The following is a 111,779-nucleotide window of genomic DNA, read 5'->3' on the forward strand; positions in this document are numbered from 1 at the left end:
GACGCGGTTGCGTAGCGCCCAGTGGCCGACGTAAACGTCGACCCACGGGTTGTCCAGCGCCTTGCCCAGCGCACGCGCTTCCGGCAGCAGTGCGTCGACGCGGTCGACCTGCAGTTCGCTGACCTCGTCGGCGAGACGGTTCAGCAGGTGCGCGTTCTGCGCCTGGCCGGCCTGGCGCAGGTCACCCTGCAGTTTTTCGACCCAGTTCCAGATGTCCATGGGGTAAATGCTCCTGTCTAGCGAAGGCTGGATGAGAGGGTGTGGTGCTCAGCGCAGCATCTGCTGCAGGGCACCGGCAATATCGGCGAAGGCGCCATTGAGATCCGGGCCTTGCGCGGCGGCCGTGCGGGCCAGCGGACGGCCCTGCGCGGCGACGATGATCTTCAGCGAACGCAACAGGCGTGCAGCGGCTTCGGCCTGCGGATGGCCGTCGCGCTGGGCGCGCAGCAGGGCCTGCACCGCCGGGTTGTCGAGATTGAGGTACAGCCGCGACGGCGCGCGCGACTCGATGCGCGCGGTGAACTGCCGGGCCAGGCGCAGCGCCGCCATCGACACACGCTTGTCGTTCTCGTCGTCTTCCAGCCGCTGCTTCAGTTCGGCTTCGCGGTCAGGCACCACCACCACCGGCAGTGCCTCGGGGCTGAAGCGTGCCGGCAGCAGCAGCTCCCCATCGCCGAGCTGCTCGCGCAGCCATGCCAGCTGCGCCTCATCAAGGCTGTCATCGGTGCGGAACAGCGCGCGGTTGCCCTGCTCGGTGCCGAGTTCGACCAGACGCAACCCCTTGGCCTGGGTCCAGCGCCGCAGGAACGGCACCACCGCATAGCGATGGCCGTGCGCCACCGGTACGCCCATTGCGCGGAACAGCATTTCCTCGAAGCCGCCGCCGTTGTCGAGAATCACGTGCACCGCGCCACGCGCCGGCAACGCGCTGGCCGGCAGGTCGCCCTGCGAGGTCGGCACGCGCACATGCTCCAGCAGCAGTTCGAACAGGCGGTCATCACACAGCGCCGCGCCCAGCAGCGCCTCGTTGTGGCGGCTCAGCACGCGCCGCCAGGCTTCCGGCTGCTGCCGCGCGACATCGGCCAGGCCATCGATCAGCGCTTCCAGCAATGCATGCTGCACGGCGCGGTACTGGTCGTCGCGCTGCAGGTCCTCGCGGCTGGCAGTGGGCGTCAGCCGCGAGGATTCAATCACACCGCCGATGAAGCCGGCCCACGGCGGCAGCAGGTCGCGCGCATCGTCGTCCAGCAGCATCCCGCGCACGAACACCGACAGGTTGCGGTTGTCACTGGTGCCGTACGTAGCGCCGTCCTGTACCCACAACATGCCTGTGGCATCGCTGTTGCCATCGGCACGCAACGGCATGGCCACGATGGGCTCGAAGTCGTGCTCGAAGCGCGCCGCGAACTGCAGCGCCTGGCGCCGCGCCTGCACCGGATGCACGGCGACCTCCCCCTGGCCGCGCCACGGCGGCGGCTCAGGGTTGAGCGCCTCGGCCCCGGCACCGATGAAAATCGGCTCGGACAGCAGCGCGCAGTAGCGGCCCAACACTTCGTGCAGGCGCGCTTCGTTGGCCAGCGGCAGGAAATCCGGATGCAGCTCCAGCTCCACCTCGGTACCGACCGCACGCGCCGGCATTTCGCTGACGGTGTACTGCTCGGCGTTGCTGGACACGTACAGGTGCCCCAGCTCCTGCGTCTGGTACGAGGTGGTGCGCACGCTGACCCTGCGCGCCAGCACGAACGCCGACAGGAAGCCGAGGCCGAACATGCCGATCAGGCCTTCATCGTCCTCGCCGCCCTGGCGCAGGCCACGGGTATAGCCAACGCCGACAGTGGCCAGGTAGTCATGGATCTCCTGACGGGTCAGGCCGGCGCCGGTATCGCTGATGCGCAGCACGCCAGCGGCGGCATCGACCTGCACCGAAATGCGCGAGGGCACCTCGACGCCAGGCTGTTCGATGCGGCGGCGGATGATCGAGTCGTGCGCGTTCTGCACCAACTCACGCAGCGCCACCACCGGGGTGGAATACAGGTGCTTGCCCAGCACCGTCATCAGTCCATTGAGATCGACCCCGGCGCGACGGATTTCGGCGTTGGGGGCGGTGAGCGCGGTGTCCTGCATGTAATCGGTTACTCCTGGGCACGGAAAGACGCCAGAGGGCGCCTTCGTCGAGCGGGAAAAACTAGCACAGGGAGGCTGACCGTTGCCGTGTTTGAGGTCGTATTCCAGATCCGCGCCAGTAGCGCCGGGCCATGCCCGGCAGGATGAACGACAACCGTCGCCGGGCATGGCCCGGCGCTACCGGCGCGGTCACGCCGCGTCGATGGCCTCGGACAGGCGCTCCACTGCGATCACTTCCATGCCCTTCACCGAACCACCCTTGGGCGCATTGGCCTTGGGCACGATGGCGCGCTTGAAACCATGGGTGGCGGCCTCACGCAGGCGGTCTTCGCCATTGGGTACCGGGCGGATTTCACCGGACAGGCCGACTTCGCCAAAGGCAATCGTCTTTTCCGCCAGCGGGCGGTCCTGCAGCGAGGACAGAACCGCCAGCAGCACCGGCAGATCGGCCGCGGTTTCCTGCACGCGGATGCCACCGACGACATTGACGAACACGTCCTGGTCGCCGACCAGCACGCCACCGTGGCGATGCAGTACCGCCAGCAGCATCGCCAGGCGGTTCTGCTCCAGGCCGACCGCGACACGGCGCGGGTTCGACAGCGGCGAGGCATCGACCAGCGCCTGCACCTCCACCAGCAGCGGCCGGGTGCCCTCGCGGGTGACCATCACGCAGCTGCCCGGCTGGTGGGTGCTGCCACCAGACAGGAAGATCGCCGACGGGTTGGAGACCTCCTTCAGGCCCTTGTCGCCCATCGCGAACACGCCCAGCTCGTTGACCGCACCGAAGCGGTTCTTGAAGGCGCGCAGCAGGCGGAAGCGACTGCCGCTCTCACCCTCGAAATACAGCACCGCATCGACCATGTGCTCCAGCACACGCGGGCCGGCGATGCCGCCCTCCTTGGTCACGTGGCCGACCAGGAACACGGCGGTGCCGGTCTCCTTGGCGAAGCGCACCAGACGCGCCGCGCTCTCGCGGACCTGGCTGACCGAACCCGGCGCAGCGGTCAGGCTCTCGGTCCACAGGGTCTGCACGGAGTCGGCCACGATCAGCCGCGGGCCGCCCTTGGACGCGTGCTGCAGGATCGATTCGACCCCGGTTTCGGCCAGCGCGTTGACGCCGTCCAGCGGCAGCTCCAGGCGATGCGCGCGGCCGGCCACCTGGGCCAGCGATTCCTCGCCGGTGACGTACAGCACCGGCAGCACGGCCGCCATCTTCGCCACCGCCTGCAGCAGCAGGGTCGACTTGCCGATGCCCGGGTCGCCACCAACCAGCACCACCGCGCCCTCGACCAGGCCACCGCCCAGCACGCGATCGAACTCGCCGATACCGGTCGAGACCCGGCGGTGCTCGGTCTGCTCCACGTCCTTCAGCGCGGTGATCTTCGGCGGGTCGATCTTGCCGGCCCAGCCGGCCCGGCGCGAGGCCGGTGCCTTGGCCGCCGCCGCGCTTTCCAGCACGATTTCCGACAGCGAGTTCCAGGCATTGCACTCGGTGCACTGGCCCTGCCACTTGCTGAATTCGGCGCCGCATTCATTGCAGACGTAGGCGGTGCGGGCTTTAGCCATCGGATGATTTCCAGCAATGGGAACAGGCGTGGCAGGATAGCCGAGCCGGGTCGCAGCTGCTGCGACCGCTCAAGTCCCGCCCACCTGCGCCGATAGGGGTCGCGGGCGTGCGCCTTGCGGGCGCCCCTCCCTCCCCCACTGGATCCGACATGACTGGCAGTTACAGTCAGAGCCTGGTCACCATCTCCCTGCTGGTGGCCATTCTTGCTTCGTACACGGCGCTGGACATGGCCGGCCGGCTGGCCACGGCCGAAGGTCGTGTGGCGCGCTGGTGGCTGGCCGGTGGCGCGGCGGCGATGGGCCTGGGCATCTGGTCGATGCACTTCATCGGCATGCTCGCCTTCGACCTGCCGATCCCGGTCGGCTACGACCTCGGCATCACCCTGTACTCGCTGGCGGTGTCGATCGGTGCTTCGGCCTACGCCCTATGGCTGGTGTCGCGCCCCAGCCTGCCGTGGCGGCGGCTGCTGGCCGGGGCGGTGCTGATGGGGCTGGGCATCGCCACCATGCACTACCTGGGCATGGCCGCGATGCGCATGCAGCCGGGTATCGACTATCACCCAGGCTGGTTCGCCGCCTCCATTGCGGTGGCCATCGGTGCCGCAGGTGCGGCGCTGTGGATTGCCTTCCGGCTGCGGGCCGAGCAGCGCAACACGCTGCGCCTGCGCGCCCTGGCCTCGCTGGTGATGGGCCTGGCCATCGTCGGCATGCATTACACCGGCATGGCCGCCGCACGTTTCCCTGAAGGCAGCATCTGCGGCGCGGTCGGCAGTGGCGGCATCGACACCCGCTGGCTGGCGGTGCTGGTGATCGTCACCACCGTGGCCACGCTGGGCATTGCTCTGGTCGCCTCACTGTTCGACCGGCAGATGCGCGTGCGCACCGGCCTGCTGGCCGATTCGCTGGCGCACGCCAACGACAAGCTGATCCAGGCCGCCCTGCATGACCCGTTGACCCAGCTGCCGAACCGCATGCTGCTGCAGGACCGCATCGAGCAGGCCATCGAGAAGGCGCGCCGTCGTGGCCGCGCGGTGGCGGTGATGTTCTGCGACCTGGACGGCTTCAAGGCGGTCAACGATGCCTACGGCCACCAATTGGGCGACCGCCTGCTGGTGGCGGTGGCACAGCGCATCGGCGGCCTGCTGCGGCCGCAGGACACATTCGCGCGCCTCGGCGGCGACGAGTTCGTGATCGTGCTGGCCATCGACATCCCGGACGACGCGGTGGTGGTAGCCGAACGCATCATCGCCGCCGCCGGCGAGCCGTTCACACTGGATGCGGCCGAACTGCAGGTCAGCGCCAGCCTCGGCATCGCCCTGTACCCGGATGACGCCAGCAACGAACGCGAACTGATGGCGCACGCCGATGCGGCGATGTACCACACCAAGGAAACCGGCCGGAACGGCTATACCTTCTTCACCCCGTCGATGCAGCTCAGCGCCAACCGCCAGCTGCGCCTGCTGCAGGACCTGCGCAAGGCGATCGCGCGTGACGAGCTGCTGCTGCACTACCAGCCGAAGTTCCCGGCCGCTGGCGCACCGGCTACCGGCGCCGAGGCGCTGCTGCGCTGGCAGCACCCGGAACTGGGCCTGCTGGCGCCGGATGTGTTCATTCCCATCGCCGAGCGCAGCGGCCTGATCCTGCCGATCGGCGACTGGGTACTGGACCGCGCCTGTGCGCAGCTGCGGGCATGGCACGAGGCCGGGCATACGGAATGGTCGATGGCGGTGAACCTGTCGCCGCTGCAGTTCGCCTCACCGGCGCTGCTGGACAGCGTGCGCGAGGTGCTGCAACGGCACCGGATCGAACCGGCGCGACTGACCCTGGAAATCACCGAGACCACGGCGATGAAGGATGTCGACGCCAGCCTGGCGATCCTCAACGACCTGACCGCGATGGGCGTGCATATCGCCATCGACGATTTCGGCACCGGCTACTCCAGCCTGCTGTACCTGAAGCGGATGCCGGCTACCGAACTCAAGATCGACCGCGCATTCGTGCATGACCTGGAACGCAACGACGAAGACGCCGCCATCGTGTCGTCGATCATCGCGCTGGGCCGCACCCTGCAGCTGCAGGTGGTGGCCGAAGGCGTGGAGACGCAGGCACAGCGTGAGTACCTGAGCGAACTGGGCTGTGACCAGTTGCAGGGTTATCACCTTGGCCGGCCTATGGATGCCGAAGAGTTCCTGCGCCGGGTGGCGGGGTAGAGCCGGCCGCTGGCCGGCTTCCCGCGATTGCCGGCCAGCGGCCGGCACTACCCATTCGCAGGCAAACAAAAAGGCCGCCCGAGGGCGGCCTTTCTGCGTGGCAACGTCGCGAAGACGTCAGTGCATCATGTGCACGTTCATGTTGTGCATGACCCACAGGGTACCGACCACGATGATGCCGATCACCACCACGGTGAAGGCCGCAGCGTTGACGTTCCAGCGGCTTTCCGAAGAGCGGTCCAGGTGCAGGAAGAACACCAGGTGGACCAGCATCTGCAGTACCGCGGTGATCGCGATCACCACACCGTTGACGGTGCGCGAGAAGTCGCCCGACATCACCATCCAGAACGGGATGACGGTCAGCACCACCGCCAGCACGAAGCCGATCAGGTACGACTTCACGCTGCCATGGCTTTCACCGCCGGCGGCATGGTCGTGTGCATGGTTGTCATGTGCCATTACAGCGCTCCATTGAGGTAGACGACGGAGAACACGCCGATCCAGATCAGGTCCAGGAAGTGCCAGAACAGGCTCAGGCACGCCATACGGGTCTTGTTGGTCGGGGTCAGGCCGTACTTCTTCAGCTGCACGAACATCACCAGCAGCCACAGCAGGCCGGCGCTGACGTGCAGGCCGTGGGTACCGACCAGGGCGAAGAACGCCGACAGGAAGGCGCTACGGTCCGGACCGTAGCCCTGATGGATCAGGTGCTGGAACTCCCACACTTCCATGCACATGAAGCCGAAGCCCAGCAGCCAGGTGATGCCCAGCCACAGGTACATCTGGCCCATCTGCTTGCGGTGCATGGCAATCATGCCCAGGCCGAAGGTCAGCGAGGAGGTCAGCAGCAGCGCGGTTTCCCATGCCACGAACGGCAGTTCGAACAGGTCCTTCGCGGTGGGGCCACCATCGGTACCGCCGGCCAGCACCACATAGGTGGCGAACAGCGAGGCGAAGATGAGGCAGTCGCTCATCAGGTACACCCAGAAACCGAAGACGGTGTTGCCGCCGGTGTCGTGGTGCTCGTGGTCGTCATGGCCATGGGCCGCCGCTTGCGCGGCGTGCCCGTGGCTCAGGGTCGAGGTATTGGTGCTCATGCCTTCAGCTCCGACTTCACCAGGCCCTGGGATTCCAGGTGCTTGCGGTGTTCGTTCTCGATGCGTTCCACCTCGGCGGCCGGGACCCAGTAGTCCACGTCCTGGTCGAAGGTGCGGTAGATGAACGTGGCGATCATGCCGACGAAGCCGACGATGGCCAGCCACCAGATGTGCCAGATCATCGCGAAGCCGAACACCAGGCTGAAGGCACCGATGACAACGCCCGTGCCGGTGTTGCGCGGCATGTGGATGTCGGTGTACTTGGCCGGCTTCGGCCAGGCTTCACCACGCTGCTTGCGCTCCCAGAAATCGTCCAGCTCGGTGACTTCCGGCAGGCTGCCGAAGTTGTAGAAGGCCGGCGGCGAAGAGGTTTCCCACTCCAGCGTACGGGCATCCCACGGGTCGCCGGTCAGGTCGGCGGTCTTCTTGCGGTCGCGGATCGACACGGCCACCTGGATGATCTGGCACAGGATGCCGGCACCCACGATGAAGGCACCTGCGGCAGCCACCAGCAGCAGCGGCTCGTAGGCCGGGTTGACGGTGCTCTGCAGGCGACGGGTCATGCCCATGAAGCCCAGCACGTACATCGGCATGAAGGTCACGTAGAAGCCGATGAACCAGCACCAGAACGCGCACTTGCCCCAGAACTCATTGAGGCGGAAGCCGAACATCTTCGGCCACCAGTAGGTGATGCCGGCGAACATGCCGAACACCACGCCGCCGATGATGACGTTGTGGAAGTGGGCGATCAGGAACAGGCTGTTGTGCAGCACGAAGTCGATGGCCGGGATCGCCAGCATCACGCCGGTCATGCCGCCGATGGTGAAGGTGACCATGAAGCCGATGGTCCACAGCACGGGCGTGGTGAACTGCACGCGACCGCGGAACATGGTGAACAGCCAGTTGAAGATCTTCACGCCGGTCGGGATCGAGATGATCATCGTCGTGATGCCGAAGAAGGCATTGACGTTGGCACCCGAACCCATGGTGAAGAAGTGGTGCAGCCACACGATGAACGACAGCACGCCGATGCAGGCGGTGGCGTAGACCATGCCCTTGTAGCCGAACAGCGCCTTGCGCGAGAAGGTCGCGATGACTTCGGAGAACACACCGAACGCCGGCAGCACCAGGATATAGACTTCCGGGTGACCCCAGATCCAGATCAGGTTGATGTACAGCATGGCGTTGCCGCCACCGTCATTGGTGAAGAAGTGCGTACCCAGGTAACGGTCCAGGGTCAGCAGCACCAGGGTGATGGTCAGCACCGGGAAGGCCGCGACGATCAGCACGTTGGTCACCAGGGCGGTCCAGGTGAACACCGGCATCTGCATCAGCTTCATGCTGGGGGTACGCATCTTCAAGATGGTGATGAAGAAGTTGATACCGCTCAGCGTGGTACCCAGGCCTGCGACCTGTAGACCCCAGATGTAGTAGTCCATGCCTACGCTTGGACTGTATTCGATGCCCGACAGTGGCGGGAACGCCAGCCATCCGGTGGCAGCGAACTCACCGATCCACAGCGACAGCATGATCAGCACCGCACCGGACACGAACAGCCAGAAGCTGAGCGAGTTGACGAACGGGAACGCGACGTCGCGCGCACCGATCTGCAGCGGCACGGCCAGGTTCATCAGGCCGGTGATCAGCGGCATCGCCACGAAGAAGATCATGATCACGCCGTGGGCGGTGAAGATCTGGTCGTAGTGGTGCGGCGGCAGGTAACCCTCGGACCCGCCGACGGCGAGCGCCTGCTGGGTACGCATCATGATGGCGTCGGAGAAACCGCGTAGCAGCATGACGAAGGCGACGATGAGGTACATCACGCCGATCTTCTTGTGATCCACCGAGGTGAACCACTCCTTCCACAGATAGCCCCACAGCTTGAACTTGGTGATCAGGGCCATCACGCCCAGGCCACCCAGAACTGCGCCGATCAACGTCGTCAGGACGATCGGATCGTGGGGGATCGACTCAATTGAGAGTTTACCCAACATGTTCATTCTCCCGAACCAGCGTGGCCGGCGTGACCGGCGGCGGCGTGTTCGTCAGCAGTGTGTCCGGCGTGTTCGGCCGGAGCGGCAGCGGCGTCGGCGTGGCCTTCGTGGCCCTCGTGACCCGCATGGGCATCGTGGCCTTCAGCAGCAGCACCGTCGGCCGGGGCCTTGTGCTCGTGCTTCATGCCGTAATGCTTGTTGTCGCCCATGTGCTTGGCCAGGACCCAGTCGAACAGGCCTTCTTCGGTCTTGCCGAAGTAGGTGACCGGATACCACTCGGCGTTGCGCGCATCACCCAGGGCCTTGAACGAAGCCTTGTCCAGGGTCTGATCGCCGGCGCGGACCTGGTCCAGCCACTGGCGGTATTCGGCATCGGTGACCGAGTAGGCGGTGAAGTGCATCTTGGCGAAGCCCGCGCCGCTGTAGTGCGAGGACATGCCCGGGAATTCACCGGTCTCGTTGGCGATCAGATGGAGCTTGGTCTCCATCGCAGCCATCGAGTAGATCATGCTGCCCAGGTGCGGGATGAAGAAGGCATTCATCACCGTATCGGACGTGATCTTGAAGTTCAGCGGCGTGTTGACCGGGAACTTGATTTCGTTGACGACCGCCACCTTCTCTTCCGGATAGATGAACAGCCACTTCCAGTCCAGCGAGATCGCCTCGATGGTGACCGGCTTGACGTCCGATTCCAGCGGCTTGTACGGGTCCAGCGCGTGCGACGAACGCCAGGTCAGGACCGCCAGCACCAGCACGATCATGCAGGGAATGGACCACACCACCACCTCGATCGCCGTCGAGTGGGACCACTTCGGCTCGTAACGGGCCTTGGTGTTGGAGGCGCGATACTTCCACGCGAAGGTCAGGGTCATGATGATGACCGGGATGACGACCAGCAGCATGAGCACGGTAGCCGTGATCAGCAGGGTCTTCTCATCCTGGCCGATCTGGCCCTTCGGACTGAGGATGGCCACGGCATCGCAGCCGGTGAGCATCACCAGCAACGACAGCAGCAGGCCCGGGCGCAACCAGCGCCCAAGGGTTTTCAACGGAATCATCGGTCGATCCAATTGCGAGGGAATGCCGTTCCCCGTCCTGCCTGTTCCGGCCAAAGCCGGTCCCACCTGTCCGGAAGACAGGCAGGGAGGTGGGGTCGAGTCAGCCTTTCAATTTTAGGCCGTCACGCACCATTTAAGAAAGGCATTGACAATGATCGAGCGCAGGAAAGGCCTGATTCTGACTGCGACACGTTGTCGCACTGCGCGGCATGGCGGGCAGAACGCCCGAGCGCAGCATGCTGGTATCGGGCGATGGCGGGGGCTCCGACCGGGTTCGGCAAAGTCGACTGAACATGTTCAGGCATCCCTGCGAAGGCAAGGCGTGGGATGCTCGGCACAGGAGGAAGGTGCATGGACAAGATCGACTTCAAGAAACGCGACCGGGCGCTGTACCAGCCGCCGGCAGGCCACTTCGTTCCGGTGCAGGTGCCGCCCCTGCCCTACCTGATGGCCGACGGCCGCGGCGACCCGAACAGCGCGCCAGCCTATCTGGAGGCGGTGCAGTGGCTGTACGCGGTGAGCTATGCACTTAAGTTCGCGTTGAAAGCGGAGGAGCAGGACTACGTGGTGCCGCCCTTGGAAGCGCTGTGGACCGCCGAGGATCCCGCCAGCTTCGTGGCACGCCGCAAGGATGAGTGGGTGTGGACGGTGATGATCCGTACGCCGGGAGGGATCAGTCCAGAGCAGCTGGAAGCGGCCCTCGGCAAGGCGCGGAAGAAGCTGGGTGAGGCGCCGGCCAGCCTTCGCCATGAAACGCTCGAGGAAGGTCTCTGCCTGCAGACCCTGCATGTGGGTGCCTACGATGACGAGGGGCCGATCCTGGCGCATCTTCATGACGAGCTGATGCCTGCACTGGGATATGCCTTTGCCGGCCCCCATCACGAGATCTACCTGAGCGACCCGCGCAGGACCGAAGCTGCTCGGTTGAAGACCGTGCTGCGGCAGCCGGTGCGCTTGCGCTCTGGTAAGGGCTCACGCCCATGACACAAGGAACGCCATGCGCCTGATTGCCAGACTGCTGCACTGGACCACCCTGCCCGCTGGGCGCCGTGTGATGGCTGTGCTCGGTACCGTGCTGGTGATCGTGCTGGCCTGCAATCCGGATCTGCTGCCGTTGTTGCCGGTGGTGGATGCGCTGGGGCTGGATGTGCTGGCGCTGTTGCTGGGTGCACAGGTGATGGCGATGCTGCCGTGGTTGCGGGAGCGGGCCGCACGCGGGACCAGAATGCTTGCACGCCTCCTGATCGGCGCATCGGCGGGAGCAGCGGGTGGTTATCTCCGGCAGCTCGGCTGGTGGCTGGCAAGGGGTGCGGGGATCGTTGGACGTGAATGAAGGTGTGTTTGCATCGGTGACGTTGCCGACCGACCTTTCCCTTCGGGCACAAACAGAAAGCCCCGGCAACGGCCAGGGCTTCCTGTTGATGTAACTGCTCGTCTTGCGTGGAGTGCGTCTAGAACGCGGTCGGACCGATTTGAATCACACCATCATGGGTCAATGCGAGACGGATCCTGGTTCTGCCACCCGCCGTGACCACGTGGGAAATCTCGCGCCTGTGCGCCGATTCATCCCCCCACGAACAGAGCCCTTTACCCGCGAAACTTGCGCTGACAATGCGATTGCCGGCAGGCACAGACAGCGAGACAGACTCTCCCCGCTGCAGATGGGCTGCCAGGGTGCCGTCGATATACAGCGCAAGCGGGCACGCCCCACCAACCGCGCCGACGTCGCGCGTAACGATGACCTGTCCGGAAGCACTGTCCCCCATCCCATTGAAGGCGAAAATCCGCTCGGCAGGCACCGGCTGCGCCTGTTCGGAGCTGATCTGGCGGGTTGCACAGCCGGCAAGAACGACGCACGCAATCAGACTCACCACGATCTTCTTCATGACATCCCCTGTTGATTGAAACTGACTTGCCCAGTCCAGCGCCGCAAGCAATCCACCTCGGCAATGGTAATGACCCCGACCAAGCAGGTACATGCCCGCAGTTCCATCGGACGCTGGCGCTGGCCTTGGGGCCCGCGCCCGTCAGCACAACCCAAACAAAAAGCCCCGACCAAGGCCGGGGCTTTTCATTACAACTGGTGCCGGAAACAGGAGTCGAACCTGCGACCTACGCATTACGAATGCGCCGCTCTACCAACTGAGCTATTCCGGCGGAGCCCGCGATTTTACGGGCTGGGCGCCCCGGCGGTCAATCCACCCGGCTCAGCCCGCCTGTACCCGGTTGGCGCAGGGCCGGCCGGCGGCGAAGTCCTGCAGGTTGCCCAGCGTGATCGCCGAGATCTCCTGCAGCGCCTCCACGGTGAAGAAGCCCTGGTGGCCAGTCACCAGTACGTTGGGGAAGGTCATCAGGCGCTGGAAGGCCTCATCGTCGATGATCTCGCCGGAAAGGTCCTGGAAGAACAACGCGCTCTCCTGCTCGTACACATCGATGGCCAGATGACCCAGCCGGCGCGACTTCAGCGCGCGGATCACCGCATGGGTATCGACCAGTGCGCCACGCGAGGTGTTGACCAGCATCGCGCCCGGCTTCATCCGCGCCAGTGATGCATCATTGATCAGGTGATGGGTCTCAGGCGTCAGCGGGCAATGCAGCGACACGATGTCGGCACGCGCCAGCAGTTCATCCAGCCCGACCATTTCGCCGATACCGCCGAACGCGGGTGACGGATAAGGATCGTGCCCCAGCACGATGCAGCCCATGCCCCTGAAGATGCGCGCGGTGGCCAGCCCGATCTTGCCGGTACCCACAATGCCAACCGTGCGGCCATGCAGGGTGCGTCCGAGCAGGCCATCCAGCATGAAGTTGCCCTCGCGCACACGGTTGTAGGCACGATGGGTCTGCCGGTTGAGGGTCATCACCAGCGCCAACGCATGCTCGGCCACCGCCTCCGGGGAATAGGCCGGTACGCGTGCGACGAACAGATCCAGCGCTTTCGCGGCTGCCAGGTCCACATTGTTGAAGCCGGCGCAGCGCAGCAGTACGGCCCGCACGCCCAACGCATGCAGCGCGCGCAGAACCGGCGCGTCGAGACGGTCATTGACGAACACGCATACGGCTGCGCAATCCTGCGCCAGCGCGGCCGTGTGCACGTCCAGCGCCACATCGAAGTACACGAACGCAAAGCCGTCCCCAGCCGCATCGCGCTGTTTCGCCTCATCAAGGAAACGGCGATCGTAAGGGCGGGCGCTGAAGACGGCGATCTGCATGAAAGAGCCTGGATGGAATGCCACGCCGACCATACCGCAGCAACACGCCCTCTGGGGATGGCACCGGCGATGCAGGCATCGCCGGTGCCGTGTACCGCTTAGAACCTGTAGCCCAGCCCCAGCATTACGCCATTCTGGATCTGCCCGTCGCGGCGCTCGCCCACATAGTCGGCCATGATCGAGAGACGCTCGCTGGCCCGGCTGGTCACACCCAGGTTCCAGGCCAGCACCTGCTCGCCCACGCGCTGGCTGCTGGCGCCGAACACCAGATCCGGTGCCGCGGCGAAGCCGGTGCTGTAGCGGGCCCGCGAATCGCCCAGCTCCTTCTGCCAGACCACCCGGGCGCGCGGCGTGATGCGCTCGCCGTTGTTGCCCTCGAAGGTCTTGAACAGCTGCAGGCCTGCGCCCACGCGGATGCTCTCCAGGCTGCCGCTGCGACCTACCAGCGCACCGGCACCCTGCCCTTCATTGAAACGGGTGGCCGAGGTGCGCGCGTAGTCCACCACCGGCAGCAACGGCTGGATCACCAGCCCCTTGCCGGTGGTGAACGAGAACGCATGTTCAACACGCGCGGAGATCGCATCGTTGCTGTACCTGGCGCGCAGGGGCTGCTGCAGGCCATCGATACCGCCGATGCTGCGACGGGTGTCGTGGCGCAGGTCGGTGTAGCGCACCGCTGCCGACAGGTAGCCACGCGAATAGGTCGCATCCAGGTAGCCGCCCACGTCCAGCGCGCGCACATCGCCGGTGAACCCGGAGCCGTCACTGGCCTTGTTCGACATATCGGCCGCGGCCACGCTGGCGCCCAGGGTGACGCGGTCATCGGCCACGCGGGTGTCGGCACCGATCACGATGCCGCCGATGGTGTGGCTCAGGCCGGCCACGCCACCGTCAGCATCGATGCGGCCATGGCTGGCGAAACCGCGCGCCCAGATGCCATGGCTGCGTCCAGCATCACCGCTGCCCGCAACGCTTCCCGACGCCGGCTCGACCAGGTGCATCGCCAGCTGGTTGAACAGGCTGCCATGACGCATGCCCGGCTGGGAGGAGACCGACTGTGCCACCTGCGAGGCCAGGCCATCGGCATCACCGCCGCTGCGCATGGCCGACTGATGCTGTTGCACGACGTTGCCGATGCTGCCCACCAGCGCAGTGTCGGCCAGGCGCAGGCTGGCGTGCGCATCACCGCGCAGGGCGCCGGCCTGTTGTGCGATCACATCACGGTCGGCGAACTGCAGCGCACCGAGCAGCGACTTCAGGCCGTTGTCCTGGCGATCGGAAGCGGTCGCCAGCGCGCGGCCCAGGCTATCGCCGGAGGTGCCATTGGCGAACAGCCCCACCTGGTCGAAGCCAGGGTTGGCGGTCAGCCACAGGCCATCTGCGGTCTGCTTCACGTTGAAGCTCAACAGCGAGTTGTGGCGCGGGCGGAAGACTTCACCACCAGTGATGCTGGCGCTGTAGCCGGTGTCGCCCAGGCGTACAGCCTCTTCGAAACCGCCCTGGTAGATGGGCCCCTGCACCAGGTCACGACGGAAATCCTGGCCGTAGTAGCCCTGCGCCACGTTCAGTTCAAGGAAGGCGCCCTTGGAAATCACCAGCGCGCCGTCGTTCACCTTGCCACTGGACTGATCAAAGAAGCTGCCCACGCGTATGCGACCACTGCCAGTGCCGCCGTTCTCGGTCACGTCGAACAGCACCTTGCCGCCCGGCATGATGTTGACGTAGCCATGGGTGACCAGATCGCCACCGCGTGGCATCAGTGTCCCGAACACGCGCAGGCGGTTGAAGCCGTCTTCGCGCCAGGACGGACGGGTGCCGCTGATCAGTGCGCTGAACTCCGTCGCGGTACCGGCCACATCACCATGGCCAACCAGCATGCCCGCGCCCAGCACCCGCACTTCCGGTGCTCTCAGGGCGCCCCCCTCCAGCGCGATGGTGCCGTTGTCGACCAGCATGAAGTCGGCGCCGGTGGTCGCGGAAGTTCGCCACGTAGCGCCATTGCTGACGCGGATCACGCCCATGGAATTGTCGAGCGTGGACACGTCCAGATCAGCCAGGCGCAGCCTCGACAGCAGCGCAGACTTGTAGAGCGGATCGTTCTGGTAGCTCTGCACCGATCTCGAGCCGATACCCTGCGGCCCATTGCCAGACGCGTTGTAGATGCCCTGCGCCAGACTGATGTAGGCCGACGATATGTTGGTATTCCACCGCGCGAAATCGTCATCGACGAAGGTCTGCAACTGGCGCCCGGTGCGCAGGTAGCCGGGGTTGATGTCGCCGCTCACATTCGCAGTCACGTTGAGGGTGTCACCCGGATCGCGGTATCCGTTCGCGGTGATGATCCTGTTGCTGTAGATGTCCTGCCCGGGGAACGACTCCTGCTTGGTTCCGCTGCCATCCGGATCGAAGGTGACCGAAGGACCGGTGCCACGGGCCGGATCGCGGAACACCAGCAACCCGTTCGGTTGCACCACTTCATACATGGCCTTGTGCAGCAGCCCGGCATCCATGCCGCCGCCGTAGTTGCCGGTATAGATCTGGGTCATGCGCGGCGACGGTGTGTAGATCACCTTGCCGCCGCTGCTGGCCGCGTGGATCTGCACCGAGTCGATGATCGGCAGGTCGCCGGCCAGATAGCGCTCGACGCCACCGGACTGCATGATCGAGCAGGACGAAATGCAGTGACCGGACACGATGGTGTTCAGGCCGGAGGTGCGGATCACCCCCTGCAGCCACTCGCCGGCGATCAGCGCGCCACCATTGGAGGTGCGCAGCACCACCTCGCGGATCGGCCGGCCCTCGGCCTGCGCCTTGGCCAGCAACGCCGGCAGCGACACCACGTCTGCATAGGTCACGCCGCCGCTCAGGAAGATGCGGTCGCCCTGCACGTGATAACTCATTGCCATGACGTCATCAGCCGCCATGATGGCGCCAATGCCAAGCAGCCCGGCCAGGGCCAGGCTCAACTTCGAATGCTTCATACGTTCTCTCTCCACCCGCAACACGCGGGTAGAGAGTCAAACGTCGGAACGGCCCGATCTCCCCCAGCATGCCAGGCCACTGAAGATGAATGCATTCACAATGAGAGCCCGAGCGACATGCACTCTTCCCCATCAGGTCATCGTCGCGTAAAACTCGATGACGCATTCTCCACAGCCAGCCGAGGCCAGCCCTGTCCGCCCCGTCCCCCCTGATCCATCGCGCATCGGACCTGCCCGTGCCCGCGGACGCCTTCATCGCGTTCGTACGCGAAGAACGCACGCCGCTGTGCGCGTTCCTGCGCACTCGGGGGGTCGGGCCGGAGGATGCGGAGGATATCGCGCAGGACTGCATGGAGCGGTTGATCCGTTATCGCGCGCACGGGCCCGACGAGCTGCGCCTGCTGCTGTATCGTATCGCCCGCAACCGCCTGGCGGATCGCGGCCGCTCGCCGCAATCGCGACCGCACCTGTCATTGGCCGAGCATGATGGCAGCGACGAGCCCACCAGCCAGTCGCCCGATCCATTGCGCCAGGCCGAGTCCGGGCAGATGCTGTCCCTGCTGCGGCAGGCCCTGTTCAAACTGCCCGAGCGCGCGCGCGAGGTGTACCTGCTCAACCGGATCACCGGCATGAGCTATACGCAGATCGCGCGGCACTGTGGAATCACCGCCAAGACCGTGGAAAAACATATTGCCCGTGCCCTTCAGGGCCTGCGTCAGGAGCTGGGACCGGACCCGCTGCATCACGACAGGGACGCCGAATGAGCCGCCTCCGGCACAAGGAAGATGCCTCGCTGTACGAACGTGCCAGCGACTGGGTGGCACGCCTGGAAGCCCCGGATTGCACCGCGGCCGAGCGCGAGTCATTCGAAGACTGGTTGGCTGAAGATCCTGCCCATGTCAAAGCCTGGGTACAGGCCGAGACGCTGTTCCAGCAGGGCGAGACGCTGGGCTCCGACCCGTGGCTGCGCACTGCGGCCGCGCGCGTGGCGCGGCCTGCACGCCGCCGCCTGTTGCCCGGCCTGGCCGCAGCCGCCGGCATCTGTCTGGCGATCGGCATCGGCTGGATGATTGCGCTGGATGGCAATCCGACACCGCAGCTGTATGCCAATGACACCCGTCTGCCGCGCCAGTTGACCCTGGCCGACGGCAGCCTGGCCACCCTCGACGCCGGCACCACGCTGCGCGCGCGCTTCGGCTGGCGTCATCGCGATCTGGAACTGGAACGCGGACGTCTGCAACTGCAGGTCGCGCCGTCGAGCAAGGCGCTGCAGCTGCGTGCCGGCGACAGCACCATCCGCGACATCGGCACCACCTTCCAGGTCGAGCGCCTGCGCGATGGACTGGTTGAAGTGGCATTGCTGGAAGGTGCGGTTGAAGTCAGCAACGGCACGGCCCAGCACATGCTGGCGCCCGGCCAGCAGCTGCAGGTATTGCCCTCCGGCCGCATCCAGCCTGGCCCGGCGTTGTCCTCCACCGTGGCGGCCGAAGGTTGGCTGCGCGGAAAACTGGTGTTCGATGCCACACCGTTGTCGATCGTGGTCGAACGCATGAACCGCTATGGCCGGACGCCACTGGTGATTGTCGACCCGGAGATCACCGATCTGGCGGTAAGTGGAACGTTCCGCGCAGGCGACGCACAGGAGTTGCTGTCCGCGCTGGAACTGGGATGGTCCGTCGCTGGCCAGACGCGCCCGGATGGCGCGCTGGAACTGCGTCGCACCTACTGAGAGGTGCCAGCCATGGCAGCAGGTCCGGGCGCGCGGCAGTGGGGGCTGCTCCGCCCCCTGCTGTACCTGGCGCTGCTGGCCGCCGTGCTGCCGGTGGCCAGCGCCGGTGAAGCGGCAGGCACGCGTGATTACCATATCGGTGCTGGCCCATTGCCGTCGGCGTTGCAGCAGTGGGCACGACAGAGCGGCATCGCCCTGCTGTTCGACGCCCGCGAGCTCAGTGGGCTGCACAGCGATGGGGCCAACGGCCAGGCAGACCCTGCCACGGCCCTGAAACAACTGGTCGCCGGCATGCCGGTGAATGTCCTGCGTACGCCGTCCGGCGGTTTCGTCATCCGACGCATCCGAGTGGCCCCCGCGCCCGCAGCAGCGACATCTCCTGCAACGCCCGTGGCCGGCCCGCGCACGGCACCGGAGCGCCCGCCGCAGGTGGAACTGGCACCAATCCATGTCACTGGCAGCCGCCTGCCACGCACCTCGGTACAGACCACCCTGCCGGTGACAACGATCGATCGCGCCGACATCCTGCGCAGTGGCTACGGCAGCCTGTTCGACCTGCTGCGCCATCTGCCCGGAATGAACGGCCTTCCTGCGATGAGCAGCGCTCGCAGTGGTGATTCGCAGTACCTGCCGGTGGGAGCCGCGGCCACCACCAGCTTCGATGGCATGGGGCCACGTGCAACATTGTTCCTGGTCAACGGCAGGCGACTGCCGCGCTACCCGATGGTGTCGCTGGAACAGGGCGGGCTGACCGACCTGGGCGGCATTCCCCTGAGCTTCGTCGATCGCATCGAACTGGTCCGCGGTGGTGCCTCCGCCATCTACGGTGCCGACGCGATGTCCGGAGTGGTCAACATCATCCTGCGCGACCAGGCCGATGGTCCCGAAGCGATGCTGCAGACCGGGCTGAGCAGCCGTGGCGACGCCGGCCAGTACCGTGTCCAGATGGCCACCGGCGGGCTGCGCGAAGGCGGTGACCGCTGGTTTGCAGGCCTTGACCTGCACCGGGTCGAGCATGTGGCCGGTGATCGCCGCGACTGGCATGCAGAAACCTCGCTGTATCCGATCGGCGCGATCTTCGGCAACTGGTATCTGCCGGCCCGGCGCTGCGAGCCTCCACTGAAGCGGCGCGAGGATGGCTGCTGGTTCGACAGTGCGCGCCCGCGTTCGTTGCAACCCGCCTCGGATACCGCTTCGGCCTACCTGCATTACCGGCATGAACGCGGCGAAGGACGCTATGCCTATGTCGAAGCGCGCGCCAACCACAACCGGCAGCGCTTCGATCTCGGCCCCACCGCCATCGCCGTGGTCTCGCGCGGAATCACCTTCAACAGCGTCTTGCATGAAGCAGGCAATGTGCGCCCCAGCGTTCGCGCCACCGATGCAGATATCACCTTCGGTCTCGGCCGTGACCAGGGCCGACGCAGCTGGGAAGCGGGAATCAGCTCGCAACGCAGTGACGTCACGCTGTCCACGGCAGGCACCGTGCGTGCGACCCGGCTCCTGGAAGCGACGCAGGCCCGCAGATTCACCCCTGGCTTCGACGCACCACCAGCAGCCGAGGTGGAAACGCTGTTCCCGTCCATCCGCAACCGCGGACGTACCGAACAGTGGCAGGGCTGGTGGGGCATGCAGCGCGAACTGATGCCGCTGCCTGGCGGCCCCGCGCAGCTGGCCACCGGCATCGACCTGCGCCATGAACGCTGGACGTCGCGTCCCGATGCGCTGCTCAGCCAGGGTGACCTCGCATTGGGCCTGCCACAGCAGCAACGTCGCCTGTCGCGGCAGAGCAGCGGCGTCTACGCCGAACTCGGCCTGCCGCTTGCGCCCACGCTGCGCGCGGACCTGGCCGCTCGCTGGGATCGTGATGGCGGTTTCATGGCGTTCTCGCCACGGGCCGGCCTGCGCTGGAGCCCGACACCGCAGTGGTCGTTCCTGCTGGCCAGCGGACGCGGCTACCGCGCTCCCAGCCTGTTCGAACAGCGGCGACCGCCCGGCTACTTCGGCTCGATCACGCTGCCCGCCTCCAGCGCGCTGCCGGAATGCGCGATGACCATCAGTGATGGTCGTTGCAGCGTCACCGCCGAGGTGGTGGAGAACGACGCGTTGAAAGCAGAGCGCTCGCGCAGTCATTCGCTGGCCGCCAGCTGGACACCCAACGACACTTTTTCGGTGTCGCTGACCCACAACATCGTCGAGCTGCGCAACGAGATTCTGGCGCTGCAGCCATCCGACGCAGTCTGGAACCGCAGCACCTGGCAGCTGGACGAAGACGGACACCTGAGCAGCCTGCGCCTGTCGTTCGACAACATCGGCCGCACCACGTCCCGCAACTGGGTGCTGCGCAGCGAGTACCGCATCGATGCCGGCAGCAACGGCCAGTGGCTGTTCTCGGTTGATGCGCTGAAGCAGCAGGAACTGCGTCGGCGACGCGATCATGAACCCGCGGTGGACCTGCGCGGCCATGTTACGCCGGAGATCGCCGCCGTGCTGAACGTGCAATGGCAGAACAGCAATTGGGATATCGCGCTGCGTGGCAACCAGACCGGACGCACGCGCGCGTGGCTGCCCGGTGCCGAGTGCCCGCAGGAGCAGATCGAACTGAGCCACTGCATGAACCCTCGGCAGCTGCGCTGGAACCTGCACCTCGCACGCCGGCTGGGGCCTCGCCTTGTCGCCGCGCTGGACGTGCACAACGTGCTCGACACGCAGCCGGTGAACTATCTGGTCGGCAACGGCGGGCAGATGCCGGGGCTGGACGACCCACTCGGCCGCTACTATCTGCTGACCCTGCAATTCCGCTGAAGCGTAGTAACCTACGCGCCCTGTTCCACCGGTCTGCCACCTCCACCCCATGAAGGCCTATCTCTGGTTCTGGGGCGCGTTCCTGCTGTTCTTCGCGTTGCCTTTCCCCTGCATCCTCTATTTCGGCACGTCATGGCCGGTGGCGCTGGCCGATCGCAGCCCGCCGTGGCTGGCCGTGCTGCTGCTGGCGTTGTCACTGGCCTTGTGGCTGGTCCTGCTGCTCGCGTTCCTGCATTACCTGCTGCTGGGCCCGTTGCGCGCCCTGTACCGGGTGCGCTCGATTCTCACTGATGGTGAGCCGCGCACCACACTGATCAAGCAGGCCGAACAGACCGGCGTGCATATGCATGGCTTCGCGCAGTGGAAGCTGCAGCTGGCCTTCCAGAACCTGTCCGGCACGCCGATCAGTGAGCAGATGCTGGTGGTCGACAGCAAACCGCAGCTGCAGCGCTTCGTCGCAGGCAATCACCTCGATGCACGCCTGAGCCGCACGCCAGGCGAATTCCCCAACGTGGTGCTCGACGGCGCCCATCCCGAGCTGGATGTTGCCAGCCTGTGGCGGCGAGGGATCGGCGGTGGCATCGCCATCGTGGTGGTTGCCAGTGCCTATGTGTTCACCTACAGGCTGCAGAGCGAAGGCCTGGGCTGGACCTTCCTGTCGTTCGGCCACCCGTTGCTGATGTGCCCGCTGGTGCTGTGCGGTTACGCACTGGGCCTGCGCCTGCTCGGCCGACTGTTGCACGCCGATGCACGTGGCGACGCGCTGAAGTACCGTGGCATCGGCGTGGAAGCCAGGGTGCTGAAGGTGCGCCAGACCGGCACCTATCTCAACGAACAGCCGCAGGTGGAATTCCAGCTGCAGTACACCGACCGCGAAGGCGCTGTGCAGCAGGCGAGCGTGCGTCGCTTCATCCCGCTGATCGAACTGGCCAACATCCCGCGCGAGCACGTGACGCTGCTGTACGACCCGGATGATCGTGGCAACGTGCGCCTGGAGGGGATATGAAGCAGCCGCCCTCCACCCGGCTGGTGTTCTCGCTGGTGCTGCTGGTGCTGGCGGGCGTGGCCGTTGCTGGCGGCGGATTGCAGACGATCAGCGAAACGCTGGGCCACTCGGTGCAGCGCGACCGGTTGCCCGCGCCGGTCACCATGCAGCCGTCGCGCGAGAATCCTGGATCGCTCGCGCCGGTACCGGATCCGCACCCCATTCCGATTCCCGAACGCAACAACCGTCTGTTCGATGCAGACTACCTGCAGGCCGCGCGCCAGGCACTGGAGCAACTGCCGGCGCTGGCCGGGCAGCGGTTGACGGTCTTCCACAGCATCCACTTCTACGATGATGGTCGCATCAACCTGGATCTGATCGATCCCCAGCAGCCAACCCACGTCGACAGCTACCATTTCGAGCGTGGCCAGTGGCGCAAGGGCAATCCGGTGAATCCGCAGCAGTTCGCGCCGACCATCAGCCTGCAGCGCAGCAGCACATCCCTGGCCAGCATCGATTTCGACGCCGTGCCGCGCGTGGCACAGGCACTGCAGCAACAACGCAATGCCCTGCAGAACCCCGCATCTGAAGTCGGCCACGTCTACGTGATCGTACGCAAGGGCGGCAAGCTGGTGTGGCTGCCGGATGAAGTTGCCGGAGACCGCGAATCGGTGCGCCTGCAGTTCGATGCGCAGGGCACCGTGCTCGGCGTGAGCCGCCGGTAGACCACAAAAAAAAGGGGACGGAGGGGATTAAGTCGCATGTGCCTTGGTGCGGTTTGCGACTTAATCCCCTCCGTCCCCTTTTTGCTACTTCACCGAGCGCGCGATGGCGTACTGCGCGCCGTAGTACGTGGACAGCACCAGCAGGCTGGCCAGCGGCAGGCCACCGGCGAAGCGGTCCCAGGCCAGCAGGGAATCACTGGCCACGAACAGCAATGCACCCGCCGCGGCCCAGCGGGCGCTTCGGGCTTCCACGGCGTCGGGCTGCGGGCTGCCCCACTGCCGTGCCAGGGCCAGCACCGCCATCGACGCCAGCACCACCACGTACGCCAGTACCGGAATACGCATCGGTGCGGGCAGGTGCGGCCACAGGCCCAGCACGTTGAGCACGGCAAATGCACCGAGCAGCACACTGGCGCCGACCAGGCCACGACCGGCACGCAAGCCATCGTGGAATGCGACGATGTAGCAGAGGTGCGCCAACAGGAAGGCGACCAGCCCCGGTACGAACGCATCCACCGGCAGCATCAGCGCAATGTCGCCCACGCACGAAAGCAGCATGCCGGCCAGCACCGCGCGGCGGTAGAACGGTTGCGCCGGATCATGCACGCGCCAGGCGATGGCGGCGATCAACAGCGTGGTGGCCGGCTTGGCCAGCCAATGCAGCCAGCGCCCATCGCCGTGCAGGAACGCGCCGATGATGGCGAGGATCGCCATCAACAGGATCACGCCATCGCGGGCGCGCGGCTTCATCGTGCCTTCCACAGATCCGCCAGGCGGTCAGGCTTGCCGGTGATGCGCTCCAGCACCGGGTACTGCAGGCCACCGTGGTAGGCGATGCTCATCGTTTCGATGCGGTCGAACTGCTTCACCAGCAACACGATCGGTGCCTTGTCCTTTGCTGCTGCCGCCACCGCATCCTTCAGCCGCTGGCTGCTGTACTCGCGCCCGCCAACTGCAATCACCTTCATGCCCGGCGCCAGGCCAGCATTGAACGCCGGGCTGTCCCAGATCACATCACCGACCGTGCCGCTGTCGAGCACGGTCGCGCCCAGCGAATACGCCAGCAGCGCCGCCTTGGCGCGCTTCTCCTGCGCCTTGTAGGCATCGTTCGGGGCATCGCGATAGACCAGCTTCCAGCCCGCCAGTTCCAGGCCGCCGGTCAACGAACCATGACCGTCCAGGCGCCCGCGCAGGAACGTGGCCCAGTCATACGGGGCGATGCCGTTCAAGGTCGCGACCACGTCATCAAAGGTGTACGGGTTGACGTCCCAGTCGCCATTGCCGACGCCGAAGAACGCACGCGCGAAGTCGTCCAGGCTGCGACGGTTGCCACTCAGCTCGCGCAGCTTGCCCTCCACTTCCAGCCACAGCATCTGGCCGCCGGAGTAATAGTCCTCGCTCATCTGGTAATTGCGGTACGGCAGCGTGCGGCGCTGGGCGATGGTCGGGTCGTTGGTGGTGTCCTGCAGCGGGCGCCAGGCCAGTCCCGGGCGGCCACGGTCATAGGTCGCGGCCACGTTGGCCAGCATGTCGCGCGCCTGCGCGGTCGACCACAACCCAGAGCGCGCGGCCAGCACCTGGCCCCAGAACTGGGTCTGGCCTTCGTACACCCACAGCAGGCTGTCGCCCATCGGCACGTTGAAATTGGCGGTGGCCAGATCGGCGCCGCGACGGTACTTGCCATTCCAGGAATGGGTGTACTCGTGCGGTAGCAGATCACGCATCCACGCGTTGCTGTCCCACTCTGTGAAGTACCCCGGGTCGGCACTGTTCTCGCTGGAACGGTGATGCTCCAGGCCGATGCCGCCGAGGCGGTCGGTCAACGCCAGCAGGAACTCATAGTGGTTGTAATGGCGCGCGCCATAGAGCTTGTCGGCCTGCTGCACCAGCGCGCGGTGCATCGTGATCTGCGCGTCACTCGGCTTCAGCGACTTGGCTTCGTCTGCAAACACATTGAGATGCACCGGCACCTTTGCGCCCGGATCGAGATCGATGCGCTGGTAGTGCTCGCCAGCGAACAACGGCGAATCGACCAGATGGTCATAGGAGATCGGCTTGAACACCACGGTGTCACCGTCGCGGCGTGCGGTTTCAAGCGCAGTGGCGAACGACCAGCCCTTGGGCAGGGTCACGCTGGCCTGCGCCTGCAGGTTGCGCGCATCGACTCCGGCCGGGTACAGCGAATTGGCGTTCCACTGCAGGTTGAGCATTTCCGGGGTCATCACCACCCGGCCCTGGCTGCCGCCCTGCGAGGACAGGAAATCGAAGTAGGCGACGATCTCGCTCACGCCCTCGGGCACGTTCACCTTGAACGCATAGACGTTGAACTGGTCGCGCTGCCAGGCCAGCGGCTTGCCGTTGGCAGTCACGCGCAACCCGGCCAGCTTGTCGATCGGGCCGGTCGGCGAATGGTTGCCGGGAATCCACTGCGGGTACAGCAGGGTCATCGGGCCGGGCTTGGCCGGCACCGTGGCAGTCACCTTGAAGATGCGCCGGGCCAGGTCACGCGCGTCCACATCGATGCGCAGCAAGCCGGGGGCCGCTGCGTTCGCCGGGGGCGAGGTCTGCGCCAGCGCAGGCGTGGCAGCCAGCGCGAACAGCACGGACATCACCAGGGCACGGGTCTTCATCGGGCAGGTTCCAGCAGCGGTAGAACCTTTGATGCTAGGCCTGTCGCGTGCGCGGCCCCATGGCCGAAGGTCATGGTGGTGCGACCATCAGTGCGGACCAACGGTCCGCACCCACCAACGCAGTAGATCCACACCATGCGTGGATGACACACACCCGGTAGCGCCGGGCCATGCCCGGCGAACACCTGCCGCGGTCAGTCGACCAGGCGCAGGCGCAGTTCCTTCGGCAGCGCGAACACCATCGATTCCGGCTCGCCGTCCAGCTCGCCCACGCCGTTGGCACCCAGCTCGGCCAGCCGCGCCAGCACGCCATCGACCAGCACCTGCGGCGCCGAGGCACCCGCAGTCACGCCGATGTGCTGCTTGCCCACCACCCACGCCGGGTCGATCTCGTGCGCACCGTCGATCAGGTACGACTCGACGCCTTCGCGGCGGGCCAGCTCGCTCAAGCGGTTGGAGTTGGAACTGTTCGGCGAGCCGACCACCAGCACCAGATCGCAGCGCTTGGCCAGGTCGCGCACGGCATCCTGGCGGTTCTGCGTGGCGTAGCAGATGTCGTCGTTCTTCGGGCCCTGCATCGCCGGGAAGCGCTCGCGCAGCGCATCGATGATGCCGCGCGTGTCATCCACCGACAACGTGGTCTGGGTGGTGTAGGCGAAGTTTTCCGGCTGCTTGATCTGCAGCGTGGCAACCTGCTCCACGTCCTCCACCAGATAGATCTGGCCGGTACCGGCTTCGCGGTTCCACTGACCCATGGTGCCTTCCACTTCCGGGTGACCGGCGTGGCCGATCAGCACCACGTCACGGCCGGCACGGCAGTGGCGGGCCACTTCGAAGTGGACCTTGGTCACCAGCGGGCAGGTGGCGTCGAACACCTTCAGACCACGGCGTTCGGCTTCCTGGCGCACGGCCTGGGACACGCCGTGCGCACTGAAGATGACCGTATTGTTGTCCGGCACTTCATCCAGTTCCTCGACGAAAATCGCGCCGCGCTGCTTCAGGTCATCGACCACGAAGCGGTTGTGCACCACTTCATGGCGGACATAGATGGGCGCGCCCAGCGTTTCGATCGCGCGCTTGACGATCTCGATCGCACGATCGACGCCGGCACAGAATCCACGCGGGTTGGCGAGCAGCACATCCATCAGTTCAGTCTCCCGGCAGCGGCCGGCTTACGGTTTCGGGTTGGCATTATCCGCCTTTTTGGCGGACTTGCCTTCGAACAGGCCGAACAGGGCGATGCCCACGGCACCGACCACGATGGCCGAATCGGCGATGTTGAACGAGGGCCAGGTGTAGCTGCCCACGTACCACTGGATGAAATCGACCACGTGGCCATGCACCTGGCGGTCGATCACGTTGCCGATGGCGCCGCCGATGATCAGCGCATACGGCACCGCCGCCTTCCAGTTGCCACGGGCGGTGCTGCGCAGCCACCAGGCCATCAGGCCACTGATGGCGATCGCCAGCACGGTGAAGAAGTGCTTCTGCCAGCCACCGGCGTCGCTCAGGAAACTGAACGCCGCACCGGTGTTGTAGGTGCGGTACCAGTTCCAGAAGCCGTCGATGACCACCACCGGCTGGAACTCCGGCAGGCTCGACAGAACCCAGGCCTTGGACCACTGGTCCAGGCCGATGATGGCCGCCGACAGCAGCAGCCAGACCAGGGCGTTCGGATGCGGACGGGGCGCGGCCATCAGAACCAGCTCCGCACTTCACCGGCACCGGTGATGTTGCTCACACAGCGGCCGCACAGTTCCGGGTGGTCGGCATTGCTGCCGACGTCGGCGCGGTGGTGCCAGCAGCGCACGCACTTGGCCTTGGTGGTCGGCTGCGCGCTGACGAACACCTCGTCGGTGGTCGCCGGGCGCACCTGCACGTCGCCGCTGATGAACAGGAAACGCAGTTCATCGGCCAGCGGCTGCCAGCGCGCGGCCTGCTCTTCGCTGGCGGCGATGGTGATCTCCGCCTCCAGCGCGGCACCGATCGCGCCGTTGGCGCGCATCGGCTCGAGCACCTTGGCCACCTGCTCGCGCACGGCCAGCAGCTGGTCGAAGTCGGCGGCGTTGAGCTGGGCATCGGCCGGCAGCGGCGCCAGGCCGTCGTACCAGGTGGTGAACAGCACATGCTCGGCGCGTTCGCCCGGCAGGTAGCCCCACAGCTCGTCGGCGGTGAAGGTCAGGATCGGCGCGACCCAGCGGGTGAATGCTTCGGCGATGTGGTACATCGCGCTCTGTGCCGAACGGCGACCGCTGGAATCGGTCGGCATCGTGTACAGGCGGTCCTTGGTCACGTCCAGGTACAGCGAACCGAGGTCCACGCTGCAGAAGTTCAGCAACAGCTGCACGATCTCGGCCATGTTGTAGCCGTCGTAGGCCGCCTTGATCTTCTCCTGCAGTTCCCACGCGCGATGCACGATCCAGCGGTCCAGCGCGACCATCTGGTCCAGCGGCTGCAGGTGCTGGGCCGGATCGAAACCGTCCAGGTTGCCGAGCAGGAAGCGTGCGGTGTTGCGCAGGCGACGGTAGGCGTCGGCATTGCGCTTGAGGATCTCCTGCGACAGCGACATCTCGTTGCTGTAGTCGGCCGAGGCGATCCACAGGCGCAGGATGTCCGCGCCCAGCTTGTTCATGATGTCCTGCGGCTCGATGCCGTTGCCCAGCGACTTGGACATCTTTCGGCCGTGCTCGTCCACGGTGAAGCCGTGGGTCAGGCACTGCTTGTACGGCGCGCGTTTGTCGATCGCCACGCCGGTCAGCAGCGAGGACTGGAACCAGCCACGATGCTGGTCGGAACCTTCCAGGTACAGGTCGGCCGGCTTGCCGAAGCCACGCGCGGCGAGCACACCCTCATGGGTCACGCCCGAGTCGAACCAGACATCGAGGATGTCGGTGACCTTCTCGTAGTCGGCCGCTTCGGCACCCAGCAGTTCGCTGGCGTCCAGCGAGTACCACACGTCGATGCCTTCGGCTTCAACGCGGTCGGCAACCTGCCGCATCAGCTCCACCGAACGCGGGTGGATCTCACCGGTCTGGCGATGGGTGAACAGTGCGATCGGCACACCCCAGGTGCGCTGGCGCGAAATGGTCCAGTCCGGGCGGCCATCGACCATGCTCTGGATGCGCGCCTTGCCCCAGCTCGGGAACCAGCCCACGGTGTCGATGGCGGCCAGCGCATCGTTGCGCAGGTTGGCCTTGTCCATCGAGATGAACCACTGCGGGGTGGCGCGGAACACCACCGGCGTCTTGTGGCGCCAGCAGTGCGGGTAGCTGTGGCGGATCGGGTGGAAGGCAAGCAGCGCACCGTTGTCGCGCAGCACGCCGACGATGGCCTCCTGCGCCTTCCACAGATGCTGGCCGGCCAGCACCACGTCACCCGCCGGCGGCGTCGATTCCAGGTACACGCCACGGCCGTCGATCGGGGTGACCTGGCCAGCGTTGTACTTGTCCAGCAGGCCGTACTTCTGGCTGACCACGTAATCTTCCTGGCCGTGGCCGGGGGCAGTGTGCACCGCACCGGTACCGTCCTCGTCGGACACGTGCTCGCCGTTGAGCACCAGGATCTCGCGCTCCGGATAGAACGGGTGCGCCAGCAGCTGGTTTTCCAGCGCCGAACCGTCCGCCTCACCGTGCAGCACCACCGCTTCCACGCCGTAGCGCTGCAGTGCGCGCTCGGCCAGGGCGGCGGCCAGCACCAGCCAACGGCGCTTGCCGTTGTGCGCCGGGCCTTCGGCCAGCACGTAGTTGATCTCCGCGCCCAGCGACACCGCCAGCGAAGCCGGCAGCGTCCACGGGGTGGTGGTCCAGATCGGCACGGCCACTTCCACATCGGCCGGCACGCTCACGCCGAACGCCTGGCCGATGGCCTGCGCATCGCGCGCGGCGTAGGCCACGTCGATCGCCGGCGATTCCTTTTCGTGGTACTCGATCTCCGCTTCGGCCAGCGCCGAACCGCAGTCGAAGCACCAGTACACCGGCTTGGCGCCGCGCAGCAGGTGACCGTTGGCCACGATCTTGGCCAGCGCACGGATCTCGTTGGCTTCGAAGTCGAAGCTCAGGGTCTTGTACGGGTTGTCCCAGTCACCGGTCACGCCCAGGCGCTTGAAGTCCACGCGCTGGATGTTGATCTGCTCTTCGGCGAACTCGCGGCACTTCTGGCGGAACTCGACGGCGTCGAGCTTGGTGCCGACCTTGCCCCACTTCTTCTCGACCGCAATTTCGATCGGCAGGCCGTGGCAGTCCCAGCCCGGCACGTAGGGCGCATCGAAGCCGGCCAGGTAGCGCGACTTGACGATGATGTCCTTCAGGATCTTGTTGACCGCGTGGCCGAGGTGGATGCGGCCGTTGGCGTACGGCGGGCCGTCATGCAGCACGAACAGCGGGCGGCCGGCGGCGTTGTCGCGCAGCTGCTGGTAGAGCCCCTGCTCTTCCCACCGCGCCAGAATGCCCGGCTCGCGCTTGGGCAGGTCGCCGCGCATCGGGAATTCGGTGGCTGGCAGGTTCAGGGTGGTCTTGTAGTCCTGGCTCACGCAGTGGCTCGCAATCTATGTTCGGAAAGGATGGCGCGCGCCTGTTCGGCGTCACGGTGCATCTGGTCGGTCAGCGCCGCCAGATCATTGAATTTTTCTTCGTCGCGCAGCTTGGCGACGAATTCGACGTCGATGTGGCGCCCGTACAGATCGCCCTGGAAATCGAACAGGTGGGCTTCCAGCAACGGCTCCACGCCCTCCACGGTCGGCCGCGTGCCGAAGCTGGACACCGAAGGCCACGGCTGGTCGAACACGCCGTGCACCCAGGTTGCGTAGATGCCCGACAACGCCGGGGTCTTCGGGAAACGCAGGTTGGCGGTAGGGAAGCCCAGCGTACGGCCAAGCTGGCGCCCACGCACCACCCGGCCGCTGATCGCATACGGGCGGCCGAGCAGGTCGCCGGCACGGGCAAAGTCGCCGTCCTGCAGCAGCTGGCGGATGCGGGTGCTGGAAATGCGCTCGCCATGCAGGTCGACCGCTTCGATCTCGCCAGCGCTGAAACCGAGCTCGGCGCCGAGCTTCTGCAGCAGGGCCAGGTCGCCGCGACGACGGTTGCCGAAACAGAACTCCGGACCGATCCAGACCTCACGCGCACTCAGGCGATTGACCAGCAGCTGGCGTACGAACGTCTCGGCCGGCATCGCCGCCATCGCTGCGTCGAAACGCAGCAGGCCGATCGCATCGACGCCGAGCTCGCGCAGGATCTCGACCTTGCTGCGCGCCAGGGTCAGCCGCGGCGGCGGCGTGCCCTGGGCGAAGAATTCACGCGGCAACGGCTCGAACGCCACGGCAACTGCGGCCACGCCCAAGGCGCGCGCGCGGGCAACCGCGTGGCGGACCAGCGCACGATGGCCCAGATGGAGGCCGTCGAATGCACCGATACAGACCACGCTTCCGTTGGGGAACAGCTCCCCGCCCTCGACGCTTCTGAACAGCCTGCTCATCAACTCTCGTTCCGGCCCAACCGGGGCCGCCGCTTCAATGGTGTAACCCTGAAGTATAGCCGCCACAGGCCGCGATCAATGCCCGCGCAGGTCGCGCGGGCGGAAGCCCATTGCCACCATGGCCACCGCATAGGTCGCGCCACCGCCGCCGACCAGCAGTGCCAGTGCGCCGATCCGCTCCCATGCACCCATCGCCGAGAAGCCCGGCAGCCAGTACAGCAGGGCCAGCAGTACGCCGACCATGGCCGCGCAGGCCAGCAGCAGGCGTACCAGATAGCCGCCCCAACCCGGCCGACGCTGGTAGACATCGGTCTTGCCCAGCCAGTACCAGAGCAGGCCCAGGTTCAGGTAACTGGACAGCGCGCTGGCGATGCCCAACGCCAGGTGCAGGCCCGGCTGCTTGCCGATGGCGGCCATCACGCCCTGCGCCTTCAGTTCGTCCGGCACCATCACCTGGTACAGCACCGCCAGCAGAGCGAAGTTGAACACCATGTTGGCCACCAGTGCGGCCACGCCGGCGCGCACCGGGGTCTTGGTGTCCTGGCGCGCATAGAACGCCGGCAGCACCACCTTCAGCAGGGCGAACGCCGGCAGGCCGAAGCTCAGGCCGTACACCGACAGCGCGGTCATGCGGGTATCGAAGGCACTGAACTGGCCGTGCTGGAAGATGGTCGCGATCAGCGGTTCGGCCAGCAGCAGCAGGCCCAGCATGGCCGGCACCGAGATCAGCAGGGTCATGCGCAGGCCCCAGTCCAGCGAGCGCGAGAAGCCCTCGCGGTCGGTGCTCACATGATGACGGGCCAGCGCCGGCAGGATCACCGTACCCAGCGCCACGCCGAACACGCCCAGCGGCAGCTCCAGGAAGCGGTCTGCCAGCGACAGCCAGGACTGCGAGCCGTCGGTCAGCTTGGCGGCGATGACGGTGTCCAGCAGCAGGTTGATCTGTGCCACCGAGGAACCGAACAGGGTCGGCACCATCAGCGTCATCACCTTGCGCACGCCCGGATGGCTCCAGCCCCAGCGCGGCAGGGTCAGCAGGTTGATGCCCTTCAGCGAAGGCAGCTGGAACAGCAGCTGCAGCAGGCCGGCGGCCAGCACCGCCCAGCCCAGTGCCAGGATCTGCTTCTCCGGGGTGCCGCCCAGCCGCGGCGCCAGCCACAGCGCGCCGGCGATCATGCACAGGTTGAGGATCACCGGGGTCAGCGCCGGCATCGCGAAGCGCTGGAAGCTGTTCAGCGCACCACCGGCCAGCGCGGTCAGCGAGACAAACAACAGGAACGGGAAGGTCAGCCGGAACAGGTCGACCAGCAGGCCCTGCTTCACCGGGTCGGTATCAACACCGCTTGAGAAGACCGAGGCCAGCTGTGGGGCGAAGATCAGCGCCAGCGCGGTGACCAGCATCAGCACCCCACCCAGGGTGCCGGCGGTGCGGGCCATCAGTTCACGCAGTTCGGCGTGGCTGCGGGTCTCCTTCACTTCCGTGAACACCGGCACGAATGCGGTGGCGAAGGAGCCCTCGGCGAACAATCGCCGCAGGAAATTGGGTACCCTGAAGGCAACCCAGAACGCATCGGTAACCGCATTGGTGCCGAACGTGGTGGTGATCACCTGGTCACGGACAAGTCCGAGCACCCGCGAGACCATGGTCATGCTGCTGAACGACAGCAGGCCTCGCAACATCTTCGGTGAACTCACTCAGCGTCCCTCTTGACAATCGACTTGACGTGCATTTCTCGGGCCATCATACTAGCTAGCTTGCTGTTCCCATAACACCGATTTTTTCAGGAAACCACCACCGTGGCCAATATCAAGTCCGCCAAGAAGCGCGCCAAGCAGACCGTCGTGCGCAACGCGCGCAACGTGGCTCAGCGCTCGATGCTGCGCACCGCTGTCAAGAAAGTGATCAAGGCGCTGGACGCCAACGATGCCGCCGGCGCCCAAGCCGCCTTCGCCGTTGCCCAGCCGATCCTGGATCGCTTCAGCGCGCGTGGCCTGATCCACAAGAACAAGGCTGCTCGCCATAAGAGCCGCCTGAACGACCGCATCAAGGCCCTCGCGGCCGCCTGATCCGGCGTTGCCGCCCTGCCCTTCGGGGTTGGGCTGCAGACAAAAGCCCGGCCTCGGCCGGGTTTTTTGTTGCCTGCGATCCAGGCGATCCACGGGGTCCGCGCGATCCGGTAGTGCCGGCCACTGGCCGGCAACCCCAGTGACCGGCCAGCGGCCGGCACTACCACAACAAAAAAAACCCGGCCGAAGCCGGGTTTTTCGCGCGGAACCACAACGGCATTACAGCGCGTTGCGGGCTTCCAGCTCATCTTCCTTCTGGCGATCGAAGAACGCCATGATCCGGCTCATGATCGGGAAGGTGCCTTCGCGGCCCAGCGCCGAAACCAGGAACCACGGCTCCTTCCAGCCCAGCTCGGCGACGATCTGCTCGGCTGCAGCCTTGGCCTCGTCCTCGAACATCAGGTCGGCCTTGTTCAGCACCAGCCAGCGCGGCTTCTGCAGCAGCTCCGGGTCGTGCTTCTCCAGCTCACGCTCGATGGCACGCACCTGCTCGACCGGGGAAATGCCTTCCACGCCGCCTTCCATGGGGGAAATGTCCACCAGGTGCAGCAGCAGGCGGGTGCGCTGCAGATGGCGCAGGAACTGCGCACCCAGGCCGGCACCGTCGGCGGCGCCTTCGATCAGGCCCGGAATGTCGGCAATCACGAAGCTGCGGTAGTTCTCCACCTTCACCACACCCAAGTTCGGGTACAGCGTGGTGAACGGGTAATCGGCCACCTTCGGCGTCGCCGCCGAAACGGCACGGATCAGGGTGCTCTTGCCAGCGTTGGGGAAGCCCAGCAGGCCGACATCGGCCAGCAGCTTCAGCTCCAGCTTCAGCGTGCGCTCTTCGCCCGGCTCGCCCGGCAGCGCCTGGCGCGGCGAGCGGTTGGTCGAGCTCTTGAAGTGCATGTTGCCGAGGCCACCACGGCCGCCCTGCGCCACCAGCAGGCGGTCGCCATGCTGGGTCAGGTCGCCGATGATTTCGTCGGTGGCCACGTTGATGATCACGGTGCCAACCGGCACGGTGATGGTCAGGTCTTCGCCGCCCTTGCCATAGGCCTGGCGGCCCATGCCGTTCTCGCCGCGCTGCGCCTTGAAAATGCGGTCATGGCGGAAGTCGACCAGGGTGTTCAGGTTTTCGTCGGCGCGGATGTACACGCTGCCGCCCGCACCGCCGTCGCCGCCGTCCGGGCCGCCGAGCGGAATGAACTTCTCGCGACGGAAGCCAATGCAGCCGTTGCCGCCGTTGCCGGCGAACACTTCGATTTCTGCTTCGTCTACCAGTTTCATTGTTTCGATGCCTGCGATGGGCGCGGCCTGCGTGCCGCTGCCTTGCTTGAATGTCGTGCCGGATGCGCTCCAGCTGTCGGGGCCGCGCCCCGCGATCGGGCCGTGCCCGTTGTACCACTGATTCCAACGAAAAGCCCCGCCGAAGCGGGGCTCTTCATGCAGCGTGCGATTCGACCAGCGACGCCATGCCGGGGCATGGCAGCTGGCCAAGCCTTATCAGGCTTCGACCGACACGACGCTGACGGTGCGACGCTTCTTGGCGCCCTTGACCGAGAACTCCACCTTGCCGTCCACGAGGGCGAACAGGGTGTGGTCACGGCCCAGGCCAACGCCGGAACCCGGGTGGAACTGGGTGCCGCGCTGACGCACGATGATGTTGCCGGCTTCGATGGCCTGGCCGCCGAAGATCTTGACGCCGAGGTACTTCGGGTTGGAGTCGCGACCGTTGCGCGAAGAGCCTACGCCTTTTTTATGTGCCATGACCTATCTCCTTACTTGCTGCCACCGGCAATGCCGGTGATCTCGATTTCGGTGTAGTACTGACGGTGACCCTGACGCTTCATGTGGTGCTTGCGGCGACGGAACTTGATGATCCGGACCTTGTCAGCACGACCCTGGGACAGGACGGTGGCGGTGACCGCAGCGCCGCTCAGGGCGTCGCCGATCTTGATGCCATCGCTGTCGCCGAGCAGCAGGATGTTGTCGAACTTGATCTCGCTGCCGACTTCGACTTCGAGCTTTTCAATGCGGAGCTTTTCGCCCTGCGCCACGCGGTATTGCTTACCGCCGGTGACCAGTACTGCGTACATGACCAGACTTCCTCTGTAGTTATTGTGGTCTATGGACTGTCGCCATCGAGGGCGGACAGGAGCGGAATTGTACGCAGAGGGGCCAGGGCGGGTCAAGTCAACCCCCTGAATGGCCCCGGGCGGCCCTTCCCCCGCCCCTGTAGGGCCGAGCCATGCTCGGCTGAACGGCACGGGGCCCAGGCAGCCGAGCATGGCTCGGCTCTACACAAAGCTGTCGGGCGGTCTCAGCAGGTGAGACTCCGGGCTGGCATTGTCGCCCATTGCCCCCATCTGGTCACCTCGGTAGGCTGACCGATTGCCGTTCCCTGCTGGCCCGGCATCCAGCCAACGCCCCCACAACCGGATCCCCCATGGCGATGGATTTCATCCGCATCCGCGGCGCGCGGACGCACAACCTGAAGAACCTCGACCTCGACCTGCCCCGCGACAAGCTGATCGTGATCACCGGTCTGTCCGGTTCGGGCAAGTCCTCGCTGGCGTTCGACACCATCTATGCAGAAGGCCAGCGCCGCTACGTCGAGTCGCTGTCGGCCTATGCGCGCCAGTTCCTGAGCGTGATGGAAAAGCCGGACCTGGACCACATCGAGGGTCTGTCCCCGGCGATCTCGATCGAGCAGAAGTCGACCTCGCACAATCCGCGTTCGACGGTCGGCACGATCACCGAGATCTACGATTACCTGCGCCTGCTGTATGCCCGCGTGGGCACTCCGCGCTGCCCAGACCATGGCTACCCGCTGGAAGCGCAGACGGTCAGCCAGATGGTCGACCACGTGCTGACGCTGGATCCGGAGCAGCGCTACATGCTGCTGGCGCCGGTCATCCGCGACCGCAAGGGCGAGCACGCCCAGGTGTTCGACCAGCTGCGCGCGCAGGGCTTCGTGCGCGTGCGCGTGGATGGCGAGCTGTACGAGATCGACGAGGTGCCAGCGCTGGCACTGCGCCAGAAGCACACCATCGAAGCGGTGATCGACCGCTTCCGCCCGCGCGAGGACATCAAGCAGCGCCTGGCCGAGAGCTTCGAGACTGCGCTGAAGCTGGGCGACGGCATGGCCTCGGTGCAGAGCCTGGACACTGCCGACAGCACGCCGACGCTGTTCTCCTCCAAGTATTCCTGCCCGGTCTGCGATTACTCGCTGCCGGAGCTGGAACCGCGCCTGTTCTCGTTCAATGCGCCGATGGGCGCCTGCCCCGGCTGCGATGGCCTGGGCATGGCCGAGTTCTTCGACCCCTCGCGCGTGGTCGTGCACCCGGAGCTGTCGCTGGCCGCCGGTGCCGTGCGCGGCTGGGACCGCCGCAACGCCTATTACTTCCAGCTGATCGCCTCGCTGGCCAAGCACTACAAGTTCGACGTCGACGCGGCGTGGAACTCGCTGCCGGACAGCGTGCAGCAGGCCGTGCTGTATGGCAGCGGCGATGAAGCGATCACCTTCACCTACTTCACCGAAGCCGGTGGCCGCACCCAGCGCAAGCACCGCTTCGAGGGCATCATTCCCAACCTCGAACGGCGCTACAAGGAAACCGAGTCGCCGGCGGTGCGCGAGGAGCTTTCCAAGTACATCAGCGAACGGCCGTGCCCGGAATGCAACGGCGCACGCCTGAACAAGGCCGCGCGCAACGTGTTCGTGGCCGACCGCCCGCTGCCCGAGCTGGTTGTGCTGCCGATCGACGAGGCCCTGAAGTTCTTCAGTGAACTGAGCCTGCCAGGCTGGCGCGGCGAGATCGCATCGAAGATCGTCAAGGAGATTGGCGAACGCCTCGGCTTCCTGGTCGATGTTGGCCTCGATTACCTGACCCTGGAGCGCAAGGCCGACACCCTGTCCGGTGGCGAGGCGCAGCGCATCCGCCTGGCCAGCCAGATCGGCGCCGGCCTGGTCGGCGTGATGTACGTGCTCGACGAGCCGTCGATCGGCCTGCACCAGCGCGACAACGAACGCCTGCTCGGCACCCTCACCCGCCTGCGCGACCTTGGCAACACGGTGATCGTGGTCGAGCATGACGAGGACGCGATCCGCCTGGCCGACTACGTGCTGGACATCGGTCCGGGCGCGGGCGTGCACGGCGGCGAAATCGTCGGCCAGGGCACCCTGCAGGACATCCTGGAGGCACCGCGTTCGCTGACCGGCCAGTACCTGTCGGGCAAGCGTGCGATCGAGATCCCGGCGCGCCGGCACAAGCCGAACCCGAAGATGACGCTGCACCTGCGCGGCGCCAGCGGCAACAACCTGAAGGGCGTGGACCTGGCGATTCCGTCGGGCCTGCTGACCTGCGTGACCGGTGTGTCCGGCTCGGGCAAGTCGACGCTGATCAACGACACCCTGTTCTCGCTGGCCGCCAACGAGATCAACGGTGCCTCGCACCCGATCGCCCCCTACAAGGAGATCGATGGCCTGGACCTGTTCGACAAGGTGGTGGACATCGACCAGTCGCCGATCGGCCGCACCCCGCGCTCGAACCCGGCCACCTATACCGGCCTGTTCACCCCGCTGCGCGAACTGTTCGCGCAGGTGCCCGAAGCGCGTGCACGCGGTTACTCGCCGGGCCGCTTCAGCTTCAACGTGCGCGGTGGCCGCTGCGAGGCCTGCCAGGGCGATGGTCTGATCAAGGTCGAGATGCACTTCCTGCCGGACGTGTATGTGCCCTGCGATGTCTGCCACGGCAAGCGCTACAACCGCGAGACGCTCGAGATCGTCTACAAGGGCTTCAACATCAGCGACGTGCTGGAAATGACCGTCGAGGATGCACTGAAGCTGTTCGAGCCGGTGCCGTCGATCGCGCGCAAGCTGGAAACACTTGTGGACGTGGGCCTGAGCTACATCAAGCTGGGCCAGAGCGCGACCACGCTGTCCGGCGGTGAAGCGCAGCGCGTGAAGCTGTCCAAGGAACTGTCGCGCCGCGATACCGGCCGCACCCTGTACATCCTCGACGAGCCAACCACCGGCCTGCACTTCCACGACATCGAAGCGCTGCTGGGCGTGTTGCACAAGCTGCGCGACGAAGGCAACACGGTGGTGGTGATCGAGCACAACCTGGACGTGATCAAGACCGCCGACTGGATCGTCGATCTCGGCCCGGAAGGCGGTCATCGCGGTGGCACCATCCTGGTCACCGGCACGCCGGAAGACGTGGCGGCCTGCCCGCAGTCGTATACCGGCCAGTTCCTGGCCCGCATGCTGCCGTCCACCAGCGCGCGCCCGGACCAGCCCGCCGCCGTGGCCAACAAGCCCGATGCGCGCCCGCCGCGCAAGGTCAAGCCGGAGAAGCCGACGAAGAAGGCGGCCGCTGCCAAGAGCACCGGCAAGGCCAGCAAGACCGCTTCGCCCCGCAAGAAGAAGGATGCCTGATGAGCAACGAGCACAAGATCCTGGCACGCGTTCCGATCAGCGTGCGCTGGCGTGACATGGACAGCATGGGCCATGTGAACAACGCCAAATACATCTCCTACCTGGAAGAAGCGCGCGTGCGTTGGATGCTGGGTGTGGAAGGCGTGTCGATGACCGACCGCATCGCACCGGTGGTGGCCGCGACCAACGTCAACTACCGGCTGCCGATCGTATGGCCCAACGACATCCTGGTCGAACTGTTCGTCGAGCGCCTCGGCAACAGCAGCGTGACCATCGGTCATCGCATCGTCGACCAGCAGGACGACTCGAAGCTGTATTCCGACGGCAACGTGGTGGTGGTGTGGATGGATACGCAGACCGGCAAGAGCGCACCGCTGCCGGAGGCGATCCGCAACGCGTCGAGCTGACGCGCCCTCGGTAGATGCCGACCTTGGTCGGCATTGGCCCCGCCGGGCATGGCCCGGCGCTAACGTTCCCGTTCAAAGGACTGACATGATCCACCAGACTGAACTACGCGACCTGCTGCCCGGCATGGTCCCCTTCCCCGCCGACGTCTTCACTGCCGACCAATCCTGGCTCGGCCAGCACCTGCTGCCGCTGCTGAAGATCGACCTGGGCGTGCTGCGCCCGGAACTGGCCGGCCAGGTGGCGACGATGCTGTGCCCGATCGAGCCGTATGACGGCTGCATCGGCGAGACCACTGAAGAACACCACAACGCGTTCACCGGCACCAACTGGATCGCCTTCGAGCTGACCGCTGGCAACGAGATGCGTTTCCTCGGCAACGAGGGTTATTTCATCGGCGATGCGGTGCAGGACAAGGATGCGCAGGAGCACATCGTGCAGATGCGCGAGAGCTACGCCAAGGCCCGCGATTACCATGCCACACACGGTCGTCTCGCCTGCTACTCGCGCTACGGCAAGGGTGAGGCCAGCGAGCGCGATTATCTGGATACGCTCGGTGGCCCGATCGGTTTCGGCAACTGGACCGAAACCGCAGAAATTCCCGCGGCCTTCGAACTGGGCTTTACCGAGGCTGCCGATGATCCCAACGCTGCGGACGATGCCGAAACGGTGATCATCACCCGCGATGGCAACAAGTTCTTCGCCGTAGCCGACGTAGCCGGCTACAACTGGTGCGCCACCGGCGCCGACGCGATCGTGATGCTGTACGAGCCGGTGAGCCGCACGGTGCTGTTCTCGTACGACTGGTCGTAAAGCCTCACCGCGCTACGCGCTCGCCGGGCATGGCCCGGCGGAACGGGCAGTGCATCACGGGGCAACCTTGCGCACCGTCAGTGTGGCGCAGGCCTCGCCACCGCCCTCCAGCTGCAGCCGCAGCGGCAGCACCTGGCCTTCCTTCAACGCACCCTTGCCCTGCATCAGCATCAGGTGCAGTCCACCGGGCTTGAGCTCGGCGCGCGCGCCCGGTGCCAGCGGCAGACGCTCGATCGCGCGCATCCGGCTGACCCCATCGACGATCGTGGTTTCGTGCAGCGACACATCGTTGAAGCTGCTGCTGGTCGCGCCGGTGATCGCCACCGCCTTGCTGCAGCCGTTGTGGATCACGCCGTAGCCGGCGGTCATCGGCATCGCCGGGTTCGGCGGCAGCCGCGCCCAGCCCTGCTCCACCGTGACGCAGGCCGGTTCCGCCGCCGAGGCCGATGCTGCGGCCGCACACAGAACCAACAGTACGCCAACGAATGGTTTGGTTATCATCGCCCAGGTTCCTTCTTCGCAACGAGACCGCAGCATGACGACGCTCATCGAGGTGATCAACCATGGCCCCATCCGCGAACTGCGCCTGGCGCGGCCGCCGGTCAACGCGCTGGACACCGAACTGTGCCGGCAGTTGATCCACGCCATTGAACTGGCCATGGCCGAAGACGCGCACGGCATCGTGCTGTCGGGCAGCGAGCGTGTCTTCACCGGCGGCATGGACGTGCCGCATCTGCTCTCGCATGGCGATGACAAGCACAAGTTGTTGGACACCTGGAACGCCTTCTTTGGCGCCGTGCGCACGCTGGCCGAGAGCCGCATTCCGGTGGTCGCGGCGATCACCGGCCACGCCCCGGCCGGTGGCTGCGTGCTGGCCCTGTGCTGCGATTACCGGGTGATGGCGCGCAGCGCCGATCCGTCGCGCCCGTATGCGATCGGCCTGAACGAAGTGCAGGTGGGCCTGATCGCGCCGGAGGGCATCCAGCGCCTGCTGCGTCGCGCAGTCGGCGTGCACCGCGCCGGCGTCCTGCTGACCACCGGTTCGCTGGTGCCGGCCGAACAGGCCGTGCAGATCGGCCTGGTCGATGAACTGGCCGAGGGCGACCTGGTGGTGGCACGTGCGGTGGCCTGGCTGCAGAACCTGCTCAAGCAACCGCGCCAGCCGATGCTGTTGACCCGCGCGATTGCCCGTGCCGACCTGCACGTGGCGCTGCAGCCGGACCTGATCCAGCTCGACCGCTTTGTCGAGGCCTGGTTCGCCCCGGATGCGCAGAACGCCCTGCAGGCACTGGTCGCCCGGCTGGGCAAGTAACCGGTAGTGCCGGCCGCTGGCCGGCAACCGCAGGTGCCCCAGGAGGATCATGAGGTTGCCGGCCAGCGGCCGGCACTACCGATGATGGACTGGCCTGCACCGGTATAATCGGGGCATCTTCATTGCTGTGGCCGCCCCCTTGAACGACACGCCCGAACCCGTCGTCTCCGAGCTGATCGACCTGCTCACGTTGGAGCGGCTGGAGGACAACCTGTTCCGCGGGCAGAGCCGCGACATCGGCACCAAGTACGTGTTCGGCGGCCAGGTGCTGGGCCAGGCGCTGGCTGCGGCGCAGGCCACGGTCGACAACGGCCGCCACGTGCACTCGCTGCACGCCTACTTCCTGCGCGCCGGCAACATCGACCACCCGATCGTCTACGACGTCGACCGCACCCGCGACGGCGGCAGCTTCTCGGTGCGCCGGGTCACTGCGATCCAGCACGGCAAGGTGATCTTCTTCTGCGCGGCCTCGTTCCAGCAGGCCGAAACCGGTGCCGAGCATCAGCACAAGATGCCCGAGGTGCCGCAGCCGGAAGACATCGAGCCGAACCGGCCGCTGCCGGCTGAAGTGCTGGAACGGCTGCCGATCAAGGTGCAGCGCTGGCTGTCACGCGGCGGCCCGTTCGAGTTCCGCCACGTCTACCCGCGTGACGAACTCAACCCGCCCAAGCGCCCGCCCTACCACCAGGTGTGGCTGCGCCTGAGCGAGCCGGTCGGCGATGCCCCGGAGCTGCACCAGGCACTGCTGGCCTATGCCTCCGACTTCCACCTGCTGGGCACCGCCACGTTCCCGCACGGCATCAGCTACTACCACCCGCACGTGCAGATGGCCTCGCTGGACCACGCGATCTGGTTCCACCGCCCGTTCCGCGCCGACGACTGGCTGCTGTACTCGCTGGACAGCCCCAGCGCGCAGGATTCGCGCGGCCTGGCCCGCGGCCAGTTCTTCACCCGTAATGGCGTACTCGTCGCCAGCACCGCGCAGGAAGGCCTGATCCGCGTCGTTCCCGACCAGGCAGCAGCGGCCGCCGTGCCGGCCAAGGATTGATCCGATGCGTCAGATTTTCAGCAGCCAGCGCGTGGAAACCGTCGAAGGCGTCGCCGAGCTCCTGCGCGAGCATGGTATCGAGGTCAAGGTGACCAATGGGCGCTCGTACAAGACCCGTCGCCGTGGCCAGTTCAGCTATACCGAACTGGGCAACGCCAACGCCTACCCGGCGGTGTGGATCGTGCGTGCCGACGATCAGCCGCGGGCGCGCGAGATCCTGCGCGACGCGCGCCTGCTCGACACAACCCGCCGCGATCATCCCACCGCCGAGTTCGCTTTCCGCGATGACGTCGCCGCCCCCAGCGGCGGCCGCGGCTGGGCCTGGCGCATCCGCATCGGCCTGCTGGTGGTGATCGCCGGCGTGGCGCTGGTGATCGGCCTGCGCCATCGTGGCGCCCCCGCGCCGGCTGCCCCGGCCCCTGCCCCGCAGGCCCAGCCGCAGCAGACACAATCGGCTCCGCAGGCCGCACCGGAAGAGGAAGAAATCCGGGTCCGCATCCAGCCCTCGAAATAACGCACGGGTAGTGCCGGCCGCTGGCCGGCAACCGCAAAAGGGGACGGAGGGGATTAAGTCGTTTGAGGCACAAACGACTTAATCCCCTCCGTCCCCTTTTTTGTCATGAGGTTGCCGGCCAGCGGCCGGCACTACCGCGCAGAATGCTGGTCACATTGGGCACGCAGCTCCGTCATGGGACACAATCCCAGCAGGAGAGCCGCCGCCATGACGACCTTCGCCGCATCGATCGACCAGACCCTGGAACGCGAACTGCCTGCGGCCGCTGGCGGCTGCCAGCATGCCTATGGGCGCATCGTTCTGGCCTGCCAGAACACGGTCACCGCCATCGCGCTGGCCATTACCCGCGACCGCCAGGCCAGTGAGGACATCGCCCAGGAAGCGTTCGTGAAGGGCTGGCAGCAGCTGCATCAACTGCGCAGTTCGACCAGCTTCCTGCCGTGGCTGCGGCAGATCACCCGCAACCTGGCCCGCGACTGGCTGCGCGCGCAGCGCGGCCGGCCACTGACCGGCGAGGCGGCCGAAGTGGCACTGGGCATGGCCGCCGACCCGGCCCCGGGCGCGGCCGACCGCCTGCAACGGGTGGAAGAGGAAATCGCCGCCGAGGACATCATTTCCGCGTTGCCGGCCGACAGCCGCGAAGTGCTGTTGCTGTACTACCGCGAAGGGCAGCGCTCGCAGCAGGTGGCCGACCTGCTCGGGCTGAGTGACGCCGCCGTGCGCAAGCGCCTGTCGCGCGCCCGCGCGCTGGTGCGCGATGGCCTGCTGCAGCGCTTCGGTGAATTCGCCCGCAGCAGCGCGCCGAGCGCAGCGTTCGCCACTGCCGTGGTATCGATGGTACTGGTGGCCGCGCCCGGCACGGCCAGCGCCGCGATCCTGCTCGGCACAGGCGTCGGCATCGGCGGCAGCAAACTTGGCCTTGGCGGCGCCAGCGCTGCGGGCGGCACCGCGATGGGCTCGCTGACTGCCACGCTGGGCCAACTGCACGTGCTGCCGGCCGAAAGTTGGGGGGCGGTGATCGGCGGCGTGGTCGGTGGAGCGATCGGCAGCTATCTGGGCGGACGTTTCCTGATGTCGTACACCGAAACGGCGTCCGAGCGCCGCGACGTGCGCCGCTTCCTGTACCTCAACATCATCACCGGCATGTTCTGGTGCCTGGCGATCCTGCTGGCTGTGATGCTGCAGGCGCCGGTCTGGACGCAGCTGACGGTGCTGGCGATAGGCCTGGGCGTGGTCAACTACCAGTGTCTGGTGCCGCTGCAGCGGGTGATGGCACCGATGATCGCGCGCGATTCGGCGCGGCGCGGACGAACCGGCATCAACTGGAAGTTCGAATCGATGTACGGCCGCACCGGCATCATCGCCATGAACCTGATGGTCATCGCGCTGGTGGTGTACTCACTGATGCGCAGCGGCCGCCTGTAACGGACAACGCCGGCAGTGCGCCGGCGTTGTCGTCATTCACTGCGTTGAACCTCAGCGCTGCGGCTTCGGCGCCGCGCCATCGCGCGGACCGCCGTGGCGCGGGCCACCGTGCATCGGCCCCTTGGCCGCGTCGAACTCGGCCTTGCTCAGCTGGCCATCCTTGTTGGTGTCGGCGGCGGCGAACCAGGCATCACGACGCTGCTTCATGCGCAGCTCGCGGTCGGCCTTGTCCAGGTAACCGTCCTTGTTGAGGTCGAGCTGGTCGAAGCGCGCGGCCAGGCGCGGATCGGCCTTGGCTTCCTCGCGGCTGATGCGGCCGTCCTTGTTGACGTCCAGCTTGGCCCAGCGCTCACCGCCGTGACCACCACGGCGACCATGCTGCCAGCGCGGCAGCTCATCGCGCGAGAGCTTGCCGTCCTTGTTCTTGTCCAGCTCGTCGAACTTCGCGGCCAGGCGCGGGTTGGCAGCGGCCTCGCTGCGGTCGATGACGCCGTCGCCGTTGGTGTCCAGCTTGGCCGGGCGCTGCGCCGGCGCGGTCGGGGCATCGGCGGCCAGCGCGATACCGGTAGCGGAAGTGCCGAGCAGCAGGGCCAGCAGCAGGGGGGTACGGATCATGGGGTCACTCCTGGGGATGGGGATTGCGTCGGGGTGATCACTTCACCCTCGGGAGACAACAACGCCCGGGTGCGACATCGGTTGACGCCGCTGCCGGTTCCATTCATCCGGCGGACAGTCGCCGCCAATGCGACAGGCTGGGGCTATGCTGTGCCCATGGCGATTCACGGCGACAGAGACGACGAACTGCGACTTTTCCAGACCGGCGAGCACCCCTGCGGGTACTGGTCGGACCGGGTGGCACGCGACCTGGTGCTGGATCCGCACGACCGTCGTCTCGGCGGCCTGTACCCGCTGGCATTGAGCTGGGGCTTCCGCCGCAGCGGCGACCTGGTCTACCGCCCGCACTGCGCACACTGCCAGGCCTGCGTGGCGGTGCGTATTCCGGTGGCCCGCTTCGCCCCCGACCGCAGCCAGCGCCGCTGTGCCGCCCGCAATGAAGACCTGGAAGTACGCATCACCGCCGCCACCGCCCGCGACGACCTGTTCGCGCTGTATCACCGCTACCTCACCCATCGCCACGCCAATGGCGGCATGGATGACCACGGCCCGCACGAGTTCGAGCAGTTCCTGATCGGCAGCTGGTCACACACCCGCTTCATGGAGATGCGCCTGCCCGGCCACGATGGCCAGCCCAGCCAGCTGCTGGGGGTGGCGGTGACCGATGTCACCGAGCATGGCCTGTCGGCGGTCTACACCTTCTTCGACCCGGACCATGCCGCGCGTGGGCTGGGCACCTTCGCGATCCTGCAGCAGATCGAATGGGCCCGCCGCGAGGGCCTCCCGCACGTATACCTGGGCTACTGGATCCGCGGGCATCAGAAGATGGACTACAAACGGCGCTATCGACCGCTGGAAGCCTACGACGGCCGCCGCTGGCACGATTTCGACGACGAACTGGACGGACGCTGACAAACCACTGACACCGGGCCGGGTGCACAATACGGCGCATGAACCTCCGACCCCAGATCCTCGCCCTGGCCCTGCTCTGCGGCGCCACCGCCCCCGCCTTCGCCACTTCCCCTGCGATGACCGAAAAGCCGTCCGCTGCGCTGCGCCTGGCCACCTACAACACCTCGCTGTACTCCGATGAGACCGGTGGCCTGATCAAGGAACTGGAAGGCGACAGCGAGCACGCGCGCAAGATCGCCGCGGTGCTGCAGCAGGCGCGCCCGGACCTGGTGCTGCTGAACGAATTCGATTTCGACGACGCCCACCGCGCCGCCGACCTGTTCCAGAAACGCTACCTGGAAGTGGCCCAGCCCGGCGGCGGCAAGCCGCTGCACTTCGCCTACCGCTACCTGGCCCCGGTCAACACCGGCGTACCCAGCGGCCTGGACCTGGACAACAACGGCGTGGTCGGTGGCGAAGGCCGCAGCCGCGGCAACGATGCGTGGGGCTACGGCCTGCACCCGGGCCAGTACGGCATGCTGGTGCTGTCGCGCTACCCGATCGATGAAGCCAAGGTGCGCAGCTTCCAGCTGCTGAAGTGGAGCGCGATGCCAGGCGCGATCCGCCCGGTCGATCCGCGCACCGGCAAGAGTTTCTACAACGACCACGTGTGGTCGCAGCTGCGGCTGTCATCGAAGTCGCATTGGGACGTGCCGGTGAAGACCCCGGCCGGCGTAGTGCACGCGCTGGTCTCGCACCCGACGCCGCCAGTGTTCGATGGCCCGGAAAAGCGCAACGCCGCGCGCAACCACGACGAACTGCGCCTGTGGCAGGAATACCTGTCCAAGGGTGACAAGCCGTGGCTGTGCGACGACAAGGGCCAGTGCGGCGGCCTGGCGCAGGATGCGCGCTTCGTGATCCTCGGCGACCTCAACAACGACCCGGTCGACGGCGATGGCCGCCATGAGGCGATCGTCGAACTGATCGAGAACGCCCGCGTGCTGCGCTACCCCACCCCGCGCAGCGTCGGTGCCGAACAGACCAGCCTGGCCTATGCGGCCAAGGGCATCGAGCGCAAGGGCGCACCGTTCCACGCCACCGGCGATTTCGGCCCGAAGTCCGGCACCATGCGCCTGGACTACGTGCTGCCCTCGACCGGTTTCGAGTACGTCGGCAGCGGCGTGTTCTGGCCGGCCAATGAAAGCCCTGAAGCGAAGATCGCCGACGGCAGCGACCACCATCTGGTGTGGGTGGACGTCAAATAACCCGGTAGCGCCGGGCCATGCCCGGCGGTTTTTCAAGCGTGAAGAGAGTACCGACCAACGGTCGGTACCCACCGAAATGCGGTCGCCGGGCATGGCCCGGCGCTACCGGTTTACGGGCGCAGTTCGACGCCGATGGCGTCGGCAGCATCACGCGCGATGGCGCGCGCTTCGTCGATGGTTTCCGCGCGCGCCAGGGTCACGCCCACGCGGCGGTGACCATGCACGCTCGGCTTGCCGAACAGGCGCACGGCGGTATCCGGCACCCGCAGTGCGGCGGCGACGTTGTTGAAGTACGGCACGCCCTCGCCGTGTGCCAGCAGCGCGCACGACGCCGACGGTCCGCTCTGGCGGATCACCGGGATCGGCAGGCCAAGGATGGCGCGCGCGTGCAGCGCGAACTCGCTCAGTTCCTGCGATACCAGCGTCACCAGGCCGGTGTCGTGCGGGCGCGGCGACACTTCGCTGAACCACACCTCGTCGCCCTTCACGAACAGCTCGACACCGAACAGGCCCCAGCCACCGAGGTCGTCGGTGATCGCACGCGAGATCTCCTCGGCACGCGCCAGTGCCGCGCTCGACATCGGCTGCGGCTGCCAGCTTTCGCGGTAATCGCCGTCCTTCTGCAGATGGCCGATCGGCGCGCAGAACGAGGTGCCGCCGGCATGGCGCACGGTCAGCAGGGTGATCTCGTAATCGAAGTCGATGAAGCCTTCGACGATGCAGCGACCGGCACCGGCGCGGCCACCGGTCTGCGCGTACTCCCACGCCGGGGCGATGTCCGCCTCGCTGCGCAGGGTGCTCTGGCCCTTGCCCGAGGACGACATCACCGGCTTGACCACACACGGCAGGCCGATGGCGGCCACGGCGGCGCGGTACTCGGCCTCGGTATCGACGAAGCGGTACGGCGAGGTCGGCAGGCCCAGGGTCTCGGCGGCCAGGCGGCGGATGCCCTCGCGGTCCATGGTCAGGCGGGCGGCGCGCGCGGTCGGGATCACCCGCAGGCCCTGCTCCTGTTCCAGCTGCACCAGGGTCTCGGTGTGGATGGCCTCGATCTCCGGTACCACCAAGTGAGGCTGCTCCTGCGCGATCAGCGCGCGCAGGGCCATCGCATCGAGCATGTCGATCACATGCGAGCGGTGCGCCACCTGCATGGCCGGGGCATCGGCGTAGCGGTCGGCGGCGATCACTTCCACGCCCAGCCGCTGCAGCTCGATGGCCACCTCCTTGCCAAGTTCGCCCGAGCCCAGCAGCAGCACGCGGGTGGCAGAGGGGGACAACGGAGTTCCAAGCTTGGCCATGGCGGTTCCAGCAGCAATGTGAAGGCGGGTGGGCATTCTAGCTGGCCGGGCACCCAGGCCATGGCATCCGACGAACGGTCGTCCGGATGTGATATCACTTTGATATCTTCATTTCGAACCATCAAGGACGTACCGCCATGAAAGAGAAGTCGCTGTCTTCGCTCAACGGCCTCGGCACGCTGGCCGGCGCCCTGCTTGTCGCCCTCGCCGGCGGCGCCCTGTTCGTACTGGGGGTGGCAGCCAAGGCCAGCACCGGCTCCCCGAACCTGCTGCTGATGCTGGCCGGCATCCTGGTAGCGGCGCTGGCGATCTTCGCCCTGGCCGGCCTGTACACGGTCCAGCCCAACCAGGCGGCGGTGCTGAGCCTGTTCGGCAAATACGTGGGCACCGTGAAGGACAACGGCCTGCGCTGGAACAACCCCTTCTACAGCAAGCGCCGGGTCAGCCAGCGCGTGCGCAATTTCGAGAGCGGCAAGCTCAAGGTCAACGAGCTCGATGGCAGCCCGATCGAGATCGCCGCGGTGATCGTGTGGCAGGTGGTCGATGCGTCTGAAGCGGTCTACAACGTGGACGACTACGAGAGCTTCGTGCACATCCAGTCCGAATCGGCGCTGCGTGCGATGGCCACCAGCTACCCCTACGACCAGCACGAAGAAGGCCAGCTCGCGCTGCGCAGCCACGCCAGCGAAATCTCCCAGCACCTGAAGAACGAACTGGCCGAGCGCCTGGCCGATGCCGGCGTGCAGGTGATCGACGCGCGCATCAGCCACCTCGCCTACGCCGCCGAAATCGCCCAGGCGATGCTGCAGCGCCAGCAGGCCAATGCGGTGATCGCCGCACGTACGCGCATCGTTGCCGGTGCGGTCGGCATGGTCGAGATGGCACTGGCCGAACTGCAGAAGAATGGCGTGGTACAGCTGGATGAGGAGCGCAAGGCGCACATGGTCAGCAACCTGTTGACCGTGCTGTGCTCGGACCGCGGCACCCAGCCGATCGTCAACGCCGGCTCGCTGTACTGAGCCACCCTCGCAACGGGGCGCCCCACCGCCCCGCCAGGAGCCCCCATGAGTGAGAAGAAAGCCTATCCGCTGCGCATCAATGCCGAGGTCCTGGCCGCGGCGCAGCGCTGGGCTGATGACGAACTGCGCAGCCTCAACGCTCAGATCGAATACGTGCTGCGCGACGCGCTGCGCAAGGCAGGACGCCTGCCCAAACCCAAGGCATCGCCGGAGGACAAGGAATGAGCAAGCGCTGGAGCTACCAGACGATCGAGGTCAAGACCTCCATGATGGGCGTACTCAAGGCCGAGGATGTCCAGGCCGAGCTGGGCCGGCAGGGCCAGCTGGGCTGGGAACTGGTCAACATCATCATCCCCGCGCCGATGCGCCCGGCCATGCTGGTGTTCAAGAAGGAATCCTGAGCCATGAGCGGCAGCGATCCGAAACCGTTTGAAGTGGCCGAGAGCTCGCCGCTGCGCGTGCTCTGGGTGGTCCTTCCATTGCTGGTGGCGTTCGTGGCCTGCGTGTATGCGCAGTTGTACAAGGCACCGGCCACTGCGCCCTGGATCGAAGTGACGTTCTCCCCGCCCTGGTTCCGGATGGGTGGCAGCGCAGCGTGGAGCCTGCTGGTGATCGCGCTGATGGGCATCGGGCTGGGCACGGCCTTCTTCCGGCGCCGGGTGGAACTGGCCGGCGACGTACTGGATGTGCGCTCGACGATGTACCGCCGGCGTGTGCCGGTGGCACAGCTGCGGCTGGACCAGGCCGAGGTGGTCGATCTCAGCCGCGATCGTCGCTATGGCATCCGCTTCAAGACCAACGGCTATTCGATGCCCGGCTTCCATTCCGGCCATTTCCGCCTGCAGGGCGGTGGCAAGGGTTTTGCGCTGGTTACCGACCGCGCACGCGTACTGGCCCTGCCGGTCAGCGATGGCAGCACGCTGCTGCTCAGCCTGGACCGGCCGCAGGTGCTGCTGGACGCACTGCGCAAGGTGGCCGCGCCTGCGCTGCGGCAGTAAGCTGAGCCGATGCAACGACGCCCGCCCCTGCTGATCAATACCGAGGCCATCGAACTGTGGCCTGCGGACCTGCTGCGTGCGCGCAGCAACCTGGACGCGCGCCTGCTGTCACAGGCGCGATGGGTGCTGCGGCGCAAGCGTGATGGCCGCTATCTGGCGGCGGCACTGCCGCACGGCGTGCATTCGATGGTGCCGCGCCTGCCGCGCGAGCCCGGGGTCGAGGATGCACTGGCGCTGCTGGATGCAACCCGCTCCCGCCCTTTCGCGGTCACGCTGGAAGATCAGTGGCTGCCATTGGCCGGGCTGCAGCATCGCCTGCAGCAGCTGGGTCTGGATGCACAGCGCTATGCAGACGACAGCGGCCTGCCACTGGAACCTGAGCCCTGCCTGTTGCATTTCGCCGGCCGTGATCGCTTCGCCCGCCCGCTGTGGCTGCGCCGCGGTGCCGCGCAGGGGTGGCGGCGGATGCAACTGCACGCCGCGCGGGACGGCATTGCGCTGGACGCGATCTCCGGCTTCCGCAGCCACGCTTACCAGCTGGGCATCTTCGAACGGAAGCTGGCGCGCGGTTTGAGCGTGGCGGAGATCCTGAAGGTCAACGCCGCGCCGGGTTTCAGCGAACACCACAGCGGCCACGCGCTGGACATCGGCGCCCCCGGCGATGCCCCCGCCGAAGAGACCTTCGAAGCCACCGACGCGTTCGCATGGCTGCAGGCGCATGCCGGCGGGCATGGCTTCCATCTGAGCTACCCCCGCGACAACCCGCACGGGATCGTTTACGAACCGTGGCACTGGTGCTGGAGACCGGCCAACGGCTGAGCCCCTCGTGGCAGCCGCAAGGCGAACTTCATGGAGCTGTCCGGGCGGATTCCGCGCGCGCCCGCCACGAGATGGAACAAGAAGGCAAAGACAGAAGCCGGTCGCTTCGCTCGAAGCCTCTATAACGGATCAGCGCGCGACTGTTGGGTCCGCCTTCAAGCGAGCCGAGCACCGCAGGTCCGGCGAGGGCGAAGAGGTGCGGGTGTCTGAGCGCAGCGAGTTCCCGTACCGTCCCTCGACGGGCCGAGGAGCGCAGGGGACCGGTGCGCAGCACCGGCTCGCGGCCGGCGGCGCGTTTCTTTTGGTTACTTTTCTTTTCGCGCGAAAAGAAAAGTAACGCCCATGAACCATCACGATCGCATCGGCATGGATCGGAGCGACAGCCCCGCGACCCTCACCGCCTCAATGCATTGATTGCCAGCAACACCCAGCCAGCCATCATGCTGGTGCCACCGATCGGTGCCAGCCGCGTCGGCCACTGCCACAACGCACCGCCCACCAGGCTGCCGGAAAACAGCAGCACGCCCAGCAGCAGCACGTACAACGCCAGGTGCGCGATCGCGCCCTGCGCACGTGGACCCAGCGCCACCAGCACCGCGCCATGCGCGAACGCATACAACGCCGCCATGTTCAGATGCTGCTGCGCCAGCGGATCGGCAACACCGTGCGAAGCATAGGCGGACAGGCCGATCGAAGCCGCCGCCAGCAACGCCCCCAGGCAGGCCAGCAGCGAGGACTTACGTGCGCGTCGTTCAAGATTGAACATGACTGCTCCTTGCGCAGCGCCCGATGCCGGGCGCGGGATGAAAAAAAAACGCGCCGCAGGAAGCGGCGCGTTTTCGTGTCCAGCACTACATGGGTCAGCCGAGGCTTACTTGACGGCCCAGTAGATGTCGTACGTGGCTTCCGGAGTGAACGACTTGTCGATGCCGTCCTTCCAGGTCTCGTACGGACGGTCGATAACTTCGTTGCCCGAGGTCACGGCCCAGGCACGCAGGCCGCTGCGGGCCACGTCCAGACCCGCCATGTGGCCGGTGTAGGCCGCATGTGCCGAACGGTGCGGAGCAACGTGCACGTACTTGACCGGAGCACCGCCGTCGATCTTGACGGTCAGGGCTTCAGCAGTGGCACCTTCAGCACCCTTCTTCTTCACCGGCTGGGCGATGTCGAAGGCGTACTTCTCAGCACCGAAGTCGGTGGTGATGATGCGGAACGGGCCGGCGGCTTCAAGGCCATTGGCCTCGATCACGCGCTTGATCCACTCCTGGTTGTCCTTGATGGACTTGGTGATGCTGTCCTGGCCGCGGTCCACGTTGCCGGCATTGACGACCAGCAGGTCCTCAGCCGGCACATCGACGATGGCCAGATCGGTCAGCGGGGCTTCCGGGGTGCGGTAGTCCACGTTCGGAACGCTGGCCAGCATGTTGGCCATGCGCGACAGGCCCATCTTGATGTCGTCGCCGATCTGGCGGCTGACATAAAGACCGGCGTAACGGCCGAACAGGTCGAAGCCGTACTTCACCGAGTAGTCCTGGGTGATCTTGACGTTGCGACCGCCCTTGCCGGTCGGCTCCAGGGTGAAGGTGGTGACCTTGTCGTGACCCTTGGTGGCGTCGTCGATGGCGATCACAACACGCTTGTTTTCCTCGGCTTCGGTGATCTTCCAGGAACCGGTGCCCAGGTCCTTGGAGGTGAAGTCGAGGGTGGCACCGGTACCGGAGGCCGGACCGGACAGCTTCAGTTCAACGGCGGGATCGCGCAGTACCAGCGGGTTCCAGTCCTTGAAGCGGCGCAGACTGCTGACCGTGTCGTACACGATCGTCATCTTGCGGTTGGTCTCGATGCTTTCGGTGATGTGACGCTCGCCCGGCAGACATACGCCAATGATGACGAACAGGCCAGCCACGATCCCCAAGGCGATCAGGAACTCGATAATACGGGTCATTCAGAGAGTCTCCGGGGCCGATCCCACGGCCGGGTTGATTGAAGCGAAGCGCCAATCCTAGCAGGCTTCGCGGGCATTGTTTATCGGGATTGGCGCACCGGTTTCCCTGCCGGCTGCGTATTTGTATGGACAAAGAATTCGAAGGGTAACGCATACCGGTGCCCGGCATGTAGGGGTCAACCCCGGCCAGGGTCCGGGGCTGCGATCCAAGTCGTTGTCCGGGAACGATTTTCCTCAGACCAGCTGCAGTTCGAACGCCTTCAGTACGGCACGCGTACGGTCGCGGACGCCCAGCTTGGAGAGGATGTTGGACACGTGGTTCTTGATCGTACCTTCGGCCACGCCCAGCGAATTGGCGATCTCCTTGTTGGAGAAACCACTGGCCATCAGCCGCAGGATCTCGGTCTCGCGGTCGGTCAACGGATCCGGGCGATCCAGGCTGACGAAGTCGTTGCGCATGTGCTCCAGGCCGGACAACAGGCGCTGGGTCACCGCCGGCTGCACCAGCGAGCCTCCGTCGGCCACCGTGCGGATGGCGCCGACCAGCTGCGCCAGGGTCACGTCCTTGAGCAGGTAGCCCTTGGCGCCGGCCTTGAGTCCGGCCAGCACCAGCTGATCGTCGTCGAAGGTGGTGAGGATGATGGTCGGCGGCAGTTGTTCCTGACGGGACAGCATCTGCAACGCCTCCAGCCCGGACATCACCGGCATGCGCATGTCCATCAGCACCACGTCCGGGCGCACCTGCGGGATCAGCTCCACCGCCTGCCGGCCATCGCCGGCTTCGGCCACCACTTCGATACCGTCGTCGAGCGCCAGCAGGGAGCGGATTCCCTGCCGCACCAGGGTTTGGTCGTCGACCAGGCAGACGCGAATCATCAACGCACTCCTTCAGGAACCTTGGTAAGGGCGGCCACCAGCACCGTTGCCGGCACCGTCGCCCGCAGGCGGAAGCCTTCGCCGGGACGGGTCTCGACCTGCAGCTGGCCACCACATTGTTGCAGGCGCTCGCGCATGCCGCGCAAGCCATTGCCGACATTGACCATTTCCGCGCCGACACCGTCGTCGCGGGCCTCGATCACCACCCGGTCGGGGGCTTCACGGTACACCTTGATCCACAGCTGGCGCGCACCGGCATGGCGCACGGCGTTGGTGATGATCTCCTGGGTGCAGCGCAGCAGGACGTGGGCCCGCTGCGGATCCTCCACGTTCAGCGAGTCCTCGATCTCCAGCTGGATGTCCAGCGAGGGCACGTTCTCGGTCAGCGGCCGCAGCGCGGCAGCCAGGTCGATGGCACCGGTCTCGCGCAGCTGGCTGACCACCTCACGAACGTTGCCCAGCAGCAGCTTGGCCAGGCCATGCGAACGCTTTACATGCTCCAGGGCCTGGCCCTCGGCCAGATGGCTGGCCACTTCCAGGTTCAGGGTCAGTGCGGTCAGCTGATGCCCCAGAAGATCGTGCAGCTCGCGCGAAATGCGGGTTCGCTCGTTGACCCGGGCACTTTCGGCCAGCAGGGCGCGGGTCGCGCGCAGCTCCGCGTTGAGCCGGCGCTGCTCGTCTCGGGCCTCGGTCTGCTGGCGGGCGACCAGGCTGGTCACGAAGATGAACATGGAGAAGCCGCCGTACAGCAGCGACTGCATCACTGCCTCGAACAGCGGGAAGCGCAGCAGCATGTAGTAGACCGGGGCCACCGCCAGCTGGCTGACCAGCAGCCACAGCACGCCCAGCCGCACCGACAGCATCCAGGGAATGACCCCGGCGGCGACCATCATCAGGATGCTGCCCAGGCCCGAGCCACTGAGGAAGCTCACCCCCAGCGCCGAGACGGTCAGCAGCAGGAGCAGCCCGCGGTCCAGCCAGCTGGTATGGCTGTCGCTGCGCAGGATGCGGGTCAGCCAGTAGTAGGCGGTGCCGAAGGACAGGTAGGCGACGAACAGCAGGATCGCCCAACCGCCCATGTCGTTGCGGCTGTGCAGGTTCTCGAACTGCGAATACGCCAGCGGCAGTCCGACCATGACCCAGGTGAACAGGCCGGCCAGGCGGAGGACGCGTGTATGGCTGAGGACTCCCAACATGCCAGCACTCTACGGGCCCAGCCTGCGTCCCGCACCCCACGGAAGTCATGCCCGCGCGGTCGCCTGTTCATGCCGCAGCCCACCCCGGGCATGCAATAATCGTGCGCAGGGTCCTTTGATGGACCAACCGCGTTACCCCACGGAGTCACAATGTCGATTGTCATCCGCGACGTGCGCGAGCACGAGCTCGATTCCGTCCTGGCTTTGAACAACAACGCTGGCCTGGCCATCCTTCCCCTGGATGCGGCACGCCTGCGCCTGTTCTATGAAACCGCTGAATATTTCCGCGTCGCCGAGCGCGACGGCAACCTGGCCGGCTTCCTGATCGGCTTCGGCAGCGACAGCCAGCACGACAGCAGCAACTTCGCCTGGTTCAAGCAGCAACTGGACACCCCGTTCTTCTATATCGACCGCATCGTGGTCGCCAGCCGCCGTCGCGGCGGTGGCGTCGGCCGCGCGTTCTATGCCGACGCGCAGAGCTTCGCCGAGCTGCGCTATCCGCAGATGACCTGCGAGGTCTTCCTCGACCACGGCGCCGATGCCGCCCTGCTCTTCCACGGCAGCTTCGGCTTCCGCGAGCTGGGCCAGAACACCATGCCGCACGTCGATGTGCGCGCCAGCATGCTGGCCAAGGAACTGTGCAGCTACCCGTGGGTCCAGGAGACCTACGGTGACAAGCTGCCGGATGTGGCGTGGACACGTGCCCGGCAGCTGCCGGCGCAGGCACAGCGGCCGACGGGGACCTGAGCGTGGCGGTGAATTTCGATTACGAACAGGCCGGTGAACTGAAGATCGGCCAGGTGGGCATCGCCAACCTGCGCATCCGTACCCTTGATGTCGAGCGCCTCGTGCAGGAAATGCACGAGCGCGTGACCCGCGCGCCGAAGCTGTTCGGCCGTGCGGCGGTGATCCTCGATTTCGGTGGCCTCAGCCAGGTGCCGGACGTGGCCACCGCACAGGCGCTGGTCGATGGCCTGCGCAGTGCCGGCGTGCTGCCGGTGGCACTGGCCTATGGCACCAGCGCGGTCGACCTGCTCTCGCAGCAGCTCGGGTTGCCGCTGCTGGCCAAGTTCCGCGCCCAGTACGAGCGTGCCGAGGCCGAACCGGCTCCGCCACCGCCCGCACCGGAACCGCGCCGGGCCGCGCGCGCCGAACCGAAGCCGGCCCCGGCCACGCCGGTGGCCAAGGTCGCCGATGCGGCTGCACCGCAACCGGGCCGCATGCAGCTGGGCAACGTGCGCTCGGGCCAGCAGCTGTACGCGGAAAACTGCGACCTGACCGTGATGGCTACCGTCGGCGCTGGCGCCGAAGTCATCGCCGACGGCAGCATCCATATCTACGGGACCCTGCGCGGCCGCGCGCTGGCAGGGGCCCAGGGCAACACCGCGGCACGCATCTTCTGCCGTGATTTCCATGCGGAACTGGTCGCCATTGCAGGCCACTACAAGGTACTGGACGATGTCCCGGACACCCTGCGCGGCAAGGCCGTGCAGGTGTGGCTGGAACAGGACCAGATCAAGATCGCTGCGCTGGACTGACGCAGCACCCAAACAGAATCATCAGGAGAAGTCCTTTGGCTGAAATCATCGTAGTCACCTCCGGCAAGGGCGGCGTCGGCAAGACCACTTCCAGCGCAAGCCTGGCCTGCGGCCTGGCACGGCGCGGCAAGAAGGTGGCGGTGATCGACTTCGACGTCGGCCTGCGCAACCTCGATCTGATCATGGGCTGCGAACGCCGCGTGGTGTACGACTTCGTCAACGTCGTGCACGGCGAAGCGACCCTCAAGCAGGCCCTGATCAAGGACAAGCGCTTCGACAATCTGTACGTGCTGGCTGCCTCGCAGACCCGCGACAAGGATGCGCTGACCCAGGAAGGCGTGGGCAAGGTCCTGAAGGACCTGGCCGCTGACGGCTTCGATTACATCATCTGCGACTCCCCGGCCGGCATCGAGAAGGGCGCCTTCCTGGCGATGTACTTCGCCGACCGCGCCGTGGTCGTGGTGAACCCGGAAGTGTCCTCGGTACGCGACTCGGACCGCATCATCGGCCTGCTCGATTCGAAGACCCACAAGGCCGAGTCCGGCCAGGACGTGCCGGCCTTCCTGCTGCTGACCCGCTACACCCCGGTGCGCGTGGAAAGCGGCGAGATGCTCAGCATCGCCGACGTCGAGGAAGTGCTTGGACTGAAGGCGATCGGCGTGATCCCCGAGTCGGGTGACGTGCTCAACGCCTCCAACAAGGGCGAGCCGGTCATCCTGGATGTCGAGTCCGCTGCCGGCCAGGCCTACGACGACGCCGTCGCGCGCATCCTCGGCGAAGAACGCCCGATGCGCTTCACCAACGTCGAGAAGAAGGGCTTCTTCAGCAAGCTGTTCGGAGGGTAAGCATGGGCCTGTTTGATTTCCTCAAAGCGAAGAAGACCACCGCCGAAACCGCCAAGAACCGCCTGCAGATCATCATCGCGCAGGAACGCAGCAACCGCGGCGGTCCCGATTACCTGCCGCTGCTGCAGCGCGAGCTGCTGGAAGTGATCAAGAAGTACGTCAACATCGACGTCGATGCGGTGAAGGTCGACCTGGTCAAGGATGGGCAGCACGACGTGCTGGACATCTCCGTGGCGCTGCCGGAAGGCCCGGACAAACCCTGACCCCCTGCCCCGCCCGTGCCTGCATGGGCGGGGCTGCATGACCCGCATGACCGACACCACGCCCGAACCGAACGTCACCCGCGTCGGCGATATCGCCTTCGCCGATGCGCAGCGCCTGCTCGCCGCACACGATCTGCGGCTGCACCACGTCGCCGCCGGCGCGCCGATTCCCGGCAGCTACTGGGGCGAGCCCGAAGCCGGCATCATCGCCAGCGACGTGTACGTGCGCGATGACACCCCCGTGCACTCGATGCTGCACGAGGCCTGCCACCTGATCGTGCTGCCGCCCGAGCGCCGCGCGCAGGTGCATACCGATGCCACCGACTCGGTGCCCGAAGAGGACGCCACCTGCTACCTGCAGATCGTGCTGGCCGGCCACCTGCCCGGTGTCGGCAGCGAACAGCTGATGGCTGACATGGATGCGTGGGGGTATACGTATCGACTGGGGTCTACGAAGGCGTGGTTCGAGCAGGACGCCGAAGACGCGAAAGCGTGGTTGATCGAACGCGGATTGCCGGTCGCGTAACGCATCGGTAGTGCCGGCCGCTGGCCGGCAACCTCATGAACCCGTGAAGCATTACCTGATTGCCGGCCAGCGGCCGGCACTACCCCATCAGCCCTGCCCCGCCAGCGCGCGCAGGGTGATGCCGACGATGTAGGCCAGGTAGGTGCCGGTGGCGTAGCCCATCGTGCCCAGCAGCACACCCACCGGTGCCAGCGCCGGATGGAACGCGGCCGCCACCACCGGTGCCGACGCGGGTCCGCCGATGTTCGACTGCGAACCGATCGCGAAATAGAAGAACGGCACTTTCAACAGCTTGCCCAGGCACCACAGCAGCGCGATATGCACGCTGATCCAGATGATGCCAAGCAGGAACAGCCACGGGCGGTCCAGCAGCGCCAGCAGATCCATCTGCATGCCGATGCAGGCGATCAGGAAGTACAGCAGCAGCGAGCCCAGCCGCGAGGCACCCGCGCCTTCCAGCGTGCGTGCGCGGGTGAAGCTCAGGCTCAGGCCCAGCGTGGTCGACAGCACCACCACCCAGACAAACGGTGCGTCCAGGCTGAACTGCGAGGCCCAGCTGACGTTGAGCTTGAACCATGCCGCCAACGGCGCGCCGATCGCATGCGAGAGGCCGACGCCGCCGAAGGCCACCGCCACGATCAGCATCAGGTCGGTCAGGCTGGGAATGCGCTCGTGTTCGGCCTGGAAGCGCGCGATGCGCTCCTTCAGCTCATCGATCGCCGAGGTATCGGCACCACTGCGCGCGTCGATCTTCGCCGCGCGCCCGGCCAGGAAGATAAGCGCGGCCATCCACACATAGCCCACGCCAACATCGACCACCGCGAACTGGCCGAAGGTGGTGGCGTTGACGTCGAACACTTCGCGCATCGCCAGCATGTTGGCACCGCCGCCGATCCAGCTGCCGGCCAGCGCGGCCATGCCGGCCCAGGTATCGCCGGCCACGGTTTCCGGATGCACGGCGCGCATCAGCAGGAAGGCCACCACCGCGCCCAGCATGATGCTGGCCGAGGCGCCCAGGTACATCAACACCAGCTTCGGACCCAGCCGCAGGATGCCCTTGATATCCACCGCCAGGGTCAGCAGGATCAGCGCCGCCGGCAACAGGATGTCACGCGCGATCGGGTTGTAGAGCTTGGTGTTCTGGCCGTCGATCAGGCCAACGGTGTTGTAGATGCCGGGGATGAGGTAGCACAGCAGCAGTGCCGGCACGAAGGTGTAGAAGCGCTTCCACAGCCCCTGCTCGCGCGAGGCGGTCCAGAACACGGCGCCGAGGGTGGCGGCGATCAAACCGAAGACGACGATGTCGTTCTGGATCAGGGCGGTCGAAGGCATGCAGGCGCTCTGGGTAGAGCCGGCCGCTGGCCGGCTGCTGTTGGCGGCAGATCAGGATGGTGTGCCGACCAACGGTCGGCACCCACCGGTACAGCAGATGGTGAAACAAAAGCGCCGCCCCGAAGGGCGGCGCTGCAGTCATCAGTTGCCGATGTGCTGCTTCAGCCAGGCATTGACGGTGTCATGCCACAGGATGCTGTTGTTCGGCTTCAGCACCCAGTGGTTTTCATCCGGGAAGTACAGGAACTTCGATTCGATGCCCTGGCGCTGGGCAGCAGTAAACGCGGCCAGGCCCTGCTCGACCGGAATACGGAAGTCCTGCTGGCCGTGGATGACCAGGATCGGCTTCTTCCAGTCCGCCACGTGGTTGACCGGGTTGAACTTCTCGTAGTTCGCCGCCTTCTGGTACGGCGTGCCGCCCTGCTCCCACTCGGTGAACCACAGTTCTTCGGTGGCGTAGCCCATCATGCGCTGGTCGAACACGCCGTCATGGTTGACCAGGCACTTGAACGGGCTGTTCCAGTTACCGGCAATCCAGTTGACCATGAAGCCGCCGTAGCTGGCACCCAGCGCACAGGCCTTGTCACCGTTGAGGAAGGAATACTTCTTCAGCGCCGCATCCCAGCCCTTCTGCAGATCTTCCAGCGGGCGGTCGCCCCAGTGCTGGCTGATCGCATCGGTGAAGGCCTGGCCGTAGCCGGTGGAGCCATGGAAGTCGATCATCACCACGGCGTAGCCCTGGCCGGCGTAGGTCTGGGGGTTCCAGCGGTAGCTCCAGCCGTTGCCGAAGCTGCCCTGCGGGCCGCCGTGGATCAGGAACGCAACCGGGTAGGACTTGCCTTCCTGGTAGTTGTGCGGCTTGACCACGTAGCCGTGGACGGTGTCGTTGTTCCAGCCCTTGAACTCGAACTGCTCGTAGTCACCGAAGGACACGTCCTTCAGCACCTCGCCGGCGGCCGGGGTCAGCGCGCGCAGTTCGCCGATCGGCTGGCCGGCGGTCGGCAGCAGGCCGACCAGCACCTGGTCGTTGCTCTTCAGGCTGTTGCGGGTGATCGCCACGCTGGTGCCGGCCACGTCCACCGAGGTCACGCTGCCGTCGCCGATCAGCTTGGTGGCCTTGCCGCTGGCCACGTCGATCTGGAACAGCGGGTGTTCGCCGAGGTCATCGGCGGTGGTGTAGATGCTGCTGCCATCGGCGGACAGGGTGATGCCGCCCGCCGAACGATCCCACTGCGGCGCGATCTCGCGGGTCTTGCCGCTGGACACGTCCATCGCCATCAGGCCGAAACGGTCGGCCTCGAAGCCCGGGCGCTTCATCGCACGGTAGAACAGCGTCTTGCCGTCGGCGCTGAACACCGGGCCGGCATCCCAGGCGGGGTTGGAGGCGGTCAGGTTGACCGGCGCCTGCTTGCCCGCAGCGTCGAAGCGGTACAGGTCGAAGTTGGTCGACCACGGCTCCTGCTTGCCGGCCACGCGGATGCTGGCGACCACGCTGGCGCCATCCGGCGACCACGCGAAATCATCGTTGCCACCAAACGTCTTGGACGGCGCATCACCATCGATGGTCGCGCTCAGCGCCGAAGCACCCTTCACCGCACCGGCCTTGCCTGCCGGCAGGGGTGCCACGAACAGGGTGTTGCGGCGGCCATCGTTCCAGGTATCCCAATGGCGCACGAACAACGAGTCGAAGACCTGGCCACTGGCCTTGGCGTCCTTCTTTTCCTTCAGCTTCTTCTCGGTGCAGGCGAGGTCCGAGGCGCAGGCCTGGAACACGCCGGCACTGAACAGCACGCGGTCGTCCTGCGGCGACACGTGGTAGCTGTCCACGTCCACCGGGAAGTCGGTCAGCTGGCGCGGGGCGCCGCCACTGATCGGCTGCGCGTACAGCTGCTGGCTGCCGTTCCTGGCGCTGAGGAAGTACACGGTCTGGCCATCGGCCGACAAGGAGGCGGAGTTGACGTTCCAGCCGGCCGGGGTGATCTGCTTCGGCGGCGCTGCATCGCGGGTGCGCAGGTTGCGCGCGAACAGCGCCGTGCTCGACTTCAGCGCGGCATCGGTGCTGCGCTTGGCGAACACCACGGTGCCACCGTCAGCAGTCAGTACCGGCGCGGAGACGCGGTCCATGGCCACCATGTCGCGGACTTCCAGGCCACGGGCAGCGGCGACGCTGGGCAGGGCAGCCAGCAGGCTCAGTGGCAACAGGGCATGACGCAGTTTCATCGAAGTCTCCGCAGGACGGCAAAAAACCGATGGTAGGCCTGCGCGGGCGGGGCTGCCAAGGCCATCGGTCATGGCTGCCGGTGCAGGCCGACCGCGCCGCCAGAAAAAGCAAACCCCGCCGAGGCGGGGTTTGTTGAGGAATGCCGGGGTCGGATCCGATTCCACCGGAATCGGCTCTGACCCCTGCCGTGCAGCCGGCGGCGAACCCGGGGTCAGAGCCCTTCCCTACGGGAAGGGATCCGACCCCATGGCCCTTACGCCACGGCGCGCTTGCCGGTGCGGTAGATCAGCCAGCCGACCAGGAACAACACAGCCAGGCCGATCCACTGCGCGGCCGGCAGATGGAACGGTACGGCCAGCACATCGGCGCGGCTGCTGACCACGATCGGCACGGCGATGGCGATACCCATCAACGCCTCGCCGGTGATCAGGCCGGCGGCGAACAGCACGCCCGGCTTGTGCACGCGGTCGCGGCCTTCTTCATCGTCGGCGCGCACCTTGTGGAAGCGCTCGACCAGGTAGGAGATCAGGCCGCCGAGGAAGATCGGCACCATCAGCTCCAGCGGCAGGTAGATACCGATCGCGGCGGCCAGCACCGGCACGCGGAAGCGCGCGTTGCGCGACTTGAGCCAGCTGTCGAAGGCGATGATGGCCGCACCGACCACGGCACCGATGCCGATGAAGGTCCACGGCAGTTCACCACCGAACAGGCCCTTTGCGACCGAGGCCATCAGGTTGGCCTGCGGCGCAGCCAGCGCGTTCGGGTGCAGCTCGGACTTGACGCCGATGCCGTAGGCGGTGGCCAGCAGGTTCAGCACCGGGGCCATGATCAGCGCGCACGAGAATGCGCCGATGCCCAGCATCAACTGCTGCTTCCACGGTGTCGCGCCAACAATGTAGCCGGCCTTCAGATCCTGCAGGTTGTCACCACCGACCGCGGCGGCGCAGCACACCACCGCGCCGATCATGATTGCCGCCACCGCACCCAGCGGCGCGCCGAAGGCACCGACCGGCTGCAGGCCGTCCTTGCCCAGCAGCAGCACCAGCACCGCAGAAGCGAACAGGATGGTGGAGATGGTGATGCCCGAGACCGGGTTGTTGGACGAACCGATCAGGCCGGCCAGGTAGGCCGACACCGACACGAACAGGAAGCCGGCGACGATCATGATCAAGGTCATCGGGATCGACACGTGCCACTGGCCGACGATGGCCTGGTACAGCGCCAGAAGCGGCAGGGTGAACACCACCAGGGCCACCAGCATCCACTTCATCGGCAGGTCGCGTTCGGTGTGCGCCAGTACCGGGCCACCGCTCTTGCGGGCAGCGGCAAAGCCGCTCTTGACGCCGTTGAGCAGCGACTTGCGCAGCGAGATCAGGGTCCAGATGCCGCCGATCAGCATCGCGCCCACACCCAGGTAGCGCATCTTCGCGCCCCAGATGGCGAACGCCGCCTCGGTGGAGGATGCGGTAGCGACCGAGGCGGCCAGGCCCGGATCGGTGTTCATGAAGAACGCCTGGTAGATCGGAATGGCGATGTGCCAGGTCAGGATCGAGCCGGACACCACCACGATGCCGACGTTGAGGCCGACGATGTAGCCCACGCCCAGCAGCGCCGGGGACAGGTTGGTGCCGATGAAGGCGGTGACCTTGGAGCTGCCGACGTAGGCCGAGGTAGCCCAGGCATCGGGAATCAGGCGCATGCCGCTTTCCGCGGCCAGCTTCACGAACGCACCGATCACCGCCGACAGGCCGAGGATCTTCAGGCCCGGGCCCGGGTTCTCACCGGCCTTGAGCACTTCGGCCGCGGCCTTGCCTTCCGGGAACGGAAGCGGGTCTTCAACGATCATCGAACGCCGCAGCGGCACCGAGAACAGCACGCCCAGCAGGCCGCCGAGACCAGCGATGCCCAGCACCCACCAGTACTTGAAGTCGGGCCAGTAGCCCATGATCACCAGCGCCGGGATGGTGAAGATGACACCGGCGGCGATCGACGAGCCGGCCGAGGCGCCGGTCTGCACGATGTTGTTTTCAAGGATGGAACCGCCACCCAGCAGGCGCAGCACGCCCATGGAAATGACCGCGGCGGGAATCGCGGTGGCGATGGTCAGGCCTGCGAACAGACCGAGGTAGGCGTTTGCGGCCGACAGCACCACTGCCAGCACGATGGCAAGGACCACCGCGCGGAAAGTGAGCTGCTTGGGCGCAGCGTCATGGTTCATGAAAGCCCCTGCTGGCAAAAAATCCCTGCCACGCTAGCGTTCAGGCTCCGGCAAGTCCAGCGTGCCAAAGGATGTGGCCCGATGCTGCGGTGCGATGGACCCGCACATGCACGGGCAACCGGCCGATACAGCAAAGTCGGAGTGGGCAGGGACACAATTGATATGTTATATCTTTCTGTTGCCCCGTCACGTCCTGCATCACATGCCCTCTTCCCCCACCCCGCGCCTGGCCTCCATCGACCAGCTGCGCGGCACCGTGATGCTGCTGATGCTGCTCGACCACGTCCGCGAGACCTTCTTCCTGCAATACCAGGTCAGCGACCCGATGGATGCGTCCACGGTCTCTCCCGCCCTGTTCGCCTGCCGTCTGCTGGCGCATCTGTGCGCGCCGGTATTCGTGCTGCTCACTGGTCTGTCGGCCTGGCTGTACGGCCAGCGCCAGCCGGATCCACGCCGCGCCACCGCCACCTTCCTGCTCAAGCGCGGCCTGTTCCTGGTGGTACTGGAACTGACCCTGGTGAACTTCGCCTGGACCTTCCAGCTGCCGCCGGACACGTTGTACCTGCAGGTGATCTGGGCCATCGGCCTCAGCATGATCGCGCTGGCCGGCCTGATCTGGCTGCCGCGCCCCGCCTTGCTGGTGCTGGCAGTTGCGCTGGTGGCCGGCCATAACCTGCTCGACGGCGTGCGCATGGAAGGCAATGGCGCGCTGGCAGTCCTGTGGAAGGTGCTGCACCAGCGCGACTGGATCGAGGCCGGGGCACTGCGATTGCGCACCTCCTACCCGGTGCTGCCGTGGATCGGGGTGATCGCGCTGGGTTACCTGATGGGACCGTGGTTCGCCCGCGAGCGCGCGCCGGAGCAGCGGCAGCGCTGGCTGTTCTGGGCCGGTGCGGGGGCGCTGGCCCTGTTCGCATTGCTGCGCTTTGCCAACGAATACGGCGATTCCCCCTGGCAGTACCAGACCACCGTGCTGCGCACCTGGCTGAGCATCTTCAACGTCACCAAGTACCCGCCGTCGCTGCAGTTCCTGCTGTTGACGCTGGGCGTGGGCCTGTTGCTGTTGCGACTGTACGAATGGCCGCCGTTGGCACGTGCGCTGCGGCCATTGGCCGATATTGGTGCAGCACCGATGTTCTTCTACCTGCTGCACCTGTATGTGCTGAAGGGGCTGTACCTGGCGGCGCTGGCCGCCTGGGGCCCGACCCACGGCGAGCTGTATGCGCTGGATTCGGTCAGCGGCTTGCTGCTGGTGGCCTGTGCATTGGCGGTGGTGATGTATCCACCGACGCGGGCATTCGCGCGGTTCAAGGCGCGAAGGCGCGATCTGGCGTGGTTGCGGTACCTGTGACCCCGTTCGCCGGGCATGGCCCGGCGCTACCGGGTGCGGCGCCGGTTACGGGCCTATAATCGCGCCCTTTCCTGCTGTCCCCGCCGTCGATGACCGTTGCCGCTACTGCTTCCGACGACTTCCTGGGCCATCCCAAGGGCGTCTACGTCTGCTTCTTCACCGAAATGTGGGAGCGCTTCTCCTTCTATGGCATGAAGGCGCTGCTGCTGCTGTATCTCACCAAGTACCACCTGTTCGGCGACAAGGCCGGCCTGGACCTGCTCGGTGCCTATGGCGGCCTGGTGTACTGCATCCCGGTGTTCGGCGGCATGCTGGCCGACCGCTGGCTGGGCATGCGCCGGGCAGTGCTGTTCGGCGGCATCCTGCTGGTGCTCGGCCATCTGGGCATGGCCTTCGAGGGCCACGCCGCCTACCGGGTCAACGGCGAAGTGGTGCGCGACACCTCGGCACTGGCGGTGACCTACCTGTCGCTGGCGCTGATCATCATGGGCGTCGGCTTCCTCAAGCCGAACATCTCCACCATCGTCGGCAAGCTGTACGCCAAGGACGACCCGCGCCGTGATTCGGGCTTCTCGCTGTTCTACGCCGGCATCAACCTCGGCGCGCTGTTCTCGTCGCTGGTGTGTGGCTTCCTCGGCGAGGCCTACGGCTGGAAGTACGGTTTCGGTGCAGCCGGCATCGGCATGCTGGCCGGCCTGGCGATGTTCCTGTGGGGCCAGAAGTACCTGCAGGGCCATGCCGAACCGCCGCGCCCGGCCGCGCTGAAGCAGAAGGTGCTGGGCCTGCCGCGCGAATGGCTCATCTATCTGTGCGCGGTGCTCGGTGTGCTGCCGGTCGCGTGGCTGATGTGGGCGGCCGGCAACGGCGCGTTCGCGCTGGGCGGTGAAATCAGCCTGGCGCTGATGCTGATGCTGGTGGTGCTGGGTGGCGTGCTGGTCTGGTTCGCCTGGTTCACCGGCAGCAAGTGCACGCCGGTAGAGCGCCAGCAGATGATCGCGCTGATGGTGCTGATCTTCATGGCGCTGGTGTTCTTCACCATGTACGAGCAGTCCTACGGCTCGTGGGTGACCTTCACCGACCGCCTGCTGACAAAGGACATCGTGCCCTCGCTGGTGATCACCGGCGGTACGCCGCTGCCGTGGTCGATCATCTCGCTGCTGCTGGCACCGCTGGGCTTCGTGGTCAGCGCGCGCCTGTCCGAACGGCGCCCCGGCTCGACCGCACCGCGTGCGTTCTTCATCGGCATCGTTGCGCTGATGCTGGTGCTGCTGGTGCGCGACTGCCTGGTGATTCCGCAGACCGCCGGTTCGCTGACCTACCTGGGCGGCCTGTTCCTGGTGCTGCTGGCACCGGCCTTCGCCGCGTTGTGGACCTGGATGGACCGCCGCGGCTGGGAACCGGGCAAGCCGGTGAAATCAGCGTGGGGCCTGGTGATCGGCGCGCTGTCGTTCGCGCCACTGGCGCTGGCCGCACAGCAGGTCGGCGCCACCGGCGAGATGGCCAGCGTGTGGTGGCTGGTGCTGGCCTACTTCCTGCTGGCCAGCGGTGAGATGTGCCTGTCGCCGGTCGGCCTGTCGGCGGTAACCCAGCTGGCCGTGCCGCGGGTGATGAGCCTGATGATGGGCACCTGGTTCCTGGCAACCGCGTTCTCGGAAACGCTGGCCGCGCTGTTCGGCAAGCTGGCCGCGATCGAAGTGCCGGAAGGCGAAACGCTGGACATGGTGGCTGCCGCCGGCGCCTATGCGCACCTGTTCTGGCTGCTGATGTGGATCGGCCTGGGCTGCGCGGTGCTGGCCTTCATTGCTGCGCCACTGCTGAAGCGGATGATGCACGGGGTGAAGTAATTCCCGCGCCTGCGGAAAACCAGGGCGGCGGATCGAACATCCGCCGCCCTTTGCGTCAGGGCGCCTTGTCCTTGCCGGCCGCGGTTGCGGTGGTCGCGGTCTTGCCACCGAGGCTGCGCGACAGGAAGGCCAGCAGCTTGCCGTAGTACTCGCTGCGGTGGGCCTCGGTGTAGAAACCGTGGCCCTCGGTCTTGTAGTACAGGCTTTCCACCGGGGTACCAGCGCGCTTGAGCGCTGCTTCCATGCGCTCGGTGTGCTGGATCGGCGCGCGCTTGTCTTCGCCACCCGCTGCGAGGAACACCGGTACCTTGATCCGTTCCGCAAGATTGACTGGCGAGACGGTACCGAGCTGTGCCGGATCCCCCAGCCATTCGCGCAGGTAGGTCACGCCCGAGCCGCGATCCTGGATGTCGCCATGGGTGTACATCAACGGCAGGTCGTAGACGCCGACATAGCCCGCCGCGCACTGGTACAAGCCTGGCTCGCGGGCGGCACCCATCATCGCCGAGTAAGCGCCGTAGCTGGCGCCGTAGATGCAGATGCGACGGCCATCGGCGATGCCTTCGCTGATGACCCAGCGGGTGGCGTCGGTGACGTCATCCTGCATCGTGCCACCCCATTGCTTCAATGCTGCCCGGCTGTGGGCCCGTCCGTAGTTGCCCGAGCCGCGGAAGTTGATCTGAAGCACGGCATAGCCAGCAGCGGCCAGCAACTGATTCTCGCGATCGAAACTGCCGTCGTCGAACACCCCGATCGGCCCGCCGTGCGGCACCACCACCATCGGTAGGCCACGGCCGGCACTTCCATGCGGCAATGTCAGGAATCCATGAAGGTCCAACCCGTCGCGCGCCTTCAGCACAATCGGTCGCACCGAAGCGGTGGTGTCCGGGTCAAACCATTCGCTGCGCGCCATCAGGAAGCGCGCCAGGTTGCGGTCGCGGTCGTAGAGGTAGAACTCGCCAGGATTGGAACCGGACCAGGTCTCCACCAGCAGGCGGCGGCCGTCGCGGGTACTGGAAGTGATGAACACTGCACGCCCTGGAAAAGCCGCTTCCAGGCTCCGGTACAACCGCGCCTCGTCCGAACTTTCGTCGAAGAACCGGGTATGCGGCGTAGTTCCCAGGAACAGCGCGCCGACCGGCACGGTGCTGCCTGGGCGATGGATCAGCCGCGTGGGATCGACCACCTCGTCGCGCAGCACGACCTTGCGCTCCTGCGTGGCCACGTTCACGCTGACGATGGCATCGGGGCCGCTGGGCTGATCGCTGAGCAGGTAGGCCAGCTGGCCATCGGCGGAAAAGCCCAGCGCCGCTTCGCCGCGACCACTGCGTTTCTCATCGTTGACCAGCACCCAATCGCCACCGTTGCGGTAGTAGACGGTACCGGCGCCCTGGACGAAACGCACGTCGCCCTGTGCATCCACCACATAGGACGCATCCGGCATCGGCGCGCGGGCCAGCAGCCGCTGCTTGCCACTTGCCAGTTCGAGCTGGGCTGCATAGCCATTGGCATCCAGCCGTGATCCACCAACGGCGATGACCACATGGGCATCGTCACCCGGCAAGGTGTCGCTGAGGAACGCCGCAGCGGACGTCCGGTACTTGGGCCGCACGCGCAGGCCAAGATCGCGGTAGCCCACCAGCAATTCCGGGCGGCCCGTGCGCGCGTCCAATGTCAGCAGCTCGCCGGTGGCCCACGGCGCATCGCGGCTGCCGAACTTCTGCGCCAGACCGAACATCACCTGATCGTTGTTGACCCAGTGCATATCGATGACATGCGAATTAAGTGGTGGCCGCAGGTTGCCCACCGGTGTGTTGTCTCCTGTGCGCAGGATGATCACAGCGGTAAAGCCGTCCGCAGGCACGGTCGCGGCCAGGTAGTCTCCCCCGGGGGACAGCATGACATCGCCGAACTTGTCCGCGCGCACGTAGGCGCCCAGATCGATCGCAGCAGCGGTTCCGCACCACAGTCCCGCCACGATGATGGCGGCCAGCCAGCGCTTATGCATCCTTTTCCCCCTGCCTGGCCCCCTTGTCCCGGCTGGCCGATTCTAGGCAGGCCGGCGCCCGAATCACCAGTGGCCCACAAAAAACGACGGCACCGTTGCCGGTGCCGTCGTTACCACTACCTTGGAGAGAGAGAGTCAGGACGTGGGTTCGGGGGGCGTGCGCCGGGTCAATGGACCCCGCGCACCGCCAATGTGAGGGCCAGGATGCTGAGGATCACGGCGATGGTGCCGTCCAGCACGCGCCAGGTGCTGGGCTTGGTGAACAGCGGTGCGAGCAGGCGTGCGCCGAGACCCTGCGCGGTCAGCCACAGGCAGCTGGCAGTAACCACACCGGCCGCGAAGGCCATGCGGGCATTGCCGAAGTTCTCGGCGATCGAGCCGATCACCATCATGTCCAGCCAGAAGTGCGGATTGATCAACGAGAAACCGACTGCGGCCATCAGCACCGCGCGGCGGCTGCCGTCGTCGCTGTCAGCCTCGCCCATGCCGCCGCCACCGGCGATCGCGCGGCGTGCCGACTTCATCGCGTACCAGGCCAGGAAGGCCACGCCGGTCCACAACACGGCCGTGGTCAGCCACGGCAGCGCCGAGGTCAGCGTGCGCAGGCCGGCCACGCTGGCGAAGATGAAGATCGCATCGATGGCCGCGCAGGTGGCGACCACCGGCACGATGTGCTTGCGCAGGATGCCCTGGCGCAGGATGAAGGCGCTCTGGGCCCCGACCACGGCGAACAGGCCGATGCCGGTGGCTGCACCAGAGAACCAGGCACCGAGGCCGGTGCTGGCGGAGATGACCGAGAACATGGGATTCACTGCCTTTACTTGCTTGGGGGACGGTGCCTCGCGAAGGCGGACAGCACCGGAACTGGCGCCATTGTCGCGCCGCAACATTAAAAAGACGAGCTAAACTTACTAATCCAACATTAGCGGAGCTTAATTCGATGCGTATCGACCATGCCCAGCTGCGCGCCTTGGCTGCAGTGATCCGCGAAGGCAGCTTCGACCGCGCGGCACAGTCGCTGAATGTCACGCCGTCGGCCATCTCGCAGCGGGTCAAGGCACTGGAGGATCGGGTTGGCCGCCTGCTGGTCAAGCGCGGCACCCCGGCCACCGCCACCGCCGAGGGCCAGGTGCTGGTGCAGCTGGCCGAGCAGACCGCCCTGCTCGAACACGATGCCCTGCACCGGATGGGCCTGGCCGACGAAGACCTGCCGCAGGCAAGCATTCCGGTGGCGGTGAACCACGACAGCCTGGAAACCTGGTTCCCGCAGGCTGCCTTCCAGTTCGCGCAGAGCACCGGCACCACCCTGGACCTGCGCGTGGAAGACCAGGATCACACCGTCGAACTGCTGCGCCAGGGCACCGTGCTGGGCGCGGTGACCACTCTGGACGAGCCGGTGCAGGGCTGCCAGATCCATGCGCTGGGCAGCATCCGCTACGCGGCGACCTGCACCCCGGAGTTCCGCGAGCGCCATTTTGCCAAGGGCGTGACCGCCCAGGCCCTGGCCACGGCACCGGTGCTGGTGTTCAACCGCAAGGACGAAATGCAATCGCGCTTCGCCCGGCGCATGGCCGGCGACGACCTGCCCAGCACCGCGCCAACCTGGTGGATTCCCTCCACCCGCGCGTTCGTGCAGGCCAACCTGGGCGGCATGGGCTGGACCATGAATCCCCTGCCCTTGGTCAAGCGGCATCTGGACGCCGGCCGCCTGGTCTACGTACGCCAGCGCGCGTGGGAAGACGTGCCGCTGTACTGGCAGCACTGGAAGGGTGACGTGCAGACCATGGCCCTGCTGACCCGCGCCGTGCTGGAGGCGTCGTCGGCGCTGGTGCGACGCAAGCGTTGACGGAGCGCCGCAAAAAGGGGACGGAGGGGATTAAGTCGTTTAAGACCCAAACGACATCCGGGGCAAAGACGACTTAATCCCCTCCGTCCCCTTTTTTGCTCCATCGGATCTCCACGAAACCTCCACACCCGGTCCATGCGCGATGCGGATACTGATCGGCCAATCACTACAAGGATGTCCTGCATGCTCGTCTCCGTGCGCGATGCCCACCCCGACGATGCCGCCGCCTGCATCGACCTGCGCGGGCGCACCCGCGAGAACGCCTTCAGTGCCGCGCAGTTGGCGGAGCTGGGCATCACGCCGGAGAGTTGGGCGGCCGGCATCGCCCAGGGCGATTCGATCGGCCGCGTGGCCTGGGAAGGGGAGCGCATGGCCGGTTACTGCTTCGCCGACCGCGACAGCGGCGAGGTGCTGGTGCTGGCCCTGCTGCCGGACTACGAAGGCCGTGGCATCGGCCGGCAGCTGCTGCAGGAGGTGGTCAGCCTGACCCGCGACGCCGGCCACCAGCGACTGTTCCTGGCCTGTTCGGCAGACCCGCGCTCGCGCTCGCATGGCTTCTACCGGCGCCTGGGCTGGCGCCCGACCGGTGAGATTGATGAGGCCGGTGACGAGATTCTGGAGCTGGTTTGATTGAAGGCGTCGCCAGGCATGGCCTGGCGCTACCGGGTGAGGGTGACGCGAAACGCCGGATGCTGCGTTGCATCAAAAAGGGACCAGAAGCGGTTAAAATCCGCGAATGGATGGCGCAACGCCTTGTTTCTTCACGCCCTTTCGCGTTCCCACGCGCATCCTGACCCCCTCCCCTCCGCCAACGATCCCGCCCCCATGAAGAAATTTGGCAAGGTTCTGCTCGCCCTGCTCGTGCTGCTGTTGCTGGCCGCCGCGCTGTTCCTGTACTGGCCGCTGACCAAGCGCTCGGTGCCCGCCGCCAGCAACGACAAGCCCGTCGACGTTGTACTGGTCGGCGCCGGCATCATGAGCATCACCCTGGCCACCTACCTGCAGGAACTGCAGCCGGACTGGAACATCCAGGTCTACGAACGCCTCGACGGCGTCGCCGGTGAAAGCTCCGATGGCTGGAACAACGCCGGTACCGGCCACTCGGCCTTCGCCGAACTGAACTACACCCCGGAACTGCCCGACGGCAGCATCGAGACCAAGCGTGCGGTCGGCATTGCCGAATCGTTCGAGGTCTCGCGCCAGTTCTGGTCGCACCAGGTGAAGGAAGGCCGGTTGAGCCAGCCCAGCGACTTCATCAACCCGACCCCGCACATGAGCTTCGTCTGGGGCGATGACAACATCGCCTACCTGCACAAGCGCCAGCAGGCCCTGGTGAAGAATCCGCTGTTCTACGGCATGCAGTACTCCGAGGATCCGGCACAGATCAAGCAGTGGGCACCGCTTCTGATGGAAGGCCGTGACCCGAAGCAGAAGGTTGCCGCGACCTGGATGCCGCTGGGCACCGACGTCAACTTCGGTGTGATCACCCGCCAGCTGACCACCGGCCTGCAGCGCAGCCCGAACTTCAGCCTGCACCTCAACCACGAAGTGAGCGCGCTGCGGCAGAACACGGACAAGAGCTGGAACGTGACGGTGAAGGACCTCAAGGCCGGCACCGAGTCCACCACCCACGCCCGCTTCGTGTTCATCGGTGCCGGTGGCGCCGCGCTGAAGCTGCTGCAGATGTCCGGCATTCCGGAATCGAAGGACTACGCCGGCTTCCCGGTCGGTGGCCAGTTCCTCGCCTTCCAGGGCCAGGACGTGACCTCGCGCCACGGCGTGAAGGCCTACGGAATGGCCGAAACCGGTTCGCCGCCGATGTCGGTGCCGCACCTGGATGCGCGCAAGCTGGACGGCAAGCCGGTGGTCCTGTTCGGGCCGTTCGCGCTGTACAGCACCAAGTTCCTCAAGCACGGCTCGTGGTGGGACCTGTACTCGTCGGTCAACCACAACAACGTCGGCCCGATGCTGGAAGTGGGCAAGGACAACCTGGACCTGGTGCAGTACCTGATGGCCCAGGCACGCTTGAACGATGCTGATCGCCAGGCCGAACTGGTCAAGTACTTCCCAAATGCCAAGCCGGGCGACTGGAAGCTGGTGACCGCCGGCCAGCGCGTGCAGATCATCAAGCGCGATCCGTTGAAGGGCCCGGTGCTGCAGTTCGGTACCGAGATCGTGACCGACAAGGACCACACCATCGCCGCCCTGCTCGGCGCTTCGCCGGGTGCGTCGACCTCGCCGCCGATCATGCTGGACCTGATGGCCAAGGCCTTCCCGGACCAGATGAAGGCCGGCTGGGAAAGCCGCCTGCGCGAGATCGTGCCGTCGTACGGGCGCAAGCTCAACGACAGCGCGGCACTGGTCAATGAGATCCGCACGCTGACCAGCCAGAGCCTGCACCTGCCGTACCTGGAGGTGCCGGTGGACGCGAACGCGGCGGCGCCGGTGCCGGCAGCGGTTCCTGCAGCGGCTCCGGCACCGGCCAAGGAAAAGCGCAACGCCAACGAGGAGCTGCAGGCGCTGTAAGCCTGGCAGACTCCCTGCGCAGACACGGACGGCCACCTTCGGGTGGCCGTTCGCGTTTGAGGGACTGCGGGTCGGATCCCTCCCGCACGGGAGGGATCCGACCCCGCCATGGGCGCTGCTGCATGCCGAGAAGCCTCTGCGCAATGACGAGAATTGTAATGTTGTTAAGAATTATTTACATTTGCATCCTGCGCAGTGACCGCGCCTCTCCCAGATGGACCTGATGTGCCCGAAGCCGCCGCCCGGGTGCTGGACGACTGTTGCCGCCCCCTTCCCGTCTCCGAGCTTCGAACCCGCCATGTCCCTGACGTTCCGTAACCGCCTGCCCCGCCGTGCGCTGCTGCCGGCTGCCCTGCTCTCTTCGCTCGCGCTGGTCGCGTCTCCGGCGTTCGCCGAGGCCGCCGTCGATGCATCCGATGCCAAGACCCTGGACCGGGTCAGCGTGCGCGCCGAAAAATCCGCGCCACCGGCCAGCACCACCCGCCTGCCGATCACCCTGCAGGAAACCCCGCAGTCGGCCACCGCGATCAGCCTGAAGCGCCTGCAGGACGAATCGCTGTTCAGCATCAACGACGTGATGCGCAACGTCACCGGCGTCAGCGTGTCCTTCTATGACACCCAGCGCCCGCTGTACTACGCGCGTGGCTTCGCCATCACCGATTTCCAGGTCGATGGCATTCCCACCTACAGCGGTTCGACCAACCAGGAATACGACACCGCCTTCTACGACCGCATCGAAGTGATCCGCGGCGCCAACGGCCTGCTCAGCGGTGCCGGCGTGCCGTCGGCCACGGTCAACCTGCTGCGCAAGCGCCCAGGCAAGGAGTTCGACGCCTCGTTCTCGGTCAGCGCCGGCAGCTGGGACTACCGCCGCATGGAAGCCGACGTGACCGCACCGTTGACCGCCGACGGCCGCTTCCGCAGCCGCGTGGTCGCCGCCTATACCGATCGTGGCCTGTACTACGACCGCTACGATGAGAACAAGATGGCCGGCATGGCGGTGCTCGAAGGCGACGTCACCGACAGCACCACGATCACCCTCGGTTACCAGAGCCAGGACAACAACCCCACCGGCTCGACCTGGGGCACCGTGCCGTTCTTCGACAACCAGGGCAATTTCGCGCACCTGCCGCGCTCGACCAACCTGTCGCCGAAGTGGAGCTACTGGAAGCGCGAGAGCAACACCGCCTTCGCCAATCTGGAACAGCGCTTCGGCGACAACTGGCTGTTGAAGATCAACACCGCCTACACCCGCGGCAACGTGCAGAACGTACGCCTGTACGGCACCGGCAGCCCGGACCCGGTGACCGGCTCGGGCATCTACCTGCGTGCGGCCGCCGGTGATTCCAAGGACACCCGCCGCAATGTCGATGCCTACCTGACCGGCAGTTTCCCGCTGTTCGGCCGCGACCACGACGTGACCCTCGGTGCGCAGTGGTCGGATCTTGAAGGCACCACCAACACGCTTGCACTGAACTTCCCGACCGACTGGGCGCGCTGCGGCAGCGACCGCTGCTACTACATCCCCAACGTGTACAGCTGGAACGGCGATATCTCCGAGGTGACCTACCGCCGCACCGGCGCGCGCCGCGTGGCCAAGACCACGCAGAGTGGCGTCTATCTGGCCACCCGCCTGCGCCTGGCCGATCCGCTGTCGCTGATTGCCGGTGCACGTCTGAGCCGCTGGGAAACTCTCAGCCGCTCGTACAACGCCGCTGGCGCCTACACCGGCACCAGCGGTGCGTACAAGGTCAGCGACGAAGTCACCCCTTACGTCGGCCTGGTCTACGACATCACGCCGAACGTCTCGGCGTATGCCAGCTACACCGAGATCTTCAACCCGCAGAACTTCAAGGACCGCAACGAGAACCTGCTGGCGCCGGTACAGGGCTCGAACCTGGAAGCGGGCATCAAGACGCAGTGGTTCGATGGCCGCCTGACCGCCAATGCCGCCGTGTTCGAAGCCAAGCAGGACAACTACGCGGTGCGTGACATGGGCGTGCCGGAGGGTTCGCTCAGCGATGGCACCTCCGCCTACGTCGGCGTCAACGGCACCAAGGCGCGCGGCTGGGAAATGGACGTCAACGGCGAGATCCTGCCGGGCTGGACGGTCAACGCCGGCTATACCCACGTCAAGGTCACCCGCGCCGCCACCGATCTGCTGTACGCCAACCCGCCCAAGGACCTGCTGCAGCTCAACACGCAGCTGCAGCTGCGCGGCGCGCTGGAGCGCCTGAGCATCGGCGGTGGCCTGCAGTGGCAGAGCAAGGTGCAGGGCTACAACATCACCTACCCGTTGGGTGGCACGGTCACCGTGAACCAACCGGCCTACATGCTGGTGCAGTTCAACGCCAACTACCGCATCAGCGACAGCTGGACCGCAACGCTGAGCGTGCGCAACGCGCTGGACAAGACCTACTGGGCGAACCTGGACTACAACAACTTCGGCGAACCGCGCTTCGTGGCGGCCAGCCTGCGCTGGAAGTTCTGAGGGGCCCGCGAACCGGTGGGTGCCTGGTGGGTGCCGACCGTTGGTCGGCACGCCCTCCGCCACGACCCACGGCCGTGGCCTACCTGAATGGGCCCGCCTCCGAGCGGGCCCTTCTTTTTGCTGCATTGCGGGTTGCACGCCTCTTCGTAATTATGGCGTAATTATCTCAACGCCAATCGGAAGCCGGTCGATGAACCCGAGCTGGGATACGTTGGAACGCAGCCGCCGGGCGCGTCTGGAGCGTGCTTCGCCCTGGGCACGCGGCCATGAGGTCGCCGCCGCTGATGTGGCCGAGCTGCTGCACGCGCTGCTGGAGCCGGGCGACAAGGTCTGCCTGGAAGGCAACAACCAGAAGCAGGCCGACTTCCTCGCCCAGTGCCTGGCTGACCTCGATCCCGCGCGGGTGCATGACCTGCACATGGTGCAGTCGGTGCTGTCGCTGCCCTCGCACCTGGATGTGTTCGAACGCGGCATCGCCTCGAAGCTGGACTTCTCGTTCTCCGGCCCGCAATCGGTGCGGCTGGCCAACCTGGTGGCCGAAGGCCGCATCCAGATCGGTGCCATCCACACCTACCTGGAACTGTTCGGCCGCTACTTCATCGACCTGACCCCACGCGTGGCGCTGGTCGCCGCGCAGGCCGCCGATCGCCACGGCAATCTCTACACCGGCCCGAACACCGAAGACACCCCGGTCATCGTCGAGGCCACCGCGTTCGGCGGCGGCATCGTCATCGCCCAGGTCAACGAGATCGTCGACACTCTCCCCCGCGTCGACATTCCCGCTGACTGGGTCAACTTCGTGGTGCAGGCGCCGAAGCCGAACCACATCGAGCCGCTGTTCACCCGCGACCCGGCGCAGATCTCCGAGATCCAGGTGCTGATGGCGATGATGGCGATCAAGGGTATCTACGCCGAGTACGGCGTCAACCGCCTCAACCATGGCATCGGCTTCGACACGGCGGCCATCGAGCTGCTGCTGCCGACCTACGCCGAATCGCTCGGGCTGAAGGGAAAGATCTGCCAGCACTGGGCACTTAATCCACATCCGGCACTGATTCCGGCGATCGAATCGGGCTTCGTCAAGTCGGTGCATTCATTCGGTTCCGAACTGGGCATGGAGAAGTACATCGCCGCACGCAGCGATGTGTTCTTCACCGGTGCCGATGGCTCGATGCGCTCCAACCGCGCGTTCTCGCAGACCGCCGGCCTGTATGCATGTGACATGTTCATCGGCTCCACCCTGCAGATCGACCTGCAGGGCAACAGCTCCACCGCCACCCGCGACCGCATCGCCGGCTTCGGCGGCGCACCGAACATGGGCTCGGATGCACGCGGCCGCCGCCATGCCAGCGATGCCTGGATCAAGGCCGGCCAGCAGGCGGCGCGCCCCGGTGAAATACCGCGCGGGCGCAAGCTGGTGGTGCAGATGGTGGAAACCTTCCGCGAGCACATGGCGCCGGCCTTCGTCGATCGGCTGGATGCATGGGAGCTGGCCGAGCGCGCGGACATGCCGCTGCCACCGGTGATGATCTATGGCGACGATGTCAGCCATGTACTGACCGAAGAAGGCATCGCCAACCTGCTGCTGTGCCGCACCCCTGAGGAGCGCGAACAGGCGGTCCGTGGCGTGGCCGGCTATACCGCGGTGGGCATGGGCCGCGACCGCGCGATGGTGGAAAACCTTCGCGACCGTGGCGTCATCCGCCGTCCCGATGACCTCGGCATCTCCGTGCGCGATGCCAGCCGCGATCTGCTGGCCGCGCGCTCGGTGAAGGACCTAGTGCGCTGGTCCGGCGGACTGTACGACCCGCCCAAGCGCTTCCGCAACTGGTAAGGGACAGAGCATGGAAACCCTTGATTATCGATTCGACGGCACGACGCATGCACACTTCCCCACCAATGCGGTGCTGGTAGGCGTGCTCGCATCGGGCAACCTGGAAATCCTGCTGGAGCCGGCCGCGCTGGACGGCGCGATGACGGTGCGCATCATCACCGCCGCGCAGGGCTTCGGCAGCGTGTGGCAAGCGGTGATCACCGACTTCGCACGACGCCATCCGCTGCGCGATGTGCGCATCTCGATCAACGATGCCGGCGCAACCCCGGCGGTGGTCAGCCTGCGCCTTGACCAGGCAGTGGAAACGCTGCTGGGCGGAGGCACGCCATGAACCGCGTACAGCGTCACAGCTACTACGAAGCCGACGCACGCGAGCGTATCGCCGGCCTGGTCGATGCCGGTTCGTTCCAGGAATTCCTGGGCCCTGCGCGACGGATGATGAGCCCGCATCTGGCGCAGCTGGACCAGCCGGCGGCGTTCGACGACGGCATCGTCGTCGGTGAAGCCACGCTGCGCGGCAAGCGCGTGCTGCTGGCCGCGCAGCAGGGTGAATTCATGGGCGGCGGCGTCGGCGAAGTGCACGGTGCAAAGCTGACCGGCCTGCTGCGCCGTGCGGCGGCGACCCGGCCCGACGGCGTGTTGCTGCTGCTCGATACCGGCGGCGTACGCCTGCACGAGGCCAACGCGGGATTGATTGCCATTTCCGAGATCATGCGCGCCACGCTGGATGCGCGCGCTGCAGGCGTGCCGGTGGTGGCACTGATCGGCAGCGGCAATGGCGCGTTCGGTGGCATGGGCATCGTCGCCCGCTGCTGCAGCACCGTGATCATGTCCGAGGAAGGCCGGCTGTCACTGTCCGGGCCGGAAGTGATTGAAACCGTTCGCGGCGTGGAGGAATTCGATTCCCGCGACCGCGCGCTGGTCTGGCGGGTGACCGGTGGCAAGCACCGCTACCTGATCGACCAGGCGCAGGTACTGGTGCCCGATGCCATCGAGGCGTTCGCGCAGGCAGCGTTCGATGCACTGCAGCCGCACACGGCCAGCACCGATGCCGATGCGGCATTGAGTGCGCTGCAGGCCCACCATGCCGCGTTGAAGGCACGCGTGCAGGCCTGGGGCGGATGCCGCGATGGTCTTGAGATCTGGTCCCTCCAGGGCATCGCCGAACCCGAGCGGCTGCCGCTGCTGGACACCAACGACTTCCTCGTCGCCACCGCCGACCGGAGCCTGCCATGAGCCTGCCGCTGCACGCGCTGCTTGATGCCCTGTTTCCGCGTGGCCACGCCATTGCGGTGAACGATTCGGTGCTGACCGGCAGCGCCACCACCGAGGATGGCGAGGTGACCGTGATCGGTACCGCCGACAAGCTTGAAGTGGGCGTGGACCACGCATTGGCACTGGCCGAAACCGTGCTGGCCAGCACCGCCGCGCATCCGCAACGACCGATCGTGATGCTGGTCGACACCGCCGGCCAACGCCTGGCACGCCGTGACGAACTGCTTGGCATCAACGGCTACTTCGCTCACTTGGCGCAGACGCTGGATCTGGCACGCCGACGCGGTGCGCGGCTGGTGGCCCTGGTCTATGGCGAGTCGGTCAGCGGCGGCTTCCTCTCATTCGGTCTGATGGCCGACCACATCCACGCCCTGCCCGATGCGCAGGTGCGGGTAATGGACCTGCGCGCGATGGCAAGGGTGACCAAGCAGCCGCTGGAGAAACTGCAGGCACTCAGCCAGACCTCGCCAGTGTTCGCGCCGGGCGTGGAGAACTACGTGGCAATGGGTGCGGTGGAATCGCTATGGGATGGCGATCTGGCCACGCACCTGCTGCAGGCCCTGCGCACGCCCGCCGAAGGCGACTGCCGCGCCACGCGGGGTGCCGAACGTGGTGGGCGCACACTATCCGCAAGCGTGGCTGCAGCCGTGAGCCAGGGCGATGCCTGAGCGGCTGCCCCGCCATACGCTGGTCTGGTTGTCGGTGCACGCCGGCTGGCAGGCGGACATCGCCGCGCACGAGCCGCGCTTGGCCGACTGGTTTGCGCAGGGTCTGCCGGCCATCGTTGCGCGTCGTGCCGCGGACGATGCCGATCCACGCCTGCGTCTCGGCGTGCCGCTGCCTCCGATGGAGGGCAAGCTGCGCCTCGCCCTGCGCGTACCGCTGCAGGACGTACTGCGGACCGAGGCGCCGCCAACGCTGCAGGCGGTGCTTGAAGGCAACCTGCCAGTGGTATGGCAACACCCACTGCAGGCACTGCAGGCCATCGCCCCGGCACGTGTATTCGGTGCGTTTGCCTGGCAGCTGCTCAGCCATCTGCCTTACGTGCATGCGCGCTCGGACATCGACCTGCTGTGGCAGGCTGACAGCGCAGCGCAGGCCGACAGGTTGATCGCGAGCCTGCAGGCATGGGAAACCGAGTACGACCGTCGCGTCGATGGCGAACTGTGCCTGGCTGACGGCGGTGCCGTGAACTGGCGCGAGTATGCCGGACGCAGTCGCGAGGTGCTGGTCAAGCGCGCCGACGGCGCTGCACTGGAACTGCGCGAGGCGTTGTTCAGTTCCGCCGGGATAGCCGCATGAACGCTGTCGCGCACAGCGCTGCCCAACCCGGTTCGGCGGTGGACTGCGCACGCCTGGGCCGCGTGGCCGTCGCCAGCCTGCATGCCGAGCTGGCCCTGGCCCCCAAACCGGGGCTGGTCACACCGTTTGACCGCGGCAGCCACCACGACATGGATGCCGGCACGTTCCTGCGCAGCCTGTTTGCGCTGCGCCACTATTTCACCGCCGTGGCCCGCGCCGGCGCTACGGCAGCGCCGTTCGATGCGCTGCGCCAGCGTGGCATCGCGGCCGAAGCGGCGATGCTGCGTGCCACCTCGGGCATCAACACCCATCGCGGCGCGATCTTCAGCCTCGGCCTGCTGGTGGCGGCCGCCGCTGCCTGCCGCTCCCGCCTGGGCCATGCCGCCACCGGCGAACAGGTCTGCCTGGAGGTACGCCGTTGGGCTGCGGATTTCGCAAACGCCCCGCTGGATGCAGCCAGCCCGGGCCAGCGTGCGCGCGCCCTGCACAAGGTGCCGGGCGTGCGCGAACAGGCCGCCGCCGGTTACCCGCTGCTGCGCGCGGTGGCGCTGCCCAGCCTGCGCGATGCGCTGGCCAATGGGCTGACGCGCGAGGCCGCGATGTGCCACACGTTGATGCAGCTGGTCGCCCACACCGACGACCTCAACCTGCTGCATCGTGGCGGGGCCGATGGCCTGCGCTGGGCGCGGCAGCAGGCGCAGGATTTCCTTGCTACCGGCGGTGCCTTTGCACCGGCCTGGCGCGCACGCCTGAAGCTCGTCGCTGACGCCTTCGTCGCCCGTCGGCTGAGCCCTGGCGGCAGCGCCGATCTGTTGGCATGCAGCGTGTTCCTGCTGCGCCAGGAGCGCGCATGAGCCTTACCCTGCTCTGCCCCGGACAAGGTGCACAGCATCCGGCGATGTTCGATCGCGTGCGCGACCTTGCTGCCGCACGGCCGGTACTCGATGCCACGAGCGAACTGCTGGGCCGCGATGTATTCGCCGCCGCGGCGGCCGACGACCGCTTCGACAATGTGCAGGCCCAGCCCCTGCTGTGCGCGGCAAGCCTGGCGCACTGGCAGGGCCTGCGCGAGGTGTTGCCAACGCCGACGGTGATCGCGGGCTACAGCATCGGCGAGCTCGCCGCACATGCCATCGCCGGCAGCTTCGACATCACCACCTGCCTGGCACTGTCCGCGCAGCGCGCGCGCCTGATGGATGCCGCCAGCCCCGATGACGCCGGGCTCCAGGCAGTACTGGGACTGGACCGCGTTGCCACGCAGCAGTTGTGCGATGTGCATGGCGCCTTCATCGCGATCGCCAATGGCCACGACCACTTCATCGTGGGCGGCGCATGGCGGTCGCTGCACGCATTGGCGATGGACGCGCAGTTGCGCGGTGCGGAGATCCGCCCGCTGCCGGTCCATGTGCCCGCGCACACGCCGCTGCTGGCCGGCGCAGTGGCACCGTTTGCCGCCGCACTGGAAGCAGTGTCACTGCAGGCGCCACGCCTGCCCCTTCTGGCCGGCATCGATGCGCGACCGGTGCGGGATCGCGCAACGGCGGTCCACACGCTGTCGGCGCAGCTCGCGCAGACCATCGAATGGGCGCAGGTGATGCGCCAGGCCTTCGAGCGTGGCGCGCGGGTGTTCCTGCAGCTGGGCCCGGGCAACGCATTGGCGCGCATGGTCGCGCCGGCCTATCCGTGCTGCGAGGTACGCGCGGTGGAAGAGTTCCAAAGCCTTGAAGGCGCGGCGGCATGGGTTCGCAGTGCGCTGGAGCGGCTGCAGTAACGGGTTCGAGCAGTACGTATCACGCAACACGCAGTACGTCGCCTTACCCCGGGATGGCGGGTCTCCATCCGCGCTGTACGTGAGTCACGTGTCTGGGAGGGCGCATGAGTCCACAAATCGCAACGATCATCGGTCTGGTGATCATGTTCATCGTTGCCACCGCGATGCCGATCAACATGGGCGCCGTCGCCTTCGCGCTGGCCTTCATCATCGGCGGGCTGTGGGTCGACATGGGGGGCAAAGAGGTGCTGGCCGGCTTCCCCGGCGATCTGTTCCTGACCCTGGTCGGCATCACCTATCTGTTCGCCATCGCGCAGAAGAACGGCACCATCGACCTGCTGGTGCACTGGGCAGTGAAAGCGGTGCGCGGCCATATCGTGGCCATTCCGTGGGTGATGTTCGTGATCACCGCAGTGCTGACCGCCTTCGGTGCGCTGGGCCCGGCAGCGGTGGCCATCATCGGTCCGGTCGCGCTGCGCTTTGCCAAGCAGTACAACATCAACCCGTTGATGATGGGCCTGCTGGTCATCCATGGCGCACAGGCGGGCGGCTTCTCGCCGATCAGCGTGTACGGCAGCATCACCAACGGCGTGGTGCAGAAGGCCGGGCTGGAAGTGACCGAGATGGCGGTGTTCCTGACCAGCCTGGGCTTCAACTTCATGATGGCGACGATCTGCTTCTTCGCCTTCGGTGGCATCGCCCTGCTGCGTCGTGGCTCGATCACCGCGGCGGGAATGGTCGGCAACGCGGAACTGGCGATGGCCGGTGGCCCGCAGGCATCGTCGCGCCAGTTCGCGATCGAAGGCCACGGCGCGCTGGTGGCCGCCGGTGGTGGCACCCTGTCCAATGATCCGGTGGCACTGGATGCGGTGAGCCTGACCCGCGAGCGGTTGTTCACCCTGGTCGGCCTGCTTGGCCTGGGCGTGGCCGCGCTGATCTACAACCTCAACGTAGGTCTGGTGTCGATCACTGTGGCGGTGGTGCTGGCACTGCTTTCGCCGCAGAGCCAGAAAGGCGCGGTCGATGGCATCAGCTGGTCCACCGTGCTGCTGATCTGCGGCGTGGTGACCTACATCGGTGTGCTGGAACATGCCGGTGCGGTGGACTTCATCGGCAACGGTGTCTCCGACATCGGCATCCCGCTGCTCGGTGCGCTGCTGGTCTGCTACGTCGGCGGCATCGTCTCCGCATTCGCCTCATCGGCGGCGGTACTCGGCGCGACGATTCCATTGGCGGTGCCGTTCCTGATGCAGGGCCACCTCAGCGCGGCCGGCGTGATCTGTGCGCTGGCGGTGTCATCCACCATCGTCGATGTCAGCCCGTTCTCGACCAATGGCGCATTGGTGGTGGCCTCGGCCGCCAAGGAAGAGCGCGAGACGCTGTTCCGCCGCTTCCTGGTCTACAGCGGACTGGTGGTGGCGCTGGGGCCGCTGCTGGCCTGGCTGGTATTCGTGGTGCCGGGCTGGATGTAATCATCCCAACGGTGGTGCCAGCCGCTGGCCGGCAATCTCATGAAGCCATCCAGCGATCATGGGTTGCCGGCCAGCGGCCGGCACTACCTGGCGGTACACTTCCTCCATGGCTATTGCCCCTGCCCCACGTTCACCGAAGAAGCGCGCGCCTCTGTATGAAGAGGTGGCCGAACACGTGCGCGAGCGCATCTACGATTACCGGCTGCCGCCGGGCGAGTGGATCGACGAGCCCGCGCTGTGCGAAGAACTGGGCATCAGCCGCACACCCCTGCGCGAGGCGCTGAAGCTGCTGGCCGCCGAAGGCCTGGTGCAGATCGATGCCGGTCGTGGCAGCCGGGTCACCCGTTTGACGCTGGAAGACCTCAACCAGCTGTTCCCGGTGATGGCGATGCTGGAAGGCCGCTGCGCGCATGAGGCGGTGAAGCACATCGACGACGCCGGCGTGCAGCAGCTCGAAGACCTGCATGCGGCAATGGAAGCGGCGGCGGCCGAAGGCAACATCGCCGAGTACTACCGCAACAACTACCTGATCCACGAAACCGTGCAGCACTACGCGGGCAACCCCTGGCTGATCCGCATCACCCACGATCTGCACCGCATCCTGAAGATGCATCGCGGCCGCCAGCTGCTGACCCCCGGGCGCACCGCGCAGTCGCTGGCCGAACACCGCGAGTTGATGGAATGCTTCCGCCGCCGCGATGCGCAGGCCGCCGAACGCACCATGGAGCGCCATCTGCTGAGCCAGGGCCAGGCGTTGGCTGCCTATGTGGCGGCGGGCGGGCTGTTGAACGTGCCGGCGCCGTTGCCGACCGAAGGCGGCGGCTGAGCGCACAGGGTTGCCGGCCAGCGGCCGGCACTACCAGGACGTGACCTTGGCGGGCACCCTGGGACGTCTCATCAATCGCCGCCACCGCAGCTGCCGCCGTCACCCCCACCACCATCACTGCTGCAGTCGGAACTGCTGTGGCTGTGATGGCTGTGGTTGTCACCGGAATAGCCACCTGAGCTGTCGTAGCTTGCGCCGCCATCCGCCCGGCTGCCCGAGCCATCGGCCGTGGCTACTGCCATGCACAGGATCGCGCCGACCAGCGGCAGCAGCCAGACCAGCAGCAACTGCACCGTCCGGCCGCCCGCCGTCAGGCCGTCACGCTGCGCGATCACCACGGTGGCCACCACGTTCAGGCCCAGCACCAGCAGGACCAGCAGAAGGGCAACGATCAGCATTCGGCGGCTCCGTGCCTGGACTGGGGGCATTATGGCCTGCCACCCCGGCAATGGCCCTGCCTGTCATGAAGATGGGACAATGTAGGGCGCGCCGGCCTGCCCGCAAGGCCGCCGGCCCCCCTGCACCACACGGAAGAAGAAGAACAACAACATGCTGAAAGTCATTTTCGATACCGACCCGGGCGTCGACGACGCCCTGGCCCTGCTGTACCTGCACAAGCACCCGCAGATCGACCTGATCGGCGTCACCACCACCTTCGGCAACGCCTCGGTGGAGTCGACCACGCACAATGCGCTGTACCTGAAGCAGGCCTGGGGCTTTGCCGCCCCGGTCGCGCGCGGTGCCGGTGGCCCGCTGCAGCCCGAAGCTACCCCGGAAGCCTGGCCGGTGCACATCCACGGCCACAACGGCCTGGGCAACCACCCGGTGCCGGCCAGCCTGGACGTGGCCGTCGATGCGCGCCCGGCGGCCCAGCTGATCATCGATCTGGTCCGCGCCCATCCGGGCGAAGTGACCCTGGTCGCGGTCGGCCGCATGACCAACCTGGCCCTTGCCCTGCAGCAGGCTCCGGACATCGCCGGCCTGGTGCGCGGCGTGGTGCTGATGGGCGGCGCCTTCCACGTCAACGGCAACATCACCCCGGCCGCCGAGGCCAACATCTGGGGCGACGCCGAAGCAGCCGACATTGTGTTCACCGCGCAGTGGCCGGTCACGGCGATCGGGCTGGATGTCACCACCCGCGTGGAAATGAACCGCGACGGCCTGGACAAGCTGGCCGCCATCGGCGGTGCCGACGCCGAGCTGGTCCGTGCGCTGTCGCAGGACTACGTCGACTTCTACCTGCAGGCCGGCCACAAGGGCATGGTCGTGCATGACTGCTGCGCCTGCATCGCGCTGACCCGCCCGGAGCTGTTCCAGTTCGAACGTGCCAGCGTGCGCGTGGCCACCGATGGCGTTGCCCGCGGCATGACCATTCCCAAGCCGGAAGGCATGGGCTTTGGTCCCAGCGTGTGGGACGGCCATGTACTGCAGTCGATTGCCATCGGCGTGGATGCGGCCGCCGTACTGGCCGACATCGAGCAGACCCTGAAGGTCTGATCGGCTAGCGCTTGGCCCTGCCCGGGACCGTCTCGGGCAGGGTCCACAGCACTGGCAACACCAGCACCGCCACCAGCGCGATCATCGCGCCCGGCGCGGCCGCCCAGCCGCTGCGCTCCACCCACCATTGCGCCAGCCAGGGTGTTGCTCCGCCGAAGAATGCGGTGGCCATGGTCACCCCCAGTGCCAGCCCGCTGACCCGGCCCTCGCCCGGGAACTGCTCGGCCGTAGCCGGGGCCGCCACCGCGCTCACACCACCGGCTACACAGGCCAGCAGCACCGCCGCCAGCGCGATGCCCAGCGCCGTCGCCTGTGCCATCCACGCGAACAGGGACAGTGGCAGCAGCGCCGCCAGCAGGGTCAGACCCAGCAGCATCGGGCGTCGCCCGACGCGGTCGGACAATGCGCCACACAACGGCGTGATCGCGATGACCGCGACTGCCGCAATCGTCGACAGCCATAATGCATCGCCCTCGTCGTGACCCTGTGCATGCAGGAACGCCGGCACATAGGTGATGCCCACGTAGTAGGTGATCGAGCCCAGCGCCGAGATCGCAAAGGTGCGTGCCACCGCCAGTGGGTGGTTACGCAATACGTGGCGAAGCGGCGTAGCCGGAATACTGCCCTCGCGACGCTGGCGCTCGAACTCCGGCGATTCGTGCATGCCCGAGCGCGCGACCAGGATCACAACCGCCAACGCCGCGCCGACGAAGAAGGGAATGCGCCAGCCCCAGCTGTCCAGCTGCGCGGTGGGCAGCAGCGCAACCGTAAGCGCGGAGATCGCCACTGCCAGCAGCGCCCCCACTTCACTGGCCGCCGAAGCGAGCGAGGTCACCAGCCCGCGTCGCCGCACCGGCGCACTTTCCAGCAGGTACGCAACCACGCCGGTGTATTCGCCGCCTACCGAGAACGCCATCACGCAGCGCAGCACCAGCAGCAGCACGCCCGCCGTGGTACCTGCCGTGGCAGCGGTCGGCAACAGTGCGGTGGCCAGCATCGCCGCTGCCATCAAGGCCATCGACGCCAGCAGCATCCAGCGCCGGCCCAGCCGGTCACCCAGGTGGCCGAAACACAGCGCACCCAGTGGACGCATCAGATAGGACACCGCGAACCCGGCCAGGGTCACCAGCATCGCCTCCTTGCCGCCGCCGAAGAACACCCGCGACAGCACCGTGGCGAAGTACAGATACAAGGTGAAGTCGTACCACTCCACCACCGTGGACAGGCCGGCCACCCACATCGAGCGCTGCCGCGCGGCAGTCATTGCGTGTTCGCCTTCAACAGCCTCGATCCCGATTGTGCAGGTTCGAGGAGGATGTCATGGCCGGGGTGAAATACCGGTCATCGGCTGTCCGTCGCCTGCATGTACTGGGTTTCATGGCCGGTGAATCGCTCACCGTCAAAGCCGAAGCAGAAGCGACCTTCCTCGAACACACGGTAGACCAGCAACGCGCCGTCGAGGCAGAACTGCGGCTGGTCCACGCCCGTTTCCAGTGTCCCGTAGCCGGTGGCATCTCCGCCTCTCCCTGCTGGTCCGGTGAAGGCATCGAACGGCAGTGGCGTCACCCTGCCCGTGCGGGTATCGACCAGCACCAGCGTGCGCTGGAAGTACTCGGGACGATCATCGACCCGCACCAGCAGATAGTGCTGGTTGAAATTGGGTTTCTGGTGCTGAAGCGCATCTTCGATGGCTGCCAGATGCCGCGCATCGCAGAAGTCGACCGGGCTGTAGCGGTAGCTGCAGCCGTCGTGGTCGTAGGGCAGGTTCATGCCCGAGTAGCTGACGCCTGCCTGGCTGCCCACATCGCCCCCCGGCTCGGGCGTGCTGCACAGCAGCCACGAACGCTGCGCATCCTCGGGATCGGCCATCAGCTTCGGCTCGCGACCCGCTTCGTAAGGCGCACCACCCGGGAAAGCCTGTCCGAAGCGTTCGCGGACGATCGGACGCGCCTTCTCCAACGGCAGGCCGATCTTCGCACCACGGAACGAAACGAAGGTCATCGTCGGCAGGATCACCTCCTCCACCGGCAGTCCCTTCCACTGCCCCTGCACGCAGAACGTGGCGATCTCGTTCTCCTCGTCCTTCTTGCAGGGTCGTGGCGCATTCGCGGCCAGCCAGGGGTGGGCCGGGCGGTCGGTTTGCTGATCGATGTATCAGCCGTCCAGCGCACAGGTCGGCAGGGCATCCAGCAGCGGGGAGAGATCAGTGGCGGCCGCTGGCGCGACAACCGGCGTGTCTGCACTCGGCGCCTCATCCGATGCGTCAGGCGTGCGCTGGCAGGCCACCGGCAGCAATGCGGCGATCAGCAGCACAGCGTGTCGTCGGCGCCCGGTTGAAGGATGCGTTCCCTGCATTGCGTCTTTCCTGGTTTCAGGACCCAGTGCACATGATCGCCGATCCGCGGCCGACTGGGATGCTGGGTGCGGCGCGACCTCCACGCATGGCGTGGAGCTACTGGGAGTGCCTGCTTCCCGCCCGGTAAGCAGCGTAGGCATCGAGGATCTTCTGCATCCGGGCCTGCTGCTTCACACCCATCGGTGCCCGTGGCACACGCTTCAGCAGCGTCTTCCACATATATCCGGAACGGAAGAAGTACGGGCGCACCTCAAGGAAGGTCAGCACGACATCCACCGTATCTGGATCGCGTTCGGCAAGTTGCTTCAGCGCGTTGGCGTAGCCACCCGGGAAAGCAAGCTGTTCATAGCGCTGGTTGTATTCCGCGCAGGCTGCCGCATGCCGCTGCATTTCTTCCGGGCCACGCCAGCGCGTGCCAGCGGCCTCGCGGATGGCTTGGCGCAGCCGATTGATCTCGTCCGCATTGGCCCGGATCAGGCGTTCCATGGGTGCGCGGCGATGGGACATGGTTCCTTCCATGTGGTCTGTCAGGGGTCAGATCCCTTTCCCGCAGGGAAAGGAATCTGACCCCACTTCAGGTCACGGGGCGCGGCGCAGGGTGATCAAGGTGATCTCAGACGGCACACCGATGCGTGCCGGAAATCCGGCCCAGAGGCCGGCACCGTTGCTCACGTACAGGGTCATGCCGTCCACCTCGTAACGCCCGGACACATAACCGCCATTGGCACGCTTCACAAGCTGGTCCATGCCGATGATCTGGCCGCCATGTGTATGCCCGGACAGCTGCAGCTTCACCCCGCGTGCGGCAGCCTCGCGCGCATTGCGCGGGCGATGGTCGAGCAGGATCACCGGCGCGCCCGGATCAGCACCGGCAAGCGCGGCCTCCAGATCCGGCAGAGGCAGGCCATAGCGGGCCGCCACCGGGTCGGTGACGCCGGCGATGGTCAGCGCTGCATCACCGCGTCGTACCTGCAGGTGGCTGTTCTCCAGCACCTGCATGTGCAGCGCGCGGAACGCCTGCATCCACTCCTGGTATTGCGCGTAGTACTCGTGATTGCCGGTGATGGCGATGACGCCATCCGGTGCATGCAGGTCGGCCAACGGCCGCGCGTCATCGCGGCGGGCCTCGACGCTGCCGTCGATCAGGTCGCCGGTGATCACGGTCAGGTCCGGCGTCAGTGCGTTGCTCTGGTCCACGACCTTGCGTACCCAGTCACCGGTCAACAGGCGGCTGGCATGGATGTCGGTCAGCTGCAGCACGCGATAGCCGTCGAACGAAGCCGGCAGTCCGGCGATGCTCACCTCGATCTGCCGGGGCTTGGGGACGGCCATGCCCTGGCTGACGCCATAGCCACTGACCAGCAGCGCCAGCACACCCGCCACCGGCCGCAGCTTCGGCGCGCGCAACGCCGATACAGCACGTGGCCTGCGCAGGATGCGCGACAACAGCAGGCCCGCGTCCAGCATCAGCAGGACCAGCGCCAGCAACAGTACGGCAGTCGAACCCGTGGCCAACGTGGCGATGGCCAGCTTCGGAATTTCCGGCGAGGCCATCGTGCCCCAGAAGGTAGCGACGATGCGCAGCTGCACGGCCACGCCCACCAGCAGCAGCGACAGCACGACCTTCAGCCCGGTGGGCATGCGCAGTGGCCAGAACAGGCGCCAGGCCACGTACAGGCCCATCAACAAACCCATCGTACTCAGCACTGCAACCATCCTGGAAAGAATGCGGGCCCGCCATGGTGAAGGTTGCGGGCAGTGTTGTGTAGAGCCGAGCCTGCGCTCGGCTTCTCAAAATGCAGCCGAGCATGGGCTCGGCTCTACAACAAGGCGTTGGTCAAGCCAGTCCGTCGATGCGTTCCACCCGCAGGCGCGTGATGCGGCGCTTCTCCATCGCCAGCACGGTGACACGTACACTGGTCACCTCCACCGCATCGCCGACGTCCGGCAGGCGGCCCAGCTGTTCCAGCACCAGCCCGGAGATGGTCATGTAGTCGGCACTGCGCGGCAGCGACACACCGGCCAGGCGCTGCAGATCGTCCAGGGTCAGCGCACCATCGGCCTCCCAGCAATCTTCGCCCTGCGCGACCACGCCATAGCGCTCGTCCTGGGTGTCGACCAGGTCACCGGCAATGGCCGCCAGCAGATCGTTGGCGGTCACCAGGCCTTCCACACTGCCGTACTCGTCCACCGCCACCGCCAACGGCACCGGGTGCTGGCGGATCAGTTCCAGCGCCTGCAATGCGCTGGCACTCGACAGCACGTACTGCGGCTCGCGCAGGTTGGCTTCCAGCTGCAGCGGCCTGCCCTGCAGCAGGTCGGCCAGCAGGTCGCGGCTCTGTACCACGCCGCGCAGGCTGTCCAGATCGCCATCGCCCACCAGCAAGCGAGTGTGCGGCGACGCCACCAGGCGTGCCACCACATCCTCCGGCCCACGCGCCATGTCGATCCACTGCACGTCGGCACGCACGGTCATCACGCTCGACACCGGGCGATCGGCCAGGCCCAGGACGCTGCGGATCATCTCGTGCTCGGCCGGCTGCAGGCGCTCTTCGGCGTCCACCTGCTCGCTGGCTTCTTCGTCGTGATGACCATTGGCCGGGCGCGCGCCGAGCATGCGCAGCACGGCGTCGGCGGTGCGCTGACGGAACGGCTGGCGGCGCTCGTTGCGCTCACGGTTGAAACGCACCCACTGGTTGAAGGCTTCGACCAGGATCGAGAAGGCGATGGCCGCGTACAGATAGCCCTTCGGAATCTTGTAGCCCAGGCCTTCGGCCACCAGGCTGAAACCGATCATCAGCAGGAAGCCCAGGCACAGCACCACCACCGTGGGATGCTTGTTGACGAAGCGGGTCAGCGGCTTGCTGGCCACCAGCATCAGCACCATCGCGATGGTCACCGCGGCATACATCACGCCCAGGTTGTCGACCATGCCCACTGCGGTGATCACCGAGTCCAGCGAGAACACCGCGTCGAGCACCACAATCTGAGCCACCACCATCGCGAAGCTGGCGTAGACCTTCTTGCCATCTTCGTGGTGTTCGCGGCCCTCCAGGCGCTCGTGCAGTTCCATCGTGCCCTTGAACAACAGGAACAAGCCACCGCCCAGCAGGATCAGGTCACGCCCGGAGAAGCTGTGGTCGAACAGCGTGAGCAGCGGCTCGGTCAACTTCATGATCCATGCCAGCGCGGCCAGCAGCACCAGCCGCATCAGCAGCGCCAGCGCCAGGCCGATCACCCGCGCGCGGTCACGCTGGTGCGGCGGTAGTTTGTCGGCAAGGATCGCGATGAACACCAGGTTGTCGATGCCGAGAACGATCTCCAGCACGACCAGGGTTGCAAGGCCCATCCATATCGAGGGGTCAGCCAACCATTCCATTTCAGGTCCGTTTCGTCAGTAGGTAAGGGAAAAGGGGAAACACTCAGTCAGCCTCCTGCGCCTGCGCCGGGTCATGCCCGAGCAGATCGCCAGGCGTGCACTGCAGCTCGCGGCAGATCGCATCCAGCGTGGAAAAGCGGATGGCGCGCGCCTTGCCGGTCTTCAGGATCGACAGGTTGGCCAGGGTGATGTCGATGCGCCCGGCCAGCTCGGACAGGGTCATTCCCCGCTGCTGCAGCATGCGGTCCAGGGTGATGACAATCGCCATCAGATGACACCGTCGAGGTCATCGCGCATCGCCGCACCCACGGCAAACACGCGTGCCAGCACGAACAGCATCAGCACCGCGACCAGGCCGGTGATCGACATGCCGCCACCGACTTCCATCCAGGTGAAGTCCGGGCCCATCCATGCGGCGTAGGCGCCGATCAGGATCGACAGCAGTTCCATCGCCAGCATCAACCACGCCATGCGCTGCAGGCGCTGCGCATTGGCATGGGTGAACGGCCGCTCGCGTGCCGCCGATGCCAGCAGCCGCAGCAGGTGGCGCAGGAACACCAGGCACAGCACCAGCAGCGCGACGATCGCGCCCAGGCCCAGGCAGAAATGCAGGAACAGGTCGTTGCCATGCGCGGCGGCGGCATTGGCGTCGTGGACGCTGTCGAGCAGCCAGCGACGGTCGTGGGCGACCAGCGGCACGGCCAGCAGTGCGGCCAGGATGCCCAGCCAGCACATCGCCCGGACGGCCTGTACGGCGGCCTGGGCCAGGGTGAACAAGCCTCGCGCGGGTCTGGCGCGGGCGGGACGAGCGGTCAAGCGGCCTCCGGTGTTGGGGTGGCTTCGCCGCCCCGGGGTGGATTTATCGATAAACGATATACCACATCCCCGGTGAAAAACTGAATCGCGAGCGTGGCCCCTGCATCGGCCGCCGCGCCAGGCCCGGCGCTAGCGTCCGGGCGCAGCCTGTTCCAGCATCGCCTCGCCCGGGGTCGCCGACGCCATCGCCTGCACGCCGGCCTCCGGTGCCTGCCGCGTGACCAGGCGGAAACGGACCTGCAGCCTGCTCTGGCCGGGCGCGGCCCAGCCGTACTGGATGGCGACCTGATCGGCCGACAGCGGCCCGCGCCCCGGCAGCGAACGTGCCTGCAACGGCTTCGGTGCGGCCAGCATCAACCGTGCGAAGCCCTTCTGCACCACCGCCACATCGGCCTTCTCCGCATACACCGTGCAGGTGCCATCGTCGGCCCAGCTCACCGCATAGCGGCCACTGGCCAGCGGCACCATCCAGGCCACGCCTGGCTGGCCCTGCAGCAGCGTGGCCGCTTCGGCAGGCTGCAACGGCGACAGTCCATTGGATTCCATCAACGACTGCAGCCGCGCCGGGGCACCGATGTGCTGCATGCAGGCGGTATCGAACAGTTCGCTGAAGGGGTCCTGCGCGGAGGCATTGTCCTTGGCCGCTCGCGCGGGCTGTGCCACAGCCAGGGTGGGCAGCAGGGCCAGGACCAGCCAGAACGCAGCGCGCATCGAAACTCCAAAGACGGAAAGCAGCGGGGAGGATGGCAAAGGGCATGCGGGCCGTGCAACTGGCCGACGCTTGACAGCCGGCTGCAGCGGGAGGACTATCAATTAACGAATTAGTTAATTAGCTCGCCATGGACCGCATCTTCGAAGCCCTTGCCTCCACCGCGCGCCGGCAGATCCTGGCCTACCTCAGCGCCGGTGAGCTCAGCGCGGGTGAACTGGCCGAGCGCTTCGATTTCAGCAAGCCCGCGCTGTCCAGCCATCTGCGCATCCTTGAGGAAGCCGGGCTGATCGAACGCGAGAAGCGTGGCCAGTTCGTGTACTTCCGGCAGGTGCCGGACCGCCTGGCCAATACGCTGTTCTCCTGGGCCGCTGAAGTCTGTCCGGTCGGTGGCCCGCTCAAGCGCGAAGCCCGCGCCCGCCGCAAGTCCCCTGCCCGCTGAGCATCCCTGCCAAGGAGCGCGACCATGCCTGGACCGACCCGCGACCGCCGTTCGTTTCCAGCCGTCCAGCTTCCCGCCCGGGAAGGAGCCAGCCCGACCGAAGTCACGCTGATCGCGCAATTGGGCATCGGTGCCGGTGATGCACTGATCATCGACGCCAACCAGCGCCAGCGCCACCATCCGGCCTTCATCGATGCGCTGGATGAGCCCTCGGCACGGCTGGGCGGCATGCATCTGCAGCAGGGTGATCCGTCCTCGCTGTACAGTTTCTCTGTTGGTGCCGGTGGCCATCCGTTCCATCGCCATGCCGGTCCACGCATGTTCACGGCCGTCGCCGGCAGCGCCGGCGCCGAGCTGCGCTTCGCCAGCGTTTCCGACGCGGAGCTGGCGAGCGATCCCGGCGTCTTCGCGCGCACGCTGCGGCGCGTCCGCATCCCGCCGGACTGCCTGTTCACCGTGCGCTTCGGTGGCGGCACCTGGCACCAGTTCGCATCGAACCACCGCAACCATCCGGCGCTGTTCGCGCTGTCGTGCCACAGCAATGAACTGGCCGGTGCGATGAGCGAGCACACCCGTGCGCAGGTACAGCGCAATGCCGCCGACATTCCCAGCCTCACTGACGTACTGCCGGAAGCCTGCTGGCCGACGGCAGCCGCTCTGGCGGCCACGCCGCTGATGCAGCTGTCACTGCAGGCTGCGCCCCCCAGCCTGCGTGCCCGGCTGTGTGCGCGCACCCGTGCATGGTTCGGCCCGCTGCGGCGGATCACATTGCAACCGCTGCGTGGGTTTGTCGAACGCGCTACGCCGGCCTATCCCATCCAGTCGCAGGCGCCACACAGCGACGGCCTGCTGGCCGCTGCGCTGCCGCTCAGCCACTACCAGGACCTGACCACGCTGCAGCTGGACAGCACACAGCTGCGGCAGCGTTCCGCGTCGGCACTGCTGGCCGAGGTACTGGAAGGCTTCCTGCGCAATCCTCCCAGCGGCGTGGACCGGTTGATGGCGCTGCGCAACCGCCTGGTTGCGCCGCTGCGGCTGCGCACCTCACCGCTGGGCTGCCCGGTATCGTCGCTGCTGTCCAATGACCGCAGCCGGTTGTTTGCTGACCGTTATCCAGTGCTGGATTCGCGGGTCGATGCAGATGACCACTGCGCGGAAGTCCTGCTCGGTGCCGACGACCGCCATCTGCGTTTCCGCAGCAGCGTGCGGGTGCAGCTGCGTGCGGATGGTGGCGTCGAGATCAGTCTCGGTTCGCGCGTGCAGACCCACAATGCGTTCGGTCGCATCTACATGGCGCTGATCGACAGCACGCATCGCCACTACGTCGCACCGGCACTGCTGCGGCGTGCGGCCGAACACGCACTTGCACCGGAACTGGACGGCATCGGTGACTGGGCGGGACACCCCGCGCCCAGGTAATGCCAGACAACCAGCAGCCGGTACCCTCTTGGCAGCATCACCTCACAGATGCTGCCTGAAGAACGGGATCACCGCCGCCAGCGCCTGCGCCACCGGCTCCGGCTTGTCGTACAGATCGTAGTGCGACCAGCCTTCGATCATCGCAACCTGCTTGTGCCTGGACGCTGCGCGGCCATGGATCTCCAGGCCATCACGGTAGGCACCGAAGCCGCCCGGCTTGTCGCCGATCACCACCAGCAGCGGCTGGGTCAGCAGTACCTCGGCCAGGTGGAACGCATCCCAACCGATCGCCGCAGCGCGGTGCGAGAACAGCGCACGCGAGGCACCGTTGGGCTTCTGGCCACGCGCAGTGCGGTAGTACTCGGTGGCTTCCAGCACATCGATATCGGTGATGCCGGCCGCACGCCCCTCCTCCACCGACATCGGCAGGAACATGTCCACGCGTGCCTCGCCGCCACGCATTTCCGCAGTGCGCTGGGTGGCAATCGCCTCCAGCGTGCCAATGGGATCGAAGCCACCGAAGGCTTCACGGCTGAGGCGGCCGAAGTTGACCCCGGTGATGCTGGTGATGGCCTTGATGCGGCGTTCGGTCATGCTGGCGTTGATCGCGTAACCGCCTCCGCCACAGATGCCAAGCACGCCGATGCGTCCGGCATCCACATACGGCAAGGTGACCAGGTAGTCGACCACGTGGCGAACATCCTCCACCCGCTGTGTCGGGTCTTCGATCCAGCGCGGTTCGCCACCACTGGCGCCCTGGAAGCTGGCGTCGAAGGCAATGACCACGAAGCCCTCGCGGGCCAGGGCCTCGCCATAGACATTGCCCGAGGTCTGCTCCTTGCAGCTGCCGATCGGGTGCATGCTGATGATGGCCGGGTAACTGCGCTGGCGGTCAAAACCCGGCGGGAAATACAGGTCGGCGGCAATCTGCCAGGCCATGTCCGGATTCTGGATGCTGACGGTTTCCATAGGCGTTTCCTCTGTGGGGCGAAGGGGTGACCGGGGTGTCGCCGTTGCCAACACGATAGGCCTGGTATTGGACTCGAAAAAGCCGACAATGCTGACCACAGTAGTAAGCTGGAGTTACCAGTCCGCGACGGCCCGCCGATGAATCCATCTACCCCGTTCAGCCCCGCCCTGCTGCCGCATCTGGCCGGCTTCGCCCACATTGCCCACCACCGCAGCTTCACCAAGGCAGCCGACGAGATGGGCATCTCGCGTCCGGCGCTGTCGCAGAACCTGAAGACGCTGGAGAGGCAGCTGGGCGTGCGTCTGCTGCACCGGACCACCCGTGAGATGTCGCTGACCGAGGAAGGACAGCGCCTGTTCGACGCACTACGGCCGTCGCTGGGCACCATCGAAGCCGCGGTACGCGGCCTGCGCGCCAACCACGATGCACCGTCGGGCCTGCTGCGCATCAACACCGCGCGCCTGACCGCCAAGACCCTGATCGAACCGCACCTGCCGGAATTCTTCGCGCGCTTTCCCGAGCTGCGCATCGAACTGGTGATGGATGATGGCCTGTCCAGCATCGTCGCCGACGGCTGCGACGCCGGCATCCGCCTCGGTGAACGCCTGGCCGAGGGCATGATCGCGGTTCCGGTCACGCCGATGCTGGAAATGGTGGTCGCCGCCTCGCCCCACTACCTGGCCCGGCATGGCACGCCAACAACGCCGGCCGAACTGGCCTCGCACGAATGCCTGGGCTACCGACAGACCGGCAGCGGCAACATCTATGCCTGGGAGTTCAGCACGCCCGGCCAACCCGGCCATGACTTTGAGGTGGAACCACGCGGTCGCTATGTCAGCAACGACGACGAAGGGATGATCCGGGCGGCGCTGCAGGGACTGGGCGTGATGCAGCACATCGACCTCTCCTTGCAGCCGATGCTGGCCGATGGACGCCTGGTCCGCTTGATGCCGGAGTGGTCCACGCCGTTCCCCGGCTTCTACCTGTATGTGCCTTCGCGCGAGCAGATGCCACCTCGCGTGCGTGCACTGATGGAGTTCCTGATCGAGAAGCGCGAAGGCGTCGCCAAGGCGCTCGGCCGCACGGTGCAGGCCCCCGCCACCCGCGGCTAGGCCTCAACGCGGGTAGCGGTACACCAGATCATCCGCATCGCTGCGCACGGCCTGCGCATCGAGCACGCCGCCCAGCCGCTGCGCAACGGCCTGTGATGCCATATTGTCCGGCGCCATGTAGCTGACCAGGGTCGGCAGCTGCGCCACCACGAAGGCCCAGTCGCGCAGCGCGCCGGCCGCCTCGGTGGCGAACCCCTGCCCCTCATGGCCGTCGTACAGCAGCCAGCCCAGTTCCTTTTCCGGGAACAACGGACCGTGGTTGATACCGACCTGGCCGATGCAGGCACCACTGTCGCCGCGCTCGATCATCAGCGCACCGTGGCCGAACAGCTGCCAGCTGGCCAGGTCGTGGCAGAACTGCCCCCACGCGGCGACCTCACCAAACGGACCGCCCATGCCGCACGCACGCGGCGACGCCAGGAATGCGGCGTAGACCTCGAAGTCATCGAGCCGTTGCGGGCGCAGCCGCAAGCGTTCGGTGTAAAGCGTGGGAATCTCGAGCATGCCGTCGCGCGACCTCAATACACCGCCAGATGGCCACAACCGCGGCGCTGTGGCTGCCCTTCCATCGTCACCTGTACGCTGGCCAGGGTGTCGACGCCTTCGGCAGTGCGGCACGACTCGCGCTTGATCTCGACGACGGCCGGCTGCCTGCCAAGTTCACCGTTGAGCACGATCAGCGAGCTGGGCGCATCCGCCGGCTGCCCCAGATAGCGCAGCGTGCCCTTGTGGATGCGGCCGTCAACGCTGAGGCTGGCATCGTGGTTGCCCTTGCCGGTGGAGGCGATCTCGATGCTCCAACCCGCGCCGCCGCCGGTGAAGGCCGGCACCGGGCTCAGGTCGGCGGCGACGGAGGGATGGCGCGGCGCATCCGCAGCGGTCTGCGAAGCGGTGGAGGTACAGCCGGCCAACAACCCGGCCAGCAGCACTGCGGCGACAACGGGGCGAGCGGTCATGATGGCTCCTTCCAAGCGATCGGAGGGCCAGTCTAGGTGGCACTGCGTGCGCCAGCGATGAACGTGGCGTTTCAGCGCGGAACGCGCCCGCCACCGGCCACCCGCACGCGATCACGGCCCTGCGCCTTGGCCTGGTACATGGCGGCATCGGCGGCACGCAGCAGCGTGCGCCAGCCCAGTGCATCGGTACCTCCCTGGGCCACACCGAAACTGGCGGTCACCCGCAGTTCGATGCCACCCGTGATTACGATGTCCAGCTGCTGCAGCGCCAGGCGCAGCGACTCCGCCAGGCGGCGGCCACCCGCGAGATCACCGTCGGCCAACAGCACCAGGAATTCCTCGCCACCGTAGCGGGCAATGCTGTCACTGCGGCGCAGGTGGCGCTGCAGCAGCTGTGCCACCTGCTCCAGCACCTGGTCACCGGCATCGTGGCCATGGCCATCGTTGATCGCCTTGAAGCGGTCGACGTCCAGCAGGATCACCACCGCACTGGCCTCGCCCTCGGCATGCCGCTGCTGCACCACTTCCTCCAGCGCGCGTCGGTTCAGCAGGCCGGTCAGTTCGTCGGTACCGGCCAGCTGGCGCAGCTCGCTGGTCAACGCCAAGCGTTCCCGCGACTTCTCGCGCAGCACTTCGATGGCATCGAACAGGCGCTGCATTTCCGCCAGCGGATGGGTGACGTGCTGCTCCGGGCCGGGTGCATCGGAGGCGATCTGGATCACCTGCCGCTGCGCCAGCAGCAACGGCCGCAGGATCTGCAGATGGGCAATGCGCAGGGCCACGCCAAGCACCACCAGCGTGCCCAGCGCAGTCGCCACCAACACTGCCAGCCGTGTCGCCTCACGGTTGCGGGTGCGCTCGAAACGGGCGATGGACACGCTCAGGTAGCCATCACGCAGCGCTTCCAGTGACTGCAGCGTCGGCACGTAGCGCGCGGTGAACTCGGCCGCGGTCCATGGTGGCGGCACGCCGCGGCGACCGTCCTCGATCAGCTGCTCGATCATCGGCAGCGACTCGCCAAAGAACTGCCGACGGGCCATGTCCCAGTGCCAGGACAGCTCCGGGTCACTGCGGAACACCGACTGGTGGCTGCCGGCCAGCCGCCACAGTTCCAGCAGGCGGCCCTCGGTCTGCAGTGCAGCGCGTACCTGCTCGTCGCGCCAGGCGCCCGGCACCGCGACCGGCGCCATCACGTTGGACGCCAGGCGGCCGCCATGCTCGCGCAGATCGATCAGCACCTGGCCCTGCATCGCCGGAATGGCTGCCTCACGGTCGACGCTGACCAGCAGATTGATCTGCGCCGAGGTCAGCAGGTGCAGCCGGTCGACGACTGCGAACATGCTGTTGATCGCCCGCTCCACTTCCTCCACCCGGCGCGCCTCCTGCGGCTGCGCGGTGACGCGGTCGACCGCCGCACGCGCCGATTTCAGCCGACGCTGCGCATCGGCCAGCAGGCCCTGCTCGTCCACCACGCCGGGAGAGGCCCTGAACACGCTGTCCAGCTGCTGCATCGAGGTATCCACCCGCCTGCGCGCCATCGCCAGCTGCGCAGCCAGCCGCGCGTGTTCGGCGGCATCGGCCGGGTCGGCGCCGAGCAGGCTGTTGGCCGGGCCGCGTTCGGCGGAGACCAGGTTGGCCAGGTCGAAGGTCTGCCGCAGCTGGCGCAGGCTGACCAGGTTGTCTTCGGCGGCGCTGTAGCGCAGCGTGCCCTGGACCAGCGCGATGGCCATCAACGGCAGCGTACAGACCACGAACAACCCCGCCAGGATCCAGACCCAGGTCCGCAACCCGATGGGCGATGCCTTGCCGGCCATGCAAATTTCCCCTGAAGTGCGGATCACTGTAGCCGCCGGTCCCGGCAGCGCCAAGCCAGTGCCGCGCGAACCGTGACCACGGGTATACCGCAGCTACCGCGAACGCGCCGGCAAGGTCTTACCAAGCGCCTGGGCGGGCCGAATGCGTCACACCCTGCCGTACTAGATCCAGCGCTGGTCGACCAGTTCGCGCTTCACATAGGCGTAGAACACCGGCGCGGCGACCAGGCCCGGCAGGCCGAACGCCGCTTCCATCACCAGCATCGCCAGCAGCAGCTCCCAGGCGCGGGCCTGGATTTCGCCGCCAACGATGCGCGCATTGAGGAAGTACTCCAGCTTATGGATCACGATCAGGTACAGCAGCGCCGCCACCGCCACGTAGAACGACACCGACAGCGCGACGATGGTGATGATGGTGTTGGAGATGATGTTGCCCACCACCGGCAGCAGGCCGGCGATGAAGGTGATCAGCACCAGGGTCTTGGACAGTGGCAGGTGCACGCCGAACAACGGCAGTACGCCCAGCAGGAAGATGGCGGTGAACACGGTGTTGAGCAGCGAGATCTTCACCTGCGCGAACACCACCTGGCGGAATGCGGTGGCCAGGCGGCTGGTGCGGCCGATCAGCTCCTGCGCCAGCGGGCCCATCTTCGGCAGCGGCAGTTCGTCGTACAACGCAATCATCGCGCCCAGCACCATACCGATCAGTACGCGTACCCCCACCTGCACCACCGAGGTACCGGCCACGCCCAGCTGGCGCTGATGTTCGGCGGCCCAGTCGTTCAGCGCCGTGCGCAGTGCCGGCATGTCCTCGGGGATATACGGCTGCAGCAGCGCCGGCACCTGGTGCCGCGACGAATTGAGGATCTCCATCAGCCGCGCCAGCAATGCGTCCGGCCCACCGGTCTCATTGCGGAAAAATGACGCCACGCCGATTCCGGCCAGCACCAGCGCACTGATGATCACCGCTGACAGCACGATCACCGCGATGGCCCGCGCCCGGCCTGGCGGCAGCTTGCCCTCCACGGTGGAGGCCAGCAGGTGGGTCAGCTGGAACACCAGCAGGCCCGACAGCAGGGTCACCACCAGGCCCAGCTTCAACGCCAGCCACATGCCCAGCAGCATCATCAGCCAGGCCGCGATCCTCGGGATGGGGGGCTTGGGCTGGGCAACAAGGGCGTCTTGCATCAGGGCAGGTCCGGGCGGGGTGGCCCATGGTAGAGGATTGCCGTGGCGATGCCGTGTGCAGGATGAATGGCCGTTACGCCACGATTGCACAGGCCGCCGCCCTGCCCCCGGCAGGCTTCCTCGACTCAGGCGCGATCCAGCGCCAGATAACGACCGGTACGCACGATCTCCTCGCGCTCGCTGAAGCTGGCCAGCGCATTGGCGACACGCCCGCTGTCACCGGTCACTGCAATCTCCTGCAGGGTACGCTGCATGGCCCGGATCGCAGCCCGTTGCAGGTCCGAGGGAATGATCACCAGCCGGTAATCGAGTTCGGCAAGCCGCTGCACCGGCACCAGCGGCGTCTTGCCGCTGTGGAACATGTTGATCAGCTTCGGCCCGGGAACACGCTGCGAAATCACCTCGATCTGCTCCAGCGTTTCCGGGGCCTCGACGAAGATCATGTCCGCGCCCGCCTCCACATACGCACGCGCGCGTTCGATCGCCGCATCCAGGCCCTCGCAGGCGATGGCGTCGGTACGCGCGATGATCATCAGCTCCGGATCGATCCGCGACTGGCAGGCGACGCGGATCTTCGTGCACATCTCGCCCGCGTCAACCAGCGTCTTGTCATCCAGGTGACCACAGCGCTTGGGGAAGGCCTGGTCCTCGATATGCAGGGCGGCAACCCCTGCCCTTTCCAACGCGCGCACCGTGCGTTCAACATTCGCGGTGCCGCCGAAGCCGGTGTCAGCGTCGGCGATCACCGGCAGATCGCAGGCATCGACGATCCGTTCAATCTGCACAAGCACTTCGCTGAGACCGAGCAGGCCGATGTCCGGTACGCCGGCCGAACGTGCGATGGCCCCGCCGCTGGCATATACCGCATCGAAGCCGGCCAGCTCCACCAGGCGTGCCGACAAGCCATCGAATACGCCCGGTGCTATCACGCTGCCCTGCCGAAGCAGATCGCGCAGCCGACGTGTCTTCTTCATGTGGTCTCCCTTGTAGTTGGACATCTGCCGTGGGATACCGATGATGTTGCCGCCACCGGCGACCGTCCAATACCGTGTTCGTACAGCACCAGAACGCCTGAGGTTCCAATGGAACTGCGCCACCTGCGCTACTTCGTCATGACCGCCCAACTGCAGAGCTTCACCAAGGCCGCCGAGGCCCTGCATATCGCCCAGCCACCGCTCGGGCAGCAGATCCGCGCGCTGGAGGAAGAGATCGGCACGCCGCTGTTCCATCGCCAGGGACGCGGCATCGTGCTCAGTGACGCGGGCCGCGTGTTCTGGGCAGCAGCCGTGGACATCCTCGCGCGCGTCGACCAGGCCAAGGAGCAGGCGCTGAGCGCTGCACGCGGCGAGGTCGGCACGCTCACGCTGGGGCTGACCGAATCGGCCTCATACAACGACGCGGTGACCGCACTGCTGCGCAGGTTCCGGCAGGCGCATCCGGCGGTGCAGCTGCAACTGGTCGAAGACGGCAGTGAATCCCTGATCCGGCGCCTGGACGACGGCGAACTGGACGCGGTGATCGTGCGCCCACCGTATTCGCATCCTGGCGAGCTGGTGATCCAGCAGCTCAGCGCCGAACCACTGGTGGCGGTACTGCCGGCCGAACACCCGCTGGCCCGCCGGGCGGGCATCGCACTGACCGAACTGCGCGATGAGCGCTTCATCCTGTTCTCGCGGAAATCCGGCTACGGCCTGAGCGCCGATGTCGTCGCTGCCTGCCGCAGCCAGGGCTTCACCCCCACCATCCAGCAGGAAGCGCCACAGGTGGCCTCGGCCATCAACCTGGCCGCAGCGGGCCTGGGCATCGCTATCGTGCCGGCCTCGATGCAGACCCTGCATCGGCCGGGCCTGGCCTTCGTCGCGCTGGAACTGGGCATGCCGATCACCGCCCTGCAGCTGGCCATGCGCGGCCAGCATCCTGCACTGGCCGCCGCGCTGCTGCGCTGTGCATGCAGCAGCGCACACCCGCCGACGGCGCCGGACGATGCCCGCAGTACAGAGCTGCGTACCCCTTGATTATTTGACCTAGGCAAGTAATTATTTGACCAAGTCAAATACATGGATCGGCCAAGGCAATGGGCACGCTTTCCGAACGCGCCGATGCAGTGCGGCGCTTCAACCGCTTCTATACCCGGCAGATCGGGGTACTACAGGAATCGTTGCTGCGCAGTGGCCTGTCGCTCACCGAAGTCCGCATCCTGTACGAACTGGCCCACCACGCACCGTTGTCGCCCTCGGACCTGTGCCGTGAGCTGGGCCTGGATGCCGGCTATGTGAGCCGGGTCACCGCCAGGTTCGAACGGCAGGGCTATCTCATCAAGGACCGCTCGGCCGAGGATGCGCGCGTGGTCGTTCTGACCCTGACGGCACTTGGGCACAGCGTGTTCGCGCCACTGGAAGAAACCTCGCGTCGGGAAATGACCGAGCTGCTGGCGACGCTGCCCGAGACGGCACAGCTGACGCTGCTTTCGGCCATGGGCCAGATCGAAAGCGTGCTGGGCGACAGGTCTCCCTCGTACCTGCTGCGGGATCCGCGGCCGGGCGACATGGGGCTGGTGGTCTCGCGGCAGTCCGCGCTGTATGCCCGCGAATTCGGCTGGAATGCGGAGTACGAAGCGCTGGTGTCGGAGATCGTTGCCAAGTACCTGCGCGAGCTGGACCCGGCGCGTGAACGCTGCTGGATCGCCGAGAAGGACGGCGACATGGTGGGCTCGGTGTTCGTGGTCAGGCAGGACGACAGCACCGCCAAGCTGCGCCTGCTCTATGTGGATGCCACCGCGCGCGGCATGGGCATCGGCGCCCGGCTGGTGGAAGAGTGCATCGCGTTTGCGGCGTCCGCCGGCTATACGCGGATGACGCTCTGGACCAACAGCGTACTGGCCGATGCCCGGCGCCTGTACGAACGCGCGGGCTTCCAGCTGGTACAGGAAGAGCCCCACCACAGCTTTGGCCACGATCTGCTCGGCCAGGTCTGGGAACGGACGCTCTGATACCCACCGCATGCGCACGGCGCGCGGTGCCGTAAATCAGTCCGCCCAGCTGGCCGTATTCTTGCCCTGGCGCTTGGCGTGATAGAGGGCCTTGTCGGCCGTGGCCAGCCAGTCTTCCACGGTGCCCTGGCCCGGCGTCGCCGCGATACCGATGCTGACACTGAACTCCACGCCCGGTGCCACCTGCCTTGCCGCTTCGAGCAGATGCAGCCGGATCCGCTCGGCCACATGCATCGCATCACGCGTCGTGCAGTCACGCAGCAGCACCACGAATTCGTCGCCACCCAACCGTGCCGGTATGTCGCCCGGGCGCGCGAATTCGCGCAAGGTGGCGGCGATCTGCCGCAACACCTCGTCCCCGGCCCGATGCCCATGTGAATCGTTGATGCGCTTGAAGTCGTCGACGTCGAGCATCAGCAGGCAGGCGAAGCCCCCCTGTCCCTGCGCCTTGTCCAGCACCTGCTGCGCGCGAAGGATCAGGAAGCCACGATTGGCCAGCTCCACCAATGGATCCATCCGGCTCAGCCGCTGCAGCTGGCGGTTCTGTGATTTGACCCGGCGTGCCAGTTGCCAGCTCAGGATGCTCAGCCCGATGCCATACACGAACAGGAACGGCACGCTCAGCACGATCGTGCGCTGCGAGGAGATGGGCTGGTAGGGAAATCCAAGCGCCCACCAGCTGAGCAGAAAGCCCAGCACCAGTGCCAGCGTCGCCCGCATCGCCAACCGCACGCCACCGGCAGCGATCTTGTCGGCGACCAGCAGCGCGGCGAACAATGCACTGGGGACCGCGCTCAGCGCCATGAAGGCGATCCAGCCACCGCCGAAGAAGGAGTCGGCCACCATGCAGCGGAACTGCACCACCGCCGGCTGGCGGGATCGGTGGGTCAGCAGCAGTGCAAGCGCCGGCCACGCCAACGCGTTGAGCAGCAACAGCACCCACGCCCAGGCGCCATCCTGGCGTTCGAGAATGATCGAAGCGATCGGGATCGCCCCCAGCCCATTGCCGACGAAGCGCATCCAGCCGATGCGCCGCGCCGCGCCGATGCCCTCGACTGCGACTTCCGTCGCGTCAATCAAGAACGGCATGGCCGACCCCCTTGAGCGATCGCACGTTCCCCCCTGGTAGCCTGGCGGGCTGCCTGTGCCGAGTCTGACAGCTTCGCGTCAATTCCGGATCAAGGGTGCTGGCTGCAACCGTGCTGGCCGGCGGCTGCAGGCCAACTGCTCCGCACGGCCCTCAGCCGCTGCTGGGCGCAGCCGTCGAGCCGCGCAGCATCAGGCTGAAATCCAGCGTCTGCTGCAGCGGCACATCAGCCTGATCGATGATGGCGAGCAGCAGGTTGACCGCGCGCTCACCGATCTCGCGCATGGGCTGCCGGATGGTGGTCAACGGCGGCGTCAGGTAACGCGACGATGCCAGATCGTCAAAGCCGACGATGGACAAGTCTTCCGGCACGCGGATGCCCAGATCCCGGCAGGCTGCCAGGGCACCCAGCGCCATCTGGTCGCTGAAGCAGAAGATCGCCGTCGGCGCGGCGGCCGAGGCCAGCAGCGCCTGCGCGGCCGCATGGCCGGACTGCAGGGAAAAGTCGCCCGGCACGATGCCCAGCTGGCGCAGGCGGCCGCGCGCCTTGGCGGCGGCCCGGACCCCTTCCATCCGTTGCTGGTGCAGCGGATTGTCGGGCGGCCCGCCGACCACGGCGATGCGCTCGTGTCCCAGCCCATACAGATGGTCCATCACCGCGCGCGCGGCGGCCGCGTTGTCGATGTGGACGCTGGGGATGCCCAGCGCGGGATCGAATTCGCAGCCATTGACCACCGGTGCAGCGGTGCCCCGCTGCTGGACGATCTCGCGCGCCGTCGGCGGCAGGCGGTGCCCCAGCACGATCAGCCCGTCGGCCTCGTTGCGCCGGAGCATCTGCGCGTAGCGCTCCTCGCGCTCGGGCAGATTCTGGGTATCGCCCAGCAGCACGGCGTAGCCGACCGCCTGCGCCGCGTCCTCCGCGCCCTGCAGGATCTGCGCGAAGAATGGATTGGCGATGTCCGGGACGGTGACCAGGATCTTGCCGCTGCGCTGGGTCTTCAGCGTCCGGGCGACCGTGTTGGGCACATAGCCCAGGGCAGCGGCCGCCTGTTCGATGCGCGTGCGGGTGGCCGGCAGCACCTTGTCCGGCCGCGAAAGCGCACGCGACACGGTACCGGCGGAAACGCCAACGTGCCTTGCGATGTCGTAGATGGTTGCCATGGCGTTACGTTGTTCCAATCGCTGTGCAGTGCACAACGGGTCTGCAGGAGGCCCATGCTAGGGTAATGCAATCGATTGCATCAGGGAGAATCATCTTGAAGACGCTCAAGGGTCCAGCGCTGTTCCTGGCGCAGTTCATTGGCGACACACCTCCCTTTGATCGACTGGACACGCTGGCCGGATGGGCCTCGGCGCTGGGCTATTCTGGCCTACAAGTACCGACCAGCGCGCCCCACCTGTTCGATCTGGCCGAGGCCGCGCGCAGCCAGGCGTACTGCGACGACCTCGCCGGCATGCTGGGCGGACATGGCCTGCAGATCACCGAACTGTCCACCCACCTGCAAGGACAGCTGGTTGCTGTCCACCCCGCCTACGACAGCCTGTTCGACGGTTTCGCGCCGGCAGACAAGCGCGGCGACCCGGCCGCCCGCCAGGCCTGGGCAGTGCAGCAGCTGCTGCTGGCCGCCAAGGCCAGCCAGCGCCTGGGGTTGACCGCGCACGCCACGTTTTCCGGCGCACTGGCCTGGCCCTACTTCTATCCCTGGCCGCAGCGTCCACCGGGGCTGGTGGAAGAAGCCTTCGCCGAGCTCGGCCGCCGCTGGCGACCGATCCTGGACGCCTTCGACGCCTGCGGCGTGGACCTGTGCTTCGAGATCCATCCGGGCGAAGACCTGCATGACGGCGCGACCTTCGAACGCTTCCTCGATGTGGTGGATCACCACCCCCGCGCGAAGATCCTGTACGACCCCAGCCACCTGCTGCTGCAGCAGATGGACTACCTGGGTTTCATTGACCGCTATCACGATCGCATCGGCATCTTCCACGTCAAGGACGCGGAGTATCACGCAAGCGCGCGCAGTGGTGTCTATGGCGGCTACCAGGACTGGATCGATCGTCCGGGGCGGTTCCGTTCGCTCGGCGACGGCCAGGTCGACTTCAAGGCGATCTTCTCGAAATTCGCGCAGTACGACTTCCCGGGCTGGGCCGTACTGGAGTGGGAGTGCTGCCTGAAGCACCCCGAGGACGGCGCACGCGAAGGTGCCGCGTTCATCCGCGACCACATCATCCGGGTGACCGAGCGTGCCTTCGATGATTTCGCCGACAGCGGCACGGACCCGCAATCACTGCGCCGCATGCTGGGAATCTGAGCCATTACCGCCCCGGGAGGGCAAGCCATGACGCACGCCATGTCGCGCTTGGGCGCGATGATGTTTCTGCAGTTCTTCATCTGGGGGGCATGGTTCGTCACCCTCGGAACCTACCTGGTGCAGGGCCCGCTGCAGGCCAGCGCCAGCCAGGTGGCAACGGCCTTCCTCAGCCAGTCCATCGGCGCCATCGTCGCGCCCTTCCTGGTCGGCCTGATCGCCGATCGCTACTTCGCCGCGCAGCGCATCCTCGCGGTGCTGCACCTGGCCGGCGCGGTGCTGATGTGGCTGGCGTCCACGGCGACCAGCTTCAGCATGTTCTCGGCCTACGTGATGGGCTACATGCTGCTGTTCATGCCCACGCTGGCGTTGGCCAACAGTGTGGCGATGCGGCACATGCAATCGCCCGAGAAGCAGTTCCCGCTGGTGCGCGTGGCGGGCAGCATCGGCTGGATCGTAGCGGGCGTGCTGATCGGCTGGCTGGGCTGGGAACAGGCGCATCGTCTGGAGCTGACCTTCCAGATGGCGGCGGTGGCCTCGCTGGCGCTGGGCCTGTATGCCTTCACCCTGCCGCACACGCCGCCACTGGCACAGCAGCGCGACGCTGGGCTGGGGCAGATCCTGGGGCTGGACTCGCTGCGGCTGCTGAAGTCGCGCTCCTACCTGGTGTTCTTCCTGGCCTCCATCGCCATCTGCATCCCGCTGTCGTTCTACTACAACTTCACCAACCCATATCTCAACGATCTCGGCGTGCGCGGCGCGGCCGGCCTGCAATCGCTGGGCCAGGTTTCCGAAGTCCTGCTGATGCTGGCCATGCCGTTCCTGTTCGTGCGCCTTGGCGTCAAGACGATGCTGGCGGTGGGCATGGCGGCCTGGGTGGTGCGCTATGCCATGTTCGCCTTCGGCGATGCGGGCGGCGGCTTCTCGCTGCTGGTGATCGGTATCGTGCTGCACGGCATCTGCTACGACTTCTTCTTCGTCACCGGGCAGATCTACACCGATGCGCATGCCGGCCCCGCCGCGCGCAGCAGCGCGCAGGGGTTCATCACCCTGGCCACCTACGGCGTGGGCATGCTGATCGGCACCTTCCTGTCCGGCGCGGTGGTGGAGCACTACACCACGGCAGCGGGCCCGGACTGGCAGAAGATCTGGTTGTTCCCGGCCGGCGTCGCACTGCTCGTGCTGATCGCCTTCCTGTTGCTGTTCCGCGAGCGGCCGGTGGCCGCGGCCGCGCCTTCCGCGCTCTGAGGACCACAGCCGATGCCAAAGCTTGGAATCGCCATCATCGGCGCCGGCATGATCGGTACCGTGCATCGCCGTGCGGCATTGCTGGCGGGTGCCGAGGTACGCGGCGTGGCGGCCTCGTCACCGCAGCGCGCGCGTGAGGCAGCGCAGTCGTGGAATGTCCCGCGCGCCTACCGGGACATCGAGGAGCTCATCGCCGATCCGCAGGTACAGGTCGTGCATGTCTGCACACCCAACCATCTGCACCGCTCGATGGCGCAGGCTGCGCTGGATGCCGGCAAGCACGTGATCTGCGAGAAGCCGCTGGCCACCACGTTGGAAGATGCGCAGGCGCTGGCAGGTTTGGCCGCGTCGACCGGACTGGTTGCTACGGTGCCCTTCGTCTACCGCTACCACCCGGTGGTGCGCGAGGCGCGCGCACGCATCGCGCAGGGCGAACTGGGACCGCTGCACCTGATTCACGGCAGCTATCTGCAGGACTGGCTGCTGGATCCGGCCAGCAACAACTGGCGCGTGGACCCCGCGCTGGGAGGCGCTTCGCGCGTGTTCGCCGACATCGGCTCGCACTGGTGCGACCTGGTGGAATGGGTCAGCGGCGAGCGCTTCACCGAAGTCAGCGCGGCGTTCGATACCGTGATCGCCGAACGCGGCACCGACACCGGTCAAAGCTTCAGCACGCCGACGGCAGGCAGCGCGATGCAGGCGGTGACGAGCGAGGACGTGGCGCTGGCAATGTTCAGAACCGGCGCCGGTACCCTGGCGTCGCTGACGGTCAGCCAGGTCTCGGCGGGACGCCGCAATCGCCTCTGGTTCGAGATCGATGGCGCCAACACCAGCGTTGCCTTCAACCAGGAAGACGCCGAGCGGCTGTGGATCGGCCTGCCCGACCAGCGCGAGGAAATCTTCGTGCGTGGCCCCGGGGCCGGCAGTGCCGAGCAACGCCGGCTGTCGGTGTTGCCCGCCGGTCACGCGCAGGGCTACGCGCAGTGTTTCGAAGCATTTGTTGCCGACACCTATCGCGCCATCAACGGCGAGCGCCCGCAGGGACTGCCGACCTTCGAAGATGGGCTGCGCTCGGCGCAGATCGTCGATCGTGTCATTGCATCGGCCAGGTCGCGCGCCTGGACTGCCATCGGTTGAAAACCCGGGAGGATCTGTAGATGAAAACCCTTGTCCGTAGAACTGCAAGTCTCGTCCTGCTGCTCACTGCCCTGCCCGCCTTCGCAGGCGAAGCCGCCAGCACGCAGAAACCGATCGCGGTGCAGATGTACACCCTGCGCAACGCCGGCTCACTCGACCAGCAGTTGAAGATCGTCCACGACGCGGGCGTGCACGCGGTGGAAACGGTCGGCACCCAGAACACCAGCGCGGCCGAACTCAAGCAGCTGCTGGACCGGTATTCGATCAAGGCGATCTCATCGCACGTGCCATTGGCCGAGTTGCGCAGCAACCTGGACGGTGTGGTCGCCTTCAACCGATCAATCGGCAACACGACGCTGGTGGTGCCGTACCTGGACAAGAAGGATCGCCCGACCGACGCCGCAGGCTGGACCGCGCTGGGCCAGGAACTGGGCAGCATCGCCAGGCAGGTGCAGGCCAAGGGCATGCGCCTGGCCTACCACAACCACGACTTCGAGCTGGTCGACTTCAACGGCAGGACGGGCCTGGAACTGCTGTTCGCCGCGGCCGGCCCCGACCTGCAGACCGAGCTGGACCTGGCCTGGGTCGCGCGTGCGGGCCTGGATCCGGCGCTGATGCTGGAAAAATTCCGCGGCCACATGTTCGCCGTGCATGCCAAGGACAATGCGCCAAAGGGCCAGGCCGAAGACGAAGGTGGATTCGCTGCGGTGGGCCAGGGCGTGCTGGACTGGAACGCGATCCTGCCTGCTGCGGCAGCCGCCGGCGTGCACTGGTACATCATCGAGCACGACCAGCCACGCGATCCGGCCAAGATCATCCAGACCGGCGCGGATTACCTGCGTGAACACCTGCCCGCCAACGTGCCCGCCCGTGCGCAGCGCTGACGCATCAAGGAGCCCCACATGAAAATGATCCTGGCAATGGCCGTGGCCCTGGGCGGCATGAGCGTTGCGACAGCAGCATGGTGCAAGGACGACCCGGCCGCCGGTGCAAAGCTCTACACCGCGAACTGCGTGGCCTGCCATGGTGCGGATCGTGCGGGCATGCCGGGCGCGTTTCCGGCGCTCACCGATCTCAGCAAGCGACTGCAACCTGCGCAGATCAAGGACAAGATCAGGAAGGGCGGAGGCTTGATGCCACCCTTCTCCCAGCTGTCGCAGCAGGAAATCGATGACATCGCCAGTTATCTGGCGAAGTAAGCGGCCGGCGACCACGCCGGCCGTGTGCCACTACAGCTCGCGCACCCAGATGTTGCGGTAGCTGACCTTGGAGTCGTGCTCCTGCAGGTAGAGCGGCGCACACCCATGGGGCGCGTAGGAAGGCGCACCGATGTATTCGGTCTTGCCGGCCAGCACAGTGTCGTCCTGCACCAGCACGCCGTTGTGCAGCACCGTGATGCGCGCGGGCGACACAAGCCCACCGCCCTGCGAGAAGCGCGGTGCCTTCCAGAGGATGTCGTAGGCCTGCCACTCGCCCGGTGCGCGCGCGGCGTTCACCAACGGCATCGCCTGTTTGTAGATGGAACCCGCCTGGCCATTGGCATAGGTCGGGTTGTTGTAACTGTCGAGCACCTGCAGCTCATACAGTTCCTGCAGGAAGATGCCGCTGTTGCCCCGGTTCTGGCCCTCGAAGCCCTTGGTGTCGGTGGGTGTGCGCCACTCGACATGCAGCTGGACGTCGCAGAAGCGTTGCCTGGTGCGGATGCCTTTGCTGCCCGGCACGACGGTCATGGCGCCATCGGCAATCTTCCAGGGCACGCGTCCGCCCTGCTCCGACTCCCACGCGGAGACATCCTTGCCATCGAACAGCACGATTGCATCGGACGGTGCCTTGCCTGGCGGCGTGGCCACGGTCGCGGGCACCGGCGTCCACACCTCGGTCTTCTTCGGATCGCGTGCAGGGTCGGCAGCGGCCTGCGCGAACGCAGGTGCGGCGGCCAGCACCGTGGCCGCGATCAACAAAGGCTTGATCATCCTGTTGCGCTCCATCAACTGGTCCCCCAGGCGGGTGTACCGGGAACATAGGCGAGGTCGCCGTCGTAGCGCCCCGGCACGGCAACGTACTGCAGCACCCCGGTCGCGCCGACCTTGGAGGTGAAGAAGCCGAAGATGGCCAGCTGCTTGAGCATCGTGAAGTAGTGTGGCATTGCCTCGCCCTCTTCAGGCGTCCCGGTTTCGGTCACATCGGCATGACGCGCCTTGGCTTCTGCATCAAGCGTGCGCAGCAATTCGGTGCGGGCTTCCGGTGTGAGCGATACGAACCGGCCACCAGCGCGTTTGTCGATATCCGTCAGCCCGGCGCGGAACGTCGCCTGCTGCCGGACGCTGTAGCAGTCGCTGACGAACGTCG

General features: G+C 66.5%; 106 protein-coding genes and 1 tRNA gene (2 of these 107 running past the window's edge). 54 read left to right on the forward strand and 53 right to left on the reverse strand.

The window, feature by feature from the left end:
• The 3 genes from AC0Z6F_RS07245 to radA all read right to left on the reverse strand — a co-directional run.
• On the reverse strand, positions 1–219 hold the 5' end (the start) of the coding sequence (locus tag AC0Z6F_RS07245) for a tetratricopeptide repeat protein (protein WP_012510431.1). The gene continues 2,088 nt to the left of window position 1, outside the view; only the first 219 of its 2,307 coding nucleotides appear in the window; its start codon is at positions 217–219; its stop codon lies off the left edge, out of view.
• A gap of 48 nt (positions 220–267) precedes the next feature.
• Positions 268–2,124 carry an ATP-binding protein gene (locus tag AC0Z6F_RS07250; RefSeq protein WP_012510430.1) on the reverse strand — a complete coding sequence of 619 codons (1,857 nt, stop codon included), beginning with the start codon at positions 2,122–2,124 and terminating at the stop codon, positions 268–270.
• Positions 2,125–2,313: 189 nt separating this feature from the next.
• Positions 2,314–3,690: a DNA repair protein RadA gene (gene radA, locus AC0Z6F_RS07255; protein WP_004148820.1), complete on the reverse strand. Its 1,377-nt coding sequence runs from the start codon at positions 3,688–3,690 to the stop codon at positions 2,314–2,316.
• A 149-nt stretch (positions 3,691–3,839) separates the two neighbouring features.
• Between radA and AC0Z6F_RS07260 the strand changes: the two genes are divergently transcribed.
• Positions 3,840–5,900 carry a putative bifunctional diguanylate cyclase/phosphodiesterase gene (locus tag AC0Z6F_RS07260; RefSeq protein WP_012510429.1) on the forward strand — a complete coding sequence of 687 codons (2,061 nt, stop codon included), beginning with the start codon at positions 3,840–3,842 and terminating at the stop codon, positions 5,898–5,900.
• A 117-nt stretch (positions 5,901–6,017) separates the two neighbouring features.
• On the opposite strand, the gene cyoD is transcribed toward AC0Z6F_RS07260, so the two are convergent.
• The 4 genes from cyoD to cyoA are packed head-to-tail and all read right to left on the reverse strand — an operon-like array spanning position 6,018 to position 10,049.
• The gene (gene cyoD, locus AC0Z6F_RS07265) at positions 6,018–6,359 is read right to left on the reverse strand and encodes a cytochrome o ubiquinol oxidase subunit IV (protein WP_004148769.1); all 342 of its coding nucleotides are present in this window, start codon (positions 6,357–6,359) and stop codon (positions 6,018–6,020) included.
• Positions 6,359–6,997: a cytochrome o ubiquinol oxidase subunit III gene (gene cyoC / locus AC0Z6F_RS07270; protein WP_012510428.1), complete on the reverse strand. Its 639-nt coding sequence runs from the start codon at positions 6,995–6,997 to the stop codon at positions 6,359–6,361. The genes cyoD and cyoC overlap by 1 nt, the downstream gene beginning before the upstream one ends.
• Positions 6,994–8,991, reverse strand: a complete 1,998-nt coding sequence (gene cyoB, locus AC0Z6F_RS07275; RefSeq protein ID WP_012510427.1) for a cytochrome o ubiquinol oxidase subunit I — start codon at positions 8,989–8,991, stop codon at positions 6,994–6,996. The genes cyoC and cyoB overlap by 4 nt, the downstream gene beginning before the upstream one ends.
• Positions 8,992–8,993: 2 nt before the next feature.
• Positions 8,994–10,049 carry a ubiquinol oxidase subunit II gene (cyoA, locus tag AC0Z6F_RS07280; RefSeq protein WP_012510426.1) on the reverse strand — a complete coding sequence of 352 codons (1,056 nt, stop codon included), beginning with the start codon at positions 10,047–10,049 and terminating at the stop codon, positions 8,994–8,996.
• Between the two features lie 351 nt (positions 10,050–10,400).
• Here cyoA and AC0Z6F_RS07285 point away from each other — a divergent pair, with 351 nt between their 5' ends.
• Positions 10,401–11,033, forward strand: a complete 633-nt coding sequence (locus AC0Z6F_RS07285) for a GyrI-like domain-containing protein (protein ID WP_012510425.1) — start codon at positions 10,401–10,403, stop codon at positions 11,031–11,033.
• A gap of 13 nt (positions 11,034–11,046) precedes the next feature.
• Positions 11,047–11,382 carry a hypothetical protein gene (locus AC0Z6F_RS07290; protein WP_012510424.1) on the forward strand — a complete coding sequence of 112 codons (336 nt, stop codon included), beginning with the start codon at positions 11,047–11,049 and terminating at the stop codon, positions 11,380–11,382.
• Between the two features lie 118 nt (positions 11,383–11,500).
• On the opposite strand, the gene AC0Z6F_RS07295 is transcribed toward AC0Z6F_RS07290, so the two are convergent.
• The 4 genes from AC0Z6F_RS07295 to AC0Z6F_RS07310 all read right to left on the reverse strand — a co-directional run bounded on the left by AC0Z6F_RS07295 (position 11,501) and on the right by AC0Z6F_RS07310 (position 16,242).
• On the reverse strand, positions 11,501–11,935 hold the full coding sequence (locus AC0Z6F_RS07295; RefSeq protein WP_012510423.1) for a putative periplasmic lipoprotein: 435 nt from the start codon (positions 11,933–11,935) through the stop codon (positions 11,501–11,503).
• A gap of 195 nt (positions 11,936–12,130) precedes the next feature.
• Positions 12,131–12,206, reverse strand: a tRNA-Thr gene (locus AC0Z6F_RS07300).
• A gap of 50 nt (positions 12,207–12,256) precedes the next feature.
• Positions 12,257–13,261, reverse strand: coding sequence for a 2-hydroxyacid dehydrogenase (locus AC0Z6F_RS07305; protein ID WP_485616862.1), 1,005 nt, complete (start codon positions 13,259–13,261; stop codon positions 12,257–12,259).
• 98 nt (positions 13,262–13,359) lie between these two features.
• On the reverse strand, positions 13,360–16,242 hold the full coding sequence (locus AC0Z6F_RS07310; protein WP_485616863.1) for an autotransporter domain-containing protein: 2,883 nt from the start codon (positions 16,240–16,242) through the stop codon (positions 13,360–13,362).
• Between the two features lie 236 nt (positions 16,243–16,478).
• Here AC0Z6F_RS07310 and AC0Z6F_RS07315 point away from each other — a divergent pair, with 236 nt between their 5' ends.
• The 5 genes from AC0Z6F_RS07315 to AC0Z6F_RS07335 are packed head-to-tail and all read left to right on the forward strand — an operon-like array spanning position 16,479 to position 22,486.
• Entirely contained in the window at positions 16,479–17,006 is a 528-nt protein-coding gene (locus AC0Z6F_RS07315; protein ID WP_012510420.1) for an RNA polymerase sigma factor, read from the forward strand.
• Complete coding sequence (locus tag AC0Z6F_RS07320) at positions 17,003–17,971, forward strand: FecR family protein (protein WP_012510419.1); 969 nt, start codon at positions 17,003–17,005, stop codon at positions 17,969–17,971. Before AC0Z6F_RS07315 ends, AC0Z6F_RS07320 begins: the two co-directional genes overlap by 4 nt.
• A gap of 12 nt (positions 17,972–17,983) precedes the next feature.
• Entirely contained in the window at positions 17,984–20,776 is a 2,793-nt protein-coding gene (locus AC0Z6F_RS07325) for a TonB-dependent receptor (protein WP_004148532.1), read from the forward strand.
• A 49-nt stretch (positions 20,777–20,825) separates the two neighbouring features.
• Positions 20,826–21,782, forward strand: a complete 957-nt coding sequence (locus tag AC0Z6F_RS07330) for a hypothetical protein (protein WP_004148530.1) — start codon at positions 20,826–20,828, stop codon at positions 21,780–21,782.
• Positions 21,779–22,486 carry a hypothetical protein gene (locus AC0Z6F_RS07335; RefSeq protein WP_012510418.1) on the forward strand — a complete coding sequence of 236 codons (708 nt, stop codon included), beginning with the start codon at positions 21,779–21,781 and terminating at the stop codon, positions 22,484–22,486. Before AC0Z6F_RS07330 ends, AC0Z6F_RS07335 begins: the two co-directional genes overlap by 4 nt.
• Positions 22,487–22,570: 84 nt before the next feature.
• On the opposite strand, the gene AC0Z6F_RS07340 is transcribed toward AC0Z6F_RS07335, so the two are convergent.
• The 7 genes from AC0Z6F_RS07340 to murJ form a co-directional block, all read right to left on the reverse strand.
• Positions 22,571–23,236 carry a lysoplasmalogenase gene (locus AC0Z6F_RS07340; RefSeq protein WP_012510417.1) on the reverse strand — a complete coding sequence of 222 codons (666 nt, stop codon included), beginning with the start codon at positions 23,234–23,236 and terminating at the stop codon, positions 22,571–22,573.
• Entirely contained in the window at positions 23,233–25,116 is a 1,884-nt protein-coding gene (locus tag AC0Z6F_RS07345) for a M61 family metallopeptidase (protein WP_485616865.1), read from the reverse strand. The genes AC0Z6F_RS07340 and AC0Z6F_RS07345 overlap by 4 nt, the downstream gene beginning before the upstream one ends.
• A 194-nt stretch (positions 25,117–25,310) precedes the next feature.
• Complete coding sequence (ispH, locus tag AC0Z6F_RS07350) at positions 25,311–26,261, reverse strand: 4-hydroxy-3-methylbut-2-enyl diphosphate reductase (RefSeq protein ID WP_004148461.1); 951 nt, start codon at positions 26,259–26,261, stop codon at positions 25,311–25,313.
• A gap of 27 nt (positions 26,262–26,288) precedes the next feature.
• The gene (gene lspA, locus AC0Z6F_RS07355) at positions 26,289–26,813 is read right to left on the reverse strand and encodes a signal peptidase II (RefSeq protein ID WP_004148459.1); all 525 of its coding nucleotides are present in this window, start codon (positions 26,811–26,813) and stop codon (positions 26,289–26,291) included.
• Positions 26,813–29,644, reverse strand: coding sequence for an isoleucine--tRNA ligase (gene ileS / locus AC0Z6F_RS07360; protein ID WP_485616866.1), 2,832 nt, complete (start codon positions 29,642–29,644; stop codon positions 26,813–26,815). Before ileS ends, lspA begins: the two co-directional genes overlap by 1 nt.
• Positions 29,641–30,588: a bifunctional riboflavin kinase/FAD synthetase gene (locus tag AC0Z6F_RS07365; RefSeq protein WP_153675104.1), complete on the reverse strand. Its 948-nt coding sequence runs from the start codon at positions 30,586–30,588 to the stop codon at positions 29,641–29,643. The genes ileS and AC0Z6F_RS07365 overlap by 4 nt, the downstream gene beginning before the upstream one ends.
• A 75-nt stretch (positions 30,589–30,663) precedes the next feature.
• Positions 30,664–32,268: a murein biosynthesis integral membrane protein MurJ gene (gene murJ, locus AC0Z6F_RS07370; RefSeq protein WP_065722482.1), complete on the reverse strand. Its 1,605-nt coding sequence runs from the start codon at positions 32,266–32,268 to the stop codon at positions 30,664–30,666.
• A gap of 117 nt (positions 32,269–32,385) precedes the next feature.
• On the opposite strand from murJ, the gene rpsT reads away from it, so the two are divergent.
• Positions 32,386–32,655, forward strand: coding sequence for a 30S ribosomal protein S20 (gene rpsT / locus AC0Z6F_RS07375; protein WP_004148449.1), 270 nt, complete (start codon positions 32,386–32,388; stop codon positions 32,653–32,655).
• Positions 32,656–32,874: 219 nt separating this feature from the next.
• On the opposite strand, the gene cgtA is transcribed toward rpsT, so the two are convergent.
• The 3 genes from cgtA to rplU form a co-directional block, all read right to left on the reverse strand.
• Entirely contained in the window at positions 32,875–33,927 is a 1,053-nt protein-coding gene (gene cgtA / locus AC0Z6F_RS07380; RefSeq protein WP_004148388.1) for an Obg family GTPase CgtA, read from the reverse strand.
• A gap of 216 nt (positions 33,928–34,143) precedes the next feature.
• Entirely contained in the window at positions 34,144–34,407 is a 264-nt protein-coding gene (gene rpmA, locus AC0Z6F_RS07385) for a 50S ribosomal protein L27 (protein ID WP_004148333.1), read from the reverse strand.
• Positions 34,408–34,418: 11 nt separating this feature from the next.
• Complete coding sequence (gene rplU, locus AC0Z6F_RS07390) at positions 34,419–34,736, reverse strand: 50S ribosomal protein L21 (RefSeq protein ID WP_004148331.1); 318 nt, start codon at positions 34,734–34,736, stop codon at positions 34,419–34,421.
• Between the two features lie 350 nt (positions 34,737–35,086).
• On the opposite strand from rplU, the gene uvrA reads away from it, so the two are divergent.
• From uvrA to AC0Z6F_RS07405, 3 genes are all read left to right on the forward strand, one after another.
• Positions 35,087–38,077: an excinuclease ABC subunit UvrA gene (uvrA, locus tag AC0Z6F_RS07395; RefSeq protein ID WP_065722483.1), complete on the forward strand. Its 2,991-nt coding sequence runs from the start codon at positions 35,087–35,089 to the stop codon at positions 38,075–38,077.
• Positions 38,077–38,484: an acyl-CoA thioesterase gene (locus AC0Z6F_RS07400; RefSeq protein WP_004148280.1), complete on the forward strand. Its 408-nt coding sequence runs from the start codon at positions 38,077–38,079 to the stop codon at positions 38,482–38,484. The genes uvrA and AC0Z6F_RS07400 overlap by 1 nt, the downstream gene beginning before the upstream one ends.
• Before the next feature lie 85 nt (positions 38,485–38,569).
• Positions 38,570–39,295, forward strand: coding sequence for a hypothetical protein (locus AC0Z6F_RS07405; RefSeq protein ID WP_004148249.1), 726 nt, complete (start codon positions 38,570–38,572; stop codon positions 39,293–39,295).
• A 54-nt stretch (positions 39,296–39,349) separates the two neighbouring features.
• On the opposite strand, the gene AC0Z6F_RS07410 is transcribed toward AC0Z6F_RS07405, so the two are convergent.
• Positions 39,350–39,796, reverse strand: a complete 447-nt coding sequence (locus AC0Z6F_RS07410; protein WP_180889301.1) for a copper chaperone PCu(A)C — start codon at positions 39,794–39,796, stop codon at positions 39,350–39,352.
• A 34-nt stretch (positions 39,797–39,830) separates the two neighbouring features.
• Between AC0Z6F_RS07410 and AC0Z6F_RS07415 the strand changes: the two genes are divergently transcribed.
• The 4 genes from AC0Z6F_RS07415 (at position 39,831) to AC0Z6F_RS07430 (ending at position 43,594) form a co-directional block, all read left to right on the forward strand.
• Positions 39,831–40,607, forward strand: a complete 777-nt coding sequence (locus AC0Z6F_RS07415; protein WP_012510409.1) for an enoyl-CoA hydratase/isomerase family protein — start codon at positions 39,831–39,833, stop codon at positions 40,605–40,607.
• Positions 40,608–40,734: 127 nt separating this feature from the next.
• On the forward strand, positions 40,735–41,655 hold the full coding sequence (tesB, locus tag AC0Z6F_RS07420) for an acyl-CoA thioesterase II (protein WP_004148214.1): 921 nt from the start codon (positions 40,735–40,737) through the stop codon (positions 41,653–41,655).
• A gap of 4 nt (positions 41,656–41,659) precedes the next feature.
• Positions 41,660–42,169 carry a pathogenicity-like protein gene (locus tag AC0Z6F_RS07425; RefSeq protein WP_012510408.1) on the forward strand — a complete coding sequence of 170 codons (510 nt, stop codon included), beginning with the start codon at positions 41,660–41,662 and terminating at the stop codon, positions 42,167–42,169.
• A 207-nt stretch (positions 42,170–42,376) separates the two neighbouring features.
• Positions 42,377–43,594, forward strand: coding sequence for an RNA polymerase sigma factor (locus AC0Z6F_RS07430; protein ID WP_012510407.1), 1,218 nt, complete (start codon positions 42,377–42,379; stop codon positions 43,592–43,594).
• A 51-nt stretch (positions 43,595–43,645) separates the two neighbouring features.
• Here the strand turns inward: AC0Z6F_RS07430 and AC0Z6F_RS07435 are convergent, their stop codons facing one another.
• Entirely contained in the window at positions 43,646–44,209 is a 564-nt protein-coding gene (locus tag AC0Z6F_RS07435) for an EF-hand domain-containing protein (RefSeq protein ID WP_012510406.1), read from the reverse strand.
• A 156-nt stretch (positions 44,210–44,365) separates the two neighbouring features.
• Between AC0Z6F_RS07435 and AC0Z6F_RS07440 the strand changes: the two genes are divergently transcribed.
• Together AC0Z6F_RS07440 and AC0Z6F_RS07445 are read left to right on the forward strand one after the other, a co-directional pair.
• Positions 44,366–45,121, forward strand: a complete 756-nt coding sequence (locus AC0Z6F_RS07440) for an arginyltransferase (protein ID WP_012510405.1) — start codon at positions 44,366–44,368, stop codon at positions 45,119–45,121.
• A 38-nt stretch (positions 45,122–45,159) separates the two neighbouring features.
• Positions 45,160–46,365: an endonuclease/exonuclease/phosphatase family protein gene (locus AC0Z6F_RS07445; protein ID WP_004148171.1), complete on the forward strand. Its 1,206-nt coding sequence runs from the start codon at positions 45,160–45,162 to the stop codon at positions 46,363–46,365.
• A 110-nt stretch (positions 46,366–46,475) separates the two neighbouring features.
• Here the strand turns inward: AC0Z6F_RS07445 and purT are convergent, their stop codons facing one another.
• On the reverse strand, positions 46,476–47,663 hold the full coding sequence (gene purT, locus AC0Z6F_RS07450) for a formate-dependent phosphoribosylglycinamide formyltransferase (RefSeq protein ID WP_012510404.1): 1,188 nt from the start codon (positions 47,661–47,663) through the stop codon (positions 46,476–46,478).
• Between the two features lie 137 nt (positions 47,664–47,800).
• On the opposite strand from purT, the gene AC0Z6F_RS07455 reads away from it, so the two are divergent.
• The 5 genes from AC0Z6F_RS07455 to AC0Z6F_RS07475 are packed head-to-tail and all read left to right on the forward strand — an operon-like array spanning position 47,801 to position 50,499.
• Complete coding sequence (locus AC0Z6F_RS07455; RefSeq protein WP_012510403.1) at positions 47,801–48,682, forward strand: SPFH domain-containing protein; 882 nt, start codon at positions 47,801–47,803, stop codon at positions 48,680–48,682.
• 45 nt (positions 48,683–48,727) lie between these two features.
• A complete protein-coding gene (locus AC0Z6F_RS07460; protein WP_004148134.1) occupies positions 48,728–48,907 on the forward strand; it encodes a type II toxin-antitoxin system antitoxin in 180 nt (59 codons plus the stop codon).
• Entirely contained in the window at positions 48,904–49,083 is a 180-nt protein-coding gene (locus AC0Z6F_RS07465; RefSeq protein WP_004148133.1) for a DUF4177 domain-containing protein, read from the forward strand. Before AC0Z6F_RS07460 ends, AC0Z6F_RS07465 begins: the two co-directional genes overlap by 4 nt.
• Before the next feature lie 3 nt (positions 49,084–49,086).
• Positions 49,087–49,680 carry a PH domain-containing protein gene (locus AC0Z6F_RS07470; protein WP_004148132.1) on the forward strand — a complete coding sequence of 198 codons (594 nt, stop codon included), beginning with the start codon at positions 49,087–49,089 and terminating at the stop codon, positions 49,678–49,680.
• Between the two features lie 9 nt (positions 49,681–49,689).
• The gene (locus AC0Z6F_RS07475; protein WP_012510402.1) at positions 49,690–50,499 is read left to right on the forward strand and encodes a M15 family metallopeptidase; all 810 of its coding nucleotides are present in this window, start codon (positions 49,690–49,692) and stop codon (positions 50,497–50,499) included.
• 394 nt (positions 50,500–50,893) lie between these two features.
• Here the strand turns inward: AC0Z6F_RS07475 and AC0Z6F_RS07480 are convergent, their stop codons facing one another.
• From AC0Z6F_RS07480 to AC0Z6F_RS07495, 4 genes are all read right to left on the reverse strand, one after another.
• Positions 50,894–51,265 (reverse strand): DUF423 domain-containing protein, encoded by a 372-nt coding sequence (locus AC0Z6F_RS07480; RefSeq protein ID WP_485616869.1) that lies wholly within the window; start codon positions 51,263–51,265, stop codon positions 50,894–50,896.
• Between the two features lie 105 nt (positions 51,266–51,370).
• Complete coding sequence (locus tag AC0Z6F_RS07485) at positions 51,371–52,444, reverse strand: polyketide cyclase (protein WP_004148084.1); 1,074 nt, start codon at positions 52,442–52,444, stop codon at positions 51,371–51,373.
• Between the two features lie 234 nt (positions 52,445–52,678).
• Positions 52,679–53,320: a response regulator gene (locus AC0Z6F_RS07490; protein WP_004148082.1), complete on the reverse strand. Its 642-nt coding sequence runs from the start codon at positions 53,318–53,320 to the stop codon at positions 52,679–52,681.
• A complete protein-coding gene (locus AC0Z6F_RS07495) occupies positions 53,320–54,516 on the reverse strand; it encodes a sensor histidine kinase (RefSeq protein ID WP_004148080.1) in 1,197 nt (398 codons plus the stop codon). Before AC0Z6F_RS07495 ends, AC0Z6F_RS07490 begins: the two co-directional genes overlap by 1 nt.
• Positions 54,517–54,666: 150 nt before the next feature.
• Here AC0Z6F_RS07495 and AC0Z6F_RS07500 point away from each other — a divergent pair, with 150 nt between their 5' ends.
• From AC0Z6F_RS07500 to AC0Z6F_RS07520, 5 genes are read left to right on the forward strand one after another with little or no spacing between them, the layout of a single operon-like run.
• Entirely contained in the window at positions 54,667–55,263 is a 597-nt protein-coding gene (locus AC0Z6F_RS07500) for a GNAT family N-acetyltransferase (protein ID WP_004148078.1), read from the forward strand.
• A 2-nt stretch (positions 55,264–55,265) separates the two neighbouring features.
• Positions 55,266–56,054, forward strand: coding sequence for a septum site-determining protein MinC (gene minC, locus AC0Z6F_RS07505; protein ID WP_012510400.1), 789 nt, complete (start codon positions 55,266–55,268; stop codon positions 56,052–56,054).
• Positions 56,055–56,089: 35 nt separating this feature from the next.
• Entirely contained in the window at positions 56,090–56,899 is an 810-nt protein-coding gene (gene minD, locus AC0Z6F_RS07510) for a septum site-determining protein MinD (RefSeq protein ID WP_004148075.1), read from the forward strand.
• 2 nt (positions 56,900–56,901) lie between these two features.
• Entirely contained in the window at positions 56,902–57,162 is a 261-nt protein-coding gene (gene minE, locus AC0Z6F_RS07515) for a cell division topological specificity factor MinE (RefSeq protein WP_004148073.1), read from the forward strand.
• Positions 57,163–57,208: 46 nt separating this feature from the next.
• On the forward strand, positions 57,209–57,688 hold the full coding sequence (locus tag AC0Z6F_RS07520; RefSeq protein ID WP_032969226.1) for a hypothetical protein: 480 nt from the start codon (positions 57,209–57,211) through the stop codon (positions 57,686–57,688).
• Positions 57,689–57,775: 87 nt separating this feature from the next.
• Here AC0Z6F_RS07520 and AC0Z6F_RS07525 read toward each other — a convergent pair whose 3' ends face one another.
• The 3 genes from AC0Z6F_RS07525 to AC0Z6F_RS07535 form a co-directional block, all read right to left on the reverse strand.
• Positions 57,776–59,020, reverse strand: a complete 1,245-nt coding sequence (locus AC0Z6F_RS07525; protein ID WP_012510399.1) for a DUF819 family protein — start codon at positions 59,018–59,020, stop codon at positions 57,776–57,778.
• A gap of 141 nt (positions 59,021–59,161) precedes the next feature.
• Positions 59,162–61,240 (reverse strand): S9 family peptidase, encoded by a 2,079-nt coding sequence (locus AC0Z6F_RS07530; RefSeq protein ID WP_485616870.1) that lies wholly within the window; start codon positions 61,238–61,240, stop codon positions 59,162–59,164.
• A gap of 254 nt (positions 61,241–61,494) precedes the next feature.
• Entirely contained in the window at positions 61,495–63,459 is a 1,965-nt protein-coding gene (locus AC0Z6F_RS07535) for an OPT family oligopeptide transporter (RefSeq protein WP_004148011.1), read from the reverse strand.
• A 202-nt stretch (positions 63,460–63,661) separates the two neighbouring features.
• Here AC0Z6F_RS07535 and AC0Z6F_RS07540 point away from each other — a divergent pair, with 202 nt between their 5' ends.
• The gene (locus AC0Z6F_RS07540) at positions 63,662–64,810 is read left to right on the forward strand and encodes an acetyltransferase domain-containing protein (protein WP_012510397.1); all 1,149 of its coding nucleotides are present in this window, start codon (positions 63,662–63,664) and stop codon (positions 64,808–64,810) included.
• 89 nt (positions 64,811–64,899) lie between these two features.
• Complete coding sequence (locus tag AC0Z6F_RS07545) at positions 64,900–66,654, forward strand: peptide MFS transporter (RefSeq protein WP_485616871.1); 1,755 nt, start codon at positions 64,900–64,902, stop codon at positions 66,652–66,654.
• A gap of 55 nt (positions 66,655–66,709) precedes the next feature.
• Here the strand turns inward: AC0Z6F_RS07545 and AC0Z6F_RS07550 are convergent, their stop codons facing one another.
• Together AC0Z6F_RS07550 and AC0Z6F_RS07555 are read right to left on the reverse strand one after the other, a co-directional pair.
• Entirely contained in the window at positions 66,710–68,662 is a 1,953-nt protein-coding gene (locus AC0Z6F_RS07550) for an alpha/beta hydrolase family protein (RefSeq protein WP_485616872.1), read from the reverse strand.
• A 167-nt stretch (positions 68,663–68,829) separates the two neighbouring features.
• Positions 68,830–69,465: a LysE/ArgO family amino acid transporter gene (locus AC0Z6F_RS07555; protein ID WP_005408523.1), complete on the reverse strand. Its 636-nt coding sequence runs from the start codon at positions 69,463–69,465 to the stop codon at positions 68,830–68,832.
• 137 nt (positions 69,466–69,602) lie between these two features.
• Here AC0Z6F_RS07555 and AC0Z6F_RS07560 point away from each other — a divergent pair, with 137 nt between their 5' ends.
• The 13 genes from AC0Z6F_RS07560 to AC0Z6F_RS07620 all read left to right on the forward strand — a co-directional run bounded on the left by AC0Z6F_RS07560 (position 69,603) and on the right by AC0Z6F_RS07620 (position 84,005).
• Entirely contained in the window at positions 69,603–70,508 is a 906-nt protein-coding gene (locus AC0Z6F_RS07560) for a LysR family transcriptional regulator ArgP (protein WP_012510394.1), read from the forward strand.
• A 183-nt stretch (positions 70,509–70,691) separates the two neighbouring features.
• Entirely contained in the window at positions 70,692–71,138 is a 447-nt protein-coding gene (locus tag AC0Z6F_RS07565) for a GNAT family N-acetyltransferase (RefSeq protein ID WP_004147956.1), read from the forward strand.
• 195 nt (positions 71,139–71,333) lie between these two features.
• Positions 71,334–73,034: a malate dehydrogenase (quinone) gene (mqo, locus tag AC0Z6F_RS07570; protein ID WP_012510393.1), complete on the forward strand. Its 1,701-nt coding sequence runs from the start codon at positions 71,334–71,336 to the stop codon at positions 73,032–73,034.
• 298 nt (positions 73,035–73,332) lie between these two features.
• Positions 73,333–75,525, forward strand: a complete 2,193-nt coding sequence (locus AC0Z6F_RS07575) for a TonB-dependent siderophore receptor (RefSeq protein ID WP_012510392.1) — start codon at positions 73,333–73,335, stop codon at positions 75,523–75,525.
• 190 nt (positions 75,526–75,715) lie between these two features.
• The gene (mdcA, locus tag AC0Z6F_RS07580) at positions 75,716–77,359 is read left to right on the forward strand and encodes a malonate decarboxylase subunit alpha (protein ID WP_004147943.1); all 1,644 of its coding nucleotides are present in this window, start codon (positions 75,716–75,718) and stop codon (positions 77,357–77,359) included.
• Positions 77,360–77,369: 10 nt separating this feature from the next.
• Complete coding sequence (mdcC, locus tag AC0Z6F_RS07585; RefSeq protein ID WP_004147942.1) at positions 77,370–77,690, forward strand: malonate decarboxylase acyl carrier protein; 321 nt, start codon at positions 77,370–77,372, stop codon at positions 77,688–77,690.
• Positions 77,687–78,595, forward strand: a complete 909-nt coding sequence (locus AC0Z6F_RS07590; RefSeq protein WP_012510391.1) for a biotin-independent malonate decarboxylase subunit beta — start codon at positions 77,687–77,689, stop codon at positions 78,593–78,595. Before mdcC ends, AC0Z6F_RS07590 begins: the two co-directional genes overlap by 4 nt.
• Before the next feature lie 2 nt (positions 78,596–78,597).
• Positions 78,598–79,302 carry a biotin-independent malonate decarboxylase subunit gamma gene (mdcE, locus tag AC0Z6F_RS07595; RefSeq protein WP_041864633.1) on the forward strand — a complete coding sequence of 235 codons (705 nt, stop codon included), beginning with the start codon at positions 78,598–78,600 and terminating at the stop codon, positions 79,300–79,302.
• Positions 79,295–79,936 (forward strand): malonate decarboxylase holo-[acyl-carrier-protein] synthase, encoded by a 642-nt coding sequence (gene mdcG, locus AC0Z6F_RS07600; protein ID WP_004147911.1) that lies wholly within the window; start codon positions 79,295–79,297, stop codon positions 79,934–79,936. The genes mdcE and mdcG overlap by 8 nt, the downstream gene beginning before the upstream one ends.
• Entirely contained in the window at positions 79,933–80,790 is an 858-nt protein-coding gene (mdcB, locus tag AC0Z6F_RS07605; RefSeq protein ID WP_004147910.1) for a triphosphoribosyl-dephospho-CoA synthase MdcB, read from the forward strand. The genes mdcG and mdcB overlap by 4 nt, the downstream gene beginning before the upstream one ends.
• Positions 80,787–81,707, forward strand: a complete 921-nt coding sequence (gene mdcH / locus AC0Z6F_RS07610; protein ID WP_012510389.1) for a malonate decarboxylase subunit epsilon — start codon at positions 80,787–80,789, stop codon at positions 81,705–81,707. The genes mdcB and mdcH overlap by 4 nt, the downstream gene beginning before the upstream one ends.
• Positions 81,708–81,811: 104 nt before the next feature.
• Positions 81,812–83,179, forward strand: a complete 1,368-nt coding sequence (locus AC0Z6F_RS07615; RefSeq protein WP_004147906.1) for an SLC13 family permease — start codon at positions 81,812–81,814, stop codon at positions 83,177–83,179.
• Between the two features lie 106 nt (positions 83,180–83,285).
• A complete protein-coding gene (locus AC0Z6F_RS07620; RefSeq protein ID WP_012510388.1) occupies positions 83,286–84,005 on the forward strand; it encodes a GntR family transcriptional regulator in 720 nt (239 codons plus the stop codon).
• A gap of 71 nt (positions 84,006–84,076) precedes the next feature.
• On the opposite strand, the gene AC0Z6F_RS07625 is transcribed toward AC0Z6F_RS07620, so the two are convergent.
• Positions 84,077–84,403 (reverse strand): hypothetical protein, encoded by a 327-nt coding sequence (locus AC0Z6F_RS07625; RefSeq protein WP_041864487.1) that lies wholly within the window; start codon positions 84,401–84,403, stop codon positions 84,077–84,079.
• 151 nt (positions 84,404–84,554) lie between these two features.
• On the opposite strand from AC0Z6F_RS07625, the gene AC0Z6F_RS07630 reads away from it, so the two are divergent.
• On the forward strand, positions 84,555–85,502 hold the full coding sequence (locus tag AC0Z6F_RS07630) for a nucleoside hydrolase (RefSeq protein WP_012510386.1): 948 nt from the start codon (positions 84,555–84,557) through the stop codon (positions 85,500–85,502).
• Positions 85,503–85,506: 4 nt separating this feature from the next.
• On the opposite strand, the gene AC0Z6F_RS07635 is transcribed toward AC0Z6F_RS07630, so the two are convergent.
• The 9 genes from AC0Z6F_RS07635 to AC0Z6F_RS07675 all read right to left on the reverse strand — a co-directional run bounded on the left by AC0Z6F_RS07635 (position 85,507) and on the right by AC0Z6F_RS07675 (position 92,764).
• On the reverse strand, positions 85,507–86,766 hold the full coding sequence (locus AC0Z6F_RS07635) for an MFS transporter (protein ID WP_012510385.1): 1,260 nt from the start codon (positions 86,764–86,766) through the stop codon (positions 85,507–85,509).
• A gap of 77 nt (positions 86,767–86,843) precedes the next feature.
• Complete coding sequence (locus AC0Z6F_RS07640; RefSeq protein WP_485616899.1) at positions 86,844–87,653, reverse strand: hypothetical protein; 810 nt, start codon at positions 87,651–87,653, stop codon at positions 86,844–86,846.
• 3 nt (positions 87,654–87,656) lie between these two features.
• Positions 87,657–87,857 carry a hypothetical protein gene (locus AC0Z6F_RS07645; RefSeq protein ID WP_485616873.1) on the reverse strand — a complete coding sequence of 67 codons (201 nt, stop codon included), beginning with the start codon at positions 87,855–87,857 and terminating at the stop codon, positions 87,657–87,659.
• 97 nt (positions 87,858–87,954) lie between these two features.
• Complete coding sequence (locus AC0Z6F_RS07650) at positions 87,955–88,365, reverse strand: hypothetical protein (RefSeq protein ID WP_012510383.1); 411 nt, start codon at positions 88,363–88,365, stop codon at positions 87,955–87,957.
• 72 nt (positions 88,366–88,437) lie between these two features.
• Positions 88,438–89,574 (reverse strand): metallophosphoesterase, encoded by a 1,137-nt coding sequence (locus AC0Z6F_RS07655; RefSeq protein ID WP_485616874.1) that lies wholly within the window; start codon positions 89,572–89,574, stop codon positions 88,438–88,440.
• Positions 89,575–89,695: 121 nt separating this feature from the next.
• Entirely contained in the window at positions 89,696–91,237 is a 1,542-nt protein-coding gene (locus AC0Z6F_RS07660; RefSeq protein WP_012510381.1) for a TerC family protein, read from the reverse strand.
• Positions 91,238–91,280: 43 nt separating this feature from the next.
• Entirely contained in the window at positions 91,281–91,505 is a 225-nt protein-coding gene (locus AC0Z6F_RS07665) for a helix-turn-helix domain-containing protein (RefSeq protein ID WP_012510380.1), read from the reverse strand.
• Positions 91,505–91,972 (reverse strand): DUF2975 domain-containing protein, encoded by a 468-nt coding sequence (locus AC0Z6F_RS07670; RefSeq protein WP_012510379.1) that lies wholly within the window; start codon positions 91,970–91,972, stop codon positions 91,505–91,507. Before AC0Z6F_RS07670 ends, AC0Z6F_RS07665 begins: the two co-directional genes overlap by 1 nt.
• A 210-nt stretch (positions 91,973–92,182) precedes the next feature.
• The gene (locus AC0Z6F_RS07675; RefSeq protein ID WP_012510378.1) at positions 92,183–92,764 is read right to left on the reverse strand and encodes an NMCC_0638 family (lipo)protein; all 582 of its coding nucleotides are present in this window, start codon (positions 92,762–92,764) and stop codon (positions 92,183–92,185) included.
• Positions 92,765–92,892: 128 nt separating this feature from the next.
• Here AC0Z6F_RS07675 and AC0Z6F_RS07680 point away from each other — a divergent pair, with 128 nt between their 5' ends.
• Together AC0Z6F_RS07680 and AC0Z6F_RS07685 are read left to right on the forward strand one after the other, a co-directional pair.
• Positions 92,893–93,204, forward strand: coding sequence for a metalloregulator ArsR/SmtB family transcription factor (locus tag AC0Z6F_RS07680; RefSeq protein WP_004147836.1), 312 nt, complete (start codon positions 92,893–92,895; stop codon positions 93,202–93,204).
• A 24-nt stretch (positions 93,205–93,228) separates the two neighbouring features.
• A complete protein-coding gene (locus tag AC0Z6F_RS07685; RefSeq protein WP_100467960.1) occupies positions 93,229–94,623 on the forward strand; it encodes a DUF2867 domain-containing protein in 1,395 nt (464 codons plus the stop codon).
• 42 nt (positions 94,624–94,665) lie between these two features.
• Here the strand turns inward: AC0Z6F_RS07685 and AC0Z6F_RS07690 are convergent, their stop codons facing one another.
• A complete protein-coding gene (locus AC0Z6F_RS07690) occupies positions 94,666–95,592 on the reverse strand; it encodes an alpha/beta hydrolase (protein ID WP_012510376.1) in 927 nt (308 codons plus the stop codon).
• Between the two features lie 138 nt (positions 95,593–95,730).
• Here AC0Z6F_RS07690 and AC0Z6F_RS07695 point away from each other — a divergent pair, with 138 nt between their 5' ends.
• Positions 95,731–96,705: a LysR family transcriptional regulator gene (locus AC0Z6F_RS07695; protein ID WP_100467959.1), complete on the forward strand. Its 975-nt coding sequence runs from the start codon at positions 95,731–95,733 to the stop codon at positions 96,703–96,705.
• Positions 96,706–96,708: 3 nt separating this feature from the next.
• Here AC0Z6F_RS07695 and AC0Z6F_RS07700 read toward each other — a convergent pair whose 3' ends face one another.
• The 5 genes from AC0Z6F_RS07700 to AC0Z6F_RS07720 form a co-directional block, all read right to left on the reverse strand.
• Positions 96,709–97,209 carry a GNAT family N-acetyltransferase gene (locus AC0Z6F_RS07700; protein ID WP_012510374.1) on the reverse strand — a complete coding sequence of 167 codons (501 nt, stop codon included), beginning with the start codon at positions 97,207–97,209 and terminating at the stop codon, positions 96,709–96,711.
• A 14-nt stretch (positions 97,210–97,223) separates the two neighbouring features.
• Positions 97,224–97,661: a hypothetical protein gene (locus AC0Z6F_RS07705; protein ID WP_485616875.1), complete on the reverse strand. Its 438-nt coding sequence runs from the start codon at positions 97,659–97,661 to the stop codon at positions 97,224–97,226.
• 71 nt (positions 97,662–97,732) lie between these two features.
• Positions 97,733–99,475: a GGDEF domain-containing protein gene (locus AC0Z6F_RS07710; RefSeq protein WP_485616876.1), complete on the reverse strand. Its 1,743-nt coding sequence runs from the start codon at positions 99,473–99,475 to the stop codon at positions 97,733–97,735.
• 162 nt (positions 99,476–99,637) lie between these two features.
• The gene (locus AC0Z6F_RS07715) at positions 99,638–100,663 is read right to left on the reverse strand and encodes an AI-2E family transporter (RefSeq protein ID WP_032969200.1); all 1,026 of its coding nucleotides are present in this window, start codon (positions 100,661–100,663) and stop codon (positions 99,638–99,640) included.
• A 125-nt stretch (positions 100,664–100,788) separates the two neighbouring features.
• Positions 100,789–101,637 (reverse strand): isocitrate lyase/PEP mutase family protein, encoded by an 849-nt coding sequence (locus AC0Z6F_RS07720; protein ID WP_485616877.1) that lies wholly within the window; start codon positions 101,635–101,637, stop codon positions 100,789–100,791.
• A gap of 108 nt (positions 101,638–101,745) precedes the next feature.
• On the opposite strand from AC0Z6F_RS07720, the gene AC0Z6F_RS07725 reads away from it, so the two are divergent.
• Entirely contained in the window at positions 101,746–102,678 is a 933-nt protein-coding gene (locus AC0Z6F_RS07725; RefSeq protein WP_485616878.1) for a LysR family transcriptional regulator, read from the forward strand.
• Positions 102,679–102,737: 59 nt separating this feature from the next.
• Positions 102,738–103,652: a bifunctional helix-turn-helix transcriptional regulator/GNAT family N-acetyltransferase gene (locus AC0Z6F_RS07730; protein ID WP_004147795.1), complete on the forward strand. Its 915-nt coding sequence runs from the start codon at positions 102,738–102,740 to the stop codon at positions 103,650–103,652.
• Between the two features lie 36 nt (positions 103,653–103,688).
• Here AC0Z6F_RS07730 and AC0Z6F_RS07735 read toward each other — a convergent pair whose 3' ends face one another.
• Together AC0Z6F_RS07735 and AC0Z6F_RS07740 are read right to left on the reverse strand one after the other, a co-directional pair.
• Complete coding sequence (locus tag AC0Z6F_RS07735; RefSeq protein WP_004147793.1) at positions 103,689–104,741, reverse strand: sensor domain-containing diguanylate cyclase; 1,053 nt, start codon at positions 104,739–104,741, stop codon at positions 103,689–103,691.
• Between the two features lie 151 nt (positions 104,742–104,892).
• Entirely contained in the window at positions 104,893–105,900 is a 1,008-nt protein-coding gene (locus AC0Z6F_RS07740) for a LacI family DNA-binding transcriptional regulator (protein ID WP_197581850.1), read from the reverse strand.
• Positions 105,901–105,995: 95 nt separating this feature from the next.
• On the opposite strand from AC0Z6F_RS07740, the gene AC0Z6F_RS07745 reads away from it, so the two are divergent.
• Genes AC0Z6F_RS07745 through AC0Z6F_RS07765 form a run of 5 tightly spaced genes read left to right on the forward strand, consistent with a single transcriptional unit; the run spans position 105,996 to position 110,629 of the window.
• Positions 105,996–107,048 (forward strand): sugar phosphate isomerase/epimerase family protein, encoded by a 1,053-nt coding sequence (locus tag AC0Z6F_RS07745; protein ID WP_012510366.1) that lies wholly within the window; start codon positions 105,996–105,998, stop codon positions 107,046–107,048.
• A gap of 27 nt (positions 107,049–107,075) precedes the next feature.
• A complete protein-coding gene (locus AC0Z6F_RS07750) occupies positions 107,076–108,293 on the forward strand; it encodes a nucleoside permease (protein ID WP_012510365.1) in 1,218 nt (405 codons plus the stop codon).
• Between the two features lie 12 nt (positions 108,294–108,305).
• Positions 108,306–109,430, forward strand: a complete 1,125-nt coding sequence (locus tag AC0Z6F_RS07755; RefSeq protein ID WP_012510364.1) for a Gfo/Idh/MocA family protein — start codon at positions 108,306–108,308, stop codon at positions 109,428–109,430.
• A gap of 20 nt (positions 109,431–109,450) precedes the next feature.
• The gene (locus AC0Z6F_RS07760) at positions 109,451–110,314 is read left to right on the forward strand and encodes a sugar phosphate isomerase/epimerase family protein (RefSeq protein ID WP_012510363.1); all 864 of its coding nucleotides are present in this window, start codon (positions 109,451–109,453) and stop codon (positions 110,312–110,314) included.
• A gap of 18 nt (positions 110,315–110,332) precedes the next feature.
• Positions 110,333–110,629, forward strand: coding sequence for a c-type cytochrome (locus AC0Z6F_RS07765; RefSeq protein WP_012510362.1), 297 nt, complete (start codon positions 110,333–110,335; stop codon positions 110,627–110,629).
• A 30-nt stretch (positions 110,630–110,659) separates the two neighbouring features.
• Here the strand turns inward: AC0Z6F_RS07765 and AC0Z6F_RS07770 are convergent, their stop codons facing one another.
• Both AC0Z6F_RS07770 and AC0Z6F_RS07775 read right to left on the reverse strand, forming a co-directional pair.
• Complete coding sequence (locus tag AC0Z6F_RS07770) at positions 110,660–111,403, reverse strand: 3-keto-disaccharide hydrolase (protein WP_012510361.1); 744 nt, start codon at positions 111,401–111,403, stop codon at positions 110,660–110,662.
• 14 nt (positions 111,404–111,417) lie between these two features.
• Positions 111,418–111,779, reverse strand: the 3' portion of a protein-coding gene (locus AC0Z6F_RS07775) for a gluconate 2-dehydrogenase subunit 3 family protein (RefSeq protein ID WP_485616880.1). Its footprint extends 220 nt past the window's final position; the window shows 362 of its 582 coding nt (coding positions 221–582); the start codon falls outside the window, past its right edge; the stop codon is at positions 111,418–111,420.

It is taken from the genome of Stenotrophomonas sp. 1L-E-5-B-C3 (assembly GCF_057292075.1).

Excerpts from the sequence above, each read along its gene's own strand:
- AC0Z6F_RS07250 (WP_012510430.1), bottom strand. The coding sequence starts at position 2,124 with ATGCAGGACACCGCGCTCACCGCCCCCAACGCCGAAATCCGTCGCGCC.
- radA (WP_004148820.1), bottom strand. The coding sequence starts at position 3,690 with ATGGCTAAAGCCCGCACCGCCTACGTCTGCAATGAATGCGGCGCCGAA.
- AC0Z6F_RS07260 (WP_012510429.1), top strand. The coding sequence starts at position 3,840 with ATGACTGGCAGTTACAGTCAGAGCCTGGTCACCATCTCCCTGCTGGTG.
- cyoD (WP_004148769.1), bottom strand. The coding sequence starts at position 6,359 with ATGGCACATGACAACCATGCACACGACCATGCCGCCGGCGGTGAAAGC.
- cyoC (WP_012510428.1), bottom strand. The coding sequence starts at position 6,997 with ATGAGCACCAATACCTCGACCCTGAGCCACGGGCACGCCGCGCAAGCG.
- cyoB (WP_012510427.1), bottom strand. The coding sequence starts at position 8,991 with ATGTTGGGTAAACTCTCAATTGAGTCGATCCCCCACGATCCGATCGTC.
- cyoA (WP_012510426.1), bottom strand. The coding sequence starts at position 10,049 with ATGATTCCGTTGAAAACCCTTGGGCGCTGGTTGCGCCCGGGCCTGCTG.
- AC0Z6F_RS07285 (WP_012510425.1), top strand. The coding sequence starts at position 10,401 with ATGGACAAGATCGACTTCAAGAAACGCGACCGGGCGCTGTACCAGCCG.
- AC0Z6F_RS07290 (WP_012510424.1), top strand. The coding sequence starts at position 11,047 with ATGCGCCTGATTGCCAGACTGCTGCACTGGACCACCCTGCCCGCTGGG.
- AC0Z6F_RS07295 (WP_012510423.1), bottom strand. The coding sequence starts at position 11,935 with ATGAAGAAGATCGTGGTGAGTCTGATTGCGTGCGTCGTTCTTGCCGGC.
- AC0Z6F_RS07305 (WP_485616862.1), bottom strand. The coding sequence starts at position 13,261 with ATGCAGATCGCCGTCTTCAGCGCCCGCCCTTACGATCGCCGTTTCCTT.
- AC0Z6F_RS07310 (WP_485616863.1), bottom strand. The coding sequence starts at position 16,242 with ATGAAGCATTCGAAGTTGAGCCTGGCCCTGGCCGGGCTGCTTGGCATT.
- AC0Z6F_RS07320 (WP_012510419.1), top strand. The coding sequence starts at position 17,003 with ATGAGCCGCCTCCGGCACAAGGAAGATGCCTCGCTGTACGAACGTGCC.
- AC0Z6F_RS07325 (WP_004148532.1), top strand. The coding sequence starts at position 17,984 with ATGGCAGCAGGTCCGGGCGCGCGGCAGTGGGGGCTGCTCCGCCCCCTG.
- AC0Z6F_RS07330 (WP_004148530.1), top strand. The coding sequence starts at position 20,826 with ATGAAGGCCTATCTCTGGTTCTGGGGCGCGTTCCTGCTGTTCTTCGCG.
- AC0Z6F_RS07335 (WP_012510418.1), top strand. The coding sequence starts at position 21,779 with ATGAAGCAGCCGCCCTCCACCCGGCTGGTGTTCTCGCTGGTGCTGCTG.
- AC0Z6F_RS07340 (WP_012510417.1), bottom strand. The coding sequence starts at position 23,236 with ATGAAGCCGCGCGCCCGCGATGGCGTGATCCTGTTGATGGCGATCCTC.
- AC0Z6F_RS07345 (WP_485616865.1), bottom strand. The coding sequence starts at position 25,116 with ATGAAGACCCGTGCCCTGGTGATGTCCGTGCTGTTCGCGCTGGCTGCC.
- ispH (WP_004148461.1), bottom strand. The coding sequence starts at position 26,261 with ATGGATGTGCTGCTCGCCAACCCGCGTGGATTCTGTGCCGGCGTCGAT.
- lspA (WP_004148459.1), bottom strand. The coding sequence starts at position 26,813 with ATGGCCGCGCCCCGTCCGCATCCGAACGCCCTGGTCTGGCTGCTGCTG.
- AC0Z6F_RS07365 (WP_153675104.1), bottom strand. The coding sequence starts at position 30,588 with ATGAGCAGGCTGTTCAGAAGCGTCGAGGGCGGGGAGCTGTTCCCCAAC.
- murJ (WP_065722482.1), bottom strand. The coding sequence starts at position 32,268 with ATGTTGCGAGGCCTGCTGTCGTTCAGCAGCATGACCATGGTCTCGCGG.
- cgtA (WP_004148388.1), bottom strand. The coding sequence starts at position 33,927 with ATGAAACTGGTAGACGAAGCAGAAATCGAAGTGTTCGCCGGCAACGGC.
- rpmA (WP_004148333.1), bottom strand. The coding sequence starts at position 34,407 with ATGGCACATAAAAAAGGCGTAGGCTCTTCGCGCAACGGTCGCGACTCC.
- rplU (WP_004148331.1), bottom strand. The coding sequence starts at position 34,736 with ATGTACGCAGTACTGGTCACCGGCGGTAAGCAATACCGCGTGGCGCAG.
- uvrA (WP_065722483.1), top strand. The coding sequence starts at position 35,087 with ATGGCGATGGATTTCATCCGCATCCGCGGCGCGCGGACGCACAACCTG.
- AC0Z6F_RS07400 (WP_004148280.1), top strand. The coding sequence starts at position 38,077 with ATGAGCAACGAGCACAAGATCCTGGCACGCGTTCCGATCAGCGTGCGC.
- AC0Z6F_RS07405 (WP_004148249.1), top strand. The coding sequence starts at position 38,570 with ATGATCCACCAGACTGAACTACGCGACCTGCTGCCCGGCATGGTCCCC.
- AC0Z6F_RS07410 (WP_180889301.1), bottom strand. The coding sequence starts at position 39,796 with ATGATAACCAAACCATTCGTTGGCGTACTGTTGGTTCTGTGTGCGGCC.
- AC0Z6F_RS07415 (WP_012510409.1), top strand. The coding sequence starts at position 39,831 with ATGACGACGCTCATCGAGGTGATCAACCATGGCCCCATCCGCGAACTG.
- AC0Z6F_RS07425 (WP_012510408.1), top strand. The coding sequence starts at position 41,660 with ATGCGTCAGATTTTCAGCAGCCAGCGCGTGGAAACCGTCGAAGGCGTC.
- AC0Z6F_RS07430 (WP_012510407.1), top strand. The coding sequence starts at position 42,377 with ATGACGACCTTCGCCGCATCGATCGACCAGACCCTGGAACGCGAACTG.
- AC0Z6F_RS07435 (WP_012510406.1), bottom strand. The coding sequence starts at position 44,209 with ATGATCCGTACCCCCCTGCTGCTGGCCCTGCTGCTCGGCACTTCCGCT.
- AC0Z6F_RS07440 (WP_012510405.1), top strand. The coding sequence starts at position 44,366 with ATGGCGATTCACGGCGACAGAGACGACGAACTGCGACTTTTCCAGACC.
- AC0Z6F_RS07445 (WP_004148171.1), top strand. The coding sequence starts at position 45,160 with ATGAACCTCCGACCCCAGATCCTCGCCCTGGCCCTGCTCTGCGGCGCC.
- purT (WP_012510404.1), bottom strand. The coding sequence starts at position 47,663 with ATGGCCAAGCTTGGAACTCCGTTGTCCCCCTCTGCCACCCGCGTGCTG.
- AC0Z6F_RS07455 (WP_012510403.1), top strand. The coding sequence starts at position 47,801 with ATGAAAGAGAAGTCGCTGTCTTCGCTCAACGGCCTCGGCACGCTGGCC.
- AC0Z6F_RS07460 (WP_004148134.1), top strand. The coding sequence starts at position 48,728 with ATGAGTGAGAAGAAAGCCTATCCGCTGCGCATCAATGCCGAGGTCCTG.
- AC0Z6F_RS07465 (WP_004148133.1), top strand. The coding sequence starts at position 48,904 with ATGAGCAAGCGCTGGAGCTACCAGACGATCGAGGTCAAGACCTCCATG.
- AC0Z6F_RS07470 (WP_004148132.1), top strand. The coding sequence starts at position 49,087 with ATGAGCGGCAGCGATCCGAAACCGTTTGAAGTGGCCGAGAGCTCGCCG.
- AC0Z6F_RS07475 (WP_012510402.1), top strand. The coding sequence starts at position 49,690 with ATGCAACGACGCCCGCCCCTGCTGATCAATACCGAGGCCATCGAACTG.
- AC0Z6F_RS07480 (WP_485616869.1), bottom strand. The coding sequence starts at position 51,265 with ATGTTCAATCTTGAACGACGCGCACGTAAGTCCTCGCTGCTGGCCTGC.
- AC0Z6F_RS07485 (WP_004148084.1), bottom strand. The coding sequence starts at position 52,444 with ATGACCCGTATTATCGAGTTCCTGATCGCCTTGGGGATCGTGGCTGGC.
- AC0Z6F_RS07490 (WP_004148082.1), bottom strand. The coding sequence starts at position 53,320 with ATGATTCGCGTCTGCCTGGTCGACGACCAAACCCTGGTGCGGCAGGGA.
- AC0Z6F_RS07495 (WP_004148080.1), bottom strand. The coding sequence starts at position 54,516 with ATGTTGGGAGTCCTCAGCCATACACGCGTCCTCCGCCTGGCCGGCCTG.
- AC0Z6F_RS07500 (WP_004148078.1), top strand. The coding sequence starts at position 54,667 with ATGTCGATTGTCATCCGCGACGTGCGCGAGCACGAGCTCGATTCCGTC.
- minE (WP_004148073.1), top strand. The coding sequence starts at position 56,902 with ATGGGCCTGTTTGATTTCCTCAAAGCGAAGAAGACCACCGCCGAAACC.
- AC0Z6F_RS07520 (WP_032969226.1), top strand. The coding sequence starts at position 57,209 with ATGACCGACACCACGCCCGAACCGAACGTCACCCGCGTCGGCGATATC.
- AC0Z6F_RS07525 (WP_012510399.1), bottom strand. The coding sequence starts at position 59,020 with ATGCCTTCGACCGCCCTGATCCAGAACGACATCGTCGTCTTCGGTTTG.
- AC0Z6F_RS07530 (WP_485616870.1), bottom strand. The coding sequence starts at position 61,240 with ATGAAACTGCGTCATGCCCTGTTGCCACTGAGCCTGCTGGCTGCCCTG.
- AC0Z6F_RS07535 (WP_004148011.1), bottom strand. The coding sequence starts at position 63,459 with ATGAACCATGACGCTGCGCCCAAGCAGCTCACTTTCCGCGCGGTGGTC.
- AC0Z6F_RS07540 (WP_012510397.1), top strand. The coding sequence starts at position 63,662 with ATGCCCTCTTCCCCCACCCCGCGCCTGGCCTCCATCGACCAGCTGCGC.
- AC0Z6F_RS07545 (WP_485616871.1), top strand. The coding sequence starts at position 64,900 with ATGACCGTTGCCGCTACTGCTTCCGACGACTTCCTGGGCCATCCCAAG.
- AC0Z6F_RS07550 (WP_485616872.1), bottom strand. The coding sequence starts at position 68,662 with ATGCATAAGCGCTGGCTGGCCGCCATCATCGTGGCGGGACTGTGGTGC.
- AC0Z6F_RS07555 (WP_005408523.1), bottom strand. The coding sequence starts at position 69,465 with ATGTTCTCGGTCATCTCCGCCAGCACCGGCCTCGGTGCCTGGTTCTCT.
- AC0Z6F_RS07560 (WP_012510394.1), top strand. The coding sequence starts at position 69,603 with ATGCGTATCGACCATGCCCAGCTGCGCGCCTTGGCTGCAGTGATCCGC.
- AC0Z6F_RS07565 (WP_004147956.1), top strand. The coding sequence starts at position 70,692 with ATGCTCGTCTCCGTGCGCGATGCCCACCCCGACGATGCCGCCGCCTGC.
- mqo (WP_012510393.1), top strand. The coding sequence starts at position 71,334 with ATGAAGAAATTTGGCAAGGTTCTGCTCGCCCTGCTCGTGCTGCTGTTG.
- AC0Z6F_RS07575 (WP_012510392.1), top strand. The coding sequence starts at position 73,333 with ATGTCCCTGACGTTCCGTAACCGCCTGCCCCGCCGTGCGCTGCTGCCG.
- mdcA (WP_004147943.1), top strand. The coding sequence starts at position 75,716 with ATGAACCCGAGCTGGGATACGTTGGAACGCAGCCGCCGGGCGCGTCTG.
- mdcC (WP_004147942.1), top strand. The coding sequence starts at position 77,370 with ATGGAAACCCTTGATTATCGATTCGACGGCACGACGCATGCACACTTC.
- AC0Z6F_RS07590 (WP_012510391.1), top strand. The coding sequence starts at position 77,687 with ATGAACCGCGTACAGCGTCACAGCTACTACGAAGCCGACGCACGCGAG.
- mdcG (WP_004147911.1), top strand. The coding sequence starts at position 79,295 with ATGCCTGAGCGGCTGCCCCGCCATACGCTGGTCTGGTTGTCGGTGCAC.
- mdcB (WP_004147910.1), top strand. The coding sequence starts at position 79,933 with ATGAACGCTGTCGCGCACAGCGCTGCCCAACCCGGTTCGGCGGTGGAC.
- mdcH (WP_012510389.1), top strand. The coding sequence starts at position 80,787 with ATGAGCCTTACCCTGCTCTGCCCCGGACAAGGTGCACAGCATCCGGCG.
- AC0Z6F_RS07615 (WP_004147906.1), top strand. The coding sequence starts at position 81,812 with ATGAGTCCACAAATCGCAACGATCATCGGTCTGGTGATCATGTTCATC.
- AC0Z6F_RS07620 (WP_012510388.1), top strand. The coding sequence starts at position 83,286 with ATGGCTATTGCCCCTGCCCCACGTTCACCGAAGAAGCGCGCGCCTCTG.
- AC0Z6F_RS07625 (WP_041864487.1), bottom strand. The coding sequence starts at position 84,403 with ATGCTGATCGTTGCCCTTCTGCTGGTCCTGCTGGTGCTGGGCCTGAAC.
- AC0Z6F_RS07630 (WP_012510386.1), top strand. The coding sequence starts at position 84,555 with ATGCTGAAAGTCATTTTCGATACCGACCCGGGCGTCGACGACGCCCTG.
- AC0Z6F_RS07635 (WP_012510385.1), bottom strand. The coding sequence starts at position 86,766 with ATGACTGCCGCGCGGCAGCGCTCGATGTGGGTGGCCGGCCTGTCCACG.
- AC0Z6F_RS07645 (WP_485616873.1), bottom strand. The coding sequence starts at position 87,857 with ATGCAGGGAACGCATCCTTCAACCGGGCGCCGACGACACGCTGTGCTG.
- AC0Z6F_RS07650 (WP_012510383.1), bottom strand. The coding sequence starts at position 88,365 with ATGTCCCATCGCCGCGCACCCATGGAACGCCTGATCCGGGCCAATGCG.
- AC0Z6F_RS07655 (WP_485616874.1), bottom strand. The coding sequence starts at position 89,574 with ATGGTTGCAGTGCTGAGTACGATGGGTTTGTTGATGGGCCTGTACGTG.
- AC0Z6F_RS07660 (WP_012510381.1), bottom strand. The coding sequence starts at position 91,237 with ATGGAATGGTTGGCTGACCCCTCGATATGGATGGGCCTTGCAACCCTG.
- AC0Z6F_RS07665 (WP_012510380.1), bottom strand. The coding sequence starts at position 91,505 with ATGGCGATTGTCATCACCCTGGACCGCATGCTGCAGCAGCGGGGAATG.
- AC0Z6F_RS07670 (WP_012510379.1), bottom strand. The coding sequence starts at position 91,972 with ATGTGCTGGCTGGGCATCCTGGCCGCACTGCTGGCCGTGCCGCTGGTC.
- AC0Z6F_RS07675 (WP_012510378.1), bottom strand. The coding sequence starts at position 92,764 with ATGCGCGCTGCGTTCTGGCTGGTCCTGGCCCTGCTGCCCACCCTGGCT.
- AC0Z6F_RS07680 (WP_004147836.1), top strand. The coding sequence starts at position 92,893 with ATGGACCGCATCTTCGAAGCCCTTGCCTCCACCGCGCGCCGGCAGATC.
- AC0Z6F_RS07685 (WP_100467960.1), top strand. The coding sequence starts at position 93,229 with ATGCCTGGACCGACCCGCGACCGCCGTTCGTTTCCAGCCGTCCAGCTT.
- AC0Z6F_RS07690 (WP_012510376.1), bottom strand. The coding sequence starts at position 95,592 with ATGGAAACCGTCAGCATCCAGAATCCGGACATGGCCTGGCAGATTGCC.
- AC0Z6F_RS07695 (WP_100467959.1), top strand. The coding sequence starts at position 95,731 with ATGAATCCATCTACCCCGTTCAGCCCCGCCCTGCTGCCGCATCTGGCC.
- AC0Z6F_RS07700 (WP_012510374.1), bottom strand. The coding sequence starts at position 97,209 with ATGCTCGAGATTCCCACGCTTTACACCGAACGCTTGCGGCTGCGCCCG.
- AC0Z6F_RS07705 (WP_485616875.1), bottom strand. The coding sequence starts at position 97,661 with ATGACCGCTCGCCCCGTTGTCGCCGCAGTGCTGCTGGCCGGGTTGTTG.
- AC0Z6F_RS07710 (WP_485616876.1), bottom strand. The coding sequence starts at position 99,475 with ATGGCCGGCAAGGCATCGCCCATCGGGTTGCGGACCTGGGTCTGGATC.
- AC0Z6F_RS07715 (WP_032969200.1), bottom strand. The coding sequence starts at position 100,663 with ATGCAAGACGCCCTTGTTGCCCAGCCCAAGCCCCCCATCCCGAGGATC.
- AC0Z6F_RS07720 (WP_485616877.1), bottom strand. The coding sequence starts at position 101,637 with ATGAAGAAGACACGTCGGCTGCGCGATCTGCTTCGGCAGGGCAGCGTG.
- AC0Z6F_RS07725 (WP_485616878.1), top strand. The coding sequence starts at position 101,746 with ATGGAACTGCGCCACCTGCGCTACTTCGTCATGACCGCCCAACTGCAG.
- AC0Z6F_RS07730 (WP_004147795.1), top strand. The coding sequence starts at position 102,738 with ATGGGCACGCTTTCCGAACGCGCCGATGCAGTGCGGCGCTTCAACCGC.
- AC0Z6F_RS07735 (WP_004147793.1), bottom strand. The coding sequence starts at position 104,741 with ATGCCGTTCTTGATTGACGCGACGGAAGTCGCAGTCGAGGGCATCGGC.
- AC0Z6F_RS07740 (WP_197581850.1), bottom strand. The coding sequence starts at position 105,900 with ATGGCAACCATCTACGACATCGCAAGGCACGTTGGCGTTTCCGCCGGT.
- AC0Z6F_RS07750 (WP_012510365.1), top strand. The coding sequence starts at position 107,076 with ATGACGCACGCCATGTCGCGCTTGGGCGCGATGATGTTTCTGCAGTTC.
- AC0Z6F_RS07755 (WP_012510364.1), top strand. The coding sequence starts at position 108,306 with ATGCCAAAGCTTGGAATCGCCATCATCGGCGCCGGCATGATCGGTACC.
- AC0Z6F_RS07760 (WP_012510363.1), top strand. The coding sequence starts at position 109,451 with ATGAAAACCCTTGTCCGTAGAACTGCAAGTCTCGTCCTGCTGCTCACT.
- AC0Z6F_RS07765 (WP_012510362.1), top strand. The coding sequence starts at position 110,333 with ATGAAAATGATCCTGGCAATGGCCGTGGCCCTGGGCGGCATGAGCGTT.
- AC0Z6F_RS07770 (WP_012510361.1), bottom strand. The coding sequence starts at position 111,403 with ATGATCAAGCCTTTGTTGATCGCGGCCACGGTGCTGGCCGCCGCACCT.